The organism is Chryseobacterium sp. Mn2064 (assembly GCF_049319685.1).
Classification (GTDB): Bacteria; Bacteroidota; Bacteroidia; order Flavobacteriales; family Weeksellaceae; genus Chryseobacterium.
Genome location: NZ_JBMOUE010000008.1, coordinates 1 through 115,343, shown reverse-complemented (window position 1 = coordinate 115,343; position 115,343 = coordinate 1). Strand labels below are relative to the sequence as shown.

At 35.6% G+C, this 115,343-nt stretch carries 107 protein-coding genes, 2 tRNA genes and 1 other RNA gene (1 of these 110 running past the window's edge); 65 read left to right on the top strand and 45 right to left on the bottom strand.

Translation table 11 applies throughout. The features are described from left to right. The 8 genes from ACL9RH_RS22480 to pdxA all read right to left on the bottom strand — a co-directional run. Window positions 1–432 carry the 5' portion of a polysaccharide deacetylase family protein gene (locus ACL9RH_RS22480; RefSeq protein WP_422695566.1) on the bottom strand. Its footprint begins 333 nt before the window's first position, so the window shows 432 of its 765 coding nt (coding positions 1–432); its start codon is at window positions 430–432; the stop codon falls past the left edge of the window. A 1-nt stretch (window position 433) separates the two neighbouring features. Next, entirely contained in the window at window positions 434–1,216 is a 783-nt protein-coding gene (locus tag ACL9RH_RS22475) for a glycosyltransferase family 2 protein (protein WP_422695565.1), read from the bottom strand. 1 nt (window position 1,217) lies between these two features. Continuing rightward, window positions 1,218–2,465 (bottom strand): ornithine--oxo-acid transaminase, encoded by a 1,248-nt coding sequence (gene rocD / locus ACL9RH_RS22470; RefSeq protein ID WP_422695564.1) that lies wholly within the window; start codon window positions 2,463–2,465, stop codon window positions 1,218–1,220. 314 nt (window positions 2,466–2,779) lie between these two features. Then, window positions 2,780–4,135, bottom strand: a complete 1,356-nt coding sequence (gene accC / locus ACL9RH_RS22465) for an acetyl-CoA carboxylase biotin carboxylase subunit (RefSeq protein ID WP_422695563.1) — start codon at window positions 4,133–4,135, stop codon at window positions 2,780–2,782. Between the two features lie 98 nt (window positions 4,136–4,233). Then, window positions 4,234–4,719: an acetyl-CoA carboxylase biotin carboxyl carrier protein gene (gene accB / locus ACL9RH_RS22460; protein ID WP_422695562.1), complete on the bottom strand. Its 486-nt coding sequence runs from the start codon at window positions 4,717–4,719 to the stop codon at window positions 4,234–4,236. A gap of 127 nt (window positions 4,720–4,846) precedes the next feature. Further along, a complete protein-coding gene (gene rpmF, locus ACL9RH_RS22455) occupies window positions 4,847–5,050 on the bottom strand; it encodes a 50S ribosomal protein L32 (protein ID WP_007843326.1) in 204 nt (67 codons plus the stop codon). Between the two features lie 67 nt (window positions 5,051–5,117). Further along, the gene (locus ACL9RH_RS22450; RefSeq protein WP_422695561.1) at window positions 5,118–5,648 is read right to left on the bottom strand and encodes a YceD family protein; all 531 of its coding nucleotides are present in this window, start codon (window positions 5,646–5,648) and stop codon (window positions 5,118–5,120) included. Window positions 5,649–5,732: 84 nt separating this feature from the next. Then, on the bottom strand, window positions 5,733–6,824 hold the full coding sequence (pdxA, locus tag ACL9RH_RS22445) for a 4-hydroxythreonine-4-phosphate dehydrogenase PdxA (RefSeq protein ID WP_422695560.1): 1,092 nt from the start codon (window positions 6,822–6,824) through the stop codon (window positions 5,733–5,735). Window positions 6,825–6,872: 48 nt separating this feature from the next. On the opposite strand from pdxA, the gene ACL9RH_RS22440 reads away from it, so the two are divergent. The 3 genes from ACL9RH_RS22440 to ACL9RH_RS22430 are packed head-to-tail and all read left to right on the top strand — an operon-like array spanning window position 6,873 to window position 9,620. Beyond that, the gene (locus ACL9RH_RS22440; RefSeq protein ID WP_422695559.1) at window positions 6,873–7,457 is read left to right on the top strand and encodes a riboflavin synthase; all 585 of its coding nucleotides are present in this window, start codon (window positions 6,873–6,875) and stop codon (window positions 7,455–7,457) included. A 1-nt stretch (window position 7,458) separates the two neighbouring features. Continuing rightward, window positions 7,459–8,913 (top strand): ATP-binding protein, encoded by a 1,455-nt coding sequence (locus ACL9RH_RS22435; RefSeq protein WP_422695558.1) that lies wholly within the window; start codon window positions 7,459–7,461, stop codon window positions 8,911–8,913. Next, window positions 8,913–9,620 (top strand): tRNA1(Val) (adenine(37)-N6)-methyltransferase, encoded by a 708-nt coding sequence (locus tag ACL9RH_RS22430; protein ID WP_422695557.1) that lies wholly within the window; start codon window positions 8,913–8,915, stop codon window positions 9,618–9,620. Before ACL9RH_RS22435 ends, ACL9RH_RS22430 begins: the two co-directional genes overlap by 1 nt. Before the next feature lie 45 nt (window positions 9,621–9,665). Here ACL9RH_RS22430 and ACL9RH_RS22425 read toward each other — a convergent pair whose 3' ends face one another. Together ACL9RH_RS22425 and rpmH are read right to left on the bottom strand one after the other, a co-directional pair. Next, window positions 9,666–10,376: a cell division ATP-binding protein FtsE gene (locus ACL9RH_RS22425; RefSeq protein ID WP_422695556.1), complete on the bottom strand. Its 711-nt coding sequence runs from the start codon at window positions 10,374–10,376 to the stop codon at window positions 9,666–9,668. Between the two features lie 154 nt (window positions 10,377–10,530). Continuing rightward, window positions 10,531–10,689, bottom strand: coding sequence for a 50S ribosomal protein L34 (rpmH, locus tag ACL9RH_RS22420; protein ID WP_039365072.1), 159 nt, complete (start codon window positions 10,687–10,689; stop codon window positions 10,531–10,533). Between the two features lie 234 nt (window positions 10,690–10,923). Here rpmH and ACL9RH_RS22415 point away from each other — a divergent pair, with 234 nt between their 5' ends. Continuing rightward, complete coding sequence (locus tag ACL9RH_RS22415) at window positions 10,924–11,928, top strand: DHH family phosphoesterase (RefSeq protein ID WP_422695555.1); 1,005 nt, start codon at window positions 10,924–10,926, stop codon at window positions 11,926–11,928. Window positions 11,929–12,001: 73 nt separating this feature from the next. On the opposite strand, the gene ACL9RH_RS22410 is transcribed toward ACL9RH_RS22415, so the two are convergent. The 8 genes from ACL9RH_RS22410 to tilS form a co-directional block, all read right to left on the bottom strand. Further along, on the bottom strand, window positions 12,002–12,820 hold the full coding sequence (locus ACL9RH_RS22410; RefSeq protein ID WP_422695554.1) for a patatin-like phospholipase family protein: 819 nt from the start codon (window positions 12,818–12,820) through the stop codon (window positions 12,002–12,004). A 72-nt stretch (window positions 12,821–12,892) separates the two neighbouring features. Beyond that, window positions 12,893–13,675, bottom strand: a complete 783-nt coding sequence (locus ACL9RH_RS22405) for an alpha/beta fold hydrolase (RefSeq protein WP_422695553.1) — start codon at window positions 13,673–13,675, stop codon at window positions 12,893–12,895. Between the two features lie 192 nt (window positions 13,676–13,867). Next, a complete protein-coding gene (locus ACL9RH_RS22400) occupies window positions 13,868–14,392 on the bottom strand; it encodes a biopolymer transporter ExbD (RefSeq protein WP_422695552.1) in 525 nt (174 codons plus the stop codon). Window positions 14,393–14,509: 117 nt separating this feature from the next. Further along, on the bottom strand, window positions 14,510–15,013 hold the full coding sequence (locus ACL9RH_RS22395) for a hypothetical protein (RefSeq protein ID WP_422695551.1): 504 nt from the start codon (window positions 15,011–15,013) through the stop codon (window positions 14,510–14,512). A gap of 367 nt (window positions 15,014–15,380) precedes the next feature. After that, window positions 15,381–17,441: a cytochrome c biogenesis protein CcdA gene (locus ACL9RH_RS22390; RefSeq protein ID WP_422695550.1), complete on the bottom strand. Its 2,061-nt coding sequence runs from the start codon at window positions 17,439–17,441 to the stop codon at window positions 15,381–15,383. 253 nt (window positions 17,442–17,694) lie between these two features. Continuing rightward, entirely contained in the window at window positions 17,695–18,108 is a 414-nt protein-coding gene (locus tag ACL9RH_RS22385) for a thioredoxin family protein (protein ID WP_422695549.1), read from the bottom strand. 81 nt (window positions 18,109–18,189) lie between these two features. Then, entirely contained in the window at window positions 18,190–18,750 is a 561-nt protein-coding gene (locus tag ACL9RH_RS22380) for an RNA polymerase sigma factor (RefSeq protein ID WP_422695548.1), read from the bottom strand. Then, window positions 18,723–20,075, bottom strand: a complete 1,353-nt coding sequence (gene tilS / locus ACL9RH_RS22375) for a tRNA lysidine(34) synthetase TilS (RefSeq protein WP_422695547.1) — start codon at window positions 20,073–20,075, stop codon at window positions 18,723–18,725. Before tilS ends, ACL9RH_RS22380 begins: the two co-directional genes overlap by 28 nt. Window positions 20,076–20,162: 87 nt before the next feature. Between tilS and ACL9RH_RS22370 the strand changes: the two genes are divergently transcribed. Then, a complete protein-coding gene (locus tag ACL9RH_RS22370) occupies window positions 20,163–20,996 on the top strand; it encodes an OmpA family protein (protein WP_422695546.1) in 834 nt (277 codons plus the stop codon). A gap of 101 nt (window positions 20,997–21,097) precedes the next feature. On the opposite strand, the gene ACL9RH_RS22365 is transcribed toward ACL9RH_RS22370, so the two are convergent. From ACL9RH_RS22365 to ACL9RH_RS22350, 4 genes are all read right to left on the bottom strand, one after another. Then, the gene (locus ACL9RH_RS22365; RefSeq protein WP_422695545.1) at window positions 21,098–22,078 is read right to left on the bottom strand and encodes a hypothetical protein; all 981 of its coding nucleotides are present in this window, start codon (window positions 22,076–22,078) and stop codon (window positions 21,098–21,100) included. Then, window positions 22,062–22,634, bottom strand: a complete 573-nt coding sequence (locus ACL9RH_RS22360; RefSeq protein WP_422695544.1) for a hypothetical protein — start codon at window positions 22,632–22,634, stop codon at window positions 22,062–22,064. The genes ACL9RH_RS22365 and ACL9RH_RS22360 overlap by 17 nt, the downstream gene beginning before the upstream one ends. Window positions 22,635–22,687: 53 nt before the next feature. Next, window positions 22,688–23,281 carry a hypothetical protein gene (locus tag ACL9RH_RS22355; protein WP_422695543.1) on the bottom strand — a complete coding sequence of 198 codons (594 nt, stop codon included), beginning with the start codon at window positions 23,279–23,281 and terminating at the stop codon, window positions 22,688–22,690. Window positions 23,282–23,731: 450 nt separating this feature from the next. Beyond that, the gene (locus ACL9RH_RS22350) at window positions 23,732–23,887 is read right to left on the bottom strand and encodes a hypothetical protein (protein ID WP_422695542.1); all 156 of its coding nucleotides are present in this window, start codon (window positions 23,885–23,887) and stop codon (window positions 23,732–23,734) included. A gap of 272 nt (window positions 23,888–24,159) precedes the next feature. Between ACL9RH_RS22350 and ACL9RH_RS22345 the strand changes: the two genes are divergently transcribed. From ACL9RH_RS22345 to ACL9RH_RS22325, 5 genes are all read left to right on the top strand, one after another. Then, window positions 24,160–24,312: a CCPGW family putative bacteriocin gene (locus ACL9RH_RS22345; protein WP_422695541.1), complete on the top strand. Its 153-nt coding sequence runs from the start codon at window positions 24,160–24,162 to the stop codon at window positions 24,310–24,312. A gap of 125 nt (window positions 24,313–24,437) precedes the next feature. After that, window positions 24,438–25,085: an O-methyltransferase gene (locus ACL9RH_RS22340; protein ID WP_422695540.1), complete on the top strand. Its 648-nt coding sequence runs from the start codon at window positions 24,438–24,440 to the stop codon at window positions 25,083–25,085. 89 nt (window positions 25,086–25,174) lie between these two features. Continuing rightward, entirely contained in the window at window positions 25,175–25,891 is a 717-nt protein-coding gene (locus tag ACL9RH_RS22335) for an NlpC/P60 family protein (protein ID WP_422695539.1), read from the top strand. 3 nt (window positions 25,892–25,894) lie between these two features. Further along, a complete protein-coding gene (locus ACL9RH_RS22330) occupies window positions 25,895–26,365 on the top strand; it encodes a DUF1648 domain-containing protein (RefSeq protein ID WP_422695538.1) in 471 nt (156 codons plus the stop codon). A 12-nt stretch (window positions 26,366–26,377) separates the two neighbouring features. Further along, complete coding sequence (locus ACL9RH_RS22325; RefSeq protein WP_422695537.1) at window positions 26,378–27,616, top strand: 3-deoxy-D-manno-octulosonic acid transferase; 1,239 nt, start codon at window positions 26,378–26,380, stop codon at window positions 27,614–27,616. Here the strand turns inward: ACL9RH_RS22325 and ACL9RH_RS22320 are convergent. From ACL9RH_RS22320 to ACL9RH_RS22310, 3 genes are read right to left on the bottom strand one after another with little or no spacing between them, the layout of a single operon-like run. After that, the gene (locus ACL9RH_RS22320) at window positions 27,608–28,234 is read right to left on the bottom strand and encodes a deoxyuridine 5'-triphosphate nucleotidohydrolase (protein ID WP_422695536.1); all 627 of its coding nucleotides are present in this window, start codon (window positions 28,232–28,234) and stop codon (window positions 27,608–27,610) included. The two genes, ACL9RH_RS22325 and ACL9RH_RS22320, sit on opposite strands and share 9 nt — an antisense overlap. Next, window positions 28,235–28,990, bottom strand: a complete 756-nt coding sequence (locus tag ACL9RH_RS22315) for a glycosyltransferase family 2 protein (protein WP_422695535.1) — start codon at window positions 28,988–28,990, stop codon at window positions 28,235–28,237. A 23-nt stretch (window positions 28,991–29,013) separates the two neighbouring features. Then, window positions 29,014–29,991 carry an acyltransferase family protein gene (locus tag ACL9RH_RS22310; protein WP_422695534.1) on the bottom strand — a complete coding sequence of 326 codons (978 nt, stop codon included), beginning with the start codon at window positions 29,989–29,991 and terminating at the stop codon, window positions 29,014–29,016. 198 nt (window positions 29,992–30,189) lie between these two features. On the opposite strand from ACL9RH_RS22310, the gene ACL9RH_RS22305 reads away from it, so the two are divergent. From ACL9RH_RS22305 to ACL9RH_RS22245, 13 genes are all read left to right on the top strand, one after another. Next, complete coding sequence (locus ACL9RH_RS22305) at window positions 30,190–30,663, top strand: lipocalin family protein (protein WP_422695533.1); 474 nt, start codon at window positions 30,190–30,192, stop codon at window positions 30,661–30,663. A 170-nt stretch (window positions 30,664–30,833) separates the two neighbouring features. Further along, a complete protein-coding gene (locus ACL9RH_RS22300) occupies window positions 30,834–33,827 on the top strand; it encodes a leucine--tRNA ligase (RefSeq protein WP_422695532.1) in 2,994 nt (997 codons plus the stop codon). 240 nt (window positions 33,828–34,067) lie between these two features. Next, entirely contained in the window at window positions 34,068–34,931 is an 864-nt protein-coding gene (locus ACL9RH_RS22295; RefSeq protein ID WP_422695531.1) for a MotA/TolQ/ExbB proton channel family protein, read from the top strand. 61 nt (window positions 34,932–34,992) lie between these two features. Further along, complete coding sequence (locus ACL9RH_RS22290) at window positions 34,993–35,601, top strand: ExbD/TolR family protein (protein WP_422695530.1); 609 nt, start codon at window positions 34,993–34,995, stop codon at window positions 35,599–35,601. Between the two features lie 11 nt (window positions 35,602–35,612). Next, a complete protein-coding gene (locus ACL9RH_RS22285; RefSeq protein WP_422695529.1) occupies window positions 35,613–36,182 on the top strand; it encodes an ExbD/TolR family protein in 570 nt (189 codons plus the stop codon). A gap of 30 nt (window positions 36,183–36,212) precedes the next feature. After that, window positions 36,213–37,055, top strand: a complete 843-nt coding sequence (locus tag ACL9RH_RS22280) for an energy transducer TonB (RefSeq protein ID WP_422695528.1) — start codon at window positions 36,213–36,215, stop codon at window positions 37,053–37,055. Window positions 37,056–37,133: 78 nt separating this feature from the next. Then, window positions 37,134–37,331, top strand: coding sequence for a DUF308 domain-containing protein (locus tag ACL9RH_RS22275; protein ID WP_422695527.1), 198 nt, complete (start codon window positions 37,134–37,136; stop codon window positions 37,329–37,331). Then, a complete protein-coding gene (locus tag ACL9RH_RS22270) occupies window positions 37,321–38,193 on the top strand; it encodes a PstS family phosphate ABC transporter substrate-binding protein (protein WP_422695526.1) in 873 nt (290 codons plus the stop codon). Before ACL9RH_RS22275 ends, ACL9RH_RS22270 begins: the two co-directional genes overlap by 11 nt. Before the next feature lie 91 nt (window positions 38,194–38,284). Next, complete coding sequence (locus tag ACL9RH_RS22265; RefSeq protein ID WP_422695525.1) at window positions 38,285–39,937, top strand: tetratricopeptide repeat protein; 1,653 nt, start codon at window positions 38,285–38,287, stop codon at window positions 39,935–39,937. An 82-nt stretch (window positions 39,938–40,019) separates the two neighbouring features. Further along, entirely contained in the window at window positions 40,020–40,739 is a 720-nt protein-coding gene (bshB1, locus tag ACL9RH_RS22260) for a bacillithiol biosynthesis deacetylase BshB1 (protein WP_422695524.1), read from the top strand. A gap of 35 nt (window positions 40,740–40,774) precedes the next feature. Continuing rightward, a tRNA-His gene (locus tag ACL9RH_RS22255) sits at window positions 40,775–40,850 on the top strand. Between the two features lie 342 nt (window positions 40,851–41,192). Beyond that, window positions 41,193–41,627 (top strand): hypothetical protein, encoded by a 435-nt coding sequence (locus ACL9RH_RS22250; RefSeq protein WP_422695523.1) that lies wholly within the window; start codon window positions 41,193–41,195, stop codon window positions 41,625–41,627. A 27-nt stretch (window positions 41,628–41,654) separates the two neighbouring features. Further along, on the top strand, window positions 41,655–46,694 hold the full coding sequence (locus ACL9RH_RS22245) for a DUF4132 domain-containing protein (protein ID WP_422695522.1): 5,040 nt from the start codon (window positions 41,655–41,657) through the stop codon (window positions 46,692–46,694). A 120-nt stretch (window positions 46,695–46,814) separates the two neighbouring features. On the opposite strand, the gene ACL9RH_RS22240 is transcribed toward ACL9RH_RS22245, so the two are convergent. Together ACL9RH_RS22240 and ACL9RH_RS22235 are read right to left on the bottom strand one after the other, a co-directional pair. Then, entirely contained in the window at window positions 46,815–47,150 is a 336-nt protein-coding gene (locus ACL9RH_RS22240; protein WP_002976288.1) for a DUF3276 family protein, read from the bottom strand. Window positions 47,151–47,249: 99 nt separating this feature from the next. After that, a complete protein-coding gene (locus ACL9RH_RS22235; protein ID WP_422695521.1) occupies window positions 47,250–48,911 on the bottom strand; it encodes an ABC transporter ATP-binding protein in 1,662 nt (553 codons plus the stop codon). A 91-nt stretch (window positions 48,912–49,002) separates the two neighbouring features. On the opposite strand from ACL9RH_RS22235, the gene ACL9RH_RS22230 reads away from it, so the two are divergent. The 9 genes from ACL9RH_RS22230 (at window position 49,003) to ACL9RH_RS22190 (ending at window position 57,085) form a co-directional block, all read left to right on the top strand. Beyond that, window positions 49,003–49,908 carry a transcription antitermination protein NusB gene (locus ACL9RH_RS22230; protein ID WP_422695520.1) on the top strand — a complete coding sequence of 302 codons (906 nt, stop codon included), beginning with the start codon at window positions 49,003–49,005 and terminating at the stop codon, window positions 49,906–49,908. Between the two features lies 1 nt (window position 49,909). Then, the gene (locus ACL9RH_RS22225; protein ID WP_422695519.1) at window positions 49,910–50,419 is read left to right on the top strand and encodes a DUF1573 domain-containing protein; all 510 of its coding nucleotides are present in this window, start codon (window positions 49,910–49,912) and stop codon (window positions 50,417–50,419) included. Window positions 50,420–50,429: 10 nt separating this feature from the next. After that, window positions 50,430–50,798, top strand: coding sequence for a preprotein translocase subunit YajC (gene yajC, locus ACL9RH_RS22220; RefSeq protein WP_422695518.1), 369 nt, complete (start codon window positions 50,430–50,432; stop codon window positions 50,796–50,798). A 160-nt stretch (window positions 50,799–50,958) separates the two neighbouring features. Further along, window positions 50,959–51,693: an SDR family NAD(P)-dependent oxidoreductase gene (locus ACL9RH_RS22215; RefSeq protein ID WP_422695517.1), complete on the top strand. Its 735-nt coding sequence runs from the start codon at window positions 50,959–50,961 to the stop codon at window positions 51,691–51,693. A gap of 2 nt (window positions 51,694–51,695) precedes the next feature. Beyond that, complete coding sequence (locus tag ACL9RH_RS22210) at window positions 51,696–52,145, top strand: hypothetical protein (protein WP_422695516.1); 450 nt, start codon at window positions 51,696–51,698, stop codon at window positions 52,143–52,145. A gap of 326 nt (window positions 52,146–52,471) precedes the next feature. Next, entirely contained in the window at window positions 52,472–53,317 is an 846-nt protein-coding gene (locus ACL9RH_RS22205; protein WP_422695515.1) for a mechanosensitive ion channel family protein, read from the top strand. A 98-nt stretch (window positions 53,318–53,415) separates the two neighbouring features. Next, window positions 53,416–54,939 carry a T9SS type A sorting domain-containing protein gene (locus ACL9RH_RS22200; RefSeq protein WP_422695514.1) on the top strand — a complete coding sequence of 508 codons (1,524 nt, stop codon included), beginning with the start codon at window positions 53,416–53,418 and terminating at the stop codon, window positions 54,937–54,939. Window positions 54,940–55,113: 174 nt separating this feature from the next. After that, on the top strand, window positions 55,114–55,683 hold the full coding sequence (locus ACL9RH_RS22195) for a Crp/Fnr family transcriptional regulator (protein ID WP_422695513.1): 570 nt from the start codon (window positions 55,114–55,116) through the stop codon (window positions 55,681–55,683). 133 nt (window positions 55,684–55,816) lie between these two features. Next, window positions 55,817–57,085, top strand: a complete 1,269-nt coding sequence (locus tag ACL9RH_RS22190) for an adenylosuccinate synthase (protein WP_422695512.1) — start codon at window positions 55,817–55,819, stop codon at window positions 57,083–57,085. Between the two features lie 24 nt (window positions 57,086–57,109). On the opposite strand, the gene ACL9RH_RS22185 is transcribed toward ACL9RH_RS22190, so the two are convergent. From ACL9RH_RS22185 to ACL9RH_RS22175, 3 genes are all read right to left on the bottom strand, one after another. Beyond that, window positions 57,110–57,727, bottom strand: a complete 618-nt coding sequence (locus tag ACL9RH_RS22185; RefSeq protein WP_422695511.1) for a hypothetical protein — start codon at window positions 57,725–57,727, stop codon at window positions 57,110–57,112. A gap of 57 nt (window positions 57,728–57,784) precedes the next feature. Next, window positions 57,785–59,539 carry an aspartate--tRNA ligase gene (gene aspS, locus ACL9RH_RS22180; RefSeq protein ID WP_422695510.1) on the bottom strand — a complete coding sequence of 585 codons (1,755 nt, stop codon included), beginning with the start codon at window positions 59,537–59,539 and terminating at the stop codon, window positions 57,785–57,787. Window positions 59,540–59,676: 137 nt separating this feature from the next. Beyond that, window positions 59,677–60,039, bottom strand: a complete 363-nt coding sequence (locus ACL9RH_RS22175; RefSeq protein ID WP_422695509.1) for a hypothetical protein — start codon at window positions 60,037–60,039, stop codon at window positions 59,677–59,679. Between the two features lie 112 nt (window positions 60,040–60,151). On the opposite strand from ACL9RH_RS22175, the gene ACL9RH_RS22170 reads away from it, so the two are divergent. Together ACL9RH_RS22170 and ACL9RH_RS22165 are read left to right on the top strand one after the other, a co-directional pair. After that, on the top strand, window positions 60,152–61,546 hold the full coding sequence (locus ACL9RH_RS22170; RefSeq protein ID WP_422695508.1) for an MATE family efflux transporter: 1,395 nt from the start codon (window positions 60,152–60,154) through the stop codon (window positions 61,544–61,546). 138 nt (window positions 61,547–61,684) lie between these two features. Then, complete coding sequence (locus tag ACL9RH_RS22165) at window positions 61,685–61,804, top strand: 30S ribosomal protein THX (protein ID WP_422695507.1); 120 nt, start codon at window positions 61,685–61,687, stop codon at window positions 61,802–61,804. Between the two features lie 60 nt (window positions 61,805–61,864). On the opposite strand, the gene ACL9RH_RS22160 is transcribed toward ACL9RH_RS22165, so the two are convergent. From ACL9RH_RS22160 to ACL9RH_RS22150, 3 genes are all read right to left on the bottom strand, one after another. Next, complete coding sequence (locus ACL9RH_RS22160; RefSeq protein WP_422695506.1) at window positions 61,865–62,518, bottom strand: DUF937 domain-containing protein; 654 nt, start codon at window positions 62,516–62,518, stop codon at window positions 61,865–61,867. Window positions 62,519–62,599: 81 nt separating this feature from the next. Next, complete coding sequence (locus ACL9RH_RS22155; RefSeq protein ID WP_422695505.1) at window positions 62,600–63,859, bottom strand: protein O-mannosyl-transferase family; 1,260 nt, start codon at window positions 63,857–63,859, stop codon at window positions 62,600–62,602. Window position 63,860: 1 nt separating this feature from the next. Further along, complete coding sequence (locus ACL9RH_RS22150; RefSeq protein WP_422695504.1) at window positions 63,861–64,370, bottom strand: DUF2480 family protein; 510 nt, start codon at window positions 64,368–64,370, stop codon at window positions 63,861–63,863. Window positions 64,371–64,525: 155 nt separating this feature from the next. Here ACL9RH_RS22150 and lpxB point away from each other — a divergent pair, with 155 nt between their 5' ends. From lpxB to ACL9RH_RS22080, 14 genes are all read left to right on the top strand, one after another. Next, window positions 64,526–65,629, top strand: a complete 1,104-nt coding sequence (gene lpxB, locus ACL9RH_RS22145; protein WP_422695503.1) for a lipid-A-disaccharide synthase — start codon at window positions 64,526–64,528, stop codon at window positions 65,627–65,629. A 34-nt stretch (window positions 65,630–65,663) separates the two neighbouring features. Continuing rightward, complete coding sequence (locus ACL9RH_RS22140) at window positions 65,664–66,752, top strand: glycoside hydrolase family 99 protein (protein ID WP_422695502.1); 1,089 nt, start codon at window positions 65,664–65,666, stop codon at window positions 66,750–66,752. Between the two features lie 141 nt (window positions 66,753–66,893). Further along, a complete protein-coding gene (locus ACL9RH_RS22135) occupies window positions 66,894–68,663 on the top strand; it encodes a ComEC/Rec2 family competence protein (RefSeq protein WP_422695501.1) in 1,770 nt (589 codons plus the stop codon). A gap of 144 nt (window positions 68,664–68,807) precedes the next feature. Continuing rightward, complete coding sequence (locus ACL9RH_RS22130) at window positions 68,808–69,470, top strand: succinate dehydrogenase cytochrome b subunit (protein WP_422695500.1); 663 nt, start codon at window positions 68,808–68,810, stop codon at window positions 69,468–69,470. A 15-nt stretch (window positions 69,471–69,485) separates the two neighbouring features. After that, window positions 69,486–71,498: a fumarate reductase/succinate dehydrogenase flavoprotein subunit gene (locus tag ACL9RH_RS22125; protein ID WP_422695499.1), complete on the top strand. Its 2,013-nt coding sequence runs from the start codon at window positions 69,486–69,488 to the stop codon at window positions 71,496–71,498. A 1-nt stretch (window position 71,499) separates the two neighbouring features. Beyond that, complete coding sequence (locus ACL9RH_RS22120; RefSeq protein WP_422695498.1) at window positions 71,500–72,081, top strand: hypothetical protein; 582 nt, start codon at window positions 71,500–71,502, stop codon at window positions 72,079–72,081. A 24-nt stretch (window positions 72,082–72,105) separates the two neighbouring features. Continuing rightward, on the top strand, window positions 72,106–72,873 hold the full coding sequence (locus ACL9RH_RS22115) for a succinate dehydrogenase/fumarate reductase iron-sulfur subunit (RefSeq protein ID WP_047096265.1): 768 nt from the start codon (window positions 72,106–72,108) through the stop codon (window positions 72,871–72,873). 304 nt (window positions 72,874–73,177) lie between these two features. Continuing rightward, window positions 73,178–74,722, top strand: coding sequence for a TlpA family protein disulfide reductase (locus tag ACL9RH_RS22110; protein ID WP_422695497.1), 1,545 nt, complete (start codon window positions 73,178–73,180; stop codon window positions 74,720–74,722). Between the two features lie 109 nt (window positions 74,723–74,831). Then, window positions 74,832–76,241 carry a 23S rRNA (uracil(1939)-C(5))-methyltransferase RlmD gene (rlmD, locus tag ACL9RH_RS22105; RefSeq protein WP_422695496.1) on the top strand — a complete coding sequence of 470 codons (1,410 nt, stop codon included), beginning with the start codon at window positions 74,832–74,834 and terminating at the stop codon, window positions 76,239–76,241. 66 nt (window positions 76,242–76,307) lie between these two features. Beyond that, the gene (locus ACL9RH_RS22100) at window positions 76,308–76,784 is read left to right on the top strand and encodes a DUF6452 family protein (protein WP_422695495.1); all 477 of its coding nucleotides are present in this window, start codon (window positions 76,308–76,310) and stop codon (window positions 76,782–76,784) included. Beyond that, window positions 76,750–77,418 (top strand): DUF6048 family protein, encoded by a 669-nt coding sequence (locus ACL9RH_RS22095; protein ID WP_422695494.1) that lies wholly within the window; start codon window positions 76,750–76,752, stop codon window positions 77,416–77,418. Before ACL9RH_RS22100 ends, ACL9RH_RS22095 begins: the two co-directional genes overlap by 35 nt. A gap of 180 nt (window positions 77,419–77,598) precedes the next feature. Beyond that, window positions 77,599–80,634, top strand: a complete 3,036-nt coding sequence (locus ACL9RH_RS22090) for a reprolysin-like metallopeptidase (RefSeq protein ID WP_422695493.1) — start codon at window positions 77,599–77,601, stop codon at window positions 80,632–80,634. A gap of 167 nt (window positions 80,635–80,801) precedes the next feature. Then, window positions 80,802–85,232: a GEVED domain-containing protein gene (locus tag ACL9RH_RS22085; RefSeq protein WP_422695492.1), complete on the top strand. Its 4,431-nt coding sequence runs from the start codon at window positions 80,802–80,804 to the stop codon at window positions 85,230–85,232. A gap of 240 nt (window positions 85,233–85,472) precedes the next feature. Continuing rightward, window positions 85,473–90,149, top strand: coding sequence for a GEVED domain-containing protein (locus ACL9RH_RS22080; RefSeq protein WP_422695491.1), 4,677 nt, complete (start codon window positions 85,473–85,475; stop codon window positions 90,147–90,149). Window positions 90,150–90,268: 119 nt separating this feature from the next. On the opposite strand, the gene coaE is transcribed toward ACL9RH_RS22080, so the two are convergent. From coaE to ruvB, 4 genes are read right to left on the bottom strand one after another with little or no spacing between them, the layout of a single operon-like run. After that, window positions 90,269–90,901: a dephospho-CoA kinase gene (gene coaE, locus ACL9RH_RS22075; protein ID WP_422695490.1), complete on the bottom strand. Its 633-nt coding sequence runs from the start codon at window positions 90,899–90,901 to the stop codon at window positions 90,269–90,271. A 9-nt stretch (window positions 90,902–90,910) separates the two neighbouring features. Then, window positions 90,911–91,777 carry an MBL fold metallo-hydrolase gene (locus tag ACL9RH_RS22070; RefSeq protein WP_422695489.1) on the bottom strand — a complete coding sequence of 289 codons (867 nt, stop codon included), beginning with the start codon at window positions 91,775–91,777 and terminating at the stop codon, window positions 90,911–90,913. Between the two features lie 13 nt (window positions 91,778–91,790). Continuing rightward, on the bottom strand, window positions 91,791–92,405 hold the full coding sequence (locus ACL9RH_RS22065) for an FMN-binding negative transcriptional regulator (protein ID WP_422695488.1): 615 nt from the start codon (window positions 92,403–92,405) through the stop codon (window positions 91,791–91,793). 51 nt (window positions 92,406–92,456) lie between these two features. Next, window positions 92,457–93,479, bottom strand: a complete 1,023-nt coding sequence (gene ruvB / locus ACL9RH_RS22060) for a Holliday junction branch migration DNA helicase RuvB (RefSeq protein WP_422695487.1) — start codon at window positions 93,477–93,479, stop codon at window positions 92,457–92,459. A gap of 260 nt (window positions 93,480–93,739) precedes the next feature. On the opposite strand from ruvB, the gene hutI reads away from it, so the two are divergent. The 4 genes from hutI (at window position 93,740) to ACL9RH_RS22040 (ending at window position 97,732) form a co-directional block, all read left to right on the top strand. After that, window positions 93,740–94,963 carry an imidazolonepropionase gene (gene hutI, locus ACL9RH_RS22055; RefSeq protein WP_422695486.1) on the top strand — a complete coding sequence of 408 codons (1,224 nt, stop codon included), beginning with the start codon at window positions 93,740–93,742 and terminating at the stop codon, window positions 94,961–94,963. Between the two features lie 11 nt (window positions 94,964–94,974). Next, window positions 94,975–95,376, top strand: a complete 402-nt coding sequence (locus ACL9RH_RS22050; RefSeq protein ID WP_422695485.1) for a hypothetical protein — start codon at window positions 94,975–94,977, stop codon at window positions 95,374–95,376. 8 nt (window positions 95,377–95,384) lie between these two features. Then, window positions 95,385–96,299 (top strand): formimidoylglutamase, encoded by a 915-nt coding sequence (gene hutG, locus ACL9RH_RS22045; RefSeq protein WP_422695484.1) that lies wholly within the window; start codon window positions 95,385–95,387, stop codon window positions 96,297–96,299. Between the two features lie 137 nt (window positions 96,300–96,436). Continuing rightward, window positions 96,437–97,732, top strand: coding sequence for an aldehyde dehydrogenase family protein (locus ACL9RH_RS22040; RefSeq protein ID WP_422695483.1), 1,296 nt, complete (start codon window positions 96,437–96,439; stop codon window positions 97,730–97,732). Window positions 97,733–97,863: 131 nt separating this feature from the next. Here the strand turns inward: ACL9RH_RS22040 and pyk are convergent, their stop codons facing one another. From pyk to ACL9RH_RS22010, 6 genes are all read right to left on the bottom strand, one after another. Next, window positions 97,864–99,309, bottom strand: coding sequence for a pyruvate kinase (gene pyk / locus ACL9RH_RS22035; RefSeq protein WP_422695482.1), 1,446 nt, complete (start codon window positions 99,307–99,309; stop codon window positions 97,864–97,866). Continuing rightward, a complete protein-coding gene (locus ACL9RH_RS22030) occupies window positions 99,302–99,775 on the bottom strand; it encodes an IPExxxVDY family protein (RefSeq protein ID WP_422695481.1) in 474 nt (157 codons plus the stop codon). Before ACL9RH_RS22030 ends, pyk begins: the two co-directional genes overlap by 8 nt. Continuing rightward, on the bottom strand, window positions 99,753–100,517 hold the full coding sequence (gene rnc / locus ACL9RH_RS22025; RefSeq protein ID WP_422695480.1) for a ribonuclease III: 765 nt from the start codon (window positions 100,515–100,517) through the stop codon (window positions 99,753–99,755). The genes ACL9RH_RS22030 and rnc overlap by 23 nt, the downstream gene beginning before the upstream one ends. Window positions 100,518–100,526: 9 nt before the next feature. Then, window positions 100,527–101,771, bottom strand: coding sequence for a beta-ketoacyl-ACP synthase II (gene fabF / locus ACL9RH_RS22020; RefSeq protein WP_422695479.1), 1,245 nt, complete (start codon window positions 101,769–101,771; stop codon window positions 100,527–100,529). A 34-nt stretch (window positions 101,772–101,805) separates the two neighbouring features. Then, a complete protein-coding gene (locus tag ACL9RH_RS22015) occupies window positions 101,806–102,045 on the bottom strand; it encodes an acyl carrier protein (RefSeq protein WP_002976354.1) in 240 nt (79 codons plus the stop codon). A 329-nt stretch (window positions 102,046–102,374) separates the two neighbouring features. Next, window positions 102,375–102,701, bottom strand: coding sequence for a hypothetical protein (locus tag ACL9RH_RS22010; protein WP_422695478.1), 327 nt, complete (start codon window positions 102,699–102,701; stop codon window positions 102,375–102,377). A 255-nt stretch (window positions 102,702–102,956) separates the two neighbouring features. On the opposite strand from ACL9RH_RS22010, the gene ACL9RH_RS22005 reads away from it, so the two are divergent. The 6 genes from ACL9RH_RS22005 (at window position 102,957) to ACL9RH_RS21980 (ending at window position 109,632) form a co-directional block, all read left to right on the top strand. Then, entirely contained in the window at window positions 102,957–104,372 is a 1,416-nt protein-coding gene (locus ACL9RH_RS22005) for an aldehyde dehydrogenase family protein (RefSeq protein WP_422695477.1), read from the top strand. Between the two features lie 79 nt (window positions 104,373–104,451). Further along, window positions 104,452–105,246 carry a helix-turn-helix domain-containing protein gene (locus tag ACL9RH_RS22000; RefSeq protein ID WP_422695476.1) on the top strand — a complete coding sequence of 265 codons (795 nt, stop codon included), beginning with the start codon at window positions 104,452–104,454 and terminating at the stop codon, window positions 105,244–105,246. A 273-nt stretch (window positions 105,247–105,519) separates the two neighbouring features. After that, window positions 105,520–106,851: a phage integrase SAM-like domain-containing protein gene (locus tag ACL9RH_RS21995; RefSeq protein WP_422695475.1), complete on the top strand. Its 1,332-nt coding sequence runs from the start codon at window positions 105,520–105,522 to the stop codon at window positions 106,849–106,851. After that, complete coding sequence (locus ACL9RH_RS21990) at window positions 106,848–108,047, top strand: hypothetical protein (protein WP_422695474.1); 1,200 nt, start codon at window positions 106,848–106,850, stop codon at window positions 108,045–108,047. Before ACL9RH_RS21995 ends, ACL9RH_RS21990 begins: the two co-directional genes overlap by 4 nt. Window positions 108,048–108,171: 124 nt before the next feature. Further along, window positions 108,172–108,441 (top strand): helix-turn-helix domain-containing protein, encoded by a 270-nt coding sequence (locus tag ACL9RH_RS21985; protein WP_422695473.1) that lies wholly within the window; start codon window positions 108,172–108,174, stop codon window positions 108,439–108,441. 9 nt (window positions 108,442–108,450) lie between these two features. Beyond that, window positions 108,451–109,632, top strand: coding sequence for a BT4734/BF3469 family protein (locus ACL9RH_RS21980; protein WP_422695472.1), 1,182 nt, complete (start codon window positions 108,451–108,453; stop codon window positions 109,630–109,632). Between the two features lie 69 nt (window positions 109,633–109,701). Here ACL9RH_RS21980 and ACL9RH_RS21975 read toward each other — a convergent pair whose 3' ends face one another. Then, window positions 109,702–109,959 (bottom strand): hypothetical protein, encoded by a 258-nt coding sequence (locus ACL9RH_RS21975; protein WP_422695471.1) that lies wholly within the window; start codon window positions 109,957–109,959, stop codon window positions 109,702–109,704. 314 nt (window positions 109,960–110,273) lie between these two features. On the opposite strand from ACL9RH_RS21975, the gene ACL9RH_RS21970 reads away from it, so the two are divergent. The 3 genes from ACL9RH_RS21970 (at window position 110,274) to ACL9RH_RS21960 (ending at window position 112,000) form a co-directional block, all read left to right on the top strand. After that, on the top strand, window positions 110,274–110,924 hold the full coding sequence (locus ACL9RH_RS21970; RefSeq protein WP_422695470.1) for a hypothetical protein: 651 nt from the start codon (window positions 110,274–110,276) through the stop codon (window positions 110,922–110,924). A 156-nt stretch (window positions 110,925–111,080) separates the two neighbouring features. After that, entirely contained in the window at window positions 111,081–111,515 is a 435-nt protein-coding gene (locus tag ACL9RH_RS21965) for a hypothetical protein (protein WP_422695469.1), read from the top strand. 101 nt (window positions 111,516–111,616) lie between these two features. Continuing rightward, window positions 111,617–112,000, top strand: a complete 384-nt coding sequence (locus tag ACL9RH_RS21960; RefSeq protein WP_422695468.1) for a hypothetical protein — start codon at window positions 111,617–111,619, stop codon at window positions 111,998–112,000. 1,014 nt (window positions 112,001–113,014) lie between these two features. Here the strand turns inward: ACL9RH_RS21960 and ssrA are convergent. Beyond that, window positions 113,015–113,416: a transfer-messenger RNA gene (gene ssrA / locus ACL9RH_RS21955) on the bottom strand. A 291-nt stretch (window positions 113,417–113,707) separates the two neighbouring features. Here ssrA and rpsU point away from each other — a divergent pair. From rpsU to ACL9RH_RS21935, 4 genes are all read left to right on the top strand, one after another. Continuing rightward, window positions 113,708–113,905: a 30S ribosomal protein S21 gene (rpsU, locus tag ACL9RH_RS21950; RefSeq protein ID WP_034693154.1), complete on the top strand. Its 198-nt coding sequence runs from the start codon at window positions 113,708–113,710 to the stop codon at window positions 113,903–113,905. A gap of 78 nt (window positions 113,906–113,983) precedes the next feature. Further along, entirely contained in the window at window positions 113,984–114,871 is an 888-nt protein-coding gene (locus ACL9RH_RS21945; RefSeq protein WP_422695629.1) for a tyrosine-type recombinase/integrase, read from the top strand. Beyond that, window positions 114,868–115,158 (top strand): HPF/RaiA family ribosome-associated protein, encoded by a 291-nt coding sequence (locus tag ACL9RH_RS21940; protein ID WP_034693158.1) that lies wholly within the window; start codon window positions 114,868–114,870, stop codon window positions 115,156–115,158. Before ACL9RH_RS21945 ends, ACL9RH_RS21940 begins: the two co-directional genes overlap by 4 nt. Window positions 115,159–115,267: 109 nt before the next feature. After that, a tRNA-Thr gene (locus ACL9RH_RS21935) sits at window positions 115,268–115,341 on the top strand. Window positions 115,342–115,343: the final 2 nt, after the last annotated feature.

The following is a 115,343-nucleotide window of genomic DNA, read 5'->3' as shown; positions in this document are numbered from 1 at the left end:
GTGAAGAGCTATTTCAAAATAATTCTGATCCAAACTCCGCATTTCTTCGAAGCTCATCATGGAATAATTTTTATATCCTTTTTCGATAAATGATGTTGGAATAAAGATGGTAGCCTTCAGATTATATTTTTTTAGTAGAGAAGGTAAGTACTCCAGATTATTTTTATATCCGTCGTCAAAGGTGATGATAATATTTTTTTTGGTCACAATGTTGAGTTCTGAAAAAAACTTTGAAGAATATTTCTGTCTGCTTATATAGCTGAACTGTTTTTCAAGATTTTCCAAACTTACAGTGAGATCTTCATTGCTTTCTTTTTCAATCTGGTGATACATCAGAATTGTCAGTCTGTTTTTGGGAAATGCCAATAGATACAGACGAAAATAGAGGATGACAAAAGTCACCAGCAGGAGAGGGATCGAATAAAAAAACATACTATTTTGCTGTATTAAGTTGAATCTCGCGCAGACGTATTTTTTCCCGCAGCTTGATGTATTTCAGAAAGGTATAGTAGGACATCGTCTTGGCAACATAAAATCCAGGAAAGCCATCCAGAAAACCAAGTTTGAAGATGAAAACTTTGGTAAACTCAAACATGGGGCTTACAATGATCTTGAATCGGTTGATCTTTTTTCCTTTTTCAAACATTTTTTCGGCCATCATATCAGAATATTTATTGATTTTCGAGACATGATGATGAATGCTTTTGTAGGTATAATGATCTATTTTACCTTTCATGAGACCCGATTTCTGATTGGTAATCAGAGATTCATGAACTTTGTCATCGGAATATTTAGCATATTCTTTTTTGAAAAGCCTTTCACGGCAAACATTTCCCCAACCTCCAAACCTGATAAGGTGAATACCGAGGTGATTGTTGAATTTTGCTTTGTAAATATTGTATTCCGGTTGGTCTGAAGAGACTATTTTCTGTATGTTTTTTTTCAGATCCTCGTTGGGAACTTCATCGGCATCCAGAAATAATACCCATTCATGGGAGCATAAAGCAAGGGCATGGTTTTTTTGTTCACCATACCCATTGAATTTTTTCTCAAAGAATCTTACCTGAGGATATTTTTGTGTGCAAATCTCTTTTGTCTTATCTGTTGAAAAGCTATCGACAATGATAATTTCATCTGCAAGATCTGCCACTGCATCTAAAAGTCTTACGATATTCTCTTCTTCATTATAAGTAATGATTGCAAGGGAAAGAGCCATTTTATTTAAACTCAAGAATCGTTTTCTCGATAATCTTCACGCAATCCAGCAATTGCTCCTCAGTAATGACCAATGGAGGTGCCAGTCTGATGATATTACCGTGTGTTGGCTTGGCGAGTAATCCGTTTTCTTTTAACTGAAGGCAAAGATTCCATGCGGTAGAGCTTTCCGGAGTGTCGTTGATCAGAATAGCATTTAAAAGTCCTTTTCCTCTTACTTTGGTAATAAGGTCGGTTTTTTCGATAAGCTTCTCTATTTCTGCTCTGAAAAGTTTTCCAAGTTCTTCTGCTCTTTCAGAAAGGTTTTCTTCAGCAACAACATCCAAAGCGGCAACAGCTACTGCACAGGCAATAGGATTTCCTCCAAACGTAGAACCATGCTGGCCAGGTTTGATGACATTCATAATGTTATCATTGGCTAAAACTGCCGAAACAGGATACATTCCTCCGGAAAGTGCTTTTCCTAAAATTAAGATGTCCGGCTGAACATCTTCGTGGTGACAAGCGATTAATTTTCCTGTTCTTGCAATACCGGTCTGTACTTCATCGGCAATGAAAAGAACATTGTGTTTTTTACACAGCTCGGAAGCACTCTTAAGGAAATTTTCATCCGGTACATATACTCCGGCTTCTCCCTGAATAGGTTCTACAAGGAATGCGGCAATATTGGCGGCTTCATTGTTCAGAACTTCTTCTAATGCTGTAATATCGTTATAAGGAATTTTGATAAATCCAGGAGTGAAAGGTCCGTAGTTTTGGTTAGCATCAGGATCGTTGGAGAACGAAACAATAGTAGTCGTTCTTCCATGGAAATTATTTTCGCAAACGATGATCTTCGCAGCATTTTCTGCAATTCCTTTTACTTCATAGCTCCATTTTCTGGCAAGTTTCACAGCCGTTTCCACAGCTTCAGCTCCGGAGTTCATTGGCAACACTTTATCAAACCCGAAAAGAGTGGTGATTTTCTGTTCGTATTCTCCCAATTTTGAGTTGTAGAATGCTCTTGATGTTAGAGCTAGTTTCTTTGCCTGTTCTACCAAAGCTTCTACAATTTTAGGGTGGGAGTGTCCCTGGTTCACAGCAGAATATGCTGAAAGAAAATCATAGTACCTTTTGCCCTCTACATCCCAAACGAAAACACCTTCTCCACGATCCAGAACTACTGGAAGGGGGTGATAGTTATGTGCTCCATGTTTGTCCTCAAGGTCAATAAAATACTGTGAGTTTTTTGTTTGTTCTGCTGTTGACATATTTTTTGATTTTCAACAAATTTACGCAATATTAATGATATGGATGAACAAATGCCTAGTGTGGTTAGAGAGTAGAATTGAAGTAGAATTTGGGGTGAAATAATGTCGTATCAGAAAATATTTTCTCTGTAGACAGGCAGTTTTAGGTATAATATCTTTGGTATGATAGAATTTTATTTTCTGTTTGTGTATTAATTTTTATTAATAATTGATTTTGAGGTGGTTGAATCTTCTGGGTGGTATTGAGTTTCGTAGGTTATAAAACAAAAGCTGCCTCTTTTTGAGGCAGCTTTATTGTATATTTTTAAATAATCTTAGTGATTATCATATTTTCTATCCATTACAAAATCTTCCATGAATTTTGTAGTATAGTTTCCTGCAAGATAATCTTCATGATCCATCAGTTGTCTGTGGAAAGGAATAGTGGTTTTTACTCCTTCAATATAGAATTCTTCAAGAGCACGTCTCATTTTTGCAATCGCTTCCTCACGGGTTTGTGCCGTAGTGATGATTTTGGCAATCATAGAGTCGTAGTTAGAAGGAATTGTATATCCAGAATAAACGTGAGTATCTACTCGGATTCCGTGTCCACCAGGAATGTTTAATCCAGTGATTTTTCCCGGAGACGGTCTGAAGTCTGCGTAAGGATCTTCCGCATTGATTCTACATTCAATTGAATGTAATTTAGGATAATAGTTGATTCCTGAAATAGGAGTTCCTGCAGCAAGAAGAATTTGTTCTCTGATAAGGTCGTAATCAATTACCTGTTCAGTAATAGGGTGCTCTACCTGGATTCTTGTATTCATTTCCATGAAATAGAAATTTCTGTGTTTGTCTACAAGGAATTCGATAGTTCCTACACCTTCGTATCCGATGAATTCTGCAGCTTTTACAGCAGCGTCACCCATTTTCTCACGAAGCTCGTCTGTCATGAAAGGAGAAGGAGTTTCTTCAGTCAGTTTCTGATTTCTTCTTTGTACAGAACAGTCTCTTTCAGAAAGGTGGCAAGCTTTACCATATTGGTCACCAGCTACCTGAATTTCGATGTGTCTAGGTTCTTCAATCAGTTTTTCCATATACATACCTCCGTTTCCAAAGGCAGCTACAGCTTCCTGAATAGCAGATTCCCAGTGTTCTTTAAGGTCTTCAGCTTTCCAAACCGCTCTCATTCCTTTTCCACCACCACCGGCAGTTGCTTTGATCATTACAGGATATCCTGTTTCTTCAGCAATTTTTACAGCGTGTTCATAAGATTCAATTAATCCGTCTGAACCAGGTACGCAAGGTACCCCGGCAGCTTTCATGGTAGCTTTAGCATTAGCTTTGTCTCCCATTTTTTCGATCTGTTCAGGAGAAGCACCAATGAACTTGATACCGTTCTTCTGGCAGATTCTAGAGAAGTTAGCATTTTCAGATAAGAATCCGTAACCTGGGTGAATAGCGTCAGCATTGGTAATTTCCGCAGCAGCGATAATGTTAGGGATTTTAAGATATGAGTCTTTACTCATAGCAGGACCAATACAAACAGCTTCATCAGCAAATCTTACATGAAGGCTGTCTTTATCAGCAGTAGAGTATACTGCAACAGTTTTGATTCCCATTTCTTTACAAGTGCGTAAAATACGCATTGCAATTTCGCCACGATTGGCTATTAATATTTTTTTGAACATCTTCTTCAATTTGAAAATTAGATAATTTGAAAATTAGATAATGTTATTTCAATGTAGAATTTAATCTAACATCTAATGTCTAACATCTAACTTCTAAATTAAGATGGATCTACTAAGAATAAAGGTTGGTCGTATTCTACCGGAGTAGCATCATCTACCAAGATCTTAACGATTTTTCCGCTGATCTCAGATTCAATCTGGTTGAATAACTTCATTGCTTCAATTACACAAACTACTTTACCTACAGAAACTTCGTCACCTACGTTGGCGAATACATCTTTATCAGGAGATGGTTTTCTGTAGAATGTACCGATCATTGGAGATTTGATGGTTACATATTTGCTGTCATCAGAAGCTGCTTCAGCTTTCTCAGCAGGTGCCGCAGCAGGAGTTGCAGCAACAGGTGCCGGAGCAGCTACTGCTTGTGGTGCTGTGTGGTATACTGCAGGTTGTGCATAAACAGCGTCGCTTCCAGCTAATGGAGTTTTAATAGTGATTTCGAAATCTTTAGTTTTGTACTTCACTTCTGAAACTTCAGCCTTAGATACAAACTTGATAAGATTTTGTATGTCTTTAATGTCCATAAATTTGATATTTGATTTGATGTCAAAGATACCAAAAAAACGTAAAAAACAACAAAAAACCGCCAAATTTTATCAAAATTGGGCGGTTTTTGTATTAAAATGAGGCTTTTTCAGTGAAAAGCGACTCTTAGTTTTCTTCAGTAGTAGCTACTTCTTTTTCCAATACTACTTTACCTCTGTAGTAAAGTTTCCCTTCATGCCAGTGAGCTCTGTGGTAAAGGTGAAGCTCTCCTGTTGTTGCATCTTTAGCTAATTGAGGAACTACAGCTTTGTAGTGAGTTCTTCTCTTATCTCTTCTTGTAGACGACTGTCTTCTCTTTGGATGTGCCATTTTCTAATAACTTTTTTAATTGATGAGCGATGAGATTCATCATCTCATCATATTTAAATTATTCTATTTAATTATTGTCTCTTAATTTTCTTAAAGCATCCCATCTTGGGTCACTTTTATGTTCTTCCTCTTCAGCTTCCTCAATATCTTTTGGACTGAACTGGTCAAGAATTTTTATATCTTCATCACTTACATTCGGCGATATTTTTTTCATCGGGATGGAAAGCATTACATTTTCGTAGATCAAATGGGCTACGTTGAAAGCGTGCTCTGCGGTAGGAATTGTAATAACATCTTCATTGCTGTCATCATATTCTTCCCCGAAATTCACCAGAATTTTGATTTCATTTTCAATAGGGTAGTCAAAATCTTCATTTGTGATATCACAAACCAATTCGACCAAACCATTTATTTTAATTTCAAATTCTAGAAAAGTCGTATGCTTATCTAATAAAACATCTACTTTTATTCTAGGATTTGTAAATTCTTGCTCAGTGTCAAATAATTGAAAGAACGTTTTATCTATCTCAAACTTGAACTCGTGTTTTCCGTTTTTAAGTCCGGAAAAGCTTACGTCATAGTTTCTTAACTTGTCCATAAAATGAGTGTGCAAAAATATGCATTTTTTTTATAATAACAAATAAAATCTCAAACAAATTGTTTTAAAATTTGTTTCAACGATTTATGCTTCAGTTTCCTCAGGAAGATCCTCATCTATTCCGTTATCAACAACCATTTTTCTAGGCTGTAGGCGGTTATTCATCAGATCGCTGTATTCACTTCTGTTTTTAAAAATTTTAATAGCAGTGAAAATAGCTTCTGTAAAACTCTGTTCATCGGCGATGTTTTTACCGGCAATATCATAAGCAACTCCATGATCGGGAGAAGTTCTGATAAAAGGTAAGCCCGCCGTATAATTCACTCCTTCTTCATAAGCCAGTGTCTTGAAAGGGGCTAGCCCCTGATCATGATACATGGCTAACACGGCATCAAAAGTCTTGTATTTATTGGGTTGGAAGAAGCTGTCTGCCGGGAAAGGCCCGAATGCCAGTATTCCATTATCAGAAAGTTCTTTGATTGCCGGAGCGATGATCTCAATTTCTTCTGTGCCGATAACACCACCATCGCCAGCATGAGGATTTAATCCTAATACCGCAATTTTAGGTTTCTGAATACAGAAGTCTTCAATAAGCGTTTGGTTCAATACTCTGATCTGTTTCTTAATTTTATCCTTGGAAAGATTTTCTGCAACCTGAGAAATCGGAATATGATGAGTGGAAACAGCTACTTTAAGATCTTCCGTAACAAGAAACATCAATCCTTTTTTACTGAATTTCTCCTCAAAATAACCGGTGTGGCCTGTATGTTTAAAGCCCATCTTTACCATCTCGTCTTTGTTGATGGGAGCGGTTACAAGCACATCAATATCTCCTCTCATTAAAGCTTCCGTAGCTGCTTCCAGAGAATCAATCGCCATTTTGGTAGATTCCTCGGTGGGAACTCCCAGTTCTACATTAACGTTTTCTTTGGTAAGATTCACCATATTGAGTTTTCCCGGCTGAGCCTGAGAAGCCTCGTTAACATAGTTGAAATTAAGATTCAGCTTAAAAATATTTTTCTGATAAGTGAATAGTTTTCCCGAACCAAAAATTACAGGAGTGAAAAAATCCGTAATAGTTTTGTCTTTCAGAGACTTCATAATGATCTCCGGACCGATGCCGTTGAAATCACCGATTGAAATTCCTACTCGTACTTTATGGTTTTTTGGGCTCATTTTGATTATCTTTGAAGATTATAATTTACAAATTTAGCAAAAAATAATATGTTCACAGGAATTATTGAAGCAGTTGGTGTTATTGAAAAAATAGAAGAGAAAGGAAGCAATATCGATTTTACCCTGACTTGCCCTTTTACAACCGAACTTAAAATTGATCAGAGTCTGGCTCACAACGGTTGCTGCCTTACTGTGGTTGAGATTAAAGACAACCAATATGTAGTAACCGCAATCAACGAAACTTTAGAAAAAACCAATCTTGGAAAGTGGGAATTGGGAACGGTGGTTAACCTTGAGCGTTGCATGAAAATGGACGGTAGATTAGACGGTCATATTGTTCAGGGGCACGTTGATAAGACGGGTGAGGTAGTAGGAATTGAAAATAAAGACGGAAGCTACTTTATTACCATGAAATATGAGAATGACGGAAGTTTTGTAACGGTACCTCAGGGATCTATTACCGTAAATGGAATCAGCCTTACTGTGGCAAAAAGCGAAGATGCGCAGTTTTCTGTAGCAATTATTCCTTACACATGGGAATTTACCAATATGAAACATTTAAAAATTGGTGATAAAGTTAACCTGGAATTTGATATTATTGGTAAGTATATTGCTAGGTTAATTAAAAAGTAGGATGTCAATCAATAAATATAAAGGATATAGCTTAAGAAATCGCGTATTTTTCGGGTTCTTACTGGTATGTTTCTTAAGTGTTGTAGCAACTTCTCTTGTTCCTTATTTTGTTTTAAGGAACAACTCTATGCAGCAGAGTACGATCGATATGCAGGAGAAGACAAATGCTGTAATGCGGTATCTCGACTATGCTGTAAGTCAGACGCTTGTAGAAACAAAAGACCTTCCGAAAGTTTTAGGAAATAAAATCTTTGAAATTGCGGATATAAACCAGCATGACATTGTTATTTATGATCTGAAAGGAAATTATCTTCTTTCCAGTAAAGATGAAGCTCTGGTTGATCAGAAAACAATTCCTATAGAAATTGTCAACAGAATTCTGGCAACCGATGCCAGAGTAGATATGGTGAGATATGATGCCGCGAAAGATGCTAAACTTACTTCTTCCTATCTTTTACTGAAAAACAATGAGCTGGAGCCGGTCGGGATTGTTTATATTCCTTTATATCATAATGAATCTGCTTACCTGGATGTTCTTCATCAGTATGTAAAATATATTTTGTTAGTCGATATATTTCTGATTCTGTTCAGTATCTGGATTAGCTGGGTAACTTCTAATAGTCTGGCAAAAACTATCACGAAATTCTCTGATATGATTACCCGTATTACATTATTTGAAAATGAAATGCGCCCTATCAGATATTATAAAAATGATGAGCTTAATGCCTTGGCAAGAGCTTATAACAGAATGATTCTTCAAATTCAGGATCAAAAAGAGAGATTGAGATTCAAAGCATCTGAAGAAGCATGGCGGGAAATGGCCAAGCAGGTAGCACACGAGGTGAAAAATCCTCTTACTCCTATGAAGCTTACCATTCAGAACTTTGAAAGGAAGTTTGATCCACAGGATCCGAATATCAAAGAAAGGGTAAAATTAATGAGTAAAACCATGGTAGATCAAATTGACCTGATTGCAACCGTGGCTTCTGCTTTCTCAGAATTCGCAAAGCTTCCTGAAAAAAACAATGAAGTCATCAATCTCAACACAGAAGTAGAAGATATTCTCCGTGTATTCAATGACGACAGTATCTTTATGCATGCTAACAAGAATAATATTATGATCAATATGGATAGGATTTACCTGTCCAGAATCATCACCAATCTTGTTACCAATGCCAAACAGGCGGAAAGCGAGGAAAGAAAACTGATCATTAATGTAGATGTAGAACAACATCAGAGAAGGGTTATTATTTCCGTACAGGACAATGGGATTGGAATTCCTGAAAACATGTACGAAAGAATTTTTGAACCCAATTTTACCTCCAAAAACAGTGGGATGGGACTTGGCTTATCTATGGTCAGAAAAATGATTGAGGATTATAAAGGTGAGATCTCTGTAAAATCAGAAGTAGGAAAGGGGTCAACATTCATTATCACACTTCCTACCAATTTATAGTGAAACCTTTTAAGTTTAAACAGTTTGAAATTCAGCAGTCCAAAGAAGTCTTTCGTGTAGGAACAGACGGTGTTCTGCTTGGGGCTTTGGCTAATGTAAATAATGTTTCTTATACTTTAGAGATAGGAACGGGAACAGGATTGATTTCTCTCATGCTGGCTCAGCGAAACCAACAAACAAAGGTCTTAGGTTTGGATATTAATGAAGAAGCTGCTGCTCTTACAAAAGTTAATTTTGAAAATTCACCTTTCCATAATAGGCTTACCAATATACATCAGGATTTTAAAACTTTTGAAACAGAAATGAAGTTTGATCTTGTTGTTTCCAATCCTCCTTATTTTGAAGAATCGGGTTCAGACAAAGATAAAATTGCCCGGCAAATGGTTGAACTGAACTTTATTCAGCTGATTAGCGGTGCTGCTCAAATTTTATCACCCAAAGGACTTCTTTCTGTTATTATTCCTGTTGAAGCGGGAGAGGCTTTTATTTCCATTGCAGAAGAAAAAGGGCTTTTCTTACATCGTAGGGTTAATATTAAAGGTATTGAGAATTCGAAAATAAAAAGATTGATCCTTGAATTTTCACTTCATAAAGAAGAAATTGCAGAATCTGAGTTTATTATAGAAAAAAGTCCGAGAATATACTCGGACCAATATCTTGAACTCACGAAAGAGTTTCATATCTTTAAAAAGGAAACTGAAAATTAGAGCTATAGTTTGATGTGTACTATAATTTTCAAATCTTTTAATTTTTTATTCGAATAATTCTGCAGTATCTAGTACAGAAACTTTTCCATCTTCACATCTGATCGCTTCTCCAGGGAAGTTTTGAATCATGTGATAATCGTGAGTCGCCATTACTACAGCAGCACCGTTTTCAAGAGCAACCTGCTTCAATAGAGTCATAATTTCGTTGGAAGTTTCAGGGTCAAGGTTTCCTGTTGGCTCATCCGCTAAGATAAGATCAGGGTGGTTAAGAAGAGCCCTTGCAATCGCGATACGCTGTTGTTCTCCTCCTGAAAGCTCGTGTGGCATTTTGTGCTTTTTGCTTTTCATGTTCACGCTTTCCAATACCTCGTTGATGCGGTCTTCTATTTTTACTTTGTCATTCCATCCTGTTGCTTCCAGAACGAACTTTAGGTTTTTTTCAACCGTTCTGTCGGAAAGTAACTGGAAGTCCTGAAATACAATTCCCAGTTTTCTTCTTAAGTTAGGAATATCAGACGGTTTAAGCTTTGCCAGATCAAATCCTACAACCGCTCCGTGTCCTGATGCCAAAGGAATATGTCCGTAAAGAGTCTTTAAAAGTGAACTTTTTCCGGAACCTGTTTTTCCGATAAGATAGCAGAATCTTCCTTTTTTGATGTTCAGATTTACATCGGAAAGAACGGTAAAGTTTTTTTGCGCAATCTTAGCGTGCTGCAAACTTATGATATTGTCTCCGGAGATATTAGTATGTGGCATAATTTAAATTTAAAGGCTGTTTCTAATAAAAATATTTCAACTTTTAAAAATAGAAAAAAGAAGTCTATCTGACGTAATTTTTAGTAAATTTTAACAACAAAAAATGCTTGAAAAGCAACTTCTCAAGCATGATTTGTATATGATAATAAAAAGATTATCTCTTAGCGCGTGCAGCACTTACAGTTAAACTCTTTCTGCCTTTAGCTCTTCTCGCAGCCAAAACTCTTCTTCCATTTGGCGTAGACATTCTTTCTCTGAAACCGTGTTTGTTTCTTCTTTTTCTTTCTGATGGCTGGAATGTTCTTTTACTCATTACTATATGTTTAAATCGTAATTAATCTATTAATTTTCAGGTTGCAAAGATATATAAAATTTTATAAGTTACAAACTTTAATGATCTTTTTTTAAAATTATATGTGATGTTTTTTACTCAGTCTTTGATAAACCCTGATGAGAAAACCAATTTCTGCCACAAAAATAATATTTAGATGATTTATATAAAAGCTCTATCTTTGAAAACTTTAATTTTAACGAAAATAAACACCCGATGTTTACACCAGCAGAACTTTTAGAGATTAATACATTACTGACACCTGAAAACAAGATCGTTATCCTTACCCATTACAATCCTGATGGTGACGCTATTGGTTCCAGCCTGGGATTGAAACATTATTTAAAGGGAAAAGGAATCCACGCCGAAGTAATTGTTCCTAATGATTTTCCGAAATTTCTGAAATGGATGCCGGAAGCCAAAAAAGTAACGATTGCGGAATATAAAAGAAAGCTGGCATCTGATATGATTGCCGAAGCAGATGTTATTTTCTGTCTGGATTTCAATTCTCCTTCAAGAATTGGATTATTGGGTGACTGGTTGGTAAAAGCACAAGGAAAGAAAATCCTTATTGATCATCACCAGCAACCGGAGCCGTTTGATTTTGTCTATTCGGATACTGTAATTCCTGCAACTTCGCAGATGATCTATCATTTCATTGAAGTAATGAATGACGAGCAATTGGTGAATCAGGATGTGGCAGAATGTCTTTATACCGGAATTATGACCGATACCGGAGGTTTCCGTTTTCGTTCCACCAGTGCTACTACACACAGAATTATCGCTAATCTGATAGAAAAAGGAGCAGACCCGGCTATGATTACATCTAATACCTGGGACACCAATACCGTTTCCCGTCTTCACTTACTGGCTTTGGTGCTGGGAAGAATAGAAGTGGTGAACGATGGAAGAGTGGCTATTCTGAGTCTTACCAGAAACGAGCTTAAAGAATTCGGTTTCCAGAAAGGAGATACAGAAGGCTTTGTAAACTATGGTTTAAGTATTGCCGGAGTAAAAATGTCTGCATTTTTCATGGAAGATCTGTATGAAGATTTTATTAAAATTTCATTCCGAAGTAAAGATGATGTAGATGTGAACCAATTCTCCAGAAAATATTTTAACGGAGGTGGTCACATTAATGCTGCAGGAGGAAAGTCTATGGATTCTCTGCCGGGAACGATTGAAGTATTCAAAGCAAGACTGATCGAAGAAAGCCTTTAGACAAATAAATAGTCTATAAGGTGGAAGTGATTGAAAATTACTTTTTTAGATTGTAGGATTTATATTTTAGGTTTTACAGTTTTTTAATCGTTAACCCCAAACCTTTACTGTAACCTTTTTCTTCAAGTTCTATGCAGGTATATTCATACACTTGCTGGAACATTTCATCCATATTCTTTTTGCTGAAAAGACTGTACTTCGTCATTTTGGGAGGATCTAAGAAAATATTACAATATTTCACCTTAGAATAAACGGACTTTGCTATAGCTAAATGGAGAATCCTGTCGAACTCTTTCATCAGGCTCATCTTACTCAGTTCATCATAACTGAGCGAATTAACATGGGAAGCAATCAGAAAGTCGCATTTATCAATGATCGGCTCAATAGGAAGATTGTCTAAAACACCACCGTCCACATAGATTTTGTCACCGATTTTTACCGGAGGAAGAATAAAGGGAACGCTTGATGATGCTAATAACGGAGCAAAAAGTTCTCCTTCAGAGAAGAAGTCTACAATGCCATGCGTCATTTCTGTTGCAGTTACATAAACGGGGATTTCTAAAATACTGAAATTATCTTCAGGAAAGTAATCTTTAAGCAGCTTTAAAATAAAATTAGAGCTGAAGATTCCGTTTTTTGAAAGCTTTAATGATGATCTGGAGAAAAAAGAAGTCTGTCTTACAATCTCCATCATTTCATCCGGTGTTTTTCCAAATGAATAAAAGGCTCCGATAATAGAACCGGCGCTGGTTCCTGAGATAATGTGTGGTTTCAGGTTGTATTCTTCCAAAGCTTTCAGAACGGCAATATGGGCAATCCCACGCATTCCTCCGCCTGAAAGTGTAAGCCCGATAACCGGTGGTTTCTTTTTTTTGAACGAAAATAAAGCCATTACAAAAATTATCCTCTACTAATATACAGGATTTTTTCGTAAGTATTAATGTAAGTGTTTGGGATCTGAGCGTTAAAAAACCAGTTTTTTAGGAAGATGATGAAGGAGTTCTGTGTTGATGATCTCTGCGCAGATTCCCGGTTTTTCCCAATGGCCGTTGTGCCCACAGTCTAAAATATAGGATTTGATATTGGTTCTGTCCGGAAGATGTTTGATCATCACCTCTGTTTTCACTGCATTATCATGTTTGCCTGCCAACACTAGGATTTTAGCTTCCAGATTTTGAATGATTTGTTTTTTGTCTGTTCTTTCTACCATTCCTTTTACACAGGCAAGCGCACCGAGGTTGTTGGTAGAAAGTGCAGTCTCCAGTGCTGTTTCAATTTTTCCTTCCAGAACATCTCTTTCATTGGGGTTGAAAAGATTAGGTACTCCGGCTCTGGCATAGTGCGCGAAGGCATCTTTGATGATTCTGTAACTTTTGATGCGTTGTTGTTTTTTTTCTTCATCATCCGCAAGATAAGTGGAGAAAAATAAGGTAAGGCTTTTCAATGTATCCGGATATTTTTCTGCAAAAGCCAAGGAGATGTAGCCACCCATAGAATGCCCCAGCAGATGTACTTCTTTTAAATTCTGATCATCCAATACTTTTTTTACCTCTTCTGCCATCAGTTCCATAGTGTGGATCTCACTTAGAATTTCAGACTTTCCATGACCGGGAAGATCAATTTTTAACAATGAAAAATCCTTAGAAAGATGAGGTTCCATATCATTCCATATAGAAAGGTTTTCCATAAAACCGTGGAGTAGTACCAGTGTTTCTTTTCCGTTTCCTTTTCTTTCAAAGTTCAGCATGATTTCAAATGTATAAAAGTTAAAGTAAAATCAGAATTCTTCAGAAAACTTCTGATGAATTGGTCATTCAAATGTAAACAAAAAAGAGGAATAAAGGAAACGGATGGATATATGGTATTACAGCGATTCCTCTTTACAGATAACTTTGTTTATAATAAAAAAGGCTGTCTCACCATTGAAACAGCCTTCACTTTATTGAACTAACTCTTTATATATTTTTGTTTCCCAAGGTTTAATGTCGGTAACGCCATAGCGTTCTTTTTTTGCAATGGCAATATTATCCAGCATATCTACAAAGTTTTTATAATTGGCTTCGTCGGTTGGCTTGATAATAATGGTGAAATTTTCCTGGTTGGGAGCATTTTTATAAGCTTCAGAAATAATTTTAGAGATTTTGATTCCACTGAAATCGGTTTCTTTAAGATTACCTGTATTCAAATCTGTAGCATTACTTTGATGATAAAATACTCTGTTGTCTTTTCCCAGAATAAAAGTGACCTGATTTTTGTCTTTAATAACTTTGATATCGATGGGAGGATCATGAATATCCTTACCTGGAAGTCCCAGGTCCATCACATTAGGTTTTGTGAAATTAGTTGTGAACATAAAGAAAGTAATGAGTAAAAATCCTAAATCTACCATTGGAGTCATATCTACTCTGATCATTTTTTTCTTTTGCTTGCCGCCCTGTTTTTCTTGCGCGATTACTTCTGCCATGATTAATGTTTTTAAAATGTTTGACGATGTTTGTTTGATAAATTCATACAAACAATATGCCTTTATTGTTAAACAATCAATAGATTCATGAATCTATTGATTGTTTTGCTTCTGGTTTTATATATTCTGATTTTTTTTGATGTATTTTTTTAAAAAAGCAGAGAACCATGACATTTTGGGCTCGTTGATTATTAGATTTTCAGGATAATTTTTGTCTAAAGACTGAAAAAGATCCACCATAAGTTTTTCAAAATCGGATTCTAAAAAGAACTCAACGGAAGTTTTTTTATGAATCACTTCGTTATTGTCTGACTTTTGTAATTCAAGGTAAATATTGTTTTTGTCCAAAAGTTGTATTAAAAGACTGTATTCATTTTTTTTATACGTATGAATTCTTATATGATAATTAAGCCCTTCGTGTAAATTTTTACTGGAATTTCTTTTGCTTTTAAAAAGACCATAACTGGATATTTCCATTTTCAACAGACTTTCATCTGCTTTTTTTGTAATACTGATAAGCAGTGCTTCCTGTGTTTTTTCTTTTAGTAGTTTTTCTTGGTTATTAGATTCCCCATCCTCCTGTTCACGAATTCTTATCTGATTAATGTACTTATTGATCATAACTTTTGTTTTTATATAGAAACTCTATACGGTTGGGAACTATCAATATTAAACCTGAGTTTTAATAAATTATTGACATTCTGAATTTTATATAAGCTTCATGGTTGATGTTTGATTAACGATCCAAAAAATTATAGCCTAAGTTAAAATAAAGTTAAGATTGAATGGATTAGTAAGAGTGTTAAAAAGAAGCGCTGTATTATAAATTAATGGTTTTGCTGTTTAATTTTAATGTATTTACTATTGAAAGTTGATGACTGTAAATAGATGTTGAATTTGAATTGAATTTATAATTTAGTAATCTTAAGATCACCATAAAAAAAACTCACACGTAAAGTGTGAGTTTTTTTTATGGTATGTAAATGATTTATTTATTCTTTTTATAGAAATTGACGCCGCATTCTAGGAATTTTTTGAAATCCTCTTTTGGCATATATCCTGAAACCGGTGTGTTAATTACTTTTCCGTCAGGAGTTATTAAAACATAATGCGGCTGAGAGTTGTTGTTGAAGTTCACCTGCTGGAATAAGCTCCATCTGTCTCCAATTGTTTTGACCTTTTTGATTTGTCCGTCTCCAAGGTCAATTTTAGTTTTCTGATCTTCAGGAAGCTCTTCTTTATCATCTACATATAAAGAGGCCAGTACTACATCATTTTGAAGAATAGGAAGAATATCCGGTTCGCTCCATACAAACTCTTCCATCTTTCTACAGTTTTCACAGCCGTATCCGGTGAAATCTATCAAGATAGGTTTGTTTTCTTTTTTGGCAATTTCAATAGCCTTGAAGAAATCATGTTCCGGATGCATTCCCAGAATACCATCTTTTTCATCATGGAAATAACTTACATTCAATGGAGGTAAAATTCCGCTCAAAAGCTGAAGTTTCGGACGCTCAGAAGGAATTAATCCCTGAACAAGATAAACCACAAAACCAATTCCTAAAACTCCCAGAACCTTTCTTGTGATGGAGATTTTAGGCTTTTTATCGTCATGCGGGAATTTGATGAATCCTAATAAATACAATGCTAATCCTAACGCAATAATGATCCAGATCGCAATGAAAAGCTCTCTTTTTAAGAAGAATGTTTTCGATACGAGATCTGCTTTAGACAAGAATTTCAATGCTAGTGCAAGTTCTACAAATCCTAACACTACTTTTACCGTATTCATCCATCCTCCTGATTTAGGAAGACTTTGTAATGCTTGTGGGAATAAAGCCAAAAGTCCGAAAACAATAGCCCATGCCAATCCAAATCCAGCTAATGCAAATGTTAATAACATCGGAACGTTAGAAGATCCTGTAACGGCACTTCCCAGTAAGCTTCCTAAGATAGGACCTGTACAAGAGAATGATACAATTACCAATGTAAGAGCCATAAAGAAGATTCCGATGATTCCACCAGCTTCTTCCGCTCTTGAAGATTTATTGGCAATAGAACTTGGCAGAGTAATATCATAATACCCGAAGAAACTTCCTGCAAAGAATATGAATATGATAAAGAAGGCAATATTTAGCCATACACTTGTAGAAATCTCGTTGAAGATATTTCCTGCAATTCCATCAATGATATGGAAAGGAATACTTAATAGAACAAAAATCAGAAGAATGAAAAATCCATAGATCAACGCATCTCTTTTCCCTTTTGCTTTATTTTTACTTCCTTTTGTAAAGAATGAAACTGTTAAAGGAATCATTGGGAAAACACAAGGCGTCAGTAAGGCAATTAGCCCTCCGATAAATCCTAAGAATAAATAAGTCCAGTAGTTTTCATCTACTTTAGCGGAAGCCGTTCCACAATCCGTTAACGGTTTTTTGAAATCTATTGTTTCAATTTTCAGTTTCTTTGGATCAAGTTTAGAGGTCTCCGTAACAACCATTGCATCTTTTGAAGGCTCTTCGGTAACCGTTTCAACTGTTTTTACAGAATCCTTTGCCGGTTCTGTAGTGGCAGTCTCTTCAGTTACTCCTTTGGGAGTTACTTTTTGATTGAACTCTAAGGTATTAGGTGCCAGACAAACTCTGTCATCACAAGTCTGATAAGTAATTTCAGAGGTGACATCTGCCGGTTTTGTTGGGTCTTTTAGTTTGAATTTCTGCTTAAATCCTGCAGAATTGGAGTAAAAAACTATTGTTCCTCCAAATGCTTCAGAAAATTCCTCATGCTTTTTACCTACTTCGGTAAATTTTCCAATCAACTCAATATTCTTTCCTGTTACTTTATACTCGGTAGGAATTCCGGTGTCTTCCGGTAAATCTTTCGAGTAAATATGCCATCCTTTTTCCATCGTAGCATTCAAAACCGCTTCATATTGGTTGTTGCCAAGATCGTTGATGGTGAATTTAAACTTTACAGGATTTTTTATCTGTGCATTAATCCCCGTTGCTAAAAATAGTAGAATTAATAAAAACCAATTTCTAAATTTCATTGTTCCTTTCATTAAAAATTTTGAGACTCCACTTTGTCTTCTCATTCTTTATAAATCTTCCATCCTGTTAGACAGGATTCAGATTTTTTTTGCCTCGCTAAAATAGATAATTTTTTGTCCCTAAAAAATTTAGAAACTTTCTTTTTTTAAGCCTAATGTTCAAAATATTCCTTCTTCTGGCCTGATTGCAATAAAAGTATCGCTTATTTTGCCATTTAGAATAATTATTGATTTTGTCAATTCTGTTGACTTGCTATTTTTTTTTCAGAACATTAGCTCCTACTTCTAAAAACTGTTCAGGATTATAGTATCCGAAGTCATACTGAACCAATTTTCCTTTTGGATCCAGAAACAAAAAAGAAGGATAGTTTACAATTTTAAACTCTTTGGCTAGGCTCAGCCCTTCTTTTTCTGCATCTATCCCTAGGTTTACAAAATTCTTGTTGAACATTTCTCCAATTTTAGGATCTGTAAAAGTGTTTTTTGCCATCAGTTTACAAGGTCCGCACCATGTGGTGAACAGATCAATAAAAATCAGTTTATTCTCTTTTGCTGCAATTTTTTTGGCAGCCTCTAAATCAATTTTTTGAAAATTGATGCCTTTGCTTTGTGCATTCAATGAAATTCCTATTACAATAAGAAAGCTCAATACGATTTTTTTGAACATATATTTCTTTTTCTTATAATGTTCCCGGATAAAGAAGAAAATCACCCAGGAATTTAATTATTTTATTTAATTGTCTGATTATTAGGTAGAAAAAATGCTTTTGTTTTTAATCCTTTTAATTTGTTCTACACATTTGTACTTTTGATTCTGAGCATTATGCTTGCTGGAGTACTGGTATTTGTCCTGAATTTCCTCAATACTTTTATTTTCAACAAAAATGTCATGGATCAAATTTTGGCAATGAGAAGAAATAGACTTCATGTAGCCCATCAGCTTTTCCCAATAATATTTTTCATTTTCAATAGCAGTGCTTATTTCCTGCTGATTTTCCATGAAATAACTTTCAGGAGACGCTACATAGAAATTTCTGTTGTTTAATTTCTTTAGCCACAAATTTTTAACAATACCAATGATATAATTTCCCAGGCAGGTTTGAACTTTGAATTCATCGGCATTCAGTTTTTCATAAAGAATCAGAAGAGCGTCCTGAAAAACATCTTCTGCATCTTCCAGATTTCCTTTATTCTTGAAAATAAATTTTTTGGTATAACCGAAATACTGTTGGTATAAAATTCCAAAAGCTATATTGCTGTCTTTCTTAAAATCATCAACAGCTAACGAATTAGTTGTTTTTCTGTCCACTTTACAGTTATCTTTTTTTGAGTAGTTCCGTCTGCCTTATATCTGCGATCCTGTCTAAAAGGAATGATTCCTAAGATATGGTTGGCAGAATCACATAACAACCAGACCTTTTCCTTAGTCAAAGCAGATAATTTTTCGTCCCTAAAAAACTTAGAAACTTTCTTTTTTCCTGAAAAACCAGTCGGATAAAACTCGTCTCCATCTTTTTGTTTTCTCAAACACAGTGGAAATTGAAGTCTTTCTGCATCAAAATCCCATTCAAACTCTTTAATAACTTCGTGAATGTTTTCACTATCATCTACGAGATTGATGTTGATATGGTTTTCCGAAAAATCAAAATGTTCAATCAGTACTATTTCGTCCTTTTTTTCCTGTTGGTGGATCCTGTTGATAAAAATCAATTCATCACGATTAACCACTAATTGATATTCTTTTGAAAAAAAAGAACTGTTGTTTTCCGACTTAAAAATTTTAGGGATCTCTTCTTTCTGGCTGAAACCGTATTTCTTTAAAATTTCAAACTTCACAAAATCACTTTCCTGTTCAAGTTTTTCTTTTGATAAGATTTTATGGCCTTTGTTAAATAAGGTCAGTCGATTTTCTATTTCCAGCATCTGACCCTGAACAAAATCTTTGGTTTGATTGAGGTAAGAAGAACTTTTTTTGAAATTATCCAGAAAATGATCATTCGTTTCCAACAAGGCAGGAACAATCTCGTTTCGGATTTTGTTTCTTAGATAATCACTTTTTTTATTTGAAAGATCTTCCCGGAATTCAACAGCATTTTCTCTGGCAAATTCATAGATATCTTCTTTAGAAAATTCCAAAAACGGACGGAGAATATTATTATCATGCGAAGGAATTCCACTCAGACCATTGATGCCTGCAGCTTTAGAAAGGTTGATGATAAAAGTCTCCAGCTGATCATTCAGATGATGCGCAGTAACCAGAAATTCGAGACTTTCTTTTTCCTGAATTTCTTTAAAAAAGCGGTAGCGTAACTCTCTCGCCCAAAGTTGGATTGAGTTTTCCGGCTTTTTATCCTTACCCGAAACTTCATATAAATGAAATTTAATATGATTTTTCTCACAAAAATCCTGTACCACTTTTTGGTCCAGATCAGAATCTTTACCACGTAGTTTATAATTGATATGGGCGATCTGAAATTTGTATTCCAAATCTGACGAATTGTCTTTTAAATCCTTGAACAGCGTGGCTAAAACCATAGAGTCTGCACCTCCGCTCACGGCCAAAAGATAGGTGTGTTTTTGGGGTTGGTGAACGAGTGTTTCTAATTGGTAGATAAAGCTTGATTTTTCCAACATATATGTGGAGAATTTCTTTTATGCAAAGATAACCGATAATATTCAATTGAATTTCCCTAACTTTGAGTTCTCTAAAAATGTTTACTTATGAAGATTTTAAAAATTTTAGCAGTTACTGCAGTGGCACTTGGGATGACATCTTGTATTAGCAAGAAGCAGTATGACGCTTTGAGTGCAAACTATAAGCAGTGTATTGAAAATGTAGGAGAAAGACAAAGAGAAATTCAGGATCTGAAATCTCAGAATTCTGCATTAGTAGGTGAAAATAACCTGTTGAAAAGCCAGCATGATGCTTTGAAGTCATCACTTGATGCTTGTCTTTCAAACACAGGAAAAAGCTCTGCTAATATTGATAAATTGGTAGGTGAAATCAACTCTTCCAATTCTTATATCAAGCAATTGATCTCAAGTAATGCTAAAAATGACAGCTTAAACCTTGCATTGTCTAACAAACTGAAAAGATCTTTGGATAATGTTTCAGATCAGGATGTACAGGTAAAAGTATTGAAAGGTGTGGTAATGATCTCTCTTTCTGATAAAATGTTATATAAAACAGGAGACTACAACATCTTACCTGCTGCTCAGGAAGTGCTAGGTAAAGTAGCAAAAGTAATTAACGATTACGACAAATATTCAGTATTGATTGAAGGTAATACAGATAATGCGGCATTAAATTCTCCTAATTTGCCAAGAGACAACTGGGATCTTTCTGCATTAAGAGGTACTTCTGTTGCTAAAGTTCTTCAGACTCAGTTTGGAGTAGATCCTGCAAGAATTACAGCAGGTGGACGTTCTGAATACAACCCTAAAGCGACAAACATGAGCGTTTCTGGTAGATCAGAGAACAGAAGAACAGAAATCATCATTATGCCTAAGCTTGATGAGTTCATGAAACTGATGGATATCGCTCCAAAGAAATAATCAATAATCTATAGAATAAAAAAAGCTGTGTCAAATGATGCAGCTTTTTTTGTTTTCAATTGTAGAGATAAAAAGAGGAATATTTTTTTTTGTATTGATATTTATTCTATAACCTGTTTTGGGATTGAGTTTCTTTGTGTTTCCCGTAAAGAAGGAACTTTTTTTGTTTCTGGTTGTTCAAAATAAAAATTGGTGATATTCCATATGATCATAATTGCAGAGAAATAATAAAGATTGAGCACAACCGCAATTCCTATATGCATGGAGATTGTCAGGAATAACCATGTTTTTTGTGTTGCTTTGAACCACATAAAGATAGGATAAAGCATCTCAATCAAAATGGTGCTCCATCCGATGATGATAAGAAAATAGGAGTGTTCTGCCAGCCATGTGAAATCAATACTGAGATCTCTGTTGGAATAAGGAAGATGGATCGCTTTCCAGATCGATTCACCATTCCACCAGTTAAATCCTAACATTTTATCCAAACCTGAAAAGAAATAAGCGATAGAAATATGAATCTGAAATAATCTTTTTACCGGCGTAATATTAACCTCCGAGGATTTCTTATTAAAAATATAATTCTTAAGAGAAAAACGATGGTCACAGGGAAAAAGGATCAGATAAAATAATGACATACTGGTAAAAAAATCTGCTCCATACGCAAAAAATGAACTTCCTTTCAACAGGGCGATTTGTAATATCAACAGTGCCAATGCAGAAATTCTGGAATAGAATCCGGTAATGATAAAAGCGCATAATGTAATAAATGACACTTTCACCATAATAGTGGTTGTGCTTTCAGAAATTCCAAACTCTTCAAAAAAATGAATTATTTTTGGAAAGGTAATCAGCCATTCAGGCGTGAAGACATTCATAATATCTTGTGGAATAATACTATTGCTTGAAAATAGTTTATCAAAATCTGGCAGTACAGCAAAAAACTGAAGCAGCACAATTATTCCAATGGAAATCCTGAAGAAAATCAGAAATTCCGTTTGATGATCTTTTGCGAAAAAGAAATTTTCTATTTGATGATAGATCAGGTTGAGCTTTTTCATCATTTTAATGTTTAAATTCATCAACAAGAATAAAATTTTCAGTCCTTTTACCCTTGTTGAAATCAGCGATCGTTGGATAGTCAAATAGGTAAAGTCGTGTTGTTACGTTGGTGGCTTTAGGATTTTCTTTCATGACGTTTTGGGCAATCTGTTGAATAATGATGTCCAGATATTGATAATACTTTTTATCATACTGGTTTTTATCCGAGAGCTTATCGAGAAACATATTGAAGACGGTTGTATATCTTACCCTGCTTTCTTTACTTTTAAAATATGGCAAAGATTTCTCTTCTAAAATTTTTCCGTTTTTATCCTTCAGTTCAAAATTCAGAACAAAGTCGCTGGCAACATTAGGTGCATAAAAACCATAGCCTGTATCAAAACCTGTATAAGATGTGAATATACTTACGGGTAATGATTGTGCAATATTTTCAGAAATCCTGTACGGTGTAGGTTTCTGATAGCTTTTATTTTCATAGTAGAAGCCATAATATCCGTCAAATGTACCTTTTAGTCCGATGATGAATACTATTAATAATACAATGAAAATTCCTGATAACTGTAGCTTTCTTTTCATAGCGGATGATTTTAAGAAAGGCTGCTTTGTAACCAAAACAGCCTTTACTGTTATTACTTGTAGTTAACAAGCACACTGTTGAGTTTCACATTGATCTTAGGATCTATCGCAATATTGTTTTTTACAGATTTCATAATTACATTCGTCAGGTTCTTTCTTCCCATTGTTGGAGGGCATATCGTATATTCATCAGCACCTCTTACCGTAAGTTTGTTTAAAGATGCGATGTCTTTCTGGCTCAGAAGTGCGGCATTCGTGGCAAACTGATTGTTTTGGATAGAATAATAGTTTGTGCCAAGTTCTTTCGCTCCATACTTTTTGATAATGCCATCCACTTTTGTTTTAAGATCTCCATACTTTTTCCAATCGATATTGGCTTTTAACAGGCAGCCACGGATGATGTATTGTCTGTTGACTTTGTAGATGATGAAATTGGTTCCGAGACTTGTCTGGTGGAGTTTTTGTAAGGATAGCAATGTTTTCATGTCTTCGTCTGAGATCTTCTTTACATCTTTGATGAGGTAATTATTATCAACGATGTAGTTGCCTTTGTCTTTGTAGAAAGACATTTCCTGAGGTTTCAACTGGGAAAAGATTATTACGAATCCCACGATTACCCCAATTAACAATAATGTTTTTGTTTTCATGTGGTTGTTTTTAAAAATAGTCCCTACTCTGTTTAGGATTTTCGGGTTCTTCCTTTTTGTATGTTTTAAATGATAGTAACTTATGTTTTCAAACAGGAATTTGAAAAATTTAGAATTTCAGATACTTAATGGATAGCAATGAGGCTTTTCTCATTTCAAATAGCTCACGCAAATACTTTTATATAAAGCATTTTTAAAATGTAATACATATTTGCCAATAACCACAAACGGATATCCGTGTAGGAAGGTTGGGTTTTAGGTAAATTGATAAAAGTATCTTAAAGTTAAAGCTGTATTAAAGCTTGTTGATGGGTGTAGTTTGGAAAATGGTTAACCCGAATTGGGATTGTTTTTATAGATCTGGCTTTCAGACAATAATGCCTGATATTACCTGAAATAGTTTTGCTTTAAATAAAATAAATCCCGAAGGAGGTCGGGATTTATTTTTAATCAAATTAATTCTTCTTTCTTCAAGAGCGAAATAATTCTTTGCAAAAATGAATTGGATATTTCAGTCTTAGTTTTTTTTACAGAAGAATCCGTTTTACCTTTCGGTATCCCGGCTTTTTGATTCTCATGGTTAGTTTTTGTTTCTCCTGCAATCATCTTGTTTCTTAGTGTTTTTACCCCTTGTTCTCTTTGCAAACATATAACTTATATGATAAAAAAGATATCCGTATTTTCCCGGTATTTTATATGTGTTTTTCCCTGTAAGTTCATTTAGGTAGGATAATAATTTGATTTTTCGATGTGTTAAATAATAAATTCAACCATCTGTATATGAAAATAATAAGTATATTTATATCTCTTTATAGAGAAATAATACAGAGGTGTCCGAAAATCTTTAAGAGTAGGAATTATAACTAAACAAAATAATTATGAAAAATCTAAAAAAACTTTCAAGAGTCCAAATGAAGGATGTACAAGGAGCTATAAGAGATTGCAATCCGCAGATTATTTGCAATGCTACTCAGGAATGCTGCCCGGGATGGGTTTGTGCTACGCATGGTCAATATTGTATCGCTTATTAACCAATCATATACATGTTAAGAAAGAGGAGAGTAATATCTTCTCTTTTTTTGTGTACAATGTTGAAAAAGGCAGACTGCTCAGAAAACGCTTTAAAATCCTTAAATTTGTTTAAATAAAAAAATGTATGAGCTTTTTTGAAGAAAAAAATCCGGAAATGGACCGATATTTAGAGGCACACGCTTCTTCAGAATCCGAAATTTTGAGAAAACTGAGAAGAGAGACTTACCAGAAGACGACGCAGCCGCACATGATCTCAGGGTATCAGCAAGGAAGACTTCTTACAATCATTTCTCAAATGATGCAGCCTAAAAACGTTCTTGAAATAGGAACTTTTACAGGATATGCCACGTTATGCCTTGCAACAGGATTAGCTAAAGACGGAAAAATTACAACATTGGATGTGAACGAAGACTTAGCCTATCTACCCAAAAAATATTTTAACGAAAGTGAATATGCAAACCAGATTCATTTTAAGCTTCAGGATGCAAAAACATTTTTACAGGAAACAGATGAGGTTTTTGACCTTATATTTGTAGATGCAGACAAAGAAAATTACGCAGAATATTTCAGACTGATAAAGCCTCATACAAAATCCGGTTCTGTTGTTCTTTTTGATAATGTACTATGGTATGGAAAAGTGCTGGAAGAAGATCCTAAACTTAAGTCTACTCAGTCTATCAAAGAATTAAACGATTTAGCGGCAAAAGACGAAGATTTTGAAAATCTTATTTTACCTTTGCGTGATGGAGTGAACTTCCTTCGCAGGAAGTAATTAGATATTCAAAGATCAAAAACATTTAAAGATTCTTATGATCGTCATTTTTTAATCTTTAAATTATTCAATCTTTAAACTCAGAGTTAATGAATAAAGGAATTTGTATTGTTACAGTAGCGCCGGTTCGTGCAGAAAGTTCAGACAGGGCTGAAATTGTTACAGAAATATTGTTTGGAGAAAGCGCAGATATTTTGGAAGTGAATAAAAACTGGACCAAAATAAAAATGCACTATGATGGGTATGAAGGATGGATGGATACCAAGCAGATCAAACTTGTAACGGATGAAGAACTTGCGAACAGAAAAGTAACTGTTGTGACTGAAGATTTTTCTTCCGTATTGATGAAAGATGGGAAAACATTACTATCTATGGGGTCTGAAGTGGAATTCCCTGTGGTAGCTTCCAGGAGAAGTCATGATGTACGGGAAAGTATAGCTCTTACCGCTAAAGAATTCCTAAACGTACCCTATTTGTGGGGAGGCAAAAGCTTTTTTGCAGTAGACTGCTCAGGTTTTACTCAATTGGTTTATAAAGTTCACAATATCAAAATACCAAGAGATGCTTCTCAACAGGCTGAAGTAGGGGAAGCGCTTACTTTTATAGAAGAAACGCAGCCAGGAGATTTGGCTTTCTTTGAAAATGCTGAAGGGAAAATTATCCACGTAGGTATTATGTTGGAAAATCAAAAGATCATTCATGCATCCGGAAAGGTAAGAATAGATACTTTAGACTCTACCGGGATTTTTAATAAAGAGCTTAACAAACATACACATAAGCTGAGAGTCCTTAAAAGTGTGATTTAGAATATGAAAACCTCAGGCATACTTTTCATTGTGAATGCTTTCTTACTTGTTGTAATTTGGAGCTTTACAGTGATGAAATATGCAGGATTGCCAGATGTTATCCCCACCCATTTTGATTTTAACGGAAAAATAGACGGGCAGGCCGGGAAGGACTCAATATGGACTCTTCCATGTATTGCAACTTTCATTTCATTTCTATTCTTTGCGATATCAAAAAATCCGCAATCTTCTCTGCTGAATGTTCCCGATAGTTTTCGTGAAAAACAAAAGATAGGTGTCTATATTTTTTCGCTACAGCTTCCTGTAATGATTCTGTTTTTAGATATTATCGTAGAAAGTATTCGTATAGCGGAAAGAAAACAAACAGAGCTAAGCAATGCGGTTTTTTATATTTTAGGAATCATGTTTGTAGTAATAGGAACAGGCCTTGTTATCTCAATCCGCGAAGGAAAAATAAAGAAATCAGACCAATAAATTAGATTAACATTGAAACTGCTTTATACCATATTTATCAACCTTCTTACTTTCGGGATGAAAGTTTTCGCGTTATTGAATGATAAAACGAAGAAAGGCGTTGAAGGAAGAAAAGAATCTCTTCAAAAAGTTAAAACGGCATTTTCTAAAACCGATAAAGTGATTTGGATGCACGCCGCAAGTTTGGGTGAATATGAACAGGGATTGCCGGTTTTGGAAAAACTTAAAGAAAATCTTCCGGATCATAAAATTCTGATCACATTCTTTTCGCCTTCAGGGTATGAAAATGTTGTGAAAAAGAAGCATATCGGAGATGTAATCTGCTATCTTCCTTTCGATAAGAAAACTCTGGTAGAAGAATTTGTATCACAGTTTGATGTTAAACTATTCTTTACGGTGAAGTACGATTACTGGTACAATCTCCTTGCTGAACTGAAAAAAAGAAATGTGAAGATCTATGTCATTTCTGCCTTATTCTATGAGCGACAGTCTTTCTTTACTTCTTATGGAAAATGGTTTGTAAAGCAGCTTAAAAAAGATGTAGACTGGTTTTTTCACCAGACTCCGTTTTCCCTTGCATTGGCTAAAAGTATTGGATTGACTCAGTCTTCCGTAACCGGAGATACAAGATTTGACCGAGTGAAGCAGCTTAGAAAAAGAAATAATCATGTAGAGTATATCAAAGATTTTATTGGGAATCATAAAGCGGTAGTTTTCGGGAGCTCGTGGCAGGCAGAAGAGAAGATAGCCGAAAGACTTTCACAAAAGAATAGTACCCTGAAAATCATTATGGCACCTCATGATCTCAAGAGAGTAGATCATTTAAAAAATATATTTCCTGAGGCTTTACTGTACAGTGAAATAAAAAACACTAAGCTTTCAGATTCCAAAGCTCAATTGTTAATCATAGACAGTATCGGATTGTTGTCCAAACTTTATTCCTACGCTGATATCGCTGTTGTAGGAGGTGGTTTCCATGATGCCGGTCTGCATAATATTTTAGAAGCTGCAACATTTGGTGTTCCTGTGGTTTTTGGAAATCATTACAAAAAGAATCCTGAAGCAGATGATCTGATTGCTGCTGGGGGAGGAAAGTCTTTTCAACATGAATCTGAAGCCGCAGAATTTATCTTATTTCTGGCCAATCAGGGTAATGAGGAAGAACTTGTTGCAATGTCACAAAAGGCAGGTAGATTTGTAGATGAGAAACCGGACTCTACAGCTATGATTTTACAGAAAATTCTATCTTAAAAAACCTTGGCTTTTTATGTCTTTCATGATTTGATCAATGTTGTCAGGAATTTTATCAGACTCAAACCAGTTAAGATCGAGACTGTTATTGATGCATAATTTTTGTAGATAATGATTTTCGGAAACTTTACTTTGAATGCGTCGTAAATAATCATCAAATTCCATCCAGTAATCTTCATCCAGTTTCTTTATCAGAATTAGAGATTTGAAAATTTTGTTGATCAGATACAGATAAAGTTTATACACATTATCAAAGCGCTGTCTGCTTAAATCATTGTTGTAATCCAGTATTTTGTCGATAAGAAGAAGGTTAAGTGAGACTTCACCAAACTTATCCGTGGTAATTTTAATATGTTCTGTGATTTCTGCACTTATTTTTCGAATAATGGTCAGGAAATATTTGGCATTTCCAATGTATTTTGCAGCGAGAAGAATTTTTTCCTCTACATTTTCTTCCATTGCATTTCTTTTATCATCCGTAGTTTCAGGGTCGATGAGCTCGAAATATAACTTTTTAGATAAAAGCTTATCTTTTCTCAGTAGTCTGAAAATAAGTCTATCTTTTTCCACATTTGAGAAAGCACTTAATGCTGCTTTAAACTCCTTTGAATACTCCATTTAATTGAAAATTTTCGAATACTTCATAAATCCATTCAGCGCCCAGTTTGCAGTATAATACAATGAGGTAATTGTTGAAAACCCCATGAATTCTTTATACACAAGGTACTGATCCTTGATCATATTTTTTTTATTTCGGGAAACACTGTTTTCTCTCATTCTGTATTTGGCCAGTGTTTTATTGATAGGCATTCCTTCCGGAATTACTTTGAGAAGATTCAGCCACATCACATGGTCTTCACGCTTACTTTTCACAGGAAACATGAATTTACCCACTCTTTTTGTATCATACATCGTAGAAACAGGAGCCAGACGACAGGTTTTCAATAAATTTGAAAAAGTAACAACCTTGTCTGCCAGAAAATCTTTCAGTATAGGCTGCAATTGCTCATTACATCTTGAATAATTACAGTAAACAAGCTCTGCGTGATGTTCCTGCATATAATCTGTCATGGTTTCAATATATTCCGGGTACCAGAAGTCATCAGAATCCAGAAACGCAATATATCTTCCCTGAGCTCTTTCCAGACTGTTGTTTCTGGCATTTCCCGCACCACCGTTTTTCTCCAGTACCTGCAGTTTTATTCTGGGATCATTATATTTCTTAATGATTTCTACGGTATTGTCTTTGGACAGGTCATCAGCAATCAACCATTCCCAATTTTCATAGGTTTGGTTGAGGACAGACTGTATGGTTTCTTCTATAAATTCTGCTGAGTTATAGCAAGGTGTGATGATAGAGACAAGATCTTTCATTTGTGCAGTAAATATCGGCAAAATTATAAAAATCTTTTTTCATAAAGATGCCAGGAGGAAATCCCGACTCCAATAACGACCAGCATACAGATAATACTCATCACATAGGGATTGTAGTCTTCAAACAATCCTAAAGTCTGGAAAGTTCTGATAATAGGAAAGTGGAAAATGTAAATTCCGTAGGTGAAATCACCATATTTTCCGAAATTATTTAAGAATTTGAATGAATAAGCAATATACATGACGATAACACCAATCATCATTGGGGAAAAAAGCTGAATGTTTAAATACAGATCAATCCACACAGTGGCAAAAGCAATGATGAAGATGATATTTTTATGTTTGATGAATTTATCAAAATTAAAGTAGATCAGCATTCCGGGGATAAAATAGGATAATGTTCCGGGCAGCTGTTTGGCGAGGGAAATTTTATTTAAAGATTCAAAATAATTTAAATAAATAAGAGATAAAAAATATAAAATAACCAAGCTTATATTTCTGTATTTATTATTCTTTCCGAAAAGCAAGAATAGTAAAGGTACAGAGAAATAATAGCACATTTCTATTTTCAGCGTCCACAGAGCACCGTTCACTGCCTGATTTCCAAAAACTCCGGGAAGCCAGGGTGCTTTAAAATTTAAAAATATCGAATTCCAAAAAAGGTATTTGTAAACCTGCGTATTACTGAAATATTCGGTTAAAGAGTAAGTACTTACGAGGCTTAATAAAATAGCACATAAAAAGATAACCAATAAGTAGGCAGGAACAATTCTTTTGATTCTCTTTTTTAAATAACTTTTAAGACTTGAAGACCTGTCATAGCTCCTCGCAATAAGAAACCCGCTTACTGCAAAAAAGCCGAAAACAGCAATTTCTATAGGGCTGTGCTCAAAAATTTTGAGATCAGGAGAAGCGCTGAGAGTGCCAAGATGTCCAAGGAAGACAATAAAGGCGAGGAGAACACGTATAAAATCAAAATTGTTTTTCGTTATATCCTGCATTTGTATTTGTTTCCTGCAAAAATAACTTTTTTAGGAGAATGAATGATGCTCATGTATTCATTATTTACTAAATAAAGGGAAAATGAGGTCTGAGTGTTTTAAAATATGTAGAAATAAAGGTCGATAAAATAATTTTTCATAAAAAATAGTAATATAAATCAAAAAAATTATAATTTTAGCGCTTGAAAAAATTGATCTATGAAGAAATTAGCATTACTATTTGCAGGATTGTCTTTATTTGCCGCTACAGGATGTAGCAGTGATAGTGATACCGTTCTGGAAGCTCCTTTAGTTGGAACATGGCAACCATTAAAAGAAGTAGTTACCACTGTAGAGGTGGGTGAGGACCCGGTTTCTAACACGATTACTTACACGGATTGCCAGAAACAGACAAGATGGTTCTTTAGTGTTGATTCTAAAGGTGCAAAAACCAATTGGGGAGATACCGCTACACCTGGGGTTTGTGCTATTCTGTCTGATATAAAGTTCAACTATACCTATGATAAGGATTCTAAATCTGTTCAAATGAAAATTCAGGGAGTGGTAGAACCACAAAATGCAAAGGTGGTAACGTTAGATAATAATACGCTTAACCTTGCTGTAAGAGAAGAAACTCAAGATCCTACTGTATTTCAAACCAGAACATATACGTTCAGAAGAGTGGTTCAATAATAGTATACTTCATGATATAAAATAGATCTCATCTCCGGATGGGATTTTTTTGTTGAACAACGAATGATAGTTCATTATAAATTAAATTTTTATTTGTTTTAAAATCACTAATTTTGTGAATCTTGTAAAAAAGAAAAATATTCAAAGTCTAACATATAATCTATATAAAAGTGTTTTACGATCATCAGCAGATAGAAAAAAAGTGGCAGAAGTACTGGGAGGAAAATCAAACTTACAAAACCTCCAACAACACAGATAAACCTAAATTTTATGTTCTCGATATGTTTCCGTATCCATCAGGCGCTGGGCTTCACGTAGGTCACCCGCTTGGGTATATTGCATCCGATATTTATGCGAGATATAAAAGACACCAGGGGTTTAATGTCCTCCATCCGGTTGGGTACGACAGCTTCGGACTTCCTGCTGAACAATATGCTATCCAAACAGGGCAGCATCCGGCAATCACTACAGAACAGAATATCAACAGATATGAGGAGCAGTTGAAAAAAATCGGTTTCTCTTTCGACTGGAGCAGAGAATTGAGAACTTCAGATGCTTCTTATTATAAATGGACGCAGTGGATCTTTATTCAGCTGTATCATTCATGGTACAATAAAGATACTGATAAGGCAGAAGCTATTGAAACTTTAGTTCAGCACTTCGAAGAAAAAGGGACAGAAGGCTTAAATGCCAATCAGAACGATGAACTTAGCTTTACTGCAGAAGAATGGAAAAACGCTTCCGATCTTGACAAAGAAGATATCCTATTGAACTACCGTCTTGCTTATAGAGCAGAAACGACTGTTAACTGGTGCCCTGCTTTAGGAACAGTATTAGCAAATGATGAAATAAAAGACGGAAAATCGGAAAGAGGAGGCTTCCCTGTATTTCAGAAAAAAATGATGCAGTGGAGTATGAGAATTTCTGCTTACTCTGAAAGATTATTACAAGGACTTTCAACAATAGACTGGCCACAGCCCTTAAAAGATTCTCAGGAATACTGGATTGGAAAATCTCAGGGAGCTCAGGTACAGTTTCAGGTAGAGGGTCATGACGAGTTTGTTGAGGTCTTCACGACTAGACCTGATACCATCTTTGGAGCAACTTTTATGGTATTGGCTCCTGAAAATCCTTTAGTAGAAACTATTACTACCGATGCTCAAAAAGTAGAAGTAGATACTTATATTGAAGAAACTTCCAAGAAAACAGAAAGAGACAGAATGTCTGACGTGAAAAACGTGAGCGGAGCTTTCACAGGAAGTTATGCAGTAAATCCTTTCAGCGGAGAAAAAATGCCAATCTATATTTCAGACTATGTATTGATGGGATATGGAACGGGAGCGGTTATGGCGGTTCCGGCGCACGACGAACGCGATCACAGATTTGCAAAGAAATTTAATCTGGAAATTAAAAAAGTAGTTGAAACGGAAGAAGACGTTCAGGAGAAAGCTTTTGATTCTAAAGATTCCGTATGTGTGAATTCTGACTTCTTAAATGGTTTGAATTACAACGATGCGAAGTCTAAAATGATTTCCGAAATTGAAACTAAAGGGATCGGTCGCGGAACAATCAACTACAGACAGCGTGATGCTATTTTCTCAAGACAACGTTATTGGGGAGAACCGGTTCCTATATATTATAAGGATGGAATGCCTTACACACTTCCGGTTTCAGCTTTGCCGCTTGAACTTCCTGAAGTTGAAAAATATTTACCTACAGAAGACGGAGATCCGCCATTAGGAAATGCAAAAGTATTTGCTTGGGACGAAGCTAATCAGAAAGTAGTTTCAGTTGACTTAATTGATGATACAACAATTTTCCCATTAGAATTATCTACGATGCCAGGTTGGGCAGGAAGCTCATGGTATTTCCTTAGATATATGGATCCTAATGACGAAGAAACTTTTGTTAAAAAAGAATTAGCAGATTATTGGGGACAGGTAGACCTATATATAGGAGGAAGCGAACACGCAACCGGTCACTTATTATATTCCCGTTTCTGGAACATGTTCTTAAAAGACAGAGGATATATCAGTCACGACGAACCTTTCCAAAAATTGATCAACCAAGGAATGATCTTGGGGATGAGTGCGTTTGTGTATAGAGTGAAATTTGATTTGAAGATTATTACAACTTCAAATGAAAACCCTTCTTTTCAAGATGAATCATTAGTAGTATTAGAACGATATATTCCTAAAGATTTTACTAAAATAATAAAGCCTGAAGCTTTGGGAGCCTATTTAATAAATGAAGAGAGTTTTAGTAAAATCTTAGATACTATTTATGTTCAACACGATTCAGAAGTTAGTATTAAAAAAGAGTTTGGTAATTATAGTGTTCAAAAACTTCACGTTGATGTAGCTTTATTAAAAGGAACATCTGATGAATTAGATATAGAAGAGTTTAAAAAGTGGAGGCCGGAATTTAATGATGCAGAATTTATTTTAGAAGATGGAAAATACATGACAGACCGTGAAGTAGAAAAAATGTCCAAGTCTAAATATAATGTAGTAAACCCGGATGATATCTGTGAAGAATACGGGGCAGACGGTTTAAGACTATATGAAATGTTCTTAGGACCATTAGAACAATCCAAGCCTTGGAATACTCAGGGATTAAGTGGAGTATATGGTTTCCTTAAAAAATTCTGGAACCTTTACTTCAATGGAGATGTATTTGAAGTTTCAGATGAAGAACCTACAAAAGCAGAATACAAAGTTTTACATACCTTAATAAAGAAGGTGGTATATGATATTGAAAATTTTTCTTTCAATACTTCCGTATCATCGTTCATGATTGCTGTAAACGAACTTCAGAAAATAAAATGCAACAAACGCAATATTTTAGAACCGCTTGCCGTTATCATCTCTCCATATGCCCCTCACATTTGTGAAGAGCTTTGGAATATGCTAGGTCATAATACATCGATAGAATTTGAGAAATTCCCGGTGTTGAATGAAGATTATTTAGTCGAAGACGAAATTGAGTATCCGGTAAGCGTAAATGGTAAAATGAAGTTCAAAATTTCCCTTTCAGCTCAATTATCTGCTAAGGAGGTGGAAGATTTGGTGATTTCAAATGAGAAAATGCAACAGATTTTGGAAGGAAAAAGCCCTAAAAAAATCATTGTTGTCCCTCACCGTATTGTGAATATCGTAATTTAAAAAAAAATTAACATTGGGAAATTAAAAAAAATGGGTGTCTTATTTTTTTGATTTTTTAACTCAAATGTTAAATTGGGAAAAAATAAATAAAATAATTTAAAATAATTATTATTTCGAAATCGTATTAAAATTTCTTTATCAAAAAAAAGCAAAATGTTTAATTAAGACTCTTGCATTTTAATTAATTTTGCCTTTAATTTACACCCTGTAAAATTTTAAAACAATATAATTTAGTTAAATATGGAAATGAATGTTTCAAAAAATGATGAGCAAGTAGTTGCTAGAAAGGCAGGAGGTTTAAATCCAGCTGTTATTATTCCTATTCTATTTGCTATAGGAGTATGTATTTATTTATTCGTTCTTGGTAGCCCAGGAAACTTTAAAGATGCAGATAAACTAGGAAGTGGATCTGTAGCTTTCTCAAGTGTTGAAGGAAAAGACATTCACCCAGAATCGTTCTTAGGTATTATCTACAAAGGAGGAATTATCGTACCAATCTTGATTACTTTCATGATTACAGTAATCGTTTTCTCTTTCGAAAGATATTTCGTTTTAGGTAAAGCTGCTGGAAAAGGAAACTTAGACAACTTCGTTGTACAAGTAAGAAGCTTACTAAACCAAAACAAAATTGACGAAGCTATCGAAGAGTGCGACAGACAACAAGGTTCTGTAGGTAACGTAGTAAAAGAAGGTCTTACTACTTACAAAGCGCTTTCTCACGATAACACATTAAATAAAGAGCAGAAAATGGTAGCGCTTAACAAAGCTATCGAAGAAGCTACAACTCTTGAGATGCCAATGCTTGAGAAAAACATGATGATCCTTTCTACTTTAGGTACAGTTGCAACGTTAGTAGCTCTACTTGGAACAGTAATCGGGATGATCAAGGCATTCTTCGCATTAGGTTCAGGAGGTGGTACTCCAGATGCTGCTGCTCTATCTACTGGTATCTCTGAAGCCTTGATCAACACGGCATTAGGTATTGGTACTTCAGCAATCGCTATTATCCTTTACAACTTCTTTACTTCTAAAATTGACGGACTTACTTACAAGATCGACGAGATCTCTATGAGTATCCAACAATCTTTCGCTGAATTCAACTAAGAATTAGCAAGGTATTTGCATTAGCAATTAAAAGAAGTTTAATTAAAAATATTTTATAATAATGGCGAGAGTCAAACCTAAAAGACATGGAGTAGTGACGGACATGACCGCAATGTGTGACGTTGCGTTCCTACTTCTTACGTTCTTTATCTTGACCACTCAGTTTAAGAAACCTGACGTGGAGCAGATCAAACCGCCATCTTCAATTTCGGAAAAATTGCTTCCTGATGCTAGTTTAATGACTATCAATGCTACTCCGGACGGAAAATTCTATTTCCAGCCAGTAGAAAATGCATCAGAAAGAATTGCTCTTTTGGATAAAATGGGACAGAAGTATGGAATTACTTTTGACAACAACCAAAAAGCTGCTTTCCAGAAAGTTCAGGCAATTGGAGTTCCAATGAACCAACTTAAAGGTTATTTGGACATGCCTGCAGATGAGCAGAAAAATTATAAGAGTCCTACAGGTATTCCTATGGACAGTACAAATAAGCAATTAATTGACTGGGTAAAAGAAAGTTTAAGTGTTAATCCTGACTATAAGTTGGCGATTAAAGGAGACGTTACAACTCAGTACCCTAAAGTTAAAGGCCTATTTGAAGGTTTAAGAGATATTGATTTTCTTAAATTTTGGTTGATTACATCACAAGAAGGTAAACCTAACGAATAATATCGATAGAAATGGCAGAAGTACAAGTACAAGAGAAAGGCGGCAAGGGCGGCAAGGTCCGTTCCAAGAAGCAAAGTACCAGGGTCGATATGACTCCGATGGTGGACTTGGGTTTTCTATTGATTACCTTCTTTATGTTCACAACTACATTCAGTAAACCGAATGTTATGGATTTAGGTCTTCCGGCAAAACCAAAGCCAGATGCACCTAAACCACCACCAACAGAAATTAAACTTTCTAACTCTATTTCTATCTTATTAGGAAAAGACAACAGAGTTTTCTGGCACCAACAAGATGCTACATCTTTAAATGACCAGACTCTTATGGAAACTACTCTTGATAGAGAAGGAATTAGAAAAGTAATTCAGCAGGCAAAATCTAGAGCTGCAGATCAAACGAAATTTACCGTGATCATTAAGCCAACTGACGATGCAGTATATAAGAACTTTGTTGATATTCTTGACGAAATGGCAATTACCAAAAGTGAGCAGTACGGTGTTACTGACATCAAGCCTTGGGAAAAAGCTGTATACGAGAAGAAAGTAGGTGGTGCAGCAGCGCCGGCTCCTGCAACTAAGTAATTTAACCATAAAATTGTTATATCTAACTCTATGGCAGATGAAAATGTATACGGTCAGAATCTTACTTTAGACGAGATCGTATTTGAAAATAGAAACAAGGAATATGGTGCCTATGATCTTAGACATCAGTATCCGAGACTTTTAACAAAGTCTTTTATTATCGGAACAGCATTATTCCTTTTGGCAGCTTTGTCTCCGTTCATCTATCTTACGATTAAAAATCTTACAGCTCCACCTAAGCAAGAAGTGAAGGCAGATCTTGTAGATATCCTGGAAGAAGAACCGATTATCGAGCAGCCTAAAGAAGAAGAACCACCTCCACCACCTCCACCTCCAAAAGAAGAGGAGAAAATTGAGGTAATTCAGAACGTAGTTCCTGAGCCTGTGAAAGCTCCGAAAATTGAAACTCCACCACCACCGATCTCTAAGCAGTTGGAAACTACAACTGGTTTACAGAATCAGGAAGGGGTAAAAGCTCCGGCTTATACTCCACCACCGCCACCACCATCTACAGGTACTAAAGCTAGTACTGCAGAGGTGAAAGCAAACAACCCTAACGAAATCTACAAAGATGTAGACCAGTCTGCGGAATATCCTGGAGGTATGGGTGCATTGAGAAAATTCTTGGGAGATAACTTTGACACTTCTTTAATGGAAGGAGGTGAAGGTACTTTAAAGACTAAACTGAAGTTCGTTGTAGAAAAAGACGGAACTGTATCGAACGTTACTATTGAAGAGAAATCTCCAAATGGCGACTTCAACAGTGAAGCAATGCGTGTAGTTAAGAAACTTAAAAAGTGGACTCCTGCTAAGAGAAATGGAGAAAGCGTTAGATCTTACTATAGCGTACCATTTACTATGAACTTTGAATAATTAGACTTATTTATTCAGAATATAAATAAAAAGAGAGGCATATGCTTCTCTTTTTATTTTTTTTGGTATTTTTGTTACATGATGTTCAATTGGTTATCCCTCATTACGGGATTGTTTTATATCGTTTTGGGAATTGTAGTCATTATCTACAAATTCTTTTTTACTATTTTGGAGCCTGCTATTGCCTATGCATTAGGAGTCTTATTGATAATTTATGGAGTGTTCAGAATCTACAGAGCAGTTTCAAAAATTAAAAAATCAAGAGATGAAGAGTAGTTTTAAAATTGCAGTCGTTTTTGTGCTGGGTATGATGCTTGCGGGCTGCAAAAAAGAGGAAAAATCTCCTTCTTATCATAAAGGTGACCTTACCATTCTTACCGACGAATCCTTTCAAAGTGTGACAGAGGCTTTAGCTGACGGCTATATGATCAATTACCCTGAAACACATATTAAAGTTGAGACTAAAAAAGAAGACTTAGGTCTTCTTGAATTGCTGAAAGGGAATGCCAAGGTAGTGGTTATGTCCAGAAACCTTAATAAAGAAGAAATAAAAACATACGAAGAGAGAACAGATCTGAAGTTTCTCCCTGCTAAATTCGCTGCCGATGCAGTTGTTTTTGTAGTTCCAAAAGATTCTCCAAAAGAAAGTATTTCAATGGAAGAAATCAGTAGTGGACTTCTTTCAGATAATAAAGAATTTATTTTTGACGGAACCAATTCAAGCAACCTGAACTTTGTTGCAGAAAAGCTTAAAAAAGAACCGAAAGATATTAAATTTTCCATTATTCCGGGAAATCAGAAAATCATAGAAGAGTTAGCAAAATATCCTAACAAAATTGGGGTAGTAGGTCTTAACACTTTTAGTCGACCTTATGATAAAACCTCTGAAAAGCTCAGAGAAATGGTTAAAGTGCTTCCTGTAGTGAATAAAGGAAAACTATATTCGGCAGATTTTGAAGGACTCCGTTCTATGGAGTATCCATTTACAAGAGTACTTTATTTTCTTGCCAACGAAGGTAATTTTAATATTGCCAATGGATTTATAAGATTTTCATGTACCCATTTAGGACAAAAGATTGTACAGAAAGAAGGTCTACAACCTTATAACCTGTATAAACGAGAGGTTCAAATGCGTTAAAAATTATTAAACTCACAATTTACCCCTATTAAAAATAACGTTTTGGTCTGAAAATTGTGTAGAATATAACTCAATTATTAGAAAATATAAAATGAAAGATATAATGAATATGAATGTAAAGAAGATTGCTTTTGGAGCAGCCGTGGTATTTTTTACCGGTTTTGCCTCTGCACAAACATTGCAGGATGGTATCAACAGTATAGACAGTGATAAATTTGCTCAGGCAAAAACCAACTTCACTGACATGATCGCTAAAGAGCCTACTGCTGAAAACTACTTCTATTTAGGAAATACTTTCTTAAAACAAGGAGAGCCTGATTATGCAAAGGCTACTGAAAGCTTCAACAAAGGTTTAGCTGCTGACAGCAAAAGTTATCTTAACAAAATTGGTCTTGCTACCGTTAAATTAGGAAAAGGTGACAAGAATGCTGTAGCAGAAATTCAGAAAGTAGTAACTGACTCTAGAGAAAAAGACGCTGAAGTATTATTCAGAGCTGCAGAAGCTTTAACTTTATTCGAAAAGAACAGTTCTCCAGACCTTGCTATCCAGTTCCTGACTAAAGCGATTGAAAAAGCAGAGAAAAAAGGAGTGCCTGCACATTACTACTATACATTAGGAGACGCTTACAGATTGAAAAGAGCTCCAGGTGAAGCAATGTCTGCTTATGATAAAGCATTACCTTTAGCTAAAAATAAAGCTTCTGTTTACACAAGAATGGCAACCCTATGGATGGCTGCTCAAGTATGGCAGAAAGCTAAAGAAAGTGTAGATAAAGCAATTGCAGTAGATCCTACGTATGCACCTGCTTATAAAGCATTGGCAGGTTATGATATCAGATATCAGCAAAATGCAAAAGCTACTCAAGACCTTATCAACTATACAAAGTATGCTGATGAAGATCCATATACTCAATTAGAAATTGCAAAACTATACTTCACCAATGAAGATTATGCTAATTCTAAAACAGTATTAGACAAGATTTTTGATAAAATTGATGATCCAATCAAATTTAAGTTAAGAGCTTATCAGTTATATGCAGATAAGAACTATACTGAAGCAAAACAGAATATGGACACCTTTGTTTCTCAAGCTGAAAAAACAAGAATACAGCCTGCGGATCAAGGTTTACAGGGGCTTATTGCTGCTGGTTTAGCAAAAGACGAAAAGGATGCTGCTAAAAAATCTGCTTTAATGGCAGAATCTCAGCAGAAAATAGCTATTGCTAAAGCTGCAAAAGATGAAACCATGAAATGGGATCTTGAATTAACAAATATCGCTGGTGGCGGTGGGGTTTCTCAGGCAGAAGCTGATAAAGGACCTACTAACCCAACAATTGAAGGATTGAAAAAGCAAGTAGCTGCTAATGCTCAGGATTCTGACGCATTATTTAAGCTGGCTACAGCCTACCAGGAAGTTAAAAACTGGAATGGAGCAATTCTTACATGGCAGAAAATGTCTACTCTTCTTCCTGATTGGGCTCCGGCTTATTATAGCCAGGGATACTCTTATCAGCAGGCAGGGAACAATGATGCTGCTAAAATTGCTTATGAGAAATTCATCAGTACTGTAAAACCTGCAGATCAGGAAGCTAACAAGCAGACTCTTGCGTATGCTTACTTTGCAGTAGCGTATATGAGCAAGGATTCTGATGCTGCAAAAGCAAAAGATTATGTTGCTAAATCTTTACAGTTGGATCCTACTTATCAGGATGCTGTAAAATTGAACGCAGAGATCAACAAGTAATTTAAATTTTAAATTATAGATATTAAAACTTCCCATTCATAATGTTTGGGAAGTTTTTATTTTAAATCTTATCTTTGAATATATGAAAATTGATATACTTGCTTTTGGAGCTCATCCTGATGATGTTGAACTTGGGTGTGGAGGAACTATTGCTAAAATGGTTTCTGAAGGAAAAAAAGTTGTTGTTGTAGATCTTACCAGAGGAGAACTGGGAACAAGAGGTACAGATGAGACAAGAAAAGCAGAAGCGGCAGATGCTGCCAAAATCTTAGGACTTTCAGCCAGAGAGAATCTGGGAATGAAAGATGGCTTTTTGGTCAATTCTGAAGAATACCAAATGCGGATCGTAAAAATGGTTCGCAAATACCGCCCGGAAATCGTCTTAGCTAACGCAATTGATGATAGACATCCAGACCATGCAAAAGGAGCGAAATTAGTGTCGGATGCGTGCTTTTTGTCCGGATTACGAAAAATTGAAACAGTTGATGAAGGAGAAATTCAGGAAGTGTGGAGACCCAAGCATATTTTTCATTATATTCAGTGGAAAGATATCAAACCAGAGTTTGTTATTGACATTTCAGAATTTCTTGATAAAAAAATTGAGTCGTGTATGGCTTATAAAACCCAGTTTTATGACCCAACTTCTAAAGAGCCGGAGACTCCAATCACTACAAAAGACTTTTATGAGAGCTTAACTTACCGTGCACAGGATTTAGGCCGATTATCGGGAGTTGCTTATGCTGAGGGATTTACGTCTGAAAAATTAATTTCTTTGAAAAATTTTGATGGAATTGTTTGGTAGTTGAGGAAATTGTCCTATATTTGCACTCAGAAAACGGTGATTGTAGCTCAGTTGGTTAGAGCGTCGGATTGTGGTTCCGAAGGTCGTGGGTTCGAGACCCATCATTCACCCAAAGAAAGTACACTTTTTGAAAGTGTACTTTTTTATTTTACAGCTGTTTCAATCTTACAATAGCATCTGTTTTTTTATATTTTCTAAAAACTTTTTCCTGATATTTATTCATAATACCAATGTCGGTGTACAAAAATGGTATTTAAAGTATCCATCACTTTTGAGTCGGATACTGGAAATAGTAAAGATATGTTTTGAAATAATATAATTTTATTTACGCAAGTACAAGAAGGAGTTCACCATGTTCTATTCTTTTTTACTTGATATTCGTCATGAAATCCCAAATTGATACAATAGCCGCTGGAAATTTTTGTTATATTTAGCCTGCACTAACGTCGAAATATGGAAATAAAAGTCACAGTAAAGCAATTGGGAAAGAAACACCCTGTTCTTTCTGAACAAAACATCGAGATCATGTACAATGATTCTCAAATCTCACTAGAAAATCTTTTAAAGCTGATCGTTCAGCAACAAGTAGAAGCTTTCAATGCAAAATCATTTGAACTGGAAGATGAAGATGATGCTAAAATTCCTCAGGATAATTATCTGAACATTCTCACGGACACCGGAAAAGTAGGTTTCGGAAGCATTTATAACCTCAAAAAAGCAGATCTGCAAAAAGCTCAGGAAAATGTTATTCAGGCCTTTGAAGATGGTATGTTTGCCGTTTTTTATAATGATGAGCAACTGGAGAATCTCGAAGAGCTCGTTGATCTGTCCCTACAGCATTCATTCACTTTTATCAGGCTGACGTTTCTGGCAGGAAGCTATTGGTAACTAAAAATACAAAATAATATACAAAACATGGAAATCACAAAAAAATTAGAATCGAAAAAACTACCTAAGAATTACAACGAAAAATTACGAAAAGCTCTCATAGAGTACACAGAAAAAGGGACTTCTGTTCAGATATTTCCGGAAAAGCCCATCCTTACAAAAGAAGCAGCAGAGCTGGGTCTACTGCTGATGGGGAAAACGAATTATTATCAGGGATTCACTTTAGGCTCAAAAGATGCCGATAAGCTGAAAGAATATATAAAACCTAATATTTGGGAAGATAAAGACTATTACAATCTATTAGTATTTTATTTTGGTGACAATGCAGATCTGGTAAAACATGCATGGAATAAAATGCCTTATAAAATGTATCAGACGGGCTACGGACGGCGTTCCTTCCGCGCACCTCATCATGAAAGATTTGTGATGATCAATCAGGCGAATCTTATAAGAGAGCTTCTTCGCTTCCCATGCAAAAATTCATACGATAACGAATATTACGACCTTACGCTGGAAGAGCAGATCATTTACGATAATGAAATTTTTAATAACGTAAGCCAGTTTTACGTTTGGTCTGCAGCTATTGACACGGGAAACACGGCCATTTTTCAATTGATTGAGGATATTATTTTCAACAAACATGCTGAAGGAAAGGTATCCTGGAGAATTATCAAGGCTTTACTGAACAGTGATCAGAAACATTGCTGGGAGCTGGTGGAAAAGCTTCTTATTGCTGCTCAACGTCAGGAAGGCTTAAGACAAACTATATTGGAAGCTTTGGATGAAACCAGTATCGGAGCTTTGGAATATATGACCAACGTAATTGTTGAACATAAACTTACCCGTTTTTCATCCGTAGTAAGGGCTATTGATACCTGGACAGGCTTGGGCTGGGAATCCGAAAAAGAATCGGTGGTGAAGAATATTGTATCATTGGCACATCATTATTTCAGTAATCCAGAAGCGATTCCTGATGCCGTTAATGGTAAAAATAATATAGAAGCATACATGGCACTTTGGGTGCAGGGAGTATGGGATGTGGAGAAAACGATTCCTTATTTACATCAGTTATTTGACAAAGGTAATGTGGAAAAGAAATGCCTGGCGATAAAGTTTGCTTCCGAAACCGGAGATCCTTACATTCAAATGCCATTATATTACAAAGCAGTACTGGATGGAGATCTGCAAGTACTGGCCTTTGCAGGTAATCATATGTCTGCGCTGTTAAATGTCAATACAGATTCAAAATTTTTTATCAATAATCCTGACTATCCCGATTTCTTTGAAAAACTAAATGATCTTACTCAAAAAATAGAGGTGAAAGAAAAGAAGTTTGAAGGAAAAATATTCTCATGGCTGAATACCACTTTTAGAAAAAATGATTTATATGCCTCCATGTTTTATCTGGTAGGAGAGGATAGTAATAAATTAGATATTGTTCTTTCTTATTTTGATCAGTTTGACCTTTCTTTACGTGAATTGTTAACGAGAAATATAGTAGGAACGCTTTATTGTTATTCCCTTTCATATGGAGTTGGAAAAGCAAGCAAAAAAGTAACTGATTTTCAGAAAGAATTTGCCTTTAAAATCATAAAAGACAGAGGGGAAGCTTTGATTGCTTCTGGTATCAATGTGTTGCTGCAAAATCCTTTAAGTAAGGAAGAAATTATGACTTTCTTCGACCTGTTTAAAAGAAAAGGAGGTACACTCCGTAAGAAGCTTATAGAGCTTGTTGTAGGACAGGAAGACGAGGTTATCATTCCATTGGTGGATGAATTGTTGGCAAAAGGAGATATAGAGCAGAGAACAGCCTCGCTGGATATCATGCTTCAGCTTCAAAAAGTGAAAAGGGCTTCATCTCAGATTACAAGTTGGGCGCAACAGTATAGCGAAAGAACGAAAATCTCAGATAGGGAGCAGAATTTGCTTGAACAGATCAACCCTTCTTCAGACAAAAAGATTCTTTCTCCGGAAAATGGATTTGGGTTTTATGATCCTACAGCAATATCAAAATTTGAATTGCCAAAAGTTGAGAAGAATTCAATATACGCACAATCAACAAAAGACAATAAATATGGTTTCACTCAACCCATAGAAAAGATAAAAGATGCGCTGAAAAAGCTGAATGATCTCTTTCTACAGCATAAGGATTATGAATATGAAGCTGAAGATTGGAACGGTTCTAAAACTACCGTATTAATGGGGAATGATTTCCGCCAGATCAAAAGAGAAACCGATGGTTTTACCTCTGAACAGCTGGCGTCCAATTATCCTCTCTATGAAATATGGCAGCAGTGGTATCAAGATTCAGGATGGCAGCCGAGAGATTTGTTTTTAGTAACATTTGCTGAGAATTGTGATCGTAAGAAGTTCAGAGAATTTTTGCAGGACTATGTGTTTTATCACAAAGATATTCTTCCTAATCCGATAAAGAATGGCTATTACTGGAGTAATCCTATCAGCTTTATTCTATACTCGTTGCAGCATAAATTTGTTTTTGAAGAAAAAACAGACTTTTTGATAGATGCCTGCAGTACGCTGTTTGCAAATCTGCCGGAAGAGATTATCAATTATAAAGGCAAAGAAGAAAAAAACTATTATTATCAAAACAACAGAGGAAACGGATGGCAGGAACAAGGCTTTTTTGATGTCTTTTTAAAAGCGATTCCATTAAAAGGTCTTACTGACGAGCAACATAGTAAGCAATGGAATTTATACCGATGGATGCAGTACAATGGATTGGAAGAATACATCAGTAATACCGTTCCACCGTTTTATTTATTCTGTAAAGCCTACGAACTCGATATTATTACTAAAGGAGAATTATACGAAGGAATTCTTACAGCGGATTCGCCGATAAGAGAACTTACAACCCTTAAATCTTACCACAATGAAAAACTGATAGAAGAGTTTTCCTTCCTGAAGCCGATGATTGAGAAAATTCAGAATGAGTTTTTGGATATAGAACTCATCCGCGGAGATGCCAATACATCTGTTTCGCATTTTGTACAGCAGTTTCAGTCTATGTATGGTTCTCAAAGGTTGATTCAAACGATGAAAGGTCTAGGGAAAACCGGATTGTATGCCAATTACATATATAGCTATGGAAGTGAAAATATGACCAAACAGAAACTTTTCTCGTGGCTGATATCTAATAGTTATCCCTTAGAATCGGATACCCAGGATGCGTTTAATGAGATGGTGAAGAAAGAAAAAATTGCAGAGCTTCGCCTTGTACAGGTGGCAGTATACGCTCCGCAGTGGCAAAAGCTGATCAGTAATTATCTTGGTTGGAAAGGACTTGATTCTGCCATTTGGTGGATGCATGCCCATACCAAAACAAGCGCTTACGAAGCCCAGAATGCTAAACTGGAAAGTGAAGTGGCTAAATACTCCTCAGTAGATATTCAGGAATTTAAAGATGGAGCTGTAGACAAAGACTGGTTTATAAAAGCCTATAAAGAATTAGGAAAAGCCCGTTGGGAAATGCTGTATGAGTCTGCAAAATATATTTCTGACGGAAACGGACACCGAAGAGCAAGACTCTATTCGGATACTCTTGCAGGAAGCCTGAAAATAAAAGAAGTGACTGCTAAAGTAAAAGATAAGAGAGATCAGGATTACCTCAGAGTATACGGGCTTGTACCTCTAAGCAAAGCAAACCCTGAAAAAGACGTTCTGAGCCGTTACGAATATATTCAGCAGTTTAAAAAGGAAAGTAAAGAATTTGGCTCAATGAAGCAGGCGAGTGAGGCATTGGCCATTCGTGTTGCATTGGAAAATTTGGCCCGTAATGCTGGCTATCCAGATCCTGTAAGGTTAACATGGGCCATGGAAACCAAGCAGATTCAGGGGCTTTTATCTAAAGAAACACAAGTAACTATAGACGGTGTTACCGTAGGTTTAATTATAGAAGACAATGGGAAAGCTGAACTTGTTGTATTCAGAGAGGATAAACAGCTGAAATCTATTCCGCCAAAGATTAAAAAAGATAAAGCGGTTATAGAGCTTGGGAATAACCGAAAGATCATGCGTGATCAATGGAACCGTTCCAGAAAGGGCCTGGAAGAAGCTATGATCCGAGGAGACGAGTTCTTGCTAAAAGAAATGAAGACACTCTTTGAACATCCGGTAATTGTAAAACATTTAGAAAAACTTGTACTGATTTCAAATGATCAGAAGATCGGTTTTTTCCATGATGGAAGTCTTGTGAATGCTCATGGAGAAATTCAAGAATTGAACGAGGGAAATACCCTGCGTATTGCGCATTGTGTAGATCTACATCAGCATTCCGTATGGAGTGATTACCAGCATTATTGCTTTAAAGAAAAACTGGTACAGCCGTTCAAACAGGTTTTCAGAGAATTATACGTGCCTACACCTGATGAGTTGAAAGAAAAATCAGTATCCCGTCGTTATGCAGGACATCAGATTCAGCCGAAGCAGACATTGGCACTTCTTAAAACGAGAGGCTGGAAGGTAGATTATGAAGAAGGTCTTCAGAAAGTATATCATAAAGAAGGTTTTCAGGTAAAGCTTTATGCATTGGCAGATTGGTTTTCACCTGCAGATGTTGAAAGTCCGACTTTAGAAACCATAGAATTTCATTCTTTAAAAGACTACAAGAATATTCCTTTTGAAAAAATTGATCAAAGGTTGTTTTCAGAAGTTATGAGAGATATAGATCTTGTTGTATCCGTAGCTCACGTAGGAGATGTAGATCCTGAAGCGAGCCATTCTTCTATTGAGATGAGAGCTGTACTCATGAAAGAAACAGCCCGCTTATTTAAACTGGATAATATCAAAATAGAAGGTTCTCACGTACAGATAAAAGGCCATATGGCAGAATACAGTGTACATTTGGGCAGTGCAGTTGTTCATCAGGTTCCGGGTAAATATCTGTCGATACTTCCGGTGCATTCACAGCATAGAGGACGATTGTTTTTACCATTCGCAGATGACGATCCGAAATCTGCAGAAGTATTGTCCAAAGTGCTATTACTGGCTAAAGATAATGAAATACAGGATCCAACCATATTGTCGCAGATAAAGCGTGAATATGTATAAATAGAAAAAAGGTACACTTCTCTAGAGTGTACCTTTTTTATTTTGAAATAACAATAAGTGGAGTTTCGGGCATAAAAAAAGCATCTTTTCAAGATGCTTGTGTTTTTAGATATTCTTTTTTTAAACCTCGTCGTCAGAGTCTATTGTGTAAGATCTGCTCTTGAAGTCTTTGTCATGTTTTTCTGAAATTACATCCTCACCCTTTTCATTAATGATGAAATCTGTGGACTCATTAAACATCTCCTGAAAACTCTTAAAATCTTCCTTGTAAAGGTAAATTTTATGCTTCTCGAATGTAGCTTCTCCATTCTCTCCGAAATTCTTCTTACTCTCAGTAATGGTAAGATAATAATCTCCTGCTTTCGTCTCGCGCACATCAAAGAAATAAGTTCTTCTCCCTGCTTTTAACACCTTCGTGAAAATCTCATTTTCATGGCGTTCCTTGTATTCACTCATTGTTAGATATTTTTTAATCTTGTTAAGAACAAATATAAAAGAATTCTTTTAATCACAAAATTTTTTTTATGATTTATTTAACAATTGAGAACGAAATGGCTAAGCAGTTACAGAATTGGCAATTTCTGTAAGGTTGATGATTTGATCGGCTTTTTGAGCGCTAGACTCTCTGTGTGTGATGATTATGGAAGTGGCGTTACTGATTTTCCTGTCAATATTTTCAAGGATATTCTGTTCCGTTTCGGTATCTAATGCAGACAGAGAATCATCAAAAATAATGATATTAGGGTCTTTAATTAAGGCTCTGGCAATGCATATTCTTTGTTTTTGCCCTCCCGAAAGCATAACACCCCGTTCACCTACCAGTGTTTTATATTGATCCTTAAACTCTATAATATTTTTATGAACGTCGGCAATCTCAGCGTATTCTACAACCTTCTCGTGAGAAGGATTATTAATGGCAAATCCAATATTGTTTTCAATAGAATCTGAGAATAAATAACTTTCCTGAGGAATATATCCTATAAAGTTTCTGTAATTGTAAAGGTTGTGCTCTTTCAGGTTTTTACCATCAATTAGAATTTCCCCCTCAGTGGGATCTAACAATCTGCAAAGTAGTAAAGCAATGGTTGATTTTCCACTTCCGGTTTTACCCATGATAGCTAAAGATTCCCCTGCTTTTACCTTAAAGCTTAAATTATCCAATGCCTTAATTCCTGTATTAGGATATACATAAGATACATTTCTGAATTCAATTTCTCCTGTAATAGGGTAGTTGTCAAAATTTGTATTGATGATCTCAGATTTTTTATCCATAAACTCATTGATCCTCTGCATTGAAGCTTCAGCTCTTTGGTTTACAGAAGTTACCCATCCAACCATAGAAAATGGGAAAATCAAAGTATTAATATACATGAAGAAATCGGCAATTTTACCGATACTCAGTTCCCCGGCAATATATTTGGTTCCTCCAACCCAGATAATAGAAACATTCAAAAGTCCGATTACAAATAGAATGATCGTAAAGAAATACGCTTCTGTTTTAGCGAGATCCAATGCTTTATTCTGATAGTCGGTTACCTTTACCCCGTAGTTTTTTTCAATATATTTTTCTCGTGCAAAAAATTTCACTACACGGATTCCTGAAAAACTGTCCTGTACAAAAGTAGATATCGCAGATTGGCTTTTCTGCATCACCTTTGATTTCTTATTAATGATAGAACTTACCTTATAAATAGCGTACGACAAGATAGGAAGAGGAAGCAACGTCCATACAGTCATGGATGCATCCGTTTTTACCATGTAAATAGCCGTAATCAGAACAAGAACAATAAGGTTGGCAACATACATTACCCCAGGCCCAAGATACATTCTTACCGCAACCACGTCTTCACTCAGCCTGTTCATCAGATCTCCAATTGTGGTTTGCTTATAGTCCGTTAAAGATAAATCCTGGTAATGCCTGTAAATTTTATTCTTAAGTTCATACTCAACCCTCCTGGAAGCCACAATGATGGTTTGTCTCATCATAAAGGTGAAGAATCCTGTTAAAAGTGAACAGCCTACAATAATTGCTACATAAATCAGTACCTGTTGATTGAATCCCAGATTTCCGCTTTTCGTAAGCTCATCTACTGATTTTCCTACAAACTGAACTTTATATATATTAAAAAAATTACTGGCAATAATAAATAATAGCCCCCAAAACAACAGGATCTTATGTTTCCAAAAATAGGGGTTTAAGGTTTTTAGCGCTTTCATATAGTTTTACAAAATTACAAAAATGTCATCACACTACGAATTTCATCAATTTTAAATTTCGTATCTTTGCAGCCATAAAAAAGCTCTTTGAATGTTAGGAAGACGACAAATCCGTGAAAAAGTAGTACAGACCGTGTATTCTTACTACCAAAATCCTGTAAAATTTGATGTTTTAGAGAAAAACATGTTTGCCGGGATAGAGAAAATCTATTATCTATACATCTATCAGCTCAACTTTCTGGTGAGTCTGAAAGAATTGGCAGAACATCAGATTGAAATTGGTAAGAACAAATACCTTAAAACTGATGCTGATATTAATCCTAACCAAAAATTCATCAACAACCAAGTATTGCTAAAACTGGAAGAAAATCCTGAAAGATTATTCTTTACAGGGCAACATAAGCAACTGAAATGGGATATGCATGATGATTTGTTGGTGAAGACTTTCCAGAGAATTACGGCTGGAAAACGTTATCAGGATTTCATGAAAGAAGAAGGTTATTCTTTTGAAGAAGATCAGAAATTTATCGGGAAACTATTCTTAAGATATATTGCTGAAAATGAAGATTTTCATGATTATTTAGGAGATAAAGAACTTTCATGGTACGACGATATTCATATTTCAAACTCAATGGTGCAGAAAACTATCGGTTTTCTAAGAGAAGATGAAGAAAGCAGAACGTTGATCAAAATGATCAAAGATGAAGATGATAAAACTTTCGCCAGCAAACTATTGAGAGATACCCTGAATAACTGGGAAAACAACGAAAAGAAACTGGAAGAAAGACTGGAAAACTGGGATCTTGAGAGAGTTTCTTTAATGGATAAAGTTATTTTGTCAACCGCGATTGCAGAGCTTGATAATTTTGCATTCACGCCTTCAAGAGTCATCATTAATGAATACATTGAAATTGCAAAAGTATTTGCTACAGACCGTTCCAATATCTTCATTAATGGTATTTTAGATAAATATTGTAAAGATCAAAATAGAATATAAAATGAAAAAGACGTTATCAGTTATCGCCTTGTCAATTATAGGTTTCGGATTGGTTTCATGTAAAAAAGAAAACAAAGAAATTCAAAACGCTGAAACAACTACAGTTACAGATTCTACAGCTACAGCAGCTCCTGTAATTGCTGATTCTACAGCACATACTGCAGCTGGTGAAGCAGCAGCTCCGGTTTCTAACGAGCCATCTACCTCTGTAGCTTTATCTGAAAGCAACTTCGATTTTGGAAAAGTTAAAAAAGGAGACAAAGTAGAACACGTATACGAAATTACCAACACGGGTAAAAATCCATTGGTTATCTCTGAAGTAAAGCCTGGATGCGGATGTACAGCTCCTGACTTTACAAAAGAACCTATCATGCCTGGTAAAAAAGGTAAGATTACTTTGCACTTTGATTCTTCAAACTTCGACGGAAACGTTCAGAAGTATGCAGATGTTTTTGCAAACGTAGAGAAAGCTCCAATTAAATTAACGTTCACAGCGAACATCCAACCATAATATTAAGAATATGTTGACACTATTTTTACAGGCACAGCCGGGAGGATCTTCATCTATGATGCTTGTTATAATGGGGGTAATGTTTGTAGGGTTTTATTTCCTGATGATCAGACCTCAGATGAAGAAGCAAAAACAGGAAAAAAACTTTCAAGACAACCTTAAAGTAGGAACCAGAGTTGTTCTTACCTCAGGACTTCACGGAAGAATTGCTCAGGTTCAGGATGATGGTTTTGTTATCGAAACATTATCTGGAAAACTAAAGTTTGAAAAAGCTGCAGTTTCAAGAGAAATGACAGAATCCCGTTTTGGAGATAAAGCAAAAACAGCTGATAAACCAGCTGACAAAAAAGAAATAGAAACTATTGAAGAAAAAAAATAATTCAGTTGGAAAATATGTAGCTGCGGCGGGTGAACAAAGTTCACCCGCCGCAGTCGTTTTTAGCCTATGATCTTGATCTATCATTAATTTTAGAAAACCCTCTCTTCATTTGTGAAAACAATTAGCAGGATTGTTGTCCAATAAAAATTATCTTTGCGAGATGAATCAAAACACAAACAAATCTGTTCTCATTTTAGGTGCCAATTCAGATGTGGCGAAACAGTGTATCAGACAATATATCTCAAAAGGGTTTTATGTGATGGCTGCTTCAAGAAATACTCAATCATTAGAAGATTTTGCTATTGAAAATAATCTGGATCGATCAAAAATTACCATTTTGTATTTTGATGCCGCAGATTTTGATTCTCATCAGAAGTTTTATACAGAACTTCCCGTAAAACCTCATATTGCAGTATACGCAGCCGGTTTTTTAGTAGACAATCAAAAAGCGTTGACTGATTTTAAAGGGGCAAAACAGATGATGGAAGTTAATTATATGGGAGGGGTTTCTATTCTAAGCATTATTGCGATGGATAAAAAAAACAAAAACCTTGAACGAATTATCGGACTGTCTTCATTGTCAGGAGTAAGAGGGCGAAAAAGTAATTTCGTGTATGGAAGTACAAAATCTGCTTTTACTCAGTTTTTAGCAGGATTAAGACAGGAATTAGCTTCCAGAAAAATCATTGTTAATGTTTTAGTTATTGGGTATATCCGGACAAAAATCAATGAAGGATTAGAGCTGAATGAATCATTGATCATGGAACCGGATTATGTGGCCGGATTTGTTGTAAACGCAGGAAATTCTTTTACTATTGTTCCTAACTTTAAGTGGAAGATCATCTATCATATTGTAAGACTTTTACCCGAAAGCCTAGTTGCAAAGCTTCCATAATAATGATGAAAGCTCAGATTTCTCTTATCCATGATTATATAGAAGAAATTAGGCTGGATAGTGCTCGAGAGCATTTTGAATATGAGCATTTTCCTTTTATTCAGAATATTTTGAATGGCTTCACAATGAATGAACAGGAAGATTGTATTAAAGAAATATTCAGCTGGTCAGAATTTCATTTGTATACTATTGCTGATTTTCTGAATACTACAGGTTTTCAGTTCAAAGGAGCGTTGGATTCAGGATATGTCTTCTGTACATGTTTTGCTAAAATAAATAATGTCGGATTTTTGACTTATTTGGGACAAGATCTTGAAATTCAGCTTAAATTTTGTAAAAGAGATCTGCCGTTTCAGGAAATAATGGACAATATCTATATCGTCATTGCCAATACAAAAGATGAAGAGTGGATCGAGCATTATTTGCAAATAATAGAGAATATCATTCATTAATTGTTCGCTGCAGGTTGAGGCGTTTTTTGTTATCTAACTCTATATGGAATCATCCTATCATTTTGAGTTCGGTATCTTTTTTGTAATTCTATGAGCAAAGTTATTTCTTCTTCGCAAGATTCAATTTCGAAATGATCATTGAGTAAAGCAGGAAACATCCTTTCTGCTGTCAATCTATTTAAAATATCACGTTATTTCCTTTTACTTTACGGGTGTAAGGCTGGTTTACTTTTGAAAGATTTGGTGTTTTTTCATGTTCATATTTAAATTCTGCGAGAAAAATCTTTTATTCATTCTTATACATATTAAAATAAGCAGTTATACAAATGGACGATTTAGAACTGAACAAGATTCAACAGCATTGGGACACCTTAATTTCTTCAGCGATTTCATGGGCACCGAGAATTTTTACAGCCATTATTTCTGCATTGCTTATTTATCTGATTGGATCATGGATGATCAGAATGATTAAAAAACTGGTGGCAAAAGCTTTCAGAAAACGTAATATGGAAGCATCGCTGCAGCATTTTCTGTTAAATATTATCAACTGGGGATTGAATATTCTTCTTTTCATTGTTGTAGTAACTCAGCTAGGTGTACAGACTTCTGCGTTTGTAGCCATGATTGGTGCTGCTGGTTTGGCCGTAGGTCTGGCTTTACAGGGATCTTTGACGAATTTTGCCGGCGGAATTTTAATCTTACTGTTAAAACCCTTCAAAATCGGTGACTTTATTGCTACCAACTCCGGGGTTTCAGGAACGGTGCAGGCTATTGATATTTTCCATACAAAACTTGTCACTCCACAAAACCAGCTAATTGTAATTCCCAACGGTGTTGTTTCTAATAATAGTATTACAAACTTTACTCAACTAGGAACAAGGAGAACATCATTGGATATTGGCGTTGCTTATGACGCAGATCTTAGGAAAACAAAGGATATTTTAATGAATGTCATTAGGAATAATCAATACGCTCTTGCTAATCCTGCACCACAGGTTGTGGTGACAGAACTTGGAGACAGTGCAGTGAATGTATCCGTAAGAGTAAGTACTGCTACAGAAAATTTCTGGACTATGAATGAAGAATTAATCATAGGTTGTAAAGAAGCTCTTGATAAAGCCGGAATTGGTATTCCTTTTCCACAGAGGGATGTACATATTTATAATAGATAACTCGAAAAAATTGCTGTATTACTATGATACAGCAATTTTTTTTGAATTAGATCTCTTACTCAGAGATTGTATTATCTTTGTGTCCAAATTAAATAACCATGATAAACAGACTTTTTCTTTGCTTAGGAATATTCTTTACCGGAATATTTGTCGCTGCACAAAATCAGTTTCTTGATCCTACTTTTGGCGCGAATGGAGTAGTAACCTATTCTCCGGGGAATAATTTCAGTTTTAATTATGAATCAGGAATCATTACTCCTCAAAATAAAATAATTGTTAGTGGAAGTTATTCTAGTGCACCTAATTCGGATAATATTACTAATTTAATTCAAAGACTTAACGCTGACGGATCCGTAGATACTAGCTTTAATACTTTAGTAATCCCCCCATTTAACTATAATCGTTTTATTCGAATGGCTCTTCAATCTGATCAAAAAATTCTTTTGGGAGATATCTCTGGAAGAAAAATTATTCGTTTAAATGAAAATGGAACATATGACACAGGATTTGGGGATAATGGTGCTGTCCATGCAGCAATATTTGAACCATACTTCAGTGCTAATGGAATAGATGGACCTCATAGGTTAAGTAGTATGTTTATAACAAATAATAAAATTTTACTCTGTATGGGTGCTTACATGAATCAGGAGTCGAAGTATGTAATTATGCGCCTTAATGAAAATGGTTCTATTGATTCTACTTTTGGAAATAATGGAATAGTAATATTACAAGATTGTTTCCTTGGGAGGTTGGTACTTCAAAACGATTCAAAACTTGTATTTGTAGGGCAAAGAGAAAATGGAACATTTGTAAAGTCAAGATTTACTGCTAATGGGGTTCTAGATTCTACTTATAATAATAATGATTTACAATATACACCACCAGGAACTTATGAGACTAATTTTTTTAGTGCGGCTGGTAAGGATAATAATGTTTATATGTATGGTTTTACTAGCTCTACAGCGGGAGATAATCTTATTATTTTAATGAAATTAAATCAAAATGGAGAGTTTGATACCAGCTTTGGAACAAATGGTATTGTCATTGAACCTTACTACAATAATAATACGATTTATTCTGCAGCAACGAACATAAATTTTGCTACAATATTACTTGACAATAATAATGATATATTTGTGGTAAATATGGCCAGTCCTAATGGTAACGCTGCTGATATGAATCAGGTTGTTAAAAAGTTTAAACCAAATGGAACTGTTGATGCAGGGTTTGGTAACAATGGGGTGGTTGATATTGATTTAAATTATAGAGAATCTGTAAGATCAGCTATCTTAACACCAGATCAAAAAATTATGATTTTCGGTAATCATCAAACTCCGAGTAAAGGTATTATCACTAAAGTTTTAAATAATGCCAATGCTTTATCTGTAAAGAATCAGGAAATTAAAAAAGATAATGTGAGTATTTATCCTAATCCTGTAAAAGATATCCTGAATATAAAAAATGCAAAGTCGAAAGATTTACCTATTGAAATAGTAGATGCAAGCGGAAGAAGTATTTTAAAAACAATAGTGAATGAAAATAAAGTAGATATAAGTCATCTTGAAAAAGGAATATATTATCTTAATACAGGTAATACTACTCATAAATTTATAAAAGAATAAAAGGTAAAGACGGGATTTTTTCTCGTCTTTATTTTTTCTCTCAATCCATAGTTATGAATGGGTCAACAAGAAGAGAAGAAGGATATTTTAAAGTTATTTTTTGTCAAATGGTAATGGCAATCAGGAATTACTTTTATATCTTTATCTTACCACAATCTGTGGATCAAATAAAACATGGAAGAACTCTTTAACTATATAAGAAAATTTGGAATACTGAACGAGCACGATGAACTTTTGATTTCAAAGGGAATTCAGCAGGTTAAGGTGAAAAAAGGCGCTCCTTTTATAGAAGCCGGTAAAGTAAGCCAAAGAATTGCTTTTGTAAAAGAAGGAGTTTTCCGTTCTCTGTACTATAATAAAGAAGGAGATGATTTTACCCGCTATTTCATTTATGAAGGACGTTTTATCGGTGACTTCCAGGGATTTACTGATCAGCTTCCTGCTCATGAGTATATTGAAGCTATTACAGATGCCGTATTACTTGTCATAGATCTGGAACATTTTAAGTTATTGGAAAAAGAAATTGCGATATGGCCGGTTTTATTCGCAAGAATTCATGCATTTGTTGTAGAAAACAAATTGAAAGTTGCCAGTATCATGTTGAATCAGGATGCAAAGTCCCGGTATATTCATTTCTTAAATCATTATCCAGGTCTTGCTAATAGGGTTCCTCAATCTATGCTTGCTTCTTATTTGGGAGTAACTCCTTCTTCACTCAGCCGTATCAGAAGAAATATCGTTTAAGATAATTAATGATAGCTTTTAGTCATTAATACGTTTTACACTATGTACTTTTTATAATTGAGTTTCCTTTTTGTCAAATGGCAATGGCCTTCTTTTCAAACTGTTCTAGCTTTGCATCATAAAATTTAAATATATGGATATTGTATTAGGACTGCAATGGGGAGATGAAGGAAAAGGAAAGTTTATAGATCTTATCAGTGAAAACTACGACATTACAGCCCGTTTTAACGGCGGATCTAATGCTGGACACAGTATAGAAAGAAGCGGACAGAGAATTACCCTTAAAATGATTCCTTCCGGTATCTTTATGAAAGGAGTACAAAATGTAGTAGGTACAGGAACTGTTCTGGATCCGGTGAGTTTAAAAAAAGAAATAGAAAACCTTCAGATTTTCGATCAAACGATTCATCCTGTAAACAATCTTATTATTTCTAAAAAAGCTCATTTTGTATTGCCTACCCACAGACTTCTAGACGCTTTTATGGAAGATCATCCTGATTATACAACAATCGGAACCACCCGAAACGGAATAGCACAGGCTTATTCAAACAAAATTTTAAGACAGAATGTACGGGTAGGAGATATGTTTTTACCAGACTTTGAAGAAAAGGTACATCATATTTTAAAAAGAGATTATAAGCAGCTTTCAGAAGGTGGAATGGTTTTGCCTTCCCTGGAAGAGATCAGCCAGGAGTTTTTTGAAGCCATAGACTTTCTGAAGAAATTCAATTGTACAGAAACCGAGATCTACTTAAACAAAGCATTGTCTGAAGGTAAAAAAATATTAGCAGAAGGCTCTCAGGCTGCCATGCTGGATATTGATCACGGAACCTACCCATACGTAACATCTTCCTCTACTACAGCGGCAGGAGCTTGCATCGGACTAGGAATTTCTCCTAAGAAAATGGGAGAGATCTACGGAATTGCCAAAGCATATTGTACCAGAGTAGGAAACGGAATGTTCCCCACAGAATTATTTGACGAACTTGGAGATGAAATCAGAACGAAAGGAAATGAATTTGGTTCCAACACGGGCCGTCCAAGAAGAACAGGTTGGTTGGATCTGCCTGCTTTAAAATATGCCATCATGATTAATGGAGTTACTCAGTTGGTATTAACAAAAGCTGATGTTCTGAGTGGATTGAAATCTGTGGCAGTGTGTACCCATTATGAATTGGAAGATGGGAAAATAGAGACCATCTCCGGATCACTACCAGAAAACAGCCGTCCTGTATTGAAATGGCTGAATGGCTGGAATGCTGATTTCTCTAGGATGAAAAGTCCTTCTGAGTTACCAACAGAATTACAAGAATTCCTTTCATTTTTAGAAGCAGAATTAGAAGTTCCTGTCACTTATCTTTCCATAGGACCGGGAAGAGAGCAGATGTTAAAAATGAAATAAATTTTTATTCATATAAGGCGGGAGTTATTTCCCGCTTTCATTTTTTTGAGGCCAGCTTTCTAAAAATTCCAAATCTAGATAATAGTTGGTAGGAATGTATTTGTCGTAGTAAACTTTTGTGGAGGGATATTGTTGAAAAATTTCTTTTAACGTAATCTTATCAATGTTCGTGAAAGCAGTGAGTGTTATTAATAAATTATCTTTGATGTATTCAATGGTGATTTTGGTCTTTACAAACTCAATATCTCCTTTATAATAGAAAATGTTGGTATAATCGTTTTGGTCTTTACCAACCCCGAAAACATAATGTTCTATAATAGCCTGGCTCAAATCTACATCTTCGGTGATTTTGTGACGTTTTATGTCTGGAACAACAACTTCTCTATTAAAATTTTCAACAGGAAATCCTTTTTCACTTTCAATGATCGAATAAACGTAATAGTAAACAGGCGCTAGAATAAGAATTCCAATGACAAAATACCCACCTTTAAAATCTAGGTTACTGTTGTTTTTTGAATATCCGATCCCATGAAAAAAGAAAAGTAAACCAATCAACCAACAGATCGTTATTACAACTCTCAAAGGTGTCCATTTTTTGCTTTTTGCAGGTGGAATGTTTACCTTTTTCTCTGATGTATTCATTGGTTACGTTTTCTGTTTAGGTATAAAAAAAGCGGAGAATTTTTCTCCGCTTCTAATTTATGCTTTTAAATTCAATTGTAATTCTAATTCATCGAGCTGGGCATCAGCAATTGAAGCAGGTGCATCAATCATGACATCGCGTCCTGAATTATTCTTAGGGAATGCAATATAATCTCTGATTACTTCATTTCCATCAAGGATCGCAACCAAACGGTCAAATCCAAAAGCTAAACCACCGTGTGGAGGTGCTCCGTATTTGAAGGCGTTCATTAAGAATCCGAACTGAGCTTCAGCCTCTTCTTTGGAGAAACCTAAAAGATCAAACATTTTAGACTGAAGATCTCTGTCAAAAATTCTGATAGATCCACCACCGATTTCGTTTCCGTTCAGAACCATATCGTAAGCGTTGGCTCTTGCCTTTCCTGGATCAGTTTCCAATAAGTTGATATCTTCTGGTTTTGGAGATGTGAAAGGGTGGTGCATGGCATGGTATCTTTCTGTATCCTCATCCCATTCTAACAGAGGGAAATCAACAACCCAAAGTGGTGCAAATACATTTCCTTTTCTTAATCCTAAACGGTTTCCAAGCTCCATTCTTAAAGCAGAAAGCTGAGCTCTTACTTTATTTTCGTTTCCACAAAGAATCAGCATTAAATCTCCTTCTTTAGCTCCGAATTTTTCAATGATTTTAGCTAAATCTTCTTCGTTGTAGAATTTGTTAACCGATGAGGTTTTTACTCCATCATTCTGGAATTTTACCCAAACCATACCCGAAGCACCAACCTGAGGACGTTTTACCCAATCTACAAGTTCATCAATTTGCTTTCTTGTATATTCTGCACATCCTTCTACATTGATTCCGACAACCAGTTCAGCGTCATCAAATATTTTAAAGTCTTTTCCTTTTACCAGTTCATTCAATTCTACGAATTCCATTCCGAAACGGATATCCGGTTTGTCATTTCCGTATTTTCTCATCGCATCAGCGAAAGTCATTCTTGGGAAATTTCCGAATTCCTGCCCTGTAATATCTTTGATAAGAGTTTTAGTCATTCCTTCGAATACGTTCATCACGTCTTCCTGCTCTACAAAAGCCATTTCACAGTCGATTTGTGTAAATTCCGGCTGTCTGTCTGCTCTTAAATCCTCATCACGGAAACATTTTACAATCTGGAAATATTTATCCATTCCACCTACCATCAAAAGCTGTTTGAAAGTCTGTGGAGACTGTGGTAATGCATAAAACTGTCCTGGGTTCATTCTGCTAGGAACTACAAAGTCTCTTGCACCTTCCGGAGTAGATTTAATTAAGACAGGTGTTTCTACTTCGATAAATCCTTCATCAGATAAGTAATTTCTTACCTTCTGCGCCATCTTGTGACGGAAGATCAGTTTATCCTTTACCGGGTTTCTTCTGATATCCAGGTAACGGTATTTCATTCTTAACTCTTCACCACCGTCTGTTTCATCTTCAATAGTGAAAGGTGGAAGTTGCGAATCGTTAAGGATGGTTAGTTTTTCTACTAAAATTTCAATTTCCCCAGTTGGAATATTAGGATTTTTGCTGACTCTTTCAATGACTTTTCCTGTCGCCTGAATCACAAATTCACGTCCTAATTTTTTAGCTTCTTCCATCAGCTGCGCAGAAGAACGATCCTGATCAAAAACAAGCTGGGTAATTCCGTAACGATCTCGAAGATCTACCCAAATCATAAATCCTTTATCACGGATAGTCTGTACCCATCCAGATAGTGTAACTTCTTCATTCAGATTTTTCAGAGATAGCTCTCCGTTTGTGTGTGATCGAAACATAATTATTTGTTTAAAGTTCAATGTTTAAGGTTCAATTCCGAACCTTGAATTTTTCGTTGGCAAAGATAAGATTTTTGCAGGTTTTATAAATAAAAAAAACTTCCTTTCGGAAGTTTCGTATGTTGTTTTTAGATTTTTTAATCTCTATTGCCACCTTTTGCAATCAGAATTTTTTTAATTTCTTCGCTGCCTTTTGTTTCGTCAGCTACTTCAAGTGGGGTTTTGTTCTGACACTTTTTATTTACACTGGCCTTATTATTCAAAAGGAAATTGATAATATTCTTTCTGTCGGACATTACACTAAAGCCAAGTGGCGAATAAAGTACATTTCCCACCAGAAAGCATTTGTTGTAATCTCCTGGCGCAAACTGTTTTTTGAATGCCGTTACATCATCAGTATAAATGGCTTTCATTTTTTCCTGTGTCATTGTTTGAGCAGAAAACATATTGGCACATAATAATGCTCCAAATAGAAAAGTTGTAGAGATTATTTTTTTCATAATGATCATTTTTAAGAATATACAAATCTAAATTAAATTTTATTATCAATTGCTAAGTTTTACTAATAATTGGATTTGTATTTTTGGATTTAAATAAATTATTGATTGTGAAATGATGAAATATGTTGACTTTTTGAAAAAAGCTTTCAGTGGCGAGGAAACGGATTTTACGAAAGTGGGTATCAGAAGTGCAGTTTTGCTTTTGGCTATTCCGATGATGTTGGAAATGGCTATGGAGTCGGTATTTGCTTTAGTAGATCTGTATTTTGTAGGCCATCTTAAAGAGAGTGGCTTTGCCATTCAGACGGTTGGCCTTACGGAGTCTGTGCTTTCTGTAATGTATTCTATTGCGATAGGGATGAGTATGGCGGCTACAGCTTTGGTTGCAAGAAGGATTGGTGAGAAAAACCCTGAACAGGCTTCCCGAAGTGCAGCACAGGTATTGTTGGTTTCATTTGTTATAACCTTTATTTTGAGCTTGCTGGGAGTAGTATATGCTGAAGAAATTCTGACTTTAATGGGAGCGAAGCCTGAAGCGGCTGCCTATGGAAAAGATTTTACAAGGATTATGATGGGAAGCAGCACGATTATTATGCTTCTGTTTCTGATCAATGGTATTTTCAGAGGAGCAGGAAATGCGATGATCGCTATGAAAAGTTTATGGATCGCCAATATTGCGAATATTATTCTTTGCCCGATTTTAATAAGAGGTTTAGTTCCTGTTCCCGCAATGGGACTTACCGGAGCGGCATTGGCTACAACGATAGGGAGAAGTATTGGGGTTATTTATCAGTTGTATCATCTTTTGGTGGCAGATACACAGATCCGTATAAGACTTTCCTATTTTAAACCGCAGTATGATTTAATAAGATCGATTGTAAAGATTGCAACCCCGGGAATTTTCCAGTTTGTGATTGCTTCCTGTAGCTGGATCTTCCTGGCAGAGCTTGTAGCTACTACAGGTGGTGAGAATGCTTCGGCAGGTTATCAGACAGCACTGAGGCTTATGATGTTTTTCATGCTTCCCGCCTGGGGACTAAGCAATGCAGCATCTACATTAGTAGGGCAGAATATGGGAGCGAACGAAATGATACGTGCAGAACAATCCGTTATGAAAACCGTGAAATACAATGTGATCTTTATGTTGATCGTAAGCTTGATTTTCATCTTTATGGGGAATTTTTTGGTTAGCTTTTTTACTCAGGATATCGAAATCAAGAAGTTTGCAGAAAATGCTCTTCATATTATGAGTATTGGATTTATCTTTTATGGAATTGGAATGGTGATGATCAATGCTTTTAACGGAGCAGGGGATACTTGGACACCGACTTGGGTGAATCTTTTCGGATTCTGGCTGTTTCAGATTCCTTTGGCTTACTTCCTTTCCAAACATTTGGATATGGGACCCAAAGGAGTATTTATTTCGATTCCTGCAGCGGAAACATTGATTACGGTTGTCGCATTTGTTTTATTTAGAAGAGGAAAGTGGAAAACAGTAAAAGTTTAATTTTCATACTTTTGGAAAGTAAATTTCTGGGATTCTGAAAAAAGAATATTGTTGTTTATAAAACTTTAACAGGTTGATTATTTTGATGTTAATTCTAAATTTTCTAAATTAGTAATAACAACAAAATATTTTATTACTATGGGAAAAGGAGACAAAAAATCAAGAAGAGGAAAAATCAATTCCGGAAGTTATGGAAAAAGAAGACCTAAAAAAGCGTCAAAATCTTATGCTGCTTCTGAAGAAAAATCTAAAAAGTAAATGCAATAAAAAAGGCCAAAGAAATTATCTTCAGCCTTTTTTGTATACAAATTAAACTAATTATTTTCCAAAAATATTTCCAAGGATACTGCCTAAGCCACCACCTTGTTGTTGCTGGTTTCCACCGCCGCCCAATACACTTCCAAGTATATCATTTAAAGGATTTCCAGAAGATTGGGATTGTCCGCCTCCTAAAACACTTCCTAAGATATCGTTTAAAGGACTCGACTGCTGAGTTTGTGCCTGATTGGAAGCATTTCCAAGAATACCACCTAGAAGATCACCTAAACCACCGGCCCCTACATTATTCTGTTGCTTCTGCTGACCAATATATCCCATCACAACAGGAGCCAGCATGGCTAGAATAGGTCCTATTTTATCAATTGAAATTCCCGTATTCTGTGAAAGTTGATTTTCTACAGTACTTTTTTGACCTCCAAAAATATGATCAAGGATAGAACCTCCTTCGGCCTGCCTTGCTTCAATCTGAGAGGCATCATTTAAAATACTTCCGTTGTGGTCTTTATCCAAAGCACTATTTAAAGCTTCTGCTTCTTTTGCGTCCTGAGATTTGTTTCTAAGGTAAGAAATAATAAGAGGGGTAGCTACCGCCAATAGGGCAATTACCTGGTTTCTGCCGATTCCGAATTTGTTTTCAGCCTGTTCAGCAACCTGGTTGCTTGTGTTCCCTGTAAGTAGGTCAATTAAACTCATTTTTTGTGTTTATTAAGTATTAAGTAACCCAAAGTTATCAAAAAATATGCCTGATAAAATATCGACACTTCATAATTATTGTTAAAGTTTTTTGATCTCCTTTTCAGTATATCCTTTACTCTTCAAAATCTCTGTATACTCTATGGCATTTCTGGTCATCCAGGTAATGATTTCCGGAGCTTCTTTTTGATCAATAGTAAATTCTAAAATTCCAACATTATCATTCATCCAGGGAAGAAGATAATAGTTCAGGCCTCCTTTATAACTTTTGAAAGCATGTATTTCTTTCCCTTTATCTGTAGAAAATATAAATGTATAGCACAGAAAATATCCCAAAGGTATCAGTAAAGCTACCCACGATACCTTTCTCAAAGATGCATATCGGGCAGAAGATAGTCCATATCCGATGGAAATGGCAAAAATGATATTGAAAGGAAGAAAGAAAACATAATTATCCGAAACAGCATAAAATGTTGAAAAGCCATAAACACACACTGCTCCAACTAAAAAGACAAAAAACATGTTCCTGTTAGATCTGTATAATACAATGCAACCTGCGATTCCGAAGAAAGTGAATACATTAAAATTATATACCAGATACACAAGAGAAATGAAGAAATCCTTTATATACTGTATAGGAGCCTTTTTGAATGTATCTTCCACCCAGGTTCCTTCATCAGAAGCATAAGGCGAACTGAAAGGTAATCCCTGTAAAATATTTAAAATAAACAAAGACGAAAATAAAACAACAAAAAGGAGTAATGAATAGCAAACATACTTCTTCTCATGCTTAAAGCAGAAAAGGAAAACCAATAAGGAAGGAATCAGAAATATATCCTGAATATGTACCCAAAGACCTAATCCCAGAAAGAGGCTACTGAGGATGATGTATTTCTTTTTATTTTCTGAAAAAACCTTGATGATAGAAAGACAGAATAGACCTACCCACAAAGAATTGTATGCATATACTTCTACAATTTCAACATTTCTCCAGAAAGAAAAACTGAAGCCAAAAACAATGGCACTTGCAATAGAAATCCATTCTTTTTTTACAAGAGTTTTCACAGACAGGTAAACAGTAGAGACCGTTGCTGCTCCTGAAGTAATCATCAACAGACGGCTGGCTTCAATAGCATTAAGCTGTGTCAGACTTTTAATCAAAAGAACAGTATTGATATACAAAAAGTGAGACATCGCTGTAGCTGTGGTAGCCCATTCATCTTTTTCAACCGATAAAACAAACCCTATACAATCTCCAAAAGGAATTTTTGTGAAGCTCCCTAAATAGTAAATAACTCCAAAAATGCAAAATATAAATAAAGCAATGAAGTGTTTATTCATTCTAGTTCTTTATGATCGGAACATTGGAACAGGCCTCACCAAACATCAGTGATTTTACAATAGGCTTAAGCTGTTCTACTAGTTCTATATAAGCATTTTCAGGAATATCTTTATCAGAGCATCCTTTTACTAACACCCTTTTACCTCTCATATCTTCAAAATCATAAGTCTGTATCGCATTATGCATCAAAATAACTTCCAGATCCTCACGTTTTCCAAAAACAATTTTTTTAGCCACATCCGTAAGCTTTGCAGTGAGTACAAAATAAGCCCAAAGTGGAATAATAGTATCCACAGAATTATAAATATAGATATAAGATTCCTTATATTCTTCAATATCAATCGCTTCTACCTTCTCACGAAAATCCTTTTCCTTTAGGATCATTTCCTGAAAAAGAAAATCTTTAAGATCTATACCTCTCCTCTGCCCTTTTGGAAGCAGGGTAGAAAGATCAAAATTGATAAGACCGCTTTCGGCAACTTTATTTCGGATTTCAAATTCTTCTGACATTTTTATCATTATCTTTGAACAAATTTACGAATTAAGATGATATCTATTTTAATTTGTTCTCTATCCTTACCATAGAAACCTCCCATAACTCATCATCATACCGGAGAAAGGGATGTCTAATGGTTACACAACAAATAATAAAGGTTTCGAAAGAAATGAAATATTACATTATTGCAGGAGAAGCTTCAGGTGATTTGCATGGAAGCAATCTGATGAAAGCTTTACAACAGAAAGATCCTAATGCCGAATTCAGATTCTGGGGCGGAGATCTTATGAAAGCTCAGGGAGGAACCTTGGTGAAACACTATCGTGATCTCGCTTTTATGGGATTTCTGGAAGTTGTCATGAACCTGAGAACCATTTTGAATAATATAAAATTCTGCAAAGAAGATATTCTGAATAACAGGCCCGATGTTCTTATTCTGGTTGATTATCCAGGATTTAACTTAAGGATTGCCAGATTTGCCAAAGAACTCGGAATTAAAGTGATATACTACATTTCCCCACAGCTTTGGGCATGGAAAGAAGGCCGCGTAGAAATCATCAAGAAATATGTAGATGAAATGATGGTTATTCTTCCATTTGAAGAAGAGTTTTACAAAAAACATGGAGTTCATTCTCACTTTGTAGGCCACCCTTTGCTGGATGCTATTTCTGATCTTAAAGAAATAAGTGAAGAGCAGTTTAAAGCCGAAAACGGACTGAATGAGAAAGAGATTATAGCTCTTCTTCCAGGTTCAAGAAAGCAGGAAGTAGAGAAAATGTTGGAGATTATGCTTTCCGTAAGGCCACATTTTACAAATTATCAATTTGTCATTGCCGGAGCACCAAGTCTGCCTAAAGAATTTTACCAGAAATATGTGGATGATAATGTCCATTTCGTTTCCAATAAAACATATGACCTGCTAAGGTGTTCAAAAGCAGCGTTAGTAACTTCAGGAACAGCTACTTTAGAAACTGCATTGTTGAATATTCCCGAAGTTGTTTGCTATCGTGGAAGTAAAGTTTCTTATGCTATTGCTAAAAGATTGGTTAAAAATATCAATTACATTTCCCTTGTTAATTTGATTATGGATAGGGAAGTAGTAAAAGAATTGATTCAGGATGATTTGAATACTAAGAATCTTGTAGAAGAACTTCATAAAATAATGGAAGGAGAAAAAAGGGAACAGGTTCTGAATGATTACCAGCTTTTAAGAGAAAAACTGGGTGGAAAAGGAGCGAGTGCTCACGCGGCAGATGTTATTTTGAAAGTATAAGTTTTTTGTTGATTCTTCTTTAATTATTTTGACCATGAATTACCTTAACCGTTCTCTGTTATTTTTTGTCTTACTATTTTTTTTCTCGCCAAGTTCTGCACAGAATAAAGACAGGGAAAAAGTTCAGATATTTTACTACGGCTGGTATGGAAACCCTGCAACCGATGGAAGCTACTCCCATTGGAATCATGAGATCCTGCCACATTGGAAAGATCCGAAATGGAACAACCTGGGGCATCATCAGGGAGGAGACGATATTGGAGCCAATTTCTACCCAGCTTTGGGTAATTACAGTTCCAATGATAACAAGACCATTGAAGCCCACATGAAAATGATTAAAGAATCAGGAGTAGGAGTGGTTGTGGTAAGCTGGTTGGGGAAAGATTCGTTTACCGATAAAAGCTTATCCAAGTATCTTGATATTGCAGACCGTTTTGGATTGAAAATAGCCTTTCATATAGAACCTTTCTATAAAAATATAATAGAGCTTAAAGAACAGCTTGCTTATCTTGTGAAAACGTATTCTAATCACCATGCTTTTTATAAAAAAGAAGGAAAACCGCTGTATTATGTGTATGACAGTTATAAAATTCCAAAAGAGGAGTGGACAAAAATGCTAAGCAAAAACAGTAAAGAGACCATTAGGAATACTAATCTGGATGCTTTGTACATAGGATTGTGGGTAGAAAAAAATGATTCAGAATTCTTTGACAAGGCAGGGTTTGATGGTTTTTATACCTATTTTGCCAGTGAAGGATTTGTATTTGGTAGCACTGTTTCCAATTGGAAATACCTTGCAGACTATGCAAAACAGCATCATTTGATCTTTATTCCTTGCGTTGGTCCAGGATACTCGGATACAAGAATAAGACCTTGGAATGAAGCCAATTTCAAAAGCAGAAATGAAGGAAGATATTATGAAAATATGTTTGATGCTGCCATTAAGGTGAAACCTGAATTTATAGGTATTACCTCATTCAATGAATGGCATGAAGGAACTCAGATAGAACCCGCTATCCCTAAAAAAGCAGGAGATTTCCAATATGAAGATTACGGGAAAGATCCTGAATTTTATATCAAGGAAACCAAACGTTTGACGAATAAATTTCTAAAATCGAAATAATATACTTTTAAATGGTTTTTTGATAGAAAAAAATCAGGTCTTTTATTAACGCTTTTTTTCTCGAAATAAAACCAATTCAATAACTACAGAGCTGTTCTTACATTGATTAATTGATTACTTTAATAGTGTAATTGATTGAAATTGAATAAACAACCTCTTCTTATTGTAACCCTTTGCTTTATCTTGGGAATTTTCTTTCAGGATAAAATGTTGCTCACAAATATTTCAGTTTTATTTGTGGCACTTATCAGTGTGGCAATGGGAAGTCTGTTATTTTTTCATTCTTACTTTCTGCATAAGATAAAAGCGGTTTTGCTGAGTTTTGTATTTTTTGGAGCAGGAATTATTCTTCATTTCTTTACCATACTTCCATCGGAAAGTGATCTGAAAAAAGAAAAAGGGACGGTAGTTTTCAGAATTACTCAAAAGCTGAATTCATCACCAAAATATAAAAAATATGAAGGAGTAGCAGAATGGGGAGATCAGAACTTTAATTCTATTTTGTATCTGCCTAAAACCAGCAAAGAACTGGATTTTATACACTATTACCAATCAGAAGCCTTTGTGACAAGACCTTATCCTCCACAATATAACTTTCAGTTTGATTACGCCCGATATCTTCGCCGTAAAAATATTCAATATCAGATTTACGTTTCTGGTGAACCTATATATACAAAACGGGATGATTTAGATTTGACTGATAGGATTCGGCAGCTTAGATTGGAAGTTCTTAAGAAAATTGATCAATCTGAAATGTCAGTAACAACCAAAGAATTTTTAAAAGGAATTATTCTGGCTGACAGAACGGGTATGGACGCTGATACTGTAAAGGATTTTAATAGGTCCGGTCTTGTTCATTTTCTGGCAATTTCCGGAACTCATATTGTGGTTATTTTCGGAATGTTTTACTTTTTGATGATGAGGTGGGTTCCTTTACGGTATAGATATTATACCGTAGTTTTTAGTTTGATATTTATTTGGCTATTTGCTGCATTTATTGGGTTTGGAAACTCGGTATTGAGATCCTGTATTATGCTCAGTACCTATTTTATATTTGTGCTGCTTCAGAGAAAGCCGGATCTGTTGCATTCCCTTGCTTTGTCAGCATTAATAATACTGATTATGGATACACAGCAGATATTTGATGTAGGATTTCAACTGAGCTTTATAGCAGTTCTGGGAATATTTTGGTTGAATCAGCCTCTGTTAAAATATTTTCCAAGACAGGATGATTATTTAAAAAAGCTTCTGTTCAATACTATTACAATTTCGCTGTCTGCCCAGTTGGCTACATTACCGTTGGTTCTCTATTATTTCCATCAGTTTTCATTCATTTCTATTGTGGCCAACTTTGTTATTGTTCCGTTTTCTGAAGTGATTATTGTTTTTTCATTTTTGCTGACAGCACTCATAGCGGTTGATTTCAATTTTATATGGATTAGCAAAGTGTATGATTATATTATCCAGATTTTGTTGAAGGTTATTCATTGGTTTTCTGAAGCAGATATTTTCTATTTTGAGAATATACCGATGAATATAGTTGAGGTGTTTTTGGCTTTTATGGTGATCTTCTTTTTAAGATTTGCTATTCTGAGATTTGACTTTAGAAACTCCATGAGATTTGCTGTGACCGTGTTGTTATTTTTAATGATAAGAACAGGTTATACCACTTTTGAAAACCAAAAAGAAGAAATTATTTTACATGATTTTGGTAAAAAGAAAATTTTTTCAATAAAAAATGGCAGTAAAACGTGTTTCTGGATTTCGGATATGGCAGAGCATGATAGAGTTTTGCAGTTTATCGTTAAACCTTATTGTGCATCAAGAAGAGTTGCCTTCTACGAAATAAAAACATTTCCATCCTCCGCTCAGAAAGCGGTTTTCAAGGGTCAGATTTATGATGTAAAATAGGGTTTTCCTTTTTATGATTTTCCTGTATGTATAACGTGTTAAACTCTTATTTAGAAAGATTACAAACTGTCTAATTGTGAGATTTCTCACTTTTCGATATTGTTAAACTTTCTTAATTTTGTGGAAATTCAAATTTAAACTTATATGGCAGGTTTAACGAGTTCTACGATAGGTAGAAAATACGCTATGGCATTATCAGCTATGTTTTTGCTGATTTTTCTTATACTGCATTTGACAACCAATTTGTTATCAGTTCTAAACAAGGATGCTTTCAATACTGCATCTGACTTTATGGGCTATAATCCTTTTGTGCAGTTCTTAATGCAGCCTATTCTTGGCTTTGCAGTAATTTTCCATTTCGCGATGGGATTTGTATTGGAGATCAAGAATAATAAAGCGCGTCCGGTAAAGTATGCAGCGAACAACGCATCTGTGAACTCTTCATGGATGTCCAGAAATATGATTATTTCAGGAGCCGTTGTGTTGGCTTTCTTGGCGCTTCACTTATATGATTTCTGGTTCCACGAAATTACTTACAAGTACGTGGATGGGAAACTTCCTAATTCAGAACGTTTCTGGCCGGAACTTCATGAGAAGTTCTCTGATCTTTGGAGAGTGGCTTTGTATGTAATCTCTTTTGTTTTATTAGGATTGCACTTAGCTCACGGATTCCAGTCTTCATTCCAATCTATTGGAGCAAGACATCCAAAATATACACCGGTAATCAAAGCTTTCGGGAAGTGGTATTCAATCATTATTCCAGCAGGATTTGTTATCGTGGCAGTTTACCATTTTATAACTCAATAATATCAATATACTAGTATGAGTAAATTAGATTCAAGAATTCCGGCGGGTCCTCTTAAAGACAAGTGGAAAAATCATAAAGACCATATGAACCTTGTTGCACCAAACAACAGAGATAAGATTGATATTATTGTTGTAGGTACAGGTTTGGCAGGAGGTTCTGCTGCAGCTACATTGGCTGAGCAAGGATATAACGTTAAAGCATTCTGCTATCAGGATTCTCCAAGAAGAGCTCACTCTATTGCAGCTCAGGGAGGGATCAACGCAGCTAAGAATTACCAGGGAGACGGTGACTCTACTTACAGATTATTCTATGACACCATCAAAGGAGGTGACTATAGAGCAAGAGAGGCTAACGTTTACAGATTAGCAGAAGTTTCTGCAAATATTATTGACCAGTGTGTTTCTCAAGGAGTTCCTTTCGGTAGAGATTACGGTGGTCAGTTGGATAACCGTTCATTTGGTGGGGTTCAGGTAAAAAGAACTTTCTATGCAAAAGGACAAACAGGACAGCAGTTATTATTAGGAGCATACTCTTCAATGAGCCGTCAGATCGGTAAAGGAAGAATCAAGATGTATAACCGTCATGAAATGCTTGATCTTGTAATTGTCGATGGAAAAGCAAGAGGAATTATCGCTAGAAATCTTGTTACAGGAGAGATCGAAAGACATTCTGCTCACGCAGTTGTAATTGCTTCAGGAGGATATGGAAACGTGTATTTCCTTTCTACTAACGCAATGGGATCTAACGTTTCTGCAGCGTGGAAAATTCACAAGAAAGGAGCTTACTTCGCAAACCCTTGCTATGTACAGATTCACCCGACTTGTATTCCAGTTCACGGAACACAGCAGTCTAAACTGACTTTGATGTCTGAATCATTAAGAAACTCCGGAAGAATCTGGGTTCCTAAAAAACATGAAGATTCAGTAGCCATCAGAGAAGGTAAATTAAGACCAGAAAATATTAAAGAAGAAGATAGAGATTATTATTTAGAAAGAAGATACCCTGCGTTTGGTAACCTTGTTCCTAGAGACGTTGCTTCAAGAGCAGCTAAGGAAAGATGTGACGCTGGATTCGGAATCGAAAATAACGATACTCAGGAAGGAGTTTACCTTGATTTCTCTACAGAGATCATAAAGAAAGGTAAAGAAGCCGCTATCGAAAAGCATATTCATAACCCGACAGATCAGCAGATCTATGACCTAGGTAAGAGCTGGGTAGAGGAGAAATACGGTAACTTATTCGTAATGTACGAAAAAATTACAGCTGATGATCCTTACAAAACTCCAATGAAGATTTATCCTGCGGTTCACTACACAATGGGTGGGGTATGGGTTGATTATAACCTTCAGTCTACAATCCCTGGATGTTTCGTAATTGGTGAAGCAAACTTCTCAGATCACGGTGCCAACAGATTGGGTGCTTCCGCATTGATGCAAGGTCTTGCTGACGGATATTTCGTACTTCCTTATACGATTGCGGATTACCTTTCTGCAGATATCAGAACAGGAGCTATTCCTACTACCACACCAGCTTTCGACGAAGCTGAAAAAGGAATTAAAGAAAAAATCGAATTCTTCTTGAATAACAAAGGAACTCATTCCGTAGACCACTTCCACAAGCAGTTAGGAAACATTATGTGGAACAAAGTAGGGATGGGAAGAACGCCTGAAGGATTAAAAGAAGCAATTAAAGAAATCGAAGAAGTAAGAAACGATTTCTGGAAAAATGTAAAAGTACCTGGTGAAGGTGAAGGGATGAACACTGAGCTTGAAAAAGCATTCAGAGTAGCAGACTTCCTTGAACTAGGACAATTAATGGCTATCGATGCACTACACAGAAACGAATCTTGTGGTGGACATTTCCGTGAAGATCATTCAACTCCGGATGGTGAAGCGGAAAGAGACGACGTAAACTACAAATACGTCGGAGCTTGGGAATATCAGGGAGACAATATCAATACAGAAGTATTGCATAAAGAAGAGCTGATATATGACAACATCGAGGTTAAAACTAGAAGTTATAAATAGTATGAAGAATTTAAAAAAATTACTACTATTCTTTGTAATTGTCTTTGGATTCTCTACTGTTGTTGCCCAGAAAATCACAACTCAGGCTATTGATAAACCTGCTGAAGGGAAATCATTAGTGTATATTTTAAAAACTGGGGCAGGGATGTTGATTAATTTCAGAGTGTACGATAAAGATATTTTTCTTGGACCTATTTCAAGCGGAAAATATTTGGTTTATGAGTGTGAACCGGGTGAGCATTTGTTTTGGGCTGGTGCAGAAAACCGAGATTATGTTGAAGCAAACTTAGAGCCTAATGCTGTATATGTTATAAATGCAGAAGGCCAAATGGGAGCTTTTGTTGCTGGTGTAAATCTTAAACCTTTAAAACCTACAGAGTTTAGAGATAAGAAACTTTTCTATCAGGTGATCAAAGGAGATACTAAAAAAGTATACGAGAAATCACAAGATGATAAGTCTGAAAATATTGCAAAAGCAATGGAAAAATATAAGGAGTTAAAAGCTAGAAACTCTAATAAAATTGCACTTCTTACTTCAGATATGAAGTTTGAAAATGCAGATAAACCAGAAAAAAATAAATAATCTCCAACCTATAAATAAAAAATTATGAGTGCAAAAAAAGGCTTACATCTTACGCTGAAAATTTGGAGACAAAAAAACAACAAATCTAAAGGTCAGTTTGAGACTTATAAAATATCAGATGTATCTACTGATTCTTCATTCCTGGAGATGTTGGATATTCTGAACGAAAATTTAATTAACGAAGGGAAAGAACCTATCGCTTTCGACCACGACTGTCGTGAAGGAATCTGCGGGATGTGTTCACTTTACATCAATGGTAGAGCTCACGGGCCGGATACAGGTATTACAACTTGTCAGCTGCACATGAGAATGTTCAAAGATGGAGAGACTATCGTTATTGAACCTTGGAGAAGTGCCGCTTTCCCTGTTATCAAAGATTTGATGGTAGACAGAAGTGCTTTTGACAGAGTAATGGCAGCTGGAGGTTTCATTTCTGTGAACACTTCAGGTAATACACTGGATGCAAATGCAATCCCGGTTCCTAAAGAAGATGCGGACAGAGCAATGGATGCTGCTGCCTGTATCGGATGTGGAGCTTGTGTAGCAACTTGTAAAAACGGTTCTGCAATGCTATTTGTGGGAGCTAAAGTTTCTCAGTACGCATTACTTCCTCAAGGTAGAGTAGAAGCTAAGAGAAGAGTTCTGAACATGGTGAAGGCTATGGACGAAGAAGGATTCGGAAACTGTTCAAATACAGGTGCTTGTGAAGTGGAATGCCCTAAAGGAATTTCTCTTGAAAACATCGCTAGAATGAACAGAGAATATATGGCTGCTCTTGTAGATCAAGGATAGAATTGATTCAAATACATAAAAAATCGCCTTCATTTTCGGAGGCGATTTTTTGATGAAGACTCTTTTCCTGTTAAAATTTGTTAAGTTATTCAGAAGCTTTGGTATTGTTTATTTAATAAGTATATATTTGGCGGGTAGTTGATTTGTACAATGTATATTTTATCTACATTTTATCAAGGAAAGCGGATGAAAATTATAGGTAAAACATCCCTTTTAACAGGTCATAAGAAAATTTTTAAAAAAAATAACCACTGTGGATTAAGAAGCCCTAAAAAGCTTATTTTTGCATAATATTAAAATTGAAATGAAAAAATATCTTTTATTGTTTATCATCGCGATTTTCGTGATGTCTTGTTCAAAAAAAGTAGAGGTAAAAGGAAAAATTACAGGAAGTTCACCACTGGAAAGAATCGAATTTGTGGAGGCTTCTGGTGTAGGAACCCTGCCTTTGATTAATATAGGTTTAGATAAAGACGGAAATTTCTCAGGAAGCTTTGATGCTCCTAAAGATGGTATGTATGTGATCAACTATGCCAACAAGCAGAATTTGATCTATCTTGAAGGAGGACAAAAAGTAAATATCTCTGGAAATGCAATGACTTTCCCTAATGAGTTTGTTATTACAGGAGATGCTAAAAAGAACAATGATTTCCTTGCAGGAAGCCAGAAGTTTTTAGCTGAATATGGTAACAAAGTTAACTTAGGAGCATTAATGAGCGGAGACGAAGCTGCCTTTGTAAAAGGAATGCAGAAAGTTGAAGCAGATATCAACAAAAATATTGATGAACTTGCTCAGAAAAATAATCCAAGCAAAGGACTTTTGGAGTGGAAGAAAAACGATGCTAAAGTAACAATTCTGAACCTTCTTGCGAACTATGAAATGTCGCACGGGCCAATGTCTGGAAACCCATCTTACAAAGCTTCTAAAGCTTTTAAGGACTATGAAGCAAAATTAGATAACGATAAAGAGGCGATGGTAAAATCAATCCCGCTTTACAGACAATATCTTCTTGTGAAAATGACTCCTGATTTCCAAAAATATGCAGAAGCAAATAGCAAAGGAAAAACAGGAATCACAACTTCTGAAATGTTTGCTCAGTACCTGAAAACTCAGAAAGATTTATCACAAACAGCTAAAGATTATCTTTTAGCATTTGTAATGGCTCAGGCAGACATTCACCCAACAACTACAGGAGCAAATATTGATAAGATCAAAAAAATCATTGATTCAGATATCAAAGATGCTACTATTAAAAGTGACCTGTTAAAAATGCAGGTGGCAATTACAGGACTTAAAATTGGAGAAGCAGCTCCGGAAGCAGCTTTAGTAAAGCAAGACGGGAAAGCTTATAACCTTTCTGAAAACAAAGGAAAACCTTATATGTTATTCTTCTACGCTTCATGGAACCCTTATATCGGTGAAGCTACAGTACCTGTTCTAAAAGAAGTTATCAACTTCTATAAATCTAAAATGAACTTTGTATTTGTAAACGTAGACGATACTAAAGATCAGTTTATCAAAACGAGCAACTCTTTACTAAAAGGTGTTCAGGGTGTAAACGTATACGGTGAAAAAGGAATGGAATCTGATATCGCTAAAAAATATGGTGTATACGGATTTAAGTTACCTTGTTTTGTAATCATCGATAAAGATGGTAAAATTGCCAGCAGATCTTTTGTCAACTTAGGGGAGCCAGAACTGGTAACTATTTTGGATAAACTTACGGGGCTTTCAGCACCAAAAGTAGAACCTACTATGCAGCAGATCCAGCCACAATTGCAAGTTGCTGACCCTTCTGCTCAACAGCAGGCTCCGCAGCAAGCAAATCCGCAGCCGGCTAAAAAATAATAAACTTTAACACAGTATAGAAACCTTATCCTCGGATAAGGTTTTTTTTATTGTATTTTTGCAAAATGGGACCGATAGGTTTCCGTATTAGAAAAATAGAATTTGTAGAATGAGAAAGAAGAAAAATAATATTATTCTTGAAAATATTAAACTGTTAACAGCCGGAGCAAAAGGAGTTGCCATTGGTAAAACGGAGGATGGTAAAACAGTATTGGTTTCGGGAGCAATTCCAGGAGATGTTGTTAATGTTAAAGTCAAAAAATCCAAATCCAAATATTATGAAGGAGAAGCGGTAGATGTTTTGGAAAAATCGCCGTTCAGAGTAGATGCTAAATGCGTTCACTTCGGAACTTGTGGAGGATGCAAATGGCAGAATATGAGCTATGAAAAACAGCTAGACTTTAAGCAGGAAGAAGTATATAACAATATTAAAAGAATTGGTGGTATTGAAGACTTTGAAACCGTATCTATTTTAGGTTCTGCAGAACAGTATTTTTATAGAAATAAGATGGAATTCTCTTTCTCCAATGCAAGATGGCTTACTCAGTATGAGATCAGTTCAGAAGAAAATTTTGGAAGTAAAGACGCTTTAGGATTCCATATTCCAGGAATGTGGAGCAAGATTTTAGATCTTAAAGAATGTTTCCTTCAGGAAGATCCTTCCAACTCAATAAGATTGGCGGTAAAAGAATATAGCGTTAATAACGGATTAGACTTTTTTGATGTAAGAAATCATGAAGGGTTTTTAAGAACCCTGATGATGAGACAGAACTCTAAGGGGGAATGGATGGTTCTTTTCCAACTGTACAGAGAAGAAAAAGAAAACAGAGAAAAACTTTTTGAATTCCTGTTGGAGAAATTCCCACAGATCAAAACATTGGTATACGCAATCAATCCAAAACCTAATGACTCAATTTATGATCTGGATATTAATGTATACTTCGGTGATGGTTATTTAATGGAAGAAATGGATGGACTTAAATTTAAAATTGGTCCAAAATCGTTTTTCCAGACCAACTACAAGCAGGCTTTAGAACTTTACAGAAAAACATTAGAGTTTGCTGATCTTAAAGGAGATGAAGTTGTTTATGACCTTTATACAGGAACAGGAACTATTGCCCAATATGTAGCCAGAAATGCAAAACACGTCATAGGAATTGAAGCTGTGCAGGAAGCCATTGATGCTGCTATAGAACACGCTGAATTGAATGGGCTTACCAACACAACATTCTATTGTGGAGATATGAAGAACGTCTTTAATGATGAGTTCCTTGAAAATCACCCAAAAGCTGATGTGTTGATTACCGATCCTCCAAGAGACGGAATGCATCAGAAAGTAGTAGAACAGATTTTAAAACTGTCACCGGAAAAAATTGTTTACGTAAGCTGTAATTCTGCAACACAGGCTAGAGACCTTGCTTTAATGAAAGATCATTATACTCTGGTTAAAATATTACCTGTTGATATGTTCCCGCAAACACACCACGTGGAGAATATTGCATTGTTGGTGAAAAAATAAATTTATTTAAATTTGAATTTCAGATCGCCAGTTCCATCTGACTAGATAAAAAATAATAATATACAGATGAAGTATTTTAAATTTTTCATACTTACCTGCCTTTTAGGAATGCTCTTTTCTTGTGGAGGGGATGATGATATTTGTGAAAGCGGAGAAGGAACTCCCAGAATGAGGGTGAGTTTTAAAAAATTAGGTTCAGATAAGACAACTACTATAGACTCTTTATATGTAGCAGTGGATTATGGTTCAGGAAAAGTTCAGTTGGGAGGTCTGGGGAATATAGATTCAAGACTTATTCCTTTAAGAGTAGATGAGTCTCCATACACAGATGTATACTTTAGACTTACTAATAAAGGAGCTGAATCCAAAGTAAGAGTATCATATACAACCAAATCTACGTATGTATCTCCTGGCTGTGGAATCAAAAAGTACTATGAGAATTTAAAATCAGAATTAATCACTCCGAATCCTGTTCAGAATGTGGAAGACGGGTTAAATCAAATAGAGAATGAAGATAAGACTAATCTTTACCTTGTTTTTTAGTTTTTTAGGAATAATAAGCTGGGCACAGGACAAAAAAGGAGAAGATAAAAATAAGAAGACACACTTTAAATATGAGCCCAATTTTATGGTTGGTCTTGATGTTCTGAATACCGGAATGGGCTTTTTTTCGGACAGAAAGCTCTATCAGGGTTTTATTTCTTCAAAAATTAAAGAAAATGTTCATGCAGTTGCAGAGGCAGGTTTTGAGAAGAATATATATCAGAAGAACGGATACGATGCTAAAGTAAATGGTCCCTTTGTTAAATTGGGAGGATTCTATATGCTTGCGAAAGATGCTGAAAATGAATTCAACGGTTTTTATGTAGGAGGAAAAGTTGCCGGATCATTCTATAAGCAGGAATATATGTCTGTTCCCGTTCGTGGATTTGGTGGAAGTAATTCATCCGAGGCTTTCCCTTCGTCATCACAGTCTTCTTTTTGGTTGGAAGGAACTTTGGGTGGAAGAGTTCAGCTGTTTGAATCCAATTTTTATATAGACGTTAATCTTCAACCAAGATATTTAGTATATACTTCCAAGCAGGATGATATCTATCCGATGATTGTTCCAGGGTTTGGAAGAAGTTCTTCTAAATTTAATATGGGATTTGCATGGAATATTGCATATAAGTTTTAGAGATATAAAATCTTAATCTTTACATTATAAAAAATACAAACTCCAGTATATGCTGGAGTTTGTATTTTTTATAATGAATGTGATGGATGTGTATATTTTGTTAATAAATATTAAAGTATTTATTAAGTGTAATGTATAAATTAGCTATATTTGGCAAAAATTATAATTGTGTTTTAATTTATGAAAAGAGTATTTACTGCCTTAGTGTGTACTTTGATTAGTGGAGCCGCGTTTGGACAATGGACGCCAACTTCATTAAAAAAAGCGGACAATAACAAAAGAAGTACTGGACTTAACCTAGAACAATCTAATATTAAAAGTAATGGTTACTTTAAATTAGATATGAATTTGTTAAGATCTCAGTTGAAGAATGCACAGGAAATGGGTGCAAATGCAACCCCTGTAGTAATTTCTCTTCCTACTATTAATGGGAAGATTGAAAGATTTAATGTATATAGTTTTCCGGTAGTTGTAAAAGAACTTGCGGATAAGTATGAATTAGGATCTTATGTGGGAACAAGCGTTGAGGATCCTACTAAATATTTAAGATTTAGTGTTGGCGCTAATGATTTCCAATCGATGATGATTCATGGCGGTAAGTATGAATTTATTGAACCGCTTTCTAGTGATAGAACAGTATATGGTGTTCACCCTAAATCGACAAAAGATAAAAGCGGTTTCTTATGTTCTACTGAGGAATCACCTGCAGCTAAACAGGAAATAAACGCCCTGTTAGCCAAAGGACAGTCATTCTCAAATCAGACAACAAACTTTGCTAAAAGTTCTGATAAGAAATACAGAACGATGAGATTGGTAATTTCTGTTACAGGAGAATATACTCAGTTTTTTGCGACTCAGGCAGGGTTGCCGGCTACTGCTACCGATGATCAGAAGAAAGCTGCTGCACTCGTTGCGATGAATGCAACTTTAACTAGAGTAAACGGTGTCTTTGAAAAAGATTTTGCCTTACACTTAAACTTACAGAACTTCCCGGGTATAATTTATACGAACGCTGCTACAGATCCTTATTCGGCTGCCGGACCTGGTGTTGCCGGAGCTTGGAATACAGAATTGCAGACTACTTTGACAGCCAATGTTGGAAATGCTAATTATGATATCGGACATTTATTTGGAGCCTCAGGAGGTGGAGGAAATGCAGGATGTATAGGATGTGTATGTGTTAATCCTGTATCCAGTACTTCTAAAGCTAAAGGATCAGGTTTTACTTCTCCAGGAAATGGCCAACCACAAGGTGATAGTTTTGATATAGATTATGTTGCCCATGAAATGGGACACCAATTAGGAGGTAATCACACTTTCTCTCATAATATTGAGGGAAGTGGAGTAAATATGGAGCCTGGTTCAGGATCTACTATTATGGGGTATGCTGGTATTACAGGTCCTGATACAGATGTTCAGCCTAATTCAGATCCTTATTTCCATAAAGCAAGTATTGGACAGGTTCAAGCTAACCTAATTGCAAAGACTTGTGATATAGAAACTCCAATTACAAATAATCCTCCAGTAATTACTGATCTTCCAACATTTAATATTCCTAAGGCTACAGCTTTTGTTTTGACAGCTTCAGCTACCGATCCAGAAAACGATCCAATAACCTATTCTTGGGAAGAAGTTGATGATGCAGCACTTTCAATTGATAAATTTAACTTGGGGAATACAAAAACAGGAGCGTCATTCCGATCTGCCCCTCCAAGTATATCCCCAACAAGATATTTCCCGAAATTTACTTCTGTAATGAATGGGTTCTTGAACAATGCAAACAATACGTGGGAAGCTGTATCAACGGTAGCAAGAACAACAAACTACGCTGTAACGGTAAGGGATAATAATCCTAATATAGCTCAGCAACAATCAGCTTTCAAAGTTCAATCTGTTGTTGTAGGAGATAACGGACCTTTCAGATTGGCTAATCAATATGCTGCAGCTAATACTCCAACTCCGATTCAGTGGATCGTAGCAAATACTAACGGTGCTCCTTACAATGTATCTAACGTAAAGATTGATTACACTACTGATAATGGAGCAACTTGGAATTTATTATCTGCTTCAACTCCTAATGATGGTACTGAGAACTTTACGTTCCCAGCTGCATTGAACGGACAGACTATTAAAGTTAGAATTACTTCAATTGGAAATATTTTCTATGCGGTTGGACCAGTTACATTTACGACTCTTTCAGCATGTAATAGCAATGCTCCTACTAATGTAACAGTAAGTAATATAACGGTATCTTCTGCAAGCGTTTCCTGGATGTCTTATATTGGTGCAACTTACAAAGTGCGTTATAGAAAAGTAGGAACAACTGTATGGACAGAGGCTACAACGCCGGTTCCTTCAATCAATATAGATAATTTAATAGATGGGTTAACGTATGAAGTTCAGGTAGCTATCGTGTGTGATTCTACAGTAGGAACTTATTCTGCGTCTGTTAACTTTACGACACCAGCAATTTCTTACTGTGAAGCTGCTTCAAATGAAGATACCTTTGAATATATTGCCAATGTAACACTTGCTAATTTAAATAACACTTCATCAAACAGTGTATATACCAATTATACAACGAATACAGCTCTTCAGGTTAACCTTACAAAAGGAAACACTTATCCTATTTCTGTAAAGGTAGGTAATCCTGATGCTGCGGATTATGATGCAGTAGCTGCTTTCATTGATTATAACAAAGATGGTATTTTCAGTGATAATGAAAGAATATTAAACTATCCTGTAACATTAACTCAGCCAGGAGCAGTAATCAATGGATCATTTACGGTACCGGCTACTGCTTTTGAAGGTGAGCCTGTAAGAATGAGAGTAGTAGCGTTTTATGTAGGTGCTGGTACTGGTGGAGTAAATGTAGGACTATCATTACCTGCAGATTACCTTTGTGGTGTTAATTTTGGATATGGAGAGGTAGAAGATTATAATGTTTTGATTACAAGTAATCTTTCAACTTCAGAAGCTAATGTGAAAAATAATGGTATTCAGATTTATCCAAACCCTGCAACTGATTTCTTAAATGTAACGAAAGTTTCAGATAGAGCTACTTATAAAATTTACAGTGCTGCTGGACAATTAGTAAATAGCGGAAATATTAATAATGGAAAAATTAATGTTTCATCTTTAGTTAAAGGTGGATATGTAATTACAGTAGATGAGAAAGGCATTGAGCAATTCAAATCTAAATTCATTAAAAAATAGAGTTAATTCTTAAATATTATTAAATCCCCGGGCCTCCCCGGGGATTTCTTTATTTAAAGCATAAGTGGAATTATTATTGGTTTTTTTCAAAAAAAATCTAATTGTAGCTTTAAATTAATAATAAAAAATGATTAGATTTGTGTAATCAACATTATAATCATGACATTATGAAGAAACTTTTTACCTCTTTAATCTTGTTTCTCTGTTTGATTTGTACAGGCTTTGTTTCCAAAGTCTCAGCTCAGGCAGGCCAGATTGGGACAGGAACAGGTACCTCCGTGTATCTTCCCATACGTTCCTATTATGGATATAGTTATTCTCAGCAGATTTACACGGCTGCTGAAGTTTCGGCGGCAATCGGAACCTCTACCTATATCACATCCATAAAATTTTACGTCAATACGGTATCCCAATCCCAGGATGTTTATAAAGACTGGGTTGTGTATATGGGGAATACCACCCAAACGGCTTTTGCATCTGCTACAAACTGGGTACCTTTCAGTTCTTTAACGCAGGTGTATGCTGGAGACCTGCCTACCATTAGTAATGGTAATTGGGTGACTTTACAGCTAAGTACTCCGTTTACATGGAATGGAACAGACAATCTGGTGATTGCTGTTAACGAAAAAACTCCGGGTTATTCAGATTCGCCAGGTACTGCTTGGGGATCTTATAATGTAACCGGGGGTAACCGAGGAATGGTGTACTATGAAGATTCGAACAATCCAAACCCAGCATCACCACCTCCTGCATCCGATGTAGTTTCCAGCATTCCTAGAGTGCAGTTGGTGAGTCATTTGCTGACTGCCTGTACAGGAGCTGCACCAGCTAATATTGCTGTTGGAAATCTTACCGCCACTACTGCTAATGTAAGTTGGAATACCGCTACAGGAGCAACCTACATTGTTAGATACAGACCTGTTGCCGGAGGGCCATGGGTAACCATCAATGTAACGGGAACTCTTGTCGGAAACCAGATAATTACAGGATTAACCGAGCAGACGGCGTATGAAGTTCAGGTAGCTACTGTTTGTGGTGGAACCGCAGGGGCCTTTTCTCCTAGTGTTAACTTTACAACTCCTGCCTTGTCTTATTGTACTGCAGCTTCTACAAGTACTTATGTAGATGGTTATATCAGTCAGGTAGCAGTAAATGGACAGGGAGCTCCTTCTATGGTAAGCAATTCTGTAGAAAGTATGTATACGGATTACAGTACAGATCCATCAAGACTGGTTACTTTAGCAAGAGGTACTAATGGTACTGTTTCAGTTTCTAAAGGCTGGCCTGGTTATCAATATGGGTTTGCAACAGGAGTCTGGATCGATTTTAATAGAAATGGAGTTTTTGAATCGAATGAAAAAGTATTAACTTCAGGAAGTAATACAACGACTCCAGTAACAGCTACTTTCCCTGTTCCTGCAGCGGGATCAGGAGTATATATGGGTAACCTTACTACCAAAATGCGCGTAGTTCTGAATGAATCCAGTACAACTGCTGCATGTGGAACCTTCTACTATGGAGAGGTAGAAGATTATGCAGTGAAATTAATAGATCTGGCAACTTGTACATCAGCGCCGCCTACGAACATTTCAGTAAATAACTTGACTCCAACTTCAGCGAATGTTACTTGGACTTCAGCATCAAATGCCACATATATCGTCAGATACAGACCAGTATCTGGTGGAGCTTGGATAAGTGTTAACGTAGGAACATTGATAAGTAATGCTTTACTGACAAATTTACTTGAACAAACTCAATACGAAGTTCAGATTGCCACTGTTTGTGGTGGTGTAACGGGAGCGTACTCAACAAGTGTGAATTTTACAACTCCTGCTATTACTTATTGTACTGCAAACCCTACAAGTAATACTGCTACAAGTGGCTATATCAATAATGTAACTCTTACTCCTACCAATACCCCTATCATGGTAAGTGATTCGGGAACTGACGGATATAAAGATTACACTGGAGATGCTACAAGATTAGTAATTATGGAAAGAGGTTCTGCCAACAATAAAATCTCTGTTAATAAATACTGGCCAGGTACTACAAGTTCTTATGCTGTTTCTGCCTGGATAGACTTTAACAGAAACGGAACTTTTGAGACGAGTGAAAGAGTTTTAAATACAACTTATAATACTACAACCCCTGTAACGGCTACTTTCTCAGTACCTACTTCTGCAAGTGGTAATGTTTACTTGGGTACACTCAACACCCGTATGCGTGTTGTGATGAGATATTTTGACAATGCGAATGCTTGTGGAACTTTCACTCAGGGTGAGGTTGAAGATTATGCTGTTAAATTTGTAGATTCTCAAACATGTACAACAGCTGCTCCAACGAACATTACAGTGAACAGCCTTACCGCTAGTACAGCAACGGTATCTTGGGTTTCTACAGTAGGAGCAACTTATACGATCAGATATAGAGTCTCTCCAAGTGGAACTTGGCAGACAATTACTGTACCGGCAGGTCAGAACTTCTATACTATTACCGGATTAACAGAACAGACTACTTATGATGTTCAGGTTTCTACGAAGTGTGGCACATCCACAGGATCCTATTCATCTTCAGTAACCTTTACAACACCGCCATTGTCTTACTGTCAGATGACAGGTTCAGGAACGAATGATCACATTTCAAATGTGACGGTAACGTCTTCGAATCCTGGAGTTCCTGTGATGAACAATACATCGGTGCAGACGAACTATATCAGCTACACAACCCCACAAACTCTAATTACATTAGATGTTAATTCCATCAATAATAAGATTTCTGTGGCAAAAGGCTGGACCGGTGCAACCGGAAATGACGCTGTAACCGTTTGGATCGATTTTGACCGTAACGGTCAGTTTACCGATGCTGAGAAAATTTTAACTTCAGCCGCAAGTACAACAACTCCTGTAACAGGAACTTTCCCTGTTCCTTCCACTGCTTATACAGGCCCACTGACTACAACAATGAGAGTTGTATTGAAGCGTACAAATGCACCTGTAATGTGTCAGAATGCAGTAGACGGAGAAGTAGAGGATTACAGAGTAAAAATACGACCTTGTAGTAATGCTACGCCAAATGCACCTACCTTTACAACGACCCATAATTCTGTAGTGGTAAATATTACAGGGGTAGGAATAAGCTACGTAGTGAGATATAGAGTACAGGGAACAACAGCATGGACTCAGATATATGCATCTACATTATTAGGCAACCTTCCACTTACGATCAATGGACTGATTCCAGCGACGACTTACGAAGTAGAAGTAGCAGCAATTTGTGGAGATGTTGCAGGAACTGCAACGCCAATTAAGACTTTCACAACACGATGCGATCCAACCCCGCCAAGTGTTACCGTAACGAATATTACTCCAACTACAGGTTTGATTACATGGAATCCAATTGTACCAAGTGCTACTTATTATATGAGATGGAGAAAAGTAGGAACGACAACATGGAATAATGTTAATCTTCCGGCGGCTCCTACCAATACTTATGTACTTGGAAGTGTAGCTCCTTTAGAGCCGTATACAACTTATGAAGTACAGATTGCCAATATGTGTAACGGAGAGACGACACTGAACCCTTATTCAAATCCAAAAGTATTTACCACGGAAAGAATATGTCAGTTACCTCCTCCTGGATTAACCATTACTCAGTTGTTACCAACTACTGCGGATGTTAAGTGGGATCCGTTCCCAGGAGCGACTTATGTTCTTCGATACAGAAAAGTAGGTATTCCAAGCTGGACTGAAGTACCTTCATTGGTCAACAATTTAGTACTAACTGGTTTAACAGAGTTAACCAAGTATGAAATGCAGGTTGTTAATATCTGTAATGGAACACCTGGAACGTATACTCCTCCATACTACTTTACCACCCCAACAGTTATTTACTGTAAAATGTCTTCAGGTAGCTCAACGGGAGAATATATCTCAAAAGTTACAGTGAATCCAAATGGTAAGAAGCAAATGGTGAATGAATCTTTGGCATCTACTTATACCGATTATACCGGAGTTCCTAAGACGTTCATTGAGCTTATCCAGGGATCCACCGATAATGAGATCATCATCGAGAAGAAATGGACAGGTCCAACTTACAATGAAGGAATAGCAGTTTGGATCGATTTCAACAGAAACGGAGAATTCGATATCAACGAAAGAGTGTTCTCTTCCTCACCGAATATGACCAGTCCTGTATCAGGGAAGTTCAATGTTCCTACCGATGCTTTTGTAAGCATGACGGATTACAAATATGTAGTAATGAGAGTGGCGATGGAGAGAGATGGAATCCCTGTTAACTGCTTAAGCTTTAAGAATGGAGAGGTTGAAGACTATACGGTAAGAATTTCTAAACCTGTTGTTGCGAATCCTCTGGATCAGACCAGTATCATGATTTACCCTAACCCTGTAAGTTCCGTCTTGTATGTTAAGAATATCAGCAAGCGTGCTAAATACAAGATTTACAATACTGCAGGTCAGGTGATCGCTGATGGAATTTTACTAAACAACCAGATCAACGTTAGCAAGCTGATCAATGGTGTTTATGTCATCGACATTGAAGATAACGGTAATACTGTTCAGAAGAAATTTATCAAAGAATAGTTTAATCAATTCTCATTATAGAATAAGCCTCCGGAAACGGGGGCTTATTTTTTTTGTTATTAATATTTTTCAGATAGATTCTTAAAGTTATGTTTTTTATTCAATTTGGTTAAAATTGTAAACATCTTTAATGCAGTTGTTTTTTTATTGATGATTTGTTAATTGAATGTCTTTTGTGTATTGTTTTATGATTTGAAAAGCTTAATTTTGTGTGATTATTATAAAATTATTATAAAAACTATGAAGAAACTTTTTACTTCTTTAGTACTGTTTCTTTGGTTGGTCTTTGGGTTGTCCTTGCATGCCCAGGTGGTAACCATTGGCACAGGAACTAGTACACAGCGGTACCCTTTGACTCCTTATTACGGATATCAAAGGTCTGCGTCGCTCTATACTGCTGCAGAAATAAACACTCCGGCCGGAGGAAGTATCCTATCTGTAGGATGGGAAGCTACCGCAACAATGAACATTGCCATGCCGGTTAAAGTGTATTTAAAATCTGTACCAGCAACGACTACAGCCATCACGGCTCAATCTTGGAACACGATAACCACTGGAGCTACTTTGGTATACAGTGCAAACGTAACCAGTTTGGCAGTTGGATGGAATACTCTTCAATTACAGCTTCCTTACAATTACAATGGAACGGATAATCTGATGGTTTTGGTAGAAACCAACTACGGAGGATCCGGAGGAGGATCTGGATTGACAGGGGCTGGCTTTAAATACAGTACGGCTACAGCAAGCCATATGTATTTCGAAGCAGATACTACCGCGCCTACCGGAAACGGTACGGTGACTGCAAACAGACCTAATGTACAGCTGACTTTCGGTACGCCACCTACATGTTTATCTATGCCTCCAGGGGGAACTTTATCCATGGGTGCAATAACAACAACAAGTGCTGTATTGAACTGGACTGCTTTTTCGTATGTGCCAGCAGGAGGGTATGATATTTACTATAGTACGACAAACACAGCTCCTACAGCTGCAACCCCTCCATCACAGAATGTTCCTACCGGAACGACTGCAACACTATCACCTTTAGCGCCCGATACAACATACTATGTATGGATAAGAGCAAAATGTAGTGCTACGAACCAAAGTACATGGACTGCTCCTATCAGCTTTACAACACCTCCTACTTGTCCGCCTATGCCTGCGACAGGATCGTTATCTATTGGAACGGTAACACCAACAAGCGCAGTATTGAATTGGACTGCGTTCTCGTATGTACCGGCAGGAGGATATGACATTTATTACAGTACAACAAACACCGCTCCAACAGGAGCAACTGTACCTTCCCAGAATGTACCTTCCGGAACTACAGCAACGCTTTCGCCACTAAATCCTAATACAACCTACTACGCATGGGTAAGAGCAAGATGTAGTGCAACAGATCAAAGTGCATGGAAAGGACCACTTTCTTTCTATACTGGATATTGTGTGCCTACAGGTGGTACTTCAAATACAGCTTATTACCTGAATAACATTAATACGACAGGTGGTATTGCGAATTTAAATTACACTGCAAACACTTATGTAGCATATGTAAATAACTCTACAACCGTAGTTTCAGCTATTCCTACAACTTCTGTAACAGTGAATCTTGCATCTGCAGGAAACAATACATATTACTATTATATTTGGGTTGACTGGAATAATGACATGAATTTCAATGGTCCTGGCGAAACTATTCTCGCTACTACCAGCTATACAGCTACTGCAACAGGAACTATTCCAATTCCGGCAGGACAGGCTCCTGGAAACTATAGAGTAAGAATGGGAACATCTTATTCTGGAAATCTTACTTCTTGTGGACCTGCTGCTTCTGGTAACTATGTAGACTTTACATTAAATGTTATTGCTTTACAGCCATGTTCTGCAGCCCCTCCAAGTAACATCGCTGTTTCGAATCTTACTGCAAGTACAGCTCTTGTAAGCTGGGTTCCTGCAATTGGAGCAACTTATGTATTGAGATATAAAAAGATTACAGATGCTACATGGACAACAATTAACATTACAACTCCGCTTGCAAATAGCCAGATACTTACCAACTTAGTAGATCAGACTCAGTATGAGGTTCAGCTTGCTACTATTTGTGGAAGTTCTACAGGAGCGTACTCAACAAGTGTGAATTTTACAACTCCTGCATTAACTTATTGTACTGCAAACCCTACAGGTAATACTTCTACCAGTGCTTATATCAATAATGTAACTGTAACTCCGGTGAACACTCCTATTATGGTAAGTGATTCAGGATCGGACGGATATAAAGATTACACTGGAGATGCTACAAGAGTTGTTATTTTAGAAAGAGGTTCTGGAAACACAAATAAAATCTCTGTTAATAAATACTGGCCAGGTACTACAAGTTCTTATGGAGTTTCTGCCTGGATAGACTTTAACAGAAACGGAGTTTTTGAAACAAGTGAAAGAGTTTTAAATACGACTGCCAATACTACAACTCCTGTGACAGCTACTTTCCCTGTTCCTAATGCTGCAGGTGGAGTGTATACAGGAACACAGCCAACGCGTATGCGTGTTGTGATGAGTACAAGTAGTACTAATAATGCTTGTGGAACTTTCACTCAGGGTGAGGTTGAAGATTATACGGTTAGATTCGTAGATCCTCAAACATGTACAACAGCTGCTCCAACGAACATTACAGTGAACGGTCTTACCGCTACTACAGGAACAGTATCGTGGGTTGCCACTTCAGGAGCAACTTACACGATCAGATATAGAGTCTCTCCAAGTGGAACTTGGCAGACAATTACTTTACCGGCAGGTCAGAACTTCTATACCATTACCGGATTAACAGAACAGACTACTTATGATGTTCAGGTTTCTACGAAGTGTGGCACATCCACAGGATCCTATTCATCTTCAGTAACCTTTACAACACCGCCATTGTCTTACTGTCAGATGACAGGTTCAGGAACGAATGATCACATTTCAAATGTGACGGTAACGTCTTCGAATCCTGGAGCTCCTGTGATGAACAATACATCGGTGCAGACGAACTATATCAGCTACACAACCCCACAAACTCTAATTACATTAGATGTAAATTCCATCAATAATAAGATTTCTGTGGCAAAAGGTTGGACTGGTTCAACCGGAAACGATGCTGTAACGGTTTGGATTGATTTTGACAGAAACGGTCAGTTTACCGATGCTGAGAAAATTTTAACTTCAGCCGCAAGTACAACAACTCCTATAACAGGAACATTCAGTGTGCCTTCTACAGCGTATACAGGCCCACTAACAACTACAATGAGAGTTGTATTAAAACGTACAAGTGCACCTGTAATGTGTCAGAATGCAGTAGATGGAGAAGTAGAGGACTACCGAGTAAAAATACGTCCTTGTAGTAATGCTACGCCAAGTGCTCCTACATTTACAACGACCCATACTTCTGCAACAGTAAATATTACAGGGGTAGGAGTGAGTTATGTAGTGAGATACCGAGTACAGGGAACAACAGCATGGACTCAGGTATACGCATCGACATTATTAGGAAACCTTCCACTTACGATCAATGGACTGATTCCAGCGACGACTTACGAAGTAGAAGTAGCTGCGATTTGTGGAGATGTTGTAGGTACTGCAACGCCAATCAAGACTTTCACAACACGATGCGATCCAACCCCGCCAAGTGTTACCGTAACGAATATTACTCCAACTACAGCATTAATTACATGGAACCCAACTGTACCAAGTGCTACTTATTATATGCAATGGAGAAAAGTAGGAACGACAACATGGAATAATGTTAATCTTCCAGCTCCACCTACCAATACTTATGTACTTGGAAGTGTAATTCCTTTAGAGCCGTATACAACTTACGAATTACAGATTGCCAATATGTGTAACGGAGAGACGACACTGAACCCTTATTCAAATCCAAAAGTATTTACCACGGAAAGAATATGTCAGTTACCTCCTCCTGGATTAACCATTACTCAGTTGTTGCCAACTACTGCAGATGTTAAGTGGGATCCGTTCCCAGGAGCGACTTATGTTCTTCGATACAGAAAAGTAGGTATTCCAAGCTGGACTGAAGTACCTTCATTGGTCAACAATTTAGTACTAACTGGTTTGACAGAGCTAACAAAGTATGAAATGCAGGTTGTTAATATCTGTAATGGAACACCTGGAACGTATACTCCTCCATACTACTTTACCACCCCAACAGTTATTTACTGTAAAATGTCTTCAGGTAGTTCAACGGGAGAATATATCTCAAAAGTTACAGTGAATCCAAATGGTAAGAAGCAGATGGTGAATGAATCTTTGGCATCTACTTATACCGATTATACCGGAGTTCCTAAGACGTTCATCGAGCTTATCCAGGGATCCACTGATAATGAGATCATCATCGAGAAGAAATGGACAGGTCCAACTTACAATGAAGGAATAGCAGTTTGGATCGATTTCAACAGAAACGGAGAATTTGATATCAACGAAAGAGTGTTCTCTTCCTCACCGAATATGACCAGTCCTGTATCAGGGAAGTTCAATGTTCCTACCGATGCTTTTGTAAGTATGACAGATTACAAATATGTAGTAATGAGAGTGGCAATGGAGAGAGATGGAATTCCTGTTAACTGCTTAAGCTTTAAGAATGGAGAGGTTGAAGACTATACGGTAAGAATTTCTAAACCTGTTGTTGCGAATCCTCTGGATCAGACCAGTATCATGATTTACCCTAACCCTGTAAGTTCCGTCTTGTATGTTAAGAATATCAGCAAGCGTGCTAAATACAAGATTTACAATACTGCAGGTCAGGTGATCGCTGATGGAATTTTACTAAACAACCAGATCAACGTTAGCAAGCTGATCAATGGTGTTTATGTCATCGACATTGAAGATAACGGTAATACTGTTCAGAAGAAATTTATCAAAGAATAGTTTAATCAATTCTCATTATAGAATAAGCCTCCGGAAACGGAGGCTTATTTTTTTGAATGATAATTAATACTTTCTGTTTACATAAAAAAACTCGTCAGAAATATTTCTGACGAGTTTTTTTATTCAATATTAAAGATGACTTTTTCTGTCTGTTCCTTTAATTCTTCCAAATTGGTGTTGTTGTAGATAATGCAATCTGCCATCTTGATTTTATCTTTCTCAGACATCTGCTTTTCCATTACAGATTCTACTTCACGGTAAGTTTTGTTATCCCGGTCCATCACTCTTTTGATTCTGATATTGTCCTCAGCGGTTACCAAAAGAGACTTGTAACATTGTCTGTTTAGCTTTAGCTCAAACAACAATGCCGTTTCTTTGAAAACCAGATATTTGGTTTGTTTCTTTACCCAATTTTCAAAGTCGATCCGTACCGCAGGATGAATGATTTCATTTAATTGATGAAGAAGTTCTTTATCATTAAAAACTTTTCCTCCTACAAATTTTCTGTCATAAAGCCCATTCTCATCATAAGACTCTTCACCAAGAAGTTCTTTGATTTTTTTCTTGAGCTCCTCACTCTCATTTACAATAGCTTTTGCCCTGTCATCAGAATAGTAAACCGGAAAGCCGAATTCTTCAATATAATGAGCTACGGTGGTCTTTCCTGAACCAATCCCACCTGTTAATCCTATGATCTTGGGTGCCGCTGGTTCCGGATCTGCCTGTGGTGTTTCTGAATGTAATTCTTCCATAAGTTATGATTAATATCCAAAAACATCATTGAAACTGAAAGTCTCATCCAGTCTTACTCCTTTTTCCGTCATTTTAAGACTTGCCAGCTCATGGTGAGCATCATGTTCAAAGAATAATAAATATTCATTATCCACACATTGTTTCAGGAATTTTCCTTTCTCTTCCATTGTTAAAAGAGGTCTGGTATCATAGCCCATCACGTATACCGGGTTGATATGCCCTGATGTAGGAATAAGATCCGCAGCAAAAACCACCGTTTTTTCCTGGTACTGAATAACAGGAAGCATCTGTTTTTCCGTATGTCCGTCTACAAAGATAACGTCCATCTTCAGATCCGGAGCAAAACCATAGTTTCCGGTAGTAGGAAGAGGCAGAAAATTCAGTTGGCCACTTTCCTGCATCGGCATAATATTTTCTTTAAGGAAACTTGCTTTCTCTCTCGGATTAGGTTCACTTGCCCACTGCCAATGATTTTCATTCGTCCAGAACTGAGCGTTTTTAAAAGCAGGTCGGTATCCGGTTCTGTCATCATTCCACTCAATAGCGCCACCACAGTGGTCGAAGTGAAGATGCGTAAGGAATACATCTGTAATATCTTCTTTTACGAAACCATATTTCTTTAAATTTTTGTCTAAATTATCATCTCCCCAAAGAGAATAATGACCGAAAAACTTATCATCCTGCTTATTACCAAGACCGCAGTCTACCAGAATCAGTTTTTTTCCGTCTTCAATAAGCAGAGAACGGGTTCCCAGCTCGATTAGGTTTTTTTCGTCTGCCGGGTTTGTTTTTTCCCACAGACTCTTTGGGACGACTCCAAACATAGCACCGCCGTCCAGTTTAAATTTTCCACATTGTATTGGATATAGCTTCATATATATATTTTGATTATTTCTTTATTAATTTCATTTTGTCGGCAATTTTCTGAGCATTACTATCATCAGATTGTTCAAGTTGAGTGATGATAGTATTAAAATCGTTCTCTTTTCTGTTTTGAGACAATTTTTGCTTGATGAATATCTCCGTAGGAATTACTTTAATCCCAAAAGCTCCTTTCATTTCTTTTTCCACAAACTCTTTTCCCATTTCCTTCACCATCATCGGGCATTGTTGAAAGGTTTCATATTTTGCAGTTAATTTGTCTAAATGAGCATACAGTTCGTCATGATCCATTATTTCAACTTTTCCATGGATCTGTACCGCTTCATAGTTCCATGTCGAAACATTGATATGATCATACCAGCTGCTTGAAATATAAGTATGAGCCCCTAAAAAGTCACAAAGAACTTCATCTCCGTTTTTTAACGTTTTGGCCTGCGGATTGGCTCGGGAAATATGAGTCTCAATATAAATATTTTCCGGATCACTTTCGTTCAGCATCATCATAGAATGAGTTGCCCGGATTTTATCTACAGAAGAAATCAACAATGCAAAGGAATTTTCTCTGATAATTCCTCTCATCACTTCTACATCTTCGCTTTTGTATAATTTAGGAATAAACATACCTGAATAACATTTTCATTAAACTTTAAACTCAAACTTTGGCCATTTATTTTAAAAAAGTTCCCCAGGATTTCTAGGTCTTGAAATATTTAAATGCTGATAAGCTTTATCGGTGACCTCTCTTCCTCTCGGAGTTCTGATAATAAAACCCTCCTGAATCAAAAAAGGCTCATATACCTCTTCCAAGGTTTCCGGATTTTCTCCAATAGAAGTTGCGAGTGCGGAAATCCCAACAGGTTTTCCCTTGAAATTTTCAATCATTACACGCATAATCTTGTTATCCATTTCATCCAGACCAAATTCATCTACATTCAGAGAATCCAGGGCATACTTGGTAATTTTGATTTCAATTTCACCATTTCCTTTAATTTCGGCAAAATCTCTTACCCTTCTTAGCAAAGCATTGGCTATTCTCGGGGTTCCACGGCTTCTTCTTGCAATCTCAATGGCGGCATCTTCATAAATTGCAACCCCTAATACTCTGGCACTCCTTTGAATGATCATTGATAAAAGCTCAATAGAGTAGTATTCCAGCCTGCTTTGAATACCAAATCGGGCAAGCATGGGTTTGGTAAGCATACCGCTTCTAGTTGTAGCGCCTACTAAGGTAAATGGATTGAGCCCAATCTGTACACTTCGTGCATTAGGACCTGTTTCCAGCATAATATCGATCTTGTAATCCTCCATGGCAGAATACAGATATTCTTCCACTACAGGAGAAAGACGGTGGATCTCATCAATGAAAAGAACATCATTCTCTTCCAGATTGGTTAAAAGACCTGCTAAACTTCCTGGTTTGTCCAGTACAGGACCGGAAGTTATTTTACAGTTTACTCCAAGTTCATTGGCAATAATATTGGCTAAAGTGGTTTTTCCCAGACCCGGAGGACCATGTAATAGAACATGATCTAGTGCGCCACCACGCCTTTTGGCAGCTGTTACAAAAACCTCAAGATTTTCCAGCGTTTTTCTTTGTCCCGCAAAATCTTTAAAGCTCTGGGGACGAATTTGCTCTTCCTGCATTAGCTCCTCTCGTGAGTAGTTTTCTTTATCTGGATGTAAAAAATCTGGCATTAATTCATTTCATTTACCTCAAAGATAGCAAATTTAGACTAAGGTTGAAGGGATGATTGAGAAAAGGTGAAGATTAGGGGAAAGGTTTATGTTCATGATAAAATTGAAACGGTCTAAGATTTAATAATTGGGATATTTTAAGTATTTTTGAGAGGAAAAATTATTAATCAAGATTAATGAAATCTTGATTGTTTAACAGATCAGTACAGATTGATGAAATCAGTCCCTGTCTTTTAAACTTTAGCATTCACTTTAAACTAATGAAATTAATAGGACCATTCAAGCAGGTGGTAACGCTTGCGAATTTACCACTAAGAGGTAAACTTACCGATGAACAAATGGAAATTATTGTTGATGGAGGAATTGTTGTAGATCAGAATACCATCCAGAAAATCGGAAATTTTAAAACATTACAATCAGAAAACCCAACCATAGAAATCGAACATATAGAAGGAGAGCAGATTGTTCTTCCTGCTTTTGTAGATTCTCATACTCATATCTGTTTCGGAGGAAACCGTGCAAACGACTTTGCCATGCGTAATGCGGGGAAAACATATCTGGAGATTGCTGAAAGTGGCGGAGGAATTTGGAGTTCTGTACAACATACAAGAAGTGCTTCAGAAGAAGAGCTTTTGAAAACCCTTTTAGAAAGAATTGATTTCCTTGTTGATTTGGGAATTACAACCATTGAAGTAAAAAGTGGTTACGGCTTAGATGTGGAAAACGAATTGAAAATGCTTCGTATCATAAAAAAAGCGCAGAATTCTACAAAAGCAACTCTGGTTCCAACTTGTCTTTCGGCTCATTTGAAACCAAGAGACTTCGAAGGAAGCAATTCTGAATATCTGGAATATATCATTAGTGAAATTTTACCGAGAGTACAAGAAGAAGACTTAGCAAAACGTGTAGATATCTTTATTGAAAAATCTGCGTTCCAACCGGAAGAGAGTAAAGCATTTTTACTTAAAACTAAAGAATTAGGTTTTGAAATTACTGTTCATGCTGATCAGTTTACTCCTGGAAGCTCAAGAATAGCCGTAGAAGTAGGAGCAAAATCTGCGGACCATTTAGAAGCAACTATAGATGAAGATATTGAGTTTTTAGCGCAGTCGGATACGGTAGCAACAGCCCTTCCGGGTGCAAGTTTAGGACTTGGGGAGAAATTTACTCCGGCAAGAAAATTATTAGATGCAGGAGCTATTGTAGCCATTGCGAGTGATTGGAATCCAGGTTCAGCTCCTATGGGTAATTTAATTACACAGGCTTCTATTTTGGCTACTTTCCAAAAGTTGACGACAGCTGAAGTTTTAGCAGGAATGACTTTCCGTGCAGCTTATGCCCTTAATCTTGAAGATAGAGGACAGCTGGAAGCAGGAAAGAAAGCTGATTTTGTTACTTTTAAAACGAATAATTTCCAAAACGTACTTTATAATCAGGGAAGCTTGAATGCAGAGCATGTTTATATTGATGGGAATAAAAAGTAATAAACACAACCATGAAAATTAAATTAGAAGATATCAGGGAAAAATATGTTTCGCTTGGTATTCCTGAGAAAAATGTTGAGTATGCATTGAATGCTGTAAAATCCGGTACTAAAAAAGACTTTATTATGAAGAACTTAACTTCAGATATTAGAAAAGTAGATGCTGCTACAGCTAATAGTATGCTGGATGAAATGTTTGCTGCAAACGGTGGCGAATTTAAATATGAAAATAGAGGCGGATACCTTTATTCTGTTTTTTATTTAATTGCTATTGCTGCATTAGGAGGAGTGATTCTTTTTATGAATGCTGAAAACAGAAGCCTGCAATTCAAGTTAAGTGGGGCTTTATTAGTATTTATAGTTTTATTTTTTAGAACATTTATACCTACCATCAGAGGCAGGTTTAGAGAATAATTTAGATTATGATTTGGCAAGGTAGATTGGATGGAGAAGAACTTCTTCATCACAGAATATTTCAAAGAGTAAAAGAAGAGCGTAATTACGACAATATTTCCACAGACGATTTCGTTTTGCATGGCTTTGCCGTGGACGAAGGAGTAAGAAGGAATAAAGGCCGTTTGGGAGCCAAAGATGCTCCAGATGTGATCAGGAAGAATATGTCCAATTTTCCGGTAATTTTCCCTGACTTTTCGATGAAAGACTTCGGGAATGTTACTTGTGAAGACAGTAATCTTGAAAATACTCAGAATAACCTTGCCAAAAATGTTTCAAAAGTCCTTTTAAAAGGTGGGAAGTCTCTTGTTCTGGGTGGCGGTCATGAAGTGACCTATGCTCACTATTTAGGCATTAAAACAGCCTTTCCGGAGCAGAAAATAGGAATTATCAATATTGATGCCCATTTTGATAACAGACAGCCCGAGAAAGGAGTAGGACCTAGTTCAGGAACAGGTTTCTGGCAGATTGCTCAGGAAGGACCTATCAATTCCCTGCACATAGGAATCCAGAGAAATTCCAATACATTGAAACTGTTTGATACGGCCCATCAATACGGTATGAAATATATACTTGCCGATGAACTGTTCTTTGAAAATCTTTCCTCTATCTATCAGCGAATCGATGATCTGTTGGATACGGTAGATTTTGCCTATCTTACTATTTGTATGGATGTTTTTAATGCATCTATCGCTCCGGGGGTTTCTGCTTCGGCATATAATGGTATCTTTGCAGACGCAACCTTTATGCATTTTTACAGACACATCTTAAAAAACAAAAAACTGGTTGCACTGGACGTAGCTGAGGTAAATCCGTCTTTCGATATACAAGATAGGACGGCAAGGCTGGCAGCTTGTCTGGTGAATGAATGGCTAATGATTTAAGATAAAGTTATATTCTTCCGATAGAGAAAATCATTTTTTTATTGACCCTTAAGGAATGGAATTTGCTGATTTCACCGTGCTTTTAAAATAAAAGCACTTATAAATTCATTAGCTGAATTTAAAACAGAAATTATATTATGGAACAATTAATTGAAAGCAAGCTTATAAAAGCAGATAAAGCGTTTTCAGTGTGGAGAAAAGTGCCGTTTGAGGAAAGGCAGAAGTTAATTGCAAAAGCAGCAGAAATTTTAAAAAATAACTCTGAAAAGTTTGGGACTATCATTACCAAAGAAATGAATAAGCCTGTTTCAGAATCTATTGCTGAGGTAGAAAAGTGTGCATTAATGATGAATTATTATGCAGACGCTGAAAATATACTGAAACCAGAGAAAATTGAATCTGAATTTTCTTATTCAGAAGTTCATTACGTTCCTAAAGGAGTTATTCTGGGAGTTATGCCTTGGAATTTCCCTTTCTGGCAGGTGCTAAGATTTGCGGTTCCTGCAATTTTGGCGGGAAATACAGTTGTTTTAAAACATGCTTCAATTTGTTTCGGAAGTGGAAATGCCATCGAAGATGTACTTTTGGAAGCAGGCTTTCCTGAAGGTATTTTCCAAAATCTTGAAGTAGGGCATCAGGCTGTAAAAGAAATTCTTGAACATGATGTTGTGAAAGGAGTAAGCCTTACAGGAAGTGGAAAAGCCGGTGGGGAAGTGGCTTCAATAGCGGGATTGAATATCAAGAAATCTTTACTTGAATTAGGAGGAAGCGATGCTTTTATCATTTTTGATGATGCAGATTTGGATTCAGCCGCAAAAGCAGGAGTGAAATCAAGACTTCAAAACTGTGGTCAGACCTGTACGGCAGCCAAAAGATTTATCATTGATGAGAAGATTGAGGATGAGTTTTTACCAAAATTCATTGAAGAATATAAAAAATATGAAATTGGAGATCCTTTAAACAAGGAAACCAAGTTATCAGGAATGGCCAGACCAGACCTTGCGGATGAACTGGAAGCACAGTTCAATAGAGCATTGGAAAACGGAGCAGAAATCATTATTCCTTTAGAAAGAATTTCTGAAAACCAATTCAAACCTGGTTTAATTAGAGTTAAGGAAGGTAATCCAATTTTGAAAGAAGAACTTTTCGGACCTCTTGGAATGATCATGATTGCGAAGAACGAAGAAGAAGCTTTGCAAATGGCAAATGATATTCCTTTCGGACTTTCGAACTCTGTTTGGACGAAGACAATAGAGCGCCAATTGTTCTTTATTGAGAATCTGGAATCAGGAACTGTTAATATCAACAGAATGACCAGTTCTGATCCACGTTTCCCATTTGGTGGAAGCAAGGCTTCAGGATATGGAACAGAGCTTTCTTTACTGGCTTTAAAAGAGTTTGTAACGGCAAGAACAATTGTAGGTCATTATTAGAGCAAAATGTCATTCCGGATAACCGAGTTTCAGAATTACCAACCGACTTTATTATAATACAACAAAATAAAAATCCCGGAAATAAACATTTCCGGGATTTTTGTATGCTTTTGACAAAAGTAAATTGTCTGTTATACGGTTGTTAGTCTCAACGTATTTGTTTTACCACCTTCATAAGATGGAGTAGCGTTGATGTTGATTACGAAATCTCCTGTTTCAATATAACCATAGTTATGCGTTAGCATGTTAACCTGGATAATCGTTTCATCAGTAGATTTTTTCATATCATAATAGTAAGCATGAACTCCCCAAAGTAGGTTCAGCATCGTGATTACTCTTTTGTTTCCACTGTAAACAATAATTTGAGAATTCGGTCTGTGAGCTGCAAGCTGGAAAGCTGTATAACCTGAATGGGTAAGAGTCACAATTGCAGAAACATTTGTAGTTTTAGCAATTCTTACTGCGGCAAGACATACTCTGTTGGTGATGAATCTTTCATCGATGCAGTTGTAATCTTTTTCAATCGGCTCATTTTTGTGTTGATAGAAGTGAGTAGTCTCAATGTTCTTCACAATTTTAGCCATGTTTTCCACAACCTGTACAGGATATCTTCCTACAGAAGTTTCTCCGGAAAGCATTACTGCATCTGCACCATCCAATACAGAGTTAGCAACGTCGTTTACTTCCGCTCTTGTTGGCGTTAAGCTGTTGATCATGGTCTCCATCATTTGAGTAGCGATGATTACCGGCTTAGAATAGAATCTCGCTTTTTCTACCAGGTTTTTCTGGATAGCAGGAACTTCTTCCATTGGAACTTCTACTCCAAGGTCTCCACGGGCAACCATTAGTCCATCACATTCAAGAAGGATTTCTTCAATATTTTTAACCCCTTCCGGCTTTTCAATTTTCGCAATAATTGGAGTTTTGAATTTTCCGTTTGGATGTTTTTCAATTAATTCTTTCAGATCAATAATATCCTGAGCGTGACGTACGAAAGATAAAGCGATCCAGTCTACCTCCATGTCAAGCATAAAGTTGGCATCCTGAACATCTTTTTCTGTCAAAGCAGGAAGAGAAACATTCGTATTAGGCAGATTAACTCCTTTTTTAGAACTTAACGGACCTCCTTGAATGGTTTTTGCTTTTACAGTATCTATTTCATTGGTTTCGATAACTTCCAACATAAGTTTCCCATCATCAATAAGGATTCTTTCCCCTACTTTTACGTCCTGTGGAAACTGTTGGTACGTCATATACACCTTAGTAGAATCTCCTTCCATCTTTTCATTCGTGAAAGTAAGAATATCTCCAGGATTCAGGTACGAACCTTCTTTTACAACACCTACTCTTAGTTTAGGGCCCTGAAGGTCGCCCAAAATACCCACTGAATAACCATACTCGCTGTTTAGCTCTCTAATTATTTCAATATTTTTTCGAACTAAGTCGTAATCTGCATGCGAAAAATTTATTCTGAAAATATCAACACCCGCTTTCATCAGATCTAACATTACCTCCTTCGATGATGAAGCAGGGCCTAGTGTTGCGATAATTTTTGTCTTCTTTAAATACTTATTCATAATACTGGATAATTTGATAAAGTTCTTCATCAGAACTCAGTGTGTAATCTTGAATTGGAAACACAAGATTTTCAGGGAGCAAAATTACGGAAAAATCAGGAAACTGTTCCGAACTATGCAAAATATATTCGACATCTACCTGATTATTTAATAAAAATTTAATGTTTTCTTCTTCTGTAAAGAGTTCCGTCTGAACTTTTTTTTGCTTACTTTCGGAAGATTTATTAGAAATAAAGGTAAAATAGGTCTTGGAAAACTTGTGGTATGCCTCAAATCTTGGAAAAAAATAATCATAATATCCCCCATGAAAGACAAGATCTTTCTTTCTTGAAAAGCTGAGGTTGTTAGTCTGATTAATTCTGAAAAAAAACTCATGAGCGGGTATATCTTTTGCTAATCTTACCAATCCTATGGCAATATCTTCAAATTCTATATCATCCAGATCATAAAGTTTTTGGATTTCCAAGTATATTTTCTTTTTTATTTAAAATATAAAATGCTCTTTGCGCAGCTTTTTCTTCGGCTTTTTTCTTGGAAGTTTCTGTTGCGTTGGCAATCTTTTCTTCTCCCAACCATACATGGCATCTGAATACGATGGATTTATTCACCTGTATTTCCTCGCAGGTTTCGTATTTTATGTTTACCTTCTTCTTTTGGCTCCATTCGAGGAGGAGGCCTTTATAGCTTACAATTTTATTTTCAAGTTTGTTAATTTCGGATGGCGTCAGCAATTTTTCCAGAATGATCTTTTTACAGGCATCATAATGGAAGTCTAAATAAACGGCACCGATTAAAGCTTCAAATAAATTTCCGGAGATATTTTCCCCTAATGCGGACGAGCTGTTCTGCTTTTGCAAAAGGTTGGTAAGTTTGAGGTCTTCTCCTAATTTATTAAGGTTTTTCCTATTAACAATCTTAGATTTCATCTGCGTCAGATATCCTTCATTAGCCTGAGGATAGGTCTGGAACAAATGACAAGAAATAATTGTACCCAAAACAGAATCTCCTAAAAATTCAAGCCTTTCGTAGTTGCTGTCTTGATTTTTAGAAGAATTTTTTAAAGAAAAAGCTTCGCGGTAAAGAGCGATATTTTGTACCTCTGTACCCAACACTTTTCTAAGCTCGGTACTGAGAAAATACTCTCTCTCCGTTAATTGTCTTTTTCTTTTTTTGAGAAGGAATTTAGAAAAGTATTTCTGTAACTCCATTCATTGAATTTAGATTTTCTTAAATAGAACGCAAGCGTTATGCCCGCCAAATCCAAAAGTATTGCTCATGGCTACTTTTACATCTTTCTTCACAGCAGTGTTAAACGTAAAGTTTAATCTACTGTCAATATTTTCATCATCAGTAAAATGGTTGATGGTTGGAGGAACAGTACCATGAATAATAGTTCCTAATGCAGCAATAGCCTCAATAACGCCGGCAGCTCCTAAAAGATGGCCTGTCATTGATTTTGTAGAATTAATCTGAATATCATATGCGTGCTCGCCTAATAATTTAGAAATTGCATTGGATTCTGCGATGTCTCCTAATGGAGTAGATGTACCATGCATGTTGATATGATCTACTTCATCAGCAGTTAAACCTGCATCTTCCAGACAACTTTTCATTACCAGATAAGCGCCAAGACCTTCAGGATGAGGAGCCGTCATGTGATGTGCATCAGCACTTAAACCACCTCCTAATAATTCTGCATAAATTGTCGCACCACGTTTTACAGCGTGCTCATATTCTTCAAGGATAATAGTTCCTGAACCTTCTCCTAATACAAATCCATCTCTGTCTTTGTCAAAAGGTCTTGATGCGGTTGTAGGATCATCATTTCTTGTAGAAAGTGCCATCATTGCATTAAATCCACCGACACCACTTGCTGTAACGGCTGCTTCAGAGCCTCCACATACAATAACGTCTGCTTTTCCTAGTTGGATCAGCATTTTGGAATCAATTATAGCATTTGCTGAAGAAGCACAAGCAGATACGGTTGTATAATTTGGTCCGTGGAAACCATATTCTATAGAGATATGCCCAGGAGTAATATCCGCAATCATTTTTGGAATAAAGAATGGATTGAATCTCGGAATTTCCGTATTTGCCCATCCTAATACTTCTGTTTCAAAAGTCTCTAAACCTCCGATTCCGGAACCCCAAATTACCCCAACTCTGTTTTTATCTACATTGTCTTCTATAATTCTGGAATGTGCTACTGCTTCTCTGGCAGCAACAAGTCCCAATTGGGTATTTCGGTCCATTTTTTTAGCTTCTTTCTTATCGAAATGCTGTAACGGATCGAAATTTTTCACTTCGCAAGCGAACTTTGTTTTAAAGTTTGTGGCATCAAAAAGAGTAATCGGAGCGGCACCGCTCTCACCTTTAACAAGATTTTCCCAGTATTCTTTTGCATTATTTCCTATTGGTGTTATTGCTCCAAATCCGGTTACAACTACTCTTTTTAATTCCATAAACTTTGTTTAATTTCTTTTTTGTTGAAGAATATTATTTATTTACTACTTCCTCGATGTAAGCGATAGCGTGTCCTACAGTAGTAATTTTTTCAGCTTGGTCATCAGGGATCTGAATGTTAAATTCTTTTTCAAATTCCATGATTAACTCAACTGTATCTAGTGAATCAGCTCCTAAATCGTTAGTGAAGCTAGCTTCAGGAGTTACTTCTGTTTCTTCAACGTCAAGCTTATCAGCGATGATAGCTTTTACTCTTGATGCAATGTCTGACATAGTAAATTATTTTTTTAATTGTTAGATGGTGCAAATATATAAAATTCTTTACGATAAAACATTTTTTTAGTCTTTTTTGTGGTCAGGAGGCTTTCATTTTAGGTTGTGAAGTTTTAGTGTTTTAGTTTTCAGGTATTTATATATATAAGGATATAATGGCTTGAATTTTAAATTCAGATAAGTTGATCTTTTTTAAGGTCAACTTATTTTAAGATATAGCAGAATTTTGTCTTAGCGGAATGATTTCGCAAAGAAAAATAGAACAATTTTGATGTAATGATCTACATATATTGTTAATTAAATGATGGTGATAATCATTTTAAACTTTTTCAATCCTCGATTTCCAGGGCATCATATATATCTTCTTTTAAAATGGCACTTTTGGGGAATTTGATCAATAAACCCTTCAGGCATTTCGTGAAACCTTTATTTTGAAATTTGTATACGAGATAATCAAAACGGGAAGATATCCACTCCAGGTCGTCTTCGTCCAGATTGTTGAGTGTTTGTATTGCCTGGTGTACATCAGAAAGCAGGATTTCAACAATTAAATCTTTGTCTTGTGGAACGGTAGGATCATTCAGATGTTTATTTCTGATTCCTTCAATTATTTTTACAATTCTTGCTTCCACTTTTAGATTGAATAGTTTATCCAAATGTATTGTTTTTTCACTTTTAATACGAGCAAAGATTGTTAAATAATTATTGCGAAATATGATGAAGTATTGAAATTCTCTCCATCTCCTTAGTTCAACAATAGAGTTATCATATTTTTAGAATCTTCTCTTACATTGACTATAAATATGTGTTTTTATTTTGAGCTTTTTAACAAAGTTTAATTGAGCTTTTCAGCAAAATGAAGACGTTAATATTGTCGGAACTTTGTCCTGTAAAATTAAAACAAATACAATATGAAAAGTATAAACAAAGCCTACATCAATGGCGAATTCACAGAGTTGAACGGAAAAGAAGTTTTTGAACTGATTAATCCTTCCAATCATCAAAAGATAGGAGAAGTGGTATTAGGAGATGAGATTGATACCCGTAAGGCAGTCGAAGCAGCTAAAAATGCATTTACAACATTTTCAAAAACAAATATAGAAGAGCGTATTGTAATTCTTAGCAATCTGAAGAAGGCGGTTGCAGAAAGAGAAGAAGACCTTATTGAAACCATGATTCTTGAATATGGTGGAACACGACAGTTTTGCACCATGGGTTTCCAGAATATGGTGAGTGCTTTCGATAATATGATAGAAACACTGAATCATTTTGAATTTTCAAGAAAGGCAGGGAATACCCTAGTGCAAATGACGCCTGTTGGTGTTGTAGGAATTATTACTCCGTGGAATTCCAGCAATAGCTTTATCTGTAACAAATTTGCTACAGCTGTTGCAGCAGGCTGTACGGTAGTGGTGAAACCGAGTGAAATGAGTGCATTGCAGACTCAGATTATTATAGAGTGTTTCCATAACGCTGGCCTTCCTAAAGGAATCTTTAATGTAGTGAATGGTTTAGGAAGTGTTGTTGGTAATGAAATTGTGAATAATCCTGATATTGCTAAAATATCTTTTACAGGATCTACACAGACAGGGAAAATGATTGCTAAGGGAGCAGTTGATTCGATGAAAAGAGTTACACTGGAGCTTGGTGGAAAATCACCTAATATCATTCTTGATGATTCAGATCTGAACGAGGTAATTCCTCAGGCTGTTTTCGGAGCCTATATGAATAGTGGTCAGGCTTGTATTGCTCCTACGCGTTTACTGGTTCCACAATCAAAAATAGAAGAAGTTAATGCTATTGCAAAAGCAGTTGCTCAACAAGTGGTTGTAGGGAATCCTTCAAATGAAGCTACGAATGTTGGGCCAATGGTTTCTGAAAAACAATATGAAAGAGTACAATCTTATATTCAGCTTGGAGTAGAAGAGGGCGCTGAGTTACTAGTAGGAGGAGTAGGAAAACCAGAGGGTCTTGAAAACGGGAACTTTGTTAAAGCAACTATTTTTACTAACGTTAGAAATGATATGAGAATTGCGCAGGAGGAAATTTTTGGTCCTGTACTTTCCATTATTCCTTATAATAGCGAAGAAGAAGCTGTCGCTATTGCTAACGATACGTCTTATGGATTAGCTGCATATGTTTCTTCCTCAGATGAAAAACGAGCATTGAATGTTGCTTCACAAATTGAAGCAGGAAGAGTGTGTGTGAACGGATTTAAGCATGATCCTTTGGCTCCGTTCGGAGGATTTAAACAATCTGGTATTGGAAGAGAATTTGGAGCTTACGGATTGGAAGAATATCTTGAACCAAAATCAATTTTAGTTTAGTATAAAAGATAATTAAAAATATTACCTTTAACAGTCAGGTACAAGATTTTTGACCTGACTGTTATTAATCGATTATAAAATGTCCGAAAATTTAGATTATATCAACTATTCGTGTTATTTTACGGTTTTTCGTGAAGGAGAACAGTTTGTGTCTTATAATGCGATTTCTATGGTGATTTCCGGTGAAATGGAGCTTAATGACGGAGAAAAAAGACAAGTATTCCGAAGTGGAGATGTCTATCTTGTAAGAAAGAATCAGTTGTTAAAATTTCTCAAAAAGCCTGGAGAAGAATCCGGATTTAAATCATTGTCGATAAGGTTTGATGATGAAATGCTAAAACAAATGAGTCAAGATGAGAATTTTATTATTCCGGAAAAGACCAAAATGCCGGTCTTCACAGATCTGTCACAGGTTCCTTATTTAAAATATTTCATGGAATCTCTACTTCAATATCAGGATCTTTTAGAAAATAAATCTCCGGAACTGGCTTTGTTGAAGCAAAAAGAAGCTTTACTTCTTTTATTTAGACATGATCCATCACTGAAGAATATTCTATATGATATTTCTGACCCTTATAAGATAAATCTGGAAGAATTTATGCAGAAGAACTATCATTTTAATGTAAAACTTGATCGGTTCGCTTATCTTACGGGAAGAAGTCTGGCTTCTTTTAAAAGAGATTTTCAGAAAATATTCGGTGTAGCTCCAGGAAAATGGCTATTACAGAAAAGATTACAGGAAGCCCGATATCTTTTGGAACAAGGGAAAAAAATATCAGATATCTATCTTGATCTAGGATTTGAGGATCTTTCTCATTTTTCTTTTGCCTTTAAAAAGCAGTTTGGATTGGCGCCAAGTAAATTAGTGTTGTAAGAGTGTCTATTTTACATATCATCACAACAAAAAAGAGAATCTAGATTTTAGATTCTCTTTTTTTGTGGAGTTGGAGGGATTCAGACTTGTGTTGATTGTTAAATTCTATTCAATCTTAATCAATTTAATTAAATATTAAGTTATTGATAATCAATTGTTATTTTGTGTTTTTGAATTAATAATATTTAATGAAGTTGAATGGTATTGAGAAATTGTTGTCTAGATGTTGTCTAATTTATTTTGATGTGATAGATTTGTATTAAACAATTTATCATGGCTAAAGTTCAGTTCTTAATTCAAGGAAAGAGTTCAAGCAATCCAATCTATCTTCGATTCTCTTTAGGTAGAAAGTTTGATGCTAAGCGAAAGACAGGGTTTGTATGCGATGTTAAATCTTGGAGTACTACAACAGGTTTCCCTAAACCAATCGATCCAGCACACAAAAATCTGAAGAGTAATTTGCAAAAGATGGAAGTCTTTATTTTAGAACAATATAATCAGGATTTTGTAAACGGAGTTCAAATTAATCATGAATGGTTAGAGAATAAGATAGATGTTTTTAGCGGAAGAGTTGAACCAGAGCAAAAAGATTACTTGATAGCATACGGGGAATATTATGTCGAACAATTACCTTATGTAGTATCCGCAAAAGGTAGAAAAGGAGTAAGTGATAGATCTATAAAGAAGTATCGAACAATTGTAAATAAGCTGATTGAGTTCCAAAAATATAAGAAAAAAACATTTCTCTTAAAAGACGTAGATTTAAATTTCGGTAAAGACTTCGTAAGATTTTTAATTGATACGAGAGCAACGAATGAAAATACAGCAGGTAGATACATCAAATTTGTCAAGACGATTATTTTAGACGCTCGAAAGAATGGTCATGATGTAAGCCATCAAATTGATAATGTGAAAGGCTTCACTGTTTCTACTCCGATAAATCCACTATCAATTGATGAAATCAACAAAATAAAGGATACTGCATTTTCAGATGAGAAATATAGTATAACACGAGATTGGTTTGTTATTGGTTGCTATGTGGGGCAAAGAGCATCAGACCTGTTCAGAATGACCACTAAGATCGTACAAAAGATTGGTGATTTTGATTTTATTGTTATTACACAAGAAAAGACTAAAAAATTGGTTCAGATTCCTATTCACCAAGAGGTTAGAAATATTCTGAGTAAGTACAATGGTGAATTTCCTCCTTTGTTCTCAACAAATATCGAGACAAATACAACTCTTTTTAATAGGTACATTAAAAAGGTTTGCGAAAAAGCTGATATTGATGAACTTGTTGAAGGTAACTTGTTTAATAAAGAAACAAAGAAAGGAGAGAGAGGGTTTTATCCTAAATGGAAATTAGTATCATCACATGATTGTAGAAGGAGTTTTGCAACAAACTTCTACGCCAAAAAGGAATATCCGACACCATTATTAATGAATATTACGGCGCATTCTTCAGAAAAACAATTCCTTGATTATATAGGACAGAAATCAATTGATCAATCAATGCAACTTGCGGAAATTTGGAGTAAACAAGAAAATGATACCGTAAAAGAAGGTAAATTAATACTGTTGAAAACTGGATCTGATAACTTATGAATATAGAAGCTATAATAATAAATGATGTCAATTGGCTTGTGGCAAGTAATGAAATAAATCAATCTGATACAGATAAATTGCTTAGTGACCTTAACAATTTACTGTTTTCTAATGATAGTGACAGTAAAAGATTTGGTGTTCTATTGAAGACCAAAATTGTATCCAAGCTGTTTAATGAATTAATAGAGTTGGAAAACAAGATTTCAACTTTTGGCAATAGCAGGTCAAAGAAAGAAGAAAAAAGAAAGTTGACGATCAAAAATGATATTTTAAGAAATCTAGTAATAACTCTATTTCAAACCTATTCCGATTATTTGAATGATAGCAAAGAGTATAGAATTTTTGTGAATAATCATATTCAGAAAATAGAACAAATTTCTCAAAACTTCTTAAATGGAAATATTAGCACGAAAAATCCATTTCCTGAATATTATGATAAAAAGAATGCTGATAAGATAATAACGGAAATTAAAGAATATTATAACAAAACTTTTTTAAATCCAGAAAATACATTATTCGTAAAAACAAAACTAACCCAGCTATCAGAATCTTTGAAATCTAAAATATTAGATGTTGAGAATGAAATTATTATTTGGAATAGGAGAGGGGAAGAATATAGAAGAGAACTTTTATTGGTTTCAATGGAGAAATCTGAAAAAGACAGGGTTTTTGATTTATATGATTGCGAAATGTCTGGAATAATGAATTTGTTTCATTACAAACAAGATTTAATGAGACTTTACAATCACATTGTAGAAGAGTACCCGTTTATCAATTCAAAACCAATAACAATATCAGATATTACTGTTTTCGGAGATTCCAATATTCAAGCTGTTAAACGTATTTATTTAGAGTTTTCTGATTTCATTGATAAAACAGTAAGTGAGAATGATTTTGTTCAAGTTTTTATGGATTTACCAATTACTAATAAAATCAAACTTATCAACGGAAGTCTGCCTGATTATGCTTATTTAATTAAAGAATTAAAACCATTCTTTGTCAGGAGAATTGGAGAAAATTCAGGAATTTACAATCAATGGTGGTCAGATCGATTTTTATTTTCAGGAAAGGAGAAGAATAGCAAAAGTATTAGTAATATGATTTCTGGATTACATAGTGGAAGAGCAGCTTCAAAAAAGGCAGCAACTAATAATATTGTTAATTTCTTAAAGTCGTCCTACAATCATCCTACATAATCTATTGTTTTGTAGTTTATTTTATTGATAATCAATATGTTTGAATAGCGTTCTATGGGGCGCTATTTTTTTTGATCCCGCATATCCTACACTCCCTTTGTATCAATATTTAAAATAAAAAATAATGATAACAAAAAGAAAAAATGGATTAGAAAATTCACTTAATATTAGCAATAATGATTTTAATGTATCTGAAAGATCAGATAAGTATTTAGAGCAATGTAAACTGAATAAAGGACTGTTGACAAGAGAAGAAACAGCTAAATTTTTTCATGTTGATTTGAGTACACTCCACAATTGGAAGAAAAAAGGAATTCTAATGCCTGTTGGTATAGGTGGTCGGGTTTATTACCGTATGTGTGATATTAATAAAGCTTTAACACCACTTAATTAAAGCTTTATCATGATAAATTATTTTAATAACATATACGATCCAATCGTAAGAGGAGAGATAGATATATATGATTTTCTGGATAGAGTTGAAAATCCAGATCTAGAAATTAAACACAAAATTGAACAAGCAAGGTGTTGTCATTCTTTTGATAAAGCTGAATACGATATTATCAAGGGGCAACTCCCTTGTTTTACCTTGAATTTCAGTTTTAGAGATAGAAAGCTAAATAGCAATATTGATGAACCAACAAGCTTTATTTATATTGATGTTGATGGAATAACTGATATTGATTTCAGCAATGAATACATTTTTGCTTCATGGTTATCACTTTCAGGAACAGGGAGAGGAATTTTGGTTAAGGTTGATGGATTAACATTGGAAAATTTTAAAGATGTTTATAAAGCTGTAACATCATTACTTAATGTAAAATCTGATGTTAGAGCTAATAAAGCAACACAGTATTGTGTACAAAGCTATGATAAAGACTTATACTTCAATGAAGATTCTAAGATATTTGATTGTAGTCAGCTATTTATCGAAAAGAAAAATACCCCTATTTCATATACTATCTCTAAAAAGAAAAGAGATAGTTATGTAGTGGGGGAAAATAAACAATTAAGATTTAACAATATCACCGATTATGACTTTAATGGAGAAGAGTGCATTGTGTTCTGGGAAGAAAAAGAGAGTATTGCTGAAGTTATTATTCCAAATATAATATTAGAGGGACATAGAGAGTCTTGTATAAGTGCAATAGCTTATCAATGTAAAGCTTTAAATCCTGAAATGTCTAAAAATGAATTACTACATTTTATCTCAAATATAAATCAGAAAAAGTGTTTTCCACCGCTTTCGAAAAGTGAAGTTATAAAGATTGTAAATAACAAAGATAAATTAGATGATATTGAACCAATTTTAAATAAGGAAAGAAGGATTATTTTTAATCCGGAAGCCAAATTAGACAGAAAACAGAAATCACTAAGAACAAACAAAGTAACTGGTGAAATAAGGAAAGAGAAATCAAGACAAAAAATCAGAGATGCTCTTGATAATTGGAATTTTAAAACATTGGGTAAAATAACACAAAACAAACTTATTGAGATTTCTGGACTCTCTAAAAATACAGTTGAAAAATTTGGGAAAGAGTTTAGAGAAAGGATTAAGCTGATGAATAATAATTGTAAAACCTAGAAATCATAAAAGATATTCAGTATTATTAACACAATATTGCGTATCTTTTTTATATTCAATAAATAAAGATTAAATAGGGGTTAGCTTCTGATCTTTAGCTCTTAAATAAACTCTACCAACAGGTTTAATACATACCTTTACATTTTCAGCAATAAATTGAGTTCCTAATGGATAGATATTTATATTTCTATACTTCATAAAACATTCAATTTTTAAATCGGTAGATAAACCCTGATTAGGAAGAGGTCTAATTCTAACCCTATTTGTTTCTGTATCTAGAAAATTTTCACAAAGAACATTGCTTATATAATTTCCAATTATTGGCATATTTAATTTGTTTCGAGTGTTATTAGTAGTAGTAAAGTTAAAAAAAATTATAAATTTGTAAAAATTAAATTTATTGATTAAAGTAATACAATTATAATTAAATAAAATCACGAAGCGTTAAGCTGTTGTTCACAGAAAAATCGGCAAAATTTTAAGTTACAGAGCAACAAGTAAAACTGCATCGTCCGTTATGGGCGTTGAGATGTACTTGTTTGTAACTGGGTTTGCCGACCCTTCTGTAACAAGGCTTGAAACCTCAACGCTTTTTTGTTACACTAAATTCATCATAGGGGTTTCGATGAATCAAATCACTTATGAAACACTATTTATTCGGCATTCTTCTACTATTTTGTAATGTCACCTTTTCTCAAACTTATGAGCAACCAGATAATTGGTTTCTCGGTATTAAATATACCAGTGCGCTTTCAGGAGTTGAACTAAAACCTAATACTAAAGAGTATAAATTTAATTTAGAGTTGTGGTTAAGAACTTTGTATGATGGAGAAATTCGTAAAAGAGAGTTTTGGTTTCAATCTGGAGCTAAGGAAAATTTAGAACCTGATGAATTTATATTACTTACCAATGATTTTTCAACATCCAGTACAAAATTTAAGAGGATGATTCAGAAAGCGCAGGATTCTCAATTAGAAAAATACAAAATCATTCTTCAGATGTTTTTACTTCAAACCTACAAATTCGATATAAAGGAGATTGAATTTGATGAAAAAGGGAATTTATCGTCAATAATGTTATTTAAAAATGTTGGTGAGAATATTAATACTTCACAAACTAAGCAAGATTTTGCATTGTTGAAAAATATGTTAGAGAATGTTTATGGGAAATCTCAAAGAGATACACCTAATAATTCAATTGCTTATTCATGGTTTGACATCAAATCGAAAATCGGTTTGATTGTTGACTTAGATGGGAAAGATGTTGCAGTTATTTATGAAGTAAAGAAATGATAATTACCGTCATCCACAATTCTCCTCATTTTATCCATTCTGATACACATTCTCTATCAAATTTAAAAGATAAGCAAAAAACTTAGGGTATGTATATAGCTACGTTAACCTTATTTATTTTCTATTCAAGTCCAATAATTTAAAAAAAACACTACCATGAAAATTAGACCGAAAGATATTTTAACACCTTTGTTCATCTTCTTAATATTCTTATGCTTTGTTGTAAGCGGTATTTCTTTAATTATATATGGTTATAGCCATGACAATGACGTAGAACTGATATTTGGGCTGGTTATAGCCTGTTTGGGTTTATTTCAAATTTCCCAAAAATATAAAATTAGTTATGTTTTCACTGTTATACCTGTTTTAGTCGCTGTAGTAGGTTTATTAGGAACATTCATTTTTATTCTTTTCTACCTCCCATTCTTTTACAAAGAATCTTTGAATCTGGATTTAGGAGCATTGATTTTAAAAGATTGGTTTGTAAGATTAGTAATAATAATTATTGATGTGCTTTTACTCATCAATGTATTTACATATACCAAAAAGCAGTTGAGCAAAAACAAAGAACAAGAAAAAGGTCAATATTAACCAACTCTTATTATTTACGGTTATCCGTAAGAAACCATCATAAATACAGAATACTTTTATCAATTAAAATTTAATTATTAACAAATAAAAACTTTAACATTATGAGAAAACTAATTTTTGCAACATTAACAATCATTTTCAGTGCCTTCATTTTATCGTGTTCAAGCAATGATGATAACAATAATCAAGCATTCCCTTTTCAGGGTAAATGGTCTGGAAGCTATTCCGGAGCAAAAGACCACGGGACATTTAAGATTGATGTAAGTTCAACAGGTAAGGTTACGGGTACAACAACATCAGCCGTATTTAATGAGGACTTTGACGTAAACGGTAATGTTTCGGAATCTGGAAATTTCTCTGCAATTGCTGGGAATGCCAGTTCGGGGGCGACATTCACGGGACAAATGAGTGGGAATAATGCAAATGGGACATGGATAAATACTTCAGCAAGTATGAATGGGACTTGGATTGGTGGAAAGAATTAGTTGATATTTACATAGGCGTATCAAGATTTTAGCCCGTTTCTATTGCTTTTGGTATATCAGTCTCAAAAATAAATTTGAGGGGCTAAAATCGGGATATGTTAGGAGAATGTATTCTTAAATCTATTTAATTTAAAATAATATATTAACAATAAAAGCTAAACCAGAGAATGTATTAATTAGAAATTTGTTTTTTAGCCTAAAAGACATTTTAGTAGGTTCGATCAGTGGTGTTATTGGAACGTTAGTGACTCCCAAGTTTCAAGAGTTCAGTCATTATTTAGAAGGGATTTTATCACAATTATTCTAAAAAAATAATTATTTAATAGCTCTTGCCGAGTGATAATGGTACGTATTCCGGATATCTCATTATCCCTAGGAATTCACATATAATAGAGACCTTGTAAATAGTTTAAAACCATTACTGGTAGACTATTTACGAGGCTTTTTGTTTTGCTTGGTAAAATGTCAATTAAGCAAGATTTATATTTTCATTTTTTACATAGTACAGTGTGTTATTTTAGGTGTTATCTCTATCAAGGTGATATAAAATGTACTAGATTTTATTTTAATCTTTAAAATCGGGGTATGTACCAAGGCTGTAGAACTCATGAAAGGAATAGCTTAACCGCTTAATTAAAAAAAATAGTAAATTCGAGAGAATGGGGTATACGTACAAAACCTCCCCTACCTAATCCAAAAGGGAAATGACTTTAAAAATTGGGGGTGGCTTCTTAGGATTTATATTCTCATGATACAATTTCAACTTTTTATTTTGCTTTTTCTGGTGGATATGTTTTATCTCTCTCTTTCTCTCTGTTTGCTGAATGGTGTTTATACTTCTATTATGTACTTTATACTATGAGGGTGATAAAGCAAGTCAAGTAAATTATTTCATAGATTATTTTAATTGTCATGTGTTTGAGTTGCTGAAGCATTCAAAGAAATAAAAAAAAAGTAAAATTGTTGTCTAAATGTCGTCTAAAAACAAATAAAACCACTGATTTACAGTGGTTTTAGTGGAGTTGGAGGGATTCGAACCCTCGTCCAAACAAGCAATACATAAGCTTTCTACATGCTTATTCTACCATTGGTTTTCGACTGGAAGCAGAGGATAGACACCCAACTTCCAACTTATCTTCTAAAGTTTTCGATCTCGTTGCGAAGAAAAACGAGACTTATTTCCGCATTCCTATATCCCAGAATCAAACGCCGCAGAACAGAGCATTTGTGGAATATCTTGCTCCCTTACTAAAATCTTCAGGGAAACGCTTGATCTACTATACTTCGATATTAAGCTGCAAGAGCGAACTCTTCGTTGCCAGTTAAAATTTTGTAGCAAGGGATTATAGAGATCGCGCTACGGTTCTCTGCATGCTTACTTACCCATTGACCTTGCTGTCGAAACCAGTCAACCCCATGAATAAAGTGAATGCAAAGGTAATACTTTTTGTTTACATTTCATTCATATGAACTGCTTTTATCATATGATATAAGGATAAATCAGAAGTGTGGTTTTATAAAGAGGAAGATAGTAGGATGGTAATTTTAGTTTTTTAGTCATTGTGGATAAAAAATTAACTTGTGTTAAATCCCTTTAATACTGTGTTTTTTATGATGATTGTAAAATGATGGGTGGGGTTTGTTATAATATATTTTGTATTGTGAAAAAAAATGCCTAGTTTTGCAATCCAAAATGAGATGTAAAATATGTTAATAATTCCAGTTAAAGATGGTGAATCCATCGACAGAGCATTAAAGAAATACAAGAGAAAATTTGATAAAACAGGAACTGTTCGTCAACTAAGATCTAGACAACAATTCATTAAGCCTTCTGTAACTTTGAGACAAGCTAGACTAAAAGCGGCTTACAAACAAAGAGCGCTTAGCAAGGAAGAGCAGGCTTAAGATTTTTTCTTAATCATATATTAATTCACTTCTTAAATTCTTATATTTGAGGAGTGAATTTTTATTTTTATACCTATGATGCTGGAAAAGTTTTTAGAATATCTGCAATTCGAAAAAAGATATTCTCCTCATACTATAACAAGCTATAAAAAAGATCTTGAAGACTTTTCCCATTTCTACCTTCGAACAGAATCTTCAGAAAATATTAATAAGGCAGACAAAAAAGTTATCAGAAACTTTATTGTAGAACTAAGCGAAAATAATATTTCCAAAAGAAGTATCAATAGAAAACTGTCCTCTTTACGTAGTTTTTACCTTTTCCTTCTTAAAATAGGCGAAATTCAGGTTTCTCCTACCGAAGGGATCTCTTCCCTGAAATTTTACGCTGAAAAGCAAATTCCCATGTCTAAAGAAGAAATGGAAGACCTTAATGATAGAGTCTTCGAACAGTATCATGATATATTGGAAAAATGTATCATTGAAGTACTTTATCAGACCGGAATGCGAAAAGCTGAACTTTGTGGCCTGATATTTGAAAATGTTAATATAGACGGAAATGAATTGAAAGTAATAGGAAAGGGAAATAAACAAAGAGTGATCCCAATTTCCGAAGACTTGTCTGCGCTTCTTAAAAGTTATATAGAGATAAGAAAACCGCAGGTAGAATTTCAAACCTGTTTTTTTGTCAATAAGAAAGGGAAAAAACTCAACGAAAAATTTGTTTATGTGGTAGTTAATAAGTACCTTAGTCTTATAACAACAAAAGAAAAAAAAAGTCCTCACATCCTTCGGCATAGCTTTGCTACTCACGTGTTGGATAATGGGGCGGAGATCTCCAAAGTAAAAAAAATATTAGGGCATTCCAGTCTTGCCAGTACTCAGGTCTATACGAATGCTAATATTGAACAATTGAAAAAAGTGTTTAATCAGGCTCACCCTCGAGCATCAAAAAAAGAAGAATTATGAAGATTTCAGTTCAATCAATTGGTTTAACACCACACGAACCACTAGAGTCACACATCGACAAAAAAGTTAGCAAGTTAGATACCTTCTATGACAAAATTCAAGAGTGTAAGGTATTCTTAAAGGTAGAAAATAACGCGGATAAAGCGAATAAAACAGCCGAGATTATTTTAGCGGTTCCGGGTGACGATATCGTAGTAAAGAAGACTTCTGCAAGTTTTGAAGAAAGTTTGGACCTTTGTGTTGATACTGCTAAAAAGCTACTAATCAAGAAAAAAGAAATGGCTTAGAAAAAAAAGTTAAAAAAAGTTTATAAAATATTTGAGAATTCAAAAAATCCGTTCTATATTTGCACTCGCAAAAAAGGAACAGCGATCTTTTGAATTCTTTTTTATATTTGCCTCCATAGCTCAGTTGGCCAGAGCACGTGATTTGTAATCTCGGGGTCGTGGGTTCGAATCCCTCTGGAGGCTCA

Coding starts and splice junctions, on each gene's coding strand:
- ACL9RH_RS22475 (WP_422695565.1), bottom strand. CDS start 1,216: ATGGCTCTTTCCCTTGCAATCATTACTTATAATGAAGAAGAGAATATC.
- rocD (WP_422695564.1), bottom strand. CDS start 2,465: ATGTCAACAGCAGAACAAACAAAAAACTCACAGTATTTTATTGACCTT.
- accC (WP_422695563.1), bottom strand. CDS start 4,135: ATGTTCAAAAAAATATTAATAGCCAATCGTGGCGAAATTGCAATGCGT.
- accB (WP_422695562.1), bottom strand. CDS start 4,719: ATGGACATTAAAGACATACAAAATCTTATCAAGTTTGTATCTAAGGCT.
- rpmF (WP_007843326.1), bottom strand. CDS start 5,050: ATGGCACATCCAAAGAGAAGACAGTCGTCTACAAGAAGAGATAAGAGA.
- ACL9RH_RS22450 (WP_422695561.1), bottom strand. CDS start 5,648: ATGGACAAGTTAAGAAACTATGACGTAAGCTTTTCCGGACTTAAAAAC.
- pdxA (WP_422695560.1), bottom strand. CDS start 6,824: ATGAGCCCAAAAAACCATAAAGTACGAGTAGGAATTTCAATCGGTGAT.
- ACL9RH_RS22440 (WP_422695559.1), top strand. CDS start 6,873: ATGTTCACAGGAATTATTGAAGCAGTTGGTGTTATTGAAAAAATAGAA.
- ACL9RH_RS22435 (WP_422695558.1), top strand. CDS start 7,459: ATGTCAATCAATAAATATAAAGGATATAGCTTAAGAAATCGCGTATTT.
- ACL9RH_RS22425 (WP_422695556.1), bottom strand. CDS start 10,376: ATGCCACATACTAATATCTCCGGAGACAATATCATAAGTTTGCAGCAC.
- rpmH (WP_039365072.1), bottom strand. CDS start 10,689: ATGAGTAAAAGAACATTCCAGCCATCAGAAAGAAAAAGAAGAAACAAA.
- ACL9RH_RS22415 (WP_422695555.1), top strand. CDS start 10,924: ATGTTTACACCAGCAGAACTTTTAGAGATTAATACATTACTGACACCT.
- ACL9RH_RS22410 (WP_422695554.1), bottom strand. CDS start 12,820: ATGGCTTTATTTTCGTTCAAAAAAAAGAAACCACCGGTTATCGGGCTT.
- ACL9RH_RS22405 (WP_422695553.1), bottom strand. CDS start 13,675: ATGCTGAACTTTGAAAGAAAAGGAAACGGAAAAGAAACACTGGTACTA.
- ACL9RH_RS22400 (WP_422695552.1), bottom strand. CDS start 14,392: ATGGCAGAAGTAATCGCGCAAGAAAAACAGGGCGGCAAGCAAAAGAAA.
- ACL9RH_RS22395 (WP_422695551.1), bottom strand. CDS start 15,013: ATGATCAATAAGTACATTAATCAGATAAGAATTCGTGAACAGGAGGAT.
- ACL9RH_RS22390 (WP_422695550.1), bottom strand. CDS start 17,441: ATGAAATTTAGAAATTGGTTTTTATTAATTCTACTATTTTTAGCAACG.
- ACL9RH_RS22385 (WP_422695549.1), bottom strand. CDS start 18,108: ATGTTCAAAAAAATCGTATTGAGCTTTCTTATTGTAATAGGAATTTCA.
- tilS (WP_422695547.1), bottom strand. CDS start 20,075: ATGTTGGAAAAATCAAGCTTTATCTACCAATTAGAAACACTCGTTCAC.
- ACL9RH_RS22370 (WP_422695546.1), top strand. CDS start 20,163: ATGAAGATTTTAAAAATTTTAGCAGTTACTGCAGTGGCACTTGGGATG.
- ACL9RH_RS22365 (WP_422695545.1), bottom strand. CDS start 22,078: ATGAATTTAAACATTAAAATGATGAAAAAGCTCAACCTGATCTATCAT.
- ACL9RH_RS22360 (WP_422695544.1), bottom strand. CDS start 22,634: ATGAAAAGAAAGCTACAGTTATCAGGAATTTTCATTGTATTATTAATA.
- ACL9RH_RS22355 (WP_422695543.1), bottom strand. CDS start 23,281: ATGAAAACAAAAACATTATTGTTAATTGGGGTAATCGTGGGATTCGTA.
- ACL9RH_RS22350 (WP_422695542.1), bottom strand. CDS start 23,887: ATGATTGCAGGAGAAACAAAAACTAACCATGAGAATCAAAAAGCCGGG.
- ACL9RH_RS22345 (WP_422695541.1), top strand. CDS start 24,160: ATGAAAAATCTAAAAAAACTTTCAAGAGTCCAAATGAAGGATGTACAA.
- ACL9RH_RS22340 (WP_422695540.1), top strand. CDS start 24,438: ATGAGCTTTTTTGAAGAAAAAAATCCGGAAATGGACCGATATTTAGAG.
- ACL9RH_RS22335 (WP_422695539.1), top strand. CDS start 25,175: ATGAATAAAGGAATTTGTATTGTTACAGTAGCGCCGGTTCGTGCAGAA.
- ACL9RH_RS22330 (WP_422695538.1), top strand. CDS start 25,895: ATGAAAACCTCAGGCATACTTTTCATTGTGAATGCTTTCTTACTTGTT.
- ACL9RH_RS22320 (WP_422695536.1), bottom strand. CDS start 28,234: ATGGAGTATTCAAAGGAGTTTAAAGCAGCATTAAGTGCTTTCTCAAAT.
- ACL9RH_RS22315 (WP_422695535.1), bottom strand. CDS start 28,990: ATGAAAGATCTTGTCTCTATCATCACACCTTGCTATAACTCAGCAGAA.
- ACL9RH_RS22310 (WP_422695534.1), bottom strand. CDS start 29,991: ATGCAGGATATAACGAAAAACAATTTTGATTTTATACGTGTTCTCCTC.
- ACL9RH_RS22305 (WP_422695533.1), top strand. CDS start 30,190: ATGAAGAAATTAGCATTACTATTTGCAGGATTGTCTTTATTTGCCGCT.
- ACL9RH_RS22295 (WP_422695531.1), top strand. CDS start 34,068: ATGGAAATGAATGTTTCAAAAAATGATGAGCAAGTAGTTGCTAGAAAG.
- ACL9RH_RS22290 (WP_422695530.1), top strand. CDS start 34,993: ATGGCGAGAGTCAAACCTAAAAGACATGGAGTAGTGACGGACATGACC.
- ACL9RH_RS22285 (WP_422695529.1), top strand. CDS start 35,613: ATGGCAGAAGTACAAGTACAAGAGAAAGGCGGCAAGGGCGGCAAGGTC.
- ACL9RH_RS22280 (WP_422695528.1), top strand. CDS start 36,213: ATGGCAGATGAAAATGTATACGGTCAGAATCTTACTTTAGACGAGATC.
- ACL9RH_RS22275 (WP_422695527.1), top strand. CDS start 37,134: ATGATGTTCAATTGGTTATCCCTCATTACGGGATTGTTTTATATCGTT.
- ACL9RH_RS22270 (WP_422695526.1), top strand. CDS start 37,321: ATGAAGAGTAGTTTTAAAATTGCAGTCGTTTTTGTGCTGGGTATGATG.
- ACL9RH_RS22265 (WP_422695525.1), top strand. CDS start 38,285: ATGAAAGATATAATGAATATGAATGTAAAGAAGATTGCTTTTGGAGCA.
- bshB1 (WP_422695524.1), top strand. CDS start 40,020: ATGAAAATTGATATACTTGCTTTTGGAGCTCATCCTGATGATGTTGAA.
- ACL9RH_RS22250 (WP_422695523.1), top strand. CDS start 41,193: ATGGAAATAAAAGTCACAGTAAAGCAATTGGGAAAGAAACACCCTGTT.
- ACL9RH_RS22245 (WP_422695522.1), top strand. CDS start 41,655: ATGGAAATCACAAAAAAATTAGAATCGAAAAAACTACCTAAGAATTAC.
- ACL9RH_RS22240 (WP_002976288.1), bottom strand. CDS start 47,150: ATGAGTGAATACAAGGAACGCCATGAAAATGAGATTTTCACGAAGGTG.
- ACL9RH_RS22235 (WP_422695521.1), bottom strand. CDS start 48,911: ATGAAAGCGCTAAAAACCTTAAACCCCTATTTTTGGAAACATAAGATC.
- ACL9RH_RS22230 (WP_422695520.1), top strand. CDS start 49,003: ATGTTAGGAAGACGACAAATCCGTGAAAAAGTAGTACAGACCGTGTAT.
- ACL9RH_RS22225 (WP_422695519.1), top strand. CDS start 49,910: ATGAAAAAGACGTTATCAGTTATCGCCTTGTCAATTATAGGTTTCGGA.
- yajC (WP_422695518.1), top strand. CDS start 50,430: ATGTTGACACTATTTTTACAGGCACAGCCGGGAGGATCTTCATCTATG.
- ACL9RH_RS22215 (WP_422695517.1), top strand. CDS start 50,959: ATGAATCAAAACACAAACAAATCTGTTCTCATTTTAGGTGCCAATTCA.
- ACL9RH_RS22210 (WP_422695516.1), top strand. CDS start 51,696: ATGATGAAAGCTCAGATTTCTCTTATCCATGATTATATAGAAGAAATT.
- ACL9RH_RS22205 (WP_422695515.1), top strand. CDS start 52,472: ATGGACGATTTAGAACTGAACAAGATTCAACAGCATTGGGACACCTTA.
- ACL9RH_RS22200 (WP_422695514.1), top strand. CDS start 53,416: ATGATAAACAGACTTTTTCTTTGCTTAGGAATATTCTTTACCGGAATA.
- ACL9RH_RS22195 (WP_422695513.1), top strand. CDS start 55,114: ATGGAAGAACTCTTTAACTATATAAGAAAATTTGGAATACTGAACGAG.
- ACL9RH_RS22190 (WP_422695512.1), top strand. CDS start 55,817: ATGGATATTGTATTAGGACTGCAATGGGGAGATGAAGGAAAAGGAAAG.
- ACL9RH_RS22185 (WP_422695511.1), bottom strand. CDS start 57,727: ATGAATACATCAGAGAAAAAGGTAAACATTCCACCTGCAAAAAGCAAA.
- aspS (WP_422695510.1), bottom strand. CDS start 59,539: ATGTTTCGATCACACACAAACGGAGAGCTATCTCTGAAAAATCTGAAT.
- ACL9RH_RS22175 (WP_422695509.1), bottom strand. CDS start 60,039: ATGAAAAAAATAATCTCTACAACTTTTCTATTTGGAGCATTATTATGT.
- ACL9RH_RS22170 (WP_422695508.1), top strand. CDS start 60,152: ATGATGAAATATGTTGACTTTTTGAAAAAAGCTTTCAGTGGCGAGGAA.
- ACL9RH_RS22165 (WP_422695507.1), top strand. CDS start 61,685: ATGGGAAAAGGAGACAAAAAATCAAGAAGAGGAAAAATCAATTCCGGA.
- ACL9RH_RS22160 (WP_422695506.1), bottom strand. CDS start 62,518: ATGAGTTTAATTGACCTACTTACAGGGAACACAAGCAACCAGGTTGCT.
- ACL9RH_RS22155 (WP_422695505.1), bottom strand. CDS start 63,859: ATGAATAAACACTTCATTGCTTTATTTATATTTTGCATTTTTGGAGTT.
- ACL9RH_RS22150 (WP_422695504.1), bottom strand. CDS start 64,370: ATGTCAGAAGAATTTGAAATCCGAAATAAAGTTGCCGAAAGCGGTCTT.
- lpxB (WP_422695503.1), top strand. CDS start 64,526: ATGAAATATTACATTATTGCAGGAGAAGCTTCAGGTGATTTGCATGGA.
- ACL9RH_RS22140 (WP_422695502.1), top strand. CDS start 65,664: ATGAATTACCTTAACCGTTCTCTGTTATTTTTTGTCTTACTATTTTTT.
- ACL9RH_RS22130 (WP_422695500.1), top strand. CDS start 68,808: ATGGCAGGTTTAACGAGTTCTACGATAGGTAGAAAATACGCTATGGCA.
- ACL9RH_RS22125 (WP_422695499.1), top strand. CDS start 69,486: ATGAGTAAATTAGATTCAAGAATTCCGGCGGGTCCTCTTAAAGACAAG.
- ACL9RH_RS22120 (WP_422695498.1), top strand. CDS start 71,500: ATGAAGAATTTAAAAAAATTACTACTATTCTTTGTAATTGTCTTTGGA.
- ACL9RH_RS22115 (WP_047096265.1), top strand. CDS start 72,106: ATGAGTGCAAAAAAAGGCTTACATCTTACGCTGAAAATTTGGAGACAA.
- ACL9RH_RS22110 (WP_422695497.1), top strand. CDS start 73,178: ATGAAAAAATATCTTTTATTGTTTATCATCGCGATTTTCGTGATGTCT.
- rlmD (WP_422695496.1), top strand. CDS start 74,832: ATGAGAAAGAAGAAAAATAATATTATTCTTGAAAATATTAAACTGTTA.
- ACL9RH_RS22100 (WP_422695495.1), top strand. CDS start 76,308: ATGAAGTATTTTAAATTTTTCATACTTACCTGCCTTTTAGGAATGCTC.
- ACL9RH_RS22095 (WP_422695494.1), top strand. CDS start 76,750: ATGAAGATAAGACTAATCTTTACCTTGTTTTTTAGTTTTTTAGGAATA.
- ACL9RH_RS22090 (WP_422695493.1), top strand. CDS start 77,599: ATGAAAAGAGTATTTACTGCCTTAGTGTGTACTTTGATTAGTGGAGCC.
- ACL9RH_RS22085 (WP_422695492.1), top strand. CDS start 80,802: ATGAAGAAACTTTTTACCTCTTTAATCTTGTTTCTCTGTTTGATTTGT.
- ACL9RH_RS22080 (WP_422695491.1), top strand. CDS start 85,473: ATGAAGAAACTTTTTACTTCTTTAGTACTGTTTCTTTGGTTGGTCTTT.
- coaE (WP_422695490.1), bottom strand. CDS start 90,901: ATGGAAGAATTACATTCAGAAACACCACAGGCAGATCCGGAACCAGCG.
- ACL9RH_RS22070 (WP_422695489.1), bottom strand. CDS start 91,777: ATGAAGCTATATCCAATACAATGTGGAAAATTTAAACTGGACGGCGGT.
- ACL9RH_RS22065 (WP_422695488.1), bottom strand. CDS start 92,405: ATGTTTATTCCTAAATTATACAAAAGCGAAGATGTAGAAGTGATGAGA.
- ruvB (WP_422695487.1), bottom strand. CDS start 93,479: ATGCCAGATTTTTTACATCCAGATAAAGAAAACTACTCACGAGAGGAG.
- hutI (WP_422695486.1), top strand. CDS start 93,740: ATGAAATTAATAGGACCATTCAAGCAGGTGGTAACGCTTGCGAATTTA.
- ACL9RH_RS22050 (WP_422695485.1), top strand. CDS start 94,975: ATGAAAATTAAATTAGAAGATATCAGGGAAAAATATGTTTCGCTTGGT.
- hutG (WP_422695484.1), top strand. CDS start 95,385: ATGATTTGGCAAGGTAGATTGGATGGAGAAGAACTTCTTCATCACAGA.
- ACL9RH_RS22040 (WP_422695483.1), top strand. CDS start 96,437: ATGGAACAATTAATTGAAAGCAAGCTTATAAAAGCAGATAAAGCGTTT.
- pyk (WP_422695482.1), bottom strand. CDS start 99,309: ATGAATAAGTATTTAAAGAAGACAAAAATTATCGCAACACTAGGCCCT.
- rnc (WP_422695480.1), bottom strand. CDS start 100,517: ATGGAGTTACAGAAATACTTTTCTAAATTCCTTCTCAAAAAAAGAAAA.
- fabF (WP_422695479.1), bottom strand. CDS start 101,771: ATGGAATTAAAAAGAGTAGTTGTAACCGGATTTGGAGCAATAACACCA.
- ACL9RH_RS22015 (WP_002976354.1), bottom strand. CDS start 102,045: ATGTCAGACATTGCATCAAGAGTAAAAGCTATCATCGCTGATAAGCTT.
- ACL9RH_RS22005 (WP_422695477.1), top strand. CDS start 102,957: ATGAAAAGTATAAACAAAGCCTACATCAATGGCGAATTCACAGAGTTG.
- ACL9RH_RS22000 (WP_422695476.1), top strand. CDS start 104,452: ATGTCCGAAAATTTAGATTATATCAACTATTCGTGTTATTTTACGGTT.
- ACL9RH_RS21995 (WP_422695475.1), top strand. CDS start 105,520: ATGGCTAAAGTTCAGTTCTTAATTCAAGGAAAGAGTTCAAGCAATCCA.
- ACL9RH_RS21990 (WP_422695474.1), top strand. CDS start 106,848: ATGAATATAGAAGCTATAATAATAAATGATGTCAATTGGCTTGTGGCA.
- ACL9RH_RS21985 (WP_422695473.1), top strand. CDS start 108,172: ATGATAACAAAAAGAAAAAATGGATTAGAAAATTCACTTAATATTAGC.
- ACL9RH_RS21980 (WP_422695472.1), top strand. CDS start 108,451: ATGATAAATTATTTTAATAACATATACGATCCAATCGTAAGAGGAGAG.
- ACL9RH_RS21975 (WP_422695471.1), bottom strand. CDS start 109,959: ATGCCAATAATTGGAAATTATATAAGCAATGTTCTTTGTGAAAATTTT.
- ACL9RH_RS21970 (WP_422695470.1), top strand. CDS start 110,274: ATGAAACACTATTTATTCGGCATTCTTCTACTATTTTGTAATGTCACC.
- ACL9RH_RS21965 (WP_422695469.1), top strand. CDS start 111,081: ATGAAAATTAGACCGAAAGATATTTTAACACCTTTGTTCATCTTCTTA.
- ACL9RH_RS21960 (WP_422695468.1), top strand. CDS start 111,617: ATGAGAAAACTAATTTTTGCAACATTAACAATCATTTTCAGTGCCTTC.
- rpsU (WP_034693154.1), top strand. CDS start 113,708: ATGTTAATAATTCCAGTTAAAGATGGTGAATCCATCGACAGAGCATTA.
- ACL9RH_RS21945 (WP_422695629.1), top strand. CDS start 113,984: ATGCTGGAAAAGTTTTTAGAATATCTGCAATTCGAAAAAAGATATTCT.
- ACL9RH_RS21940 (WP_034693158.1), top strand. CDS start 114,868: ATGAAGATTTCAGTTCAATCAATTGGTTTAACACCACACGAACCACTA.